Annotated in this window: 108 protein-coding genes and 1 pseudogene (2 of these 109 only partly in view); 45 read left to right on the top strand and 64 right to left on the bottom strand. The window is 65.7% G+C overall.

Annotated features, from left to right (window positions below; all coding sequences use genetic code 11):
• The 5 genes from ABW18_RS11960 to sigM form a co-directional block, all read right to left on the bottom strand.
• Positions 1 to 274, bottom strand: the 5' portion of a protein-coding gene (locus tag ABW18_RS11960; RefSeq protein WP_049699194.1) for an N-acetylmuramoyl-L-alanine amidase. Its footprint begins 962 nt before the window's first position; only the first 274 of its 1,236 coding nucleotides appear in the window; the start codon lies at positions 272 to 274; its stop codon lies beyond the left edge, outside the window.
• A 285-nt stretch (positions 275 to 559) separates the two neighbouring features.
• Positions 560 to 898, bottom strand: coding sequence for a thioredoxin (gene trxA, locus ABW18_RS11965; protein WP_005205925.1), 339 nt, complete (start codon positions 896 to 898; stop codon positions 560 to 562).
• Positions 899 to 954: 56 nt separating this feature from the next.
• Positions 955 to 1,953, bottom strand: coding sequence for a thioredoxin-disulfide reductase (trxB, locus tag ABW18_RS11970; protein ID WP_049699195.1), 999 nt, complete (start codon positions 1,951 to 1,953; stop codon positions 955 to 957).
• A gap of 112 nt (positions 1,954 to 2,065) precedes the next feature.
• Complete coding sequence (locus tag ABW18_RS11975; RefSeq protein ID WP_049699196.1) at positions 2,066 to 2,842, bottom strand: anti-sigma factor family protein; 777 nt, start codon at positions 2,840 to 2,842, stop codon at positions 2,066 to 2,068.
• 109 nt (positions 2,843 to 2,951) lie between these two features.
• Positions 2,952 to 3,515, bottom strand: coding sequence for an RNA polymerase sigma factor SigM (gene sigM, locus ABW18_RS11980; RefSeq protein WP_049699197.1), 564 nt, complete (start codon positions 3,513 to 3,515; stop codon positions 2,952 to 2,954).
• 291 nt (positions 3,516 to 3,806) lie between these two features.
• Between sigM and ABW18_RS11985 the strand changes: the two genes are divergently transcribed.
• The 6 genes from ABW18_RS11985 (at position 3,807) to ABW18_RS12015 (ending at position 9,036) form a co-directional block, all read left to right on the top strand.
• Positions 3,807 to 4,229, top strand: coding sequence for a hypothetical protein (locus tag ABW18_RS11985; protein WP_082937806.1), 423 nt, complete (start codon positions 3,807 to 3,809; stop codon positions 4,227 to 4,229).
• A gap of 51 nt (positions 4,230 to 4,280) precedes the next feature.
• Complete coding sequence (locus ABW18_RS11990) at positions 4,281 to 5,216, top strand: PA domain-containing protein (RefSeq protein ID WP_049699199.1); 936 nt, start codon at positions 4,281 to 4,283, stop codon at positions 5,214 to 5,216.
• Positions 5,217 to 5,308: 92 nt separating this feature from the next.
• Positions 5,309 to 6,097 (top strand): hypothetical protein, encoded by a 789-nt coding sequence (locus ABW18_RS11995; RefSeq protein WP_049699200.1) that lies wholly within the window; start codon positions 5,309 to 5,311, stop codon positions 6,095 to 6,097.
• Between the two features lie 222 nt (positions 6,098 to 6,319).
• Complete coding sequence (locus tag ABW18_RS12000) at positions 6,320 to 7,369, top strand: SMI1/KNR4 family protein (RefSeq protein WP_235434361.1); 1,050 nt, start codon at positions 6,320 to 6,322, stop codon at positions 7,367 to 7,369.
• Between the two features lie 591 nt (positions 7,370 to 7,960).
• On the top strand, positions 7,961 to 8,371 hold the full coding sequence (locus tag ABW18_RS12010) for a hypothetical protein (protein WP_082937805.1): 411 nt from the start codon (positions 7,961 to 7,963) through the stop codon (positions 8,369 to 8,371).
• The gene (locus ABW18_RS12015) at positions 8,302 to 9,036 is read left to right on the top strand and encodes an SMI1/KNR4 family protein (RefSeq protein WP_231894049.1); all 735 of its coding nucleotides are present in this window, start codon (positions 8,302 to 8,304) and stop codon (positions 9,034 to 9,036) included. The genes ABW18_RS12010 and ABW18_RS12015 overlap by 70 nt, the downstream gene beginning before the upstream one ends.
• A gap of 42 nt (positions 9,037 to 9,078) precedes the next feature.
• Here the strand turns inward: ABW18_RS12015 and ABW18_RS12020 are convergent, their stop codons facing one another.
• The 4 genes from ABW18_RS12020 to ABW18_RS12035 form a co-directional block, all read right to left on the bottom strand.
• Entirely contained in the window at positions 9,079 to 9,492 is a 414-nt protein-coding gene (locus ABW18_RS12020) for a nitroreductase/quinone reductase family protein (RefSeq protein ID WP_082946598.1), read from the bottom strand.
• Positions 9,489 to 10,628, bottom strand: coding sequence for a DUF6670 family protein (locus ABW18_RS12025; protein WP_049699202.1), 1,140 nt, complete (start codon positions 10,626 to 10,628; stop codon positions 9,489 to 9,491). Before ABW18_RS12025 ends, ABW18_RS12020 begins: the two co-directional genes overlap by 4 nt.
• On the bottom strand, positions 10,625 to 11,143 hold the full coding sequence (locus ABW18_RS12030) for an SRPBCC family protein (protein ID WP_049699203.1): 519 nt from the start codon (positions 11,141 to 11,143) through the stop codon (positions 10,625 to 10,627). The genes ABW18_RS12025 and ABW18_RS12030 overlap by 4 nt, the downstream gene beginning before the upstream one ends.
• Positions 11,144 to 11,213: 70 nt before the next feature.
• Positions 11,214 to 12,296, bottom strand: a complete 1,083-nt coding sequence (locus tag ABW18_RS12035; protein ID WP_049699204.1) for a DUF6670 family protein — start codon at positions 12,294 to 12,296, stop codon at positions 11,214 to 11,216.
• Positions 12,297 to 12,591: 295 nt separating this feature from the next.
• Between ABW18_RS12035 and ABW18_RS12040 the strand changes: the two genes are divergently transcribed.
• On the top strand, positions 12,592 to 12,933 hold the full coding sequence (locus ABW18_RS12040) for a winged helix-turn-helix transcriptional regulator (RefSeq protein WP_049699454.1): 342 nt from the start codon (positions 12,592 to 12,594) through the stop codon (positions 12,931 to 12,933).
• Positions 12,934 to 13,347: 414 nt separating this feature from the next.
• On the opposite strand, the gene ABW18_RS12045 is transcribed toward ABW18_RS12040, so the two are convergent.
• Positions 13,348 to 14,004 (bottom strand): CPBP family intramembrane glutamic endopeptidase, encoded by a 657-nt coding sequence (locus ABW18_RS12045; RefSeq protein WP_049699205.1) that lies wholly within the window; start codon positions 14,002 to 14,004, stop codon positions 13,348 to 13,350.
• 169 nt (positions 14,005 to 14,173) lie between these two features.
• On the opposite strand from ABW18_RS12045, the gene ABW18_RS12050 reads away from it, so the two are divergent.
• Complete coding sequence (locus tag ABW18_RS12050) at positions 14,174 to 16,060, top strand: alpha/beta hydrolase (RefSeq protein WP_049699455.1); 1,887 nt, start codon at positions 14,174 to 14,176, stop codon at positions 16,058 to 16,060.
• A 45-nt stretch (positions 16,061 to 16,105) separates the two neighbouring features.
• Here the strand turns inward: ABW18_RS12050 and ABW18_RS12055 are convergent, their stop codons facing one another.
• Complete coding sequence (locus tag ABW18_RS12055; protein WP_049699206.1) at positions 16,106 to 16,534, bottom strand: PPOX class F420-dependent oxidoreductase; 429 nt, start codon at positions 16,532 to 16,534, stop codon at positions 16,106 to 16,108.
• Between the two features lie 70 nt (positions 16,535 to 16,604).
• Complete coding sequence (locus ABW18_RS12060) at positions 16,605 to 17,297, bottom strand: TetR/AcrR family transcriptional regulator (protein ID WP_049699456.1); 693 nt, start codon at positions 17,295 to 17,297, stop codon at positions 16,605 to 16,607.
• A 137-nt stretch (positions 17,298 to 17,434) separates the two neighbouring features.
• On the opposite strand from ABW18_RS12060, the gene ABW18_RS12065 reads away from it, so the two are divergent.
• Positions 17,435 to 18,376 (top strand): sterol desaturase family protein, encoded by a 942-nt coding sequence (locus tag ABW18_RS12065; RefSeq protein ID WP_049699457.1) that lies wholly within the window; start codon positions 17,435 to 17,437, stop codon positions 18,374 to 18,376.
• Here the strand turns inward: ABW18_RS12065 and ABW18_RS12070 are convergent.
• The 3 genes from ABW18_RS12070 to ABW18_RS12085 form a co-directional block, all read right to left on the bottom strand.
• Positions 18,360 to 22,439: a murein biosynthesis integral membrane protein MurJ gene (locus tag ABW18_RS12070; RefSeq protein WP_331436322.1), complete on the bottom strand. Its 4,080-nt coding sequence runs from the start codon at positions 22,437 to 22,439 to the stop codon at positions 18,360 to 18,362. The genes ABW18_RS12065 and ABW18_RS12070 overlap by 17 nt on opposite strands.
• A gap of 239 nt (positions 22,440 to 22,678) precedes the next feature.
• Positions 22,679 to 25,630: a DUF6049 family protein gene (locus ABW18_RS12080; RefSeq protein WP_049699209.1), complete on the bottom strand. Its 2,952-nt coding sequence runs from the start codon at positions 25,628 to 25,630 to the stop codon at positions 22,679 to 22,681.
• Positions 25,623 to 26,897, bottom strand: coding sequence for an NUDIX hydrolase (locus tag ABW18_RS12085; protein ID WP_083444385.1), 1,275 nt, complete (start codon positions 26,895 to 26,897; stop codon positions 25,623 to 25,625). The genes ABW18_RS12080 and ABW18_RS12085 overlap by 8 nt, the downstream gene beginning before the upstream one ends.
• 136 nt (positions 26,898 to 27,033) lie before the next feature.
• Between ABW18_RS12085 and ABW18_RS12090 the strand changes: the two genes are divergently transcribed.
• The gene (locus tag ABW18_RS12090) at positions 27,034 to 28,497 is read left to right on the top strand and encodes a CCA tRNA nucleotidyltransferase (RefSeq protein ID WP_049699210.1); all 1,464 of its coding nucleotides are present in this window, start codon (positions 27,034 to 27,036) and stop codon (positions 28,495 to 28,497) included.
• Positions 28,498 to 28,513: 16 nt separating this feature from the next.
• Here ABW18_RS12090 and ABW18_RS12095 read toward each other — a convergent pair whose 3' ends face one another.
• Together ABW18_RS12095 and ABW18_RS12100 are read right to left on the bottom strand one after the other, a co-directional pair.
• On the bottom strand, positions 28,514 to 29,446 hold the full coding sequence (locus ABW18_RS12095; protein WP_049699211.1) for a diacylglycerol/lipid kinase family protein: 933 nt from the start codon (positions 29,444 to 29,446) through the stop codon (positions 28,514 to 28,516).
• Between the two features lie 143 nt (positions 29,447 to 29,589).
• Positions 29,590 to 30,681 (bottom strand): aminotransferase class V-fold PLP-dependent enzyme, encoded by a 1,092-nt coding sequence (locus tag ABW18_RS12100; RefSeq protein WP_049699212.1) that lies wholly within the window; start codon positions 30,679 to 30,681, stop codon positions 29,590 to 29,592.
• A 103-nt stretch (positions 30,682 to 30,784) separates the two neighbouring features.
• Here ABW18_RS12100 and ABW18_RS12105 point away from each other — a divergent pair, with 103 nt between their 5' ends.
• On the top strand, positions 30,785 to 31,333 hold the full coding sequence (locus ABW18_RS12105; protein WP_049699213.1) for a hypothetical protein: 549 nt from the start codon (positions 30,785 to 30,787) through the stop codon (positions 31,331 to 31,333).
• On the opposite strand, the gene ABW18_RS12110 is transcribed toward ABW18_RS12105, so the two are convergent.
• Positions 31,222 to 32,694 carry an MFS transporter gene (locus ABW18_RS12110; protein ID WP_414651989.1) on the bottom strand — a complete coding sequence of 491 codons (1,473 nt, stop codon included), beginning with the start codon at positions 32,692 to 32,694 and terminating at the stop codon, positions 31,222 to 31,224. The genes ABW18_RS12105 and ABW18_RS12110 overlap by 112 nt on opposite strands.
• A 37-nt stretch (positions 32,695 to 32,731) precedes the next feature.
• Between ABW18_RS12110 and ABW18_RS12115 the strand changes: the two genes are divergently transcribed.
• Entirely contained in the window at positions 32,732 to 33,397 is a 666-nt protein-coding gene (locus tag ABW18_RS12115; protein ID WP_049699214.1) for a YqgE/AlgH family protein, read from the top strand.
• Positions 33,398 to 33,576: 179 nt separating this feature from the next.
• Here ABW18_RS12115 and ABW18_RS12120 read toward each other — a convergent pair whose 3' ends face one another.
• From ABW18_RS12120 to ABW18_RS22440, 4 genes are all read right to left on the bottom strand, one after another.
• Positions 33,577 to 35,514 carry an HNH endonuclease signature motif containing protein gene (locus ABW18_RS12120; RefSeq protein ID WP_053117458.1) on the bottom strand — a complete coding sequence of 646 codons (1,938 nt, stop codon included), beginning with the start codon at positions 35,512 to 35,514 and terminating at the stop codon, positions 33,577 to 33,579.
• Between the two features lie 135 nt (positions 35,515 to 35,649).
• Positions 35,650 to 36,303, bottom strand: a complete 654-nt coding sequence (locus ABW18_RS12125; RefSeq protein ID WP_049699215.1) for a DsbA family protein — start codon at positions 36,301 to 36,303, stop codon at positions 35,650 to 35,652.
• A 46-nt stretch (positions 36,304 to 36,349) separates the two neighbouring features.
• On the bottom strand, positions 36,350 to 37,138 hold the full coding sequence (locus ABW18_RS12130) for a cation efflux transmembrane domain-containing protein (RefSeq protein ID WP_082938084.1): 789 nt from the start codon (positions 37,136 to 37,138) through the stop codon (positions 36,350 to 36,352).
• On the bottom strand, positions 37,138 to 37,473 hold the full coding sequence (locus ABW18_RS22440; protein WP_082938083.1) for an ArsR/SmtB family transcription factor: 336 nt from the start codon (positions 37,471 to 37,473) through the stop codon (positions 37,138 to 37,140). Before ABW18_RS22440 ends, ABW18_RS12130 begins: the two co-directional genes overlap by 1 nt.
• A 97-nt stretch (positions 37,474 to 37,570) precedes the next feature.
• On the opposite strand from ABW18_RS22440, the gene ABW18_RS22445 reads away from it, so the two are divergent.
• Positions 37,571 to 38,371 carry a DedA family protein gene (locus ABW18_RS22445; protein WP_235434362.1) on the top strand — a complete coding sequence of 267 codons (801 nt, stop codon included), beginning with the start codon at positions 37,571 to 37,573 and terminating at the stop codon, positions 38,369 to 38,371.
• Here the strand turns inward: ABW18_RS22445 and ABW18_RS12140 are convergent.
• Complete coding sequence (locus ABW18_RS12140) at positions 38,255 to 39,241, bottom strand: bile acid:sodium symporter family protein (protein ID WP_049699217.1); 987 nt, start codon at positions 39,239 to 39,241, stop codon at positions 38,255 to 38,257. The two genes, ABW18_RS22445 and ABW18_RS12140, sit on opposite strands and share 117 nt — an antisense overlap.
• A 3-nt stretch (positions 39,242 to 39,244) precedes the next feature.
• Entirely contained in the window at positions 39,245 to 39,793 is a 549-nt protein-coding gene (locus ABW18_RS12145; RefSeq protein ID WP_049699218.1) for an SdpI family protein, read from the bottom strand.
• A gap of 88 nt (positions 39,794 to 39,881) precedes the next feature.
• On the opposite strand from ABW18_RS12145, the gene leuS reads away from it, so the two are divergent.
• On the top strand, positions 39,882 to 42,803 hold the full coding sequence (gene leuS / locus ABW18_RS12150) for a leucine--tRNA ligase (RefSeq protein ID WP_414651991.1): 2,922 nt from the start codon (positions 39,882 to 39,884) through the stop codon (positions 42,801 to 42,803).
• 292 nt (positions 42,804 to 43,095) lie between these two features.
• Entirely contained in the window at positions 43,096 to 43,920 is an 825-nt protein-coding gene (locus ABW18_RS12155) for an adenylate/guanylate cyclase domain-containing protein (RefSeq protein ID WP_049699220.1), read from the top strand.
• An 8-nt stretch (positions 43,921 to 43,928) separates the two neighbouring features.
• Here ABW18_RS12155 and ABW18_RS12160 read toward each other — a convergent pair whose 3' ends face one another.
• Both ABW18_RS12160 and ABW18_RS12165 read right to left on the bottom strand, forming a co-directional pair.
• Positions 43,929 to 44,540, bottom strand: coding sequence for a hypothetical protein (locus ABW18_RS12160; protein WP_049699221.1), 612 nt, complete (start codon positions 44,538 to 44,540; stop codon positions 43,929 to 43,931).
• Between the two features lie 96 nt (positions 44,541 to 44,636).
• Entirely contained in the window at positions 44,637 to 44,969 is a 333-nt protein-coding gene (locus ABW18_RS12165; RefSeq protein ID WP_049699222.1) for a TfoX/Sxy family protein, read from the bottom strand.
• A gap of 126 nt (positions 44,970 to 45,095) precedes the next feature.
• Between ABW18_RS12165 and ABW18_RS12170 the strand changes: the two genes are divergently transcribed.
• The gene (locus ABW18_RS12170; RefSeq protein WP_049699223.1) at positions 45,096 to 46,295 is read left to right on the top strand and encodes an acyl-CoA dehydrogenase family protein; all 1,200 of its coding nucleotides are present in this window, start codon (positions 45,096 to 45,098) and stop codon (positions 46,293 to 46,295) included.
• 93 nt (positions 46,296 to 46,388) lie between these two features.
• Here the strand turns inward: ABW18_RS12170 and ABW18_RS12175 are convergent, their stop codons facing one another.
• A complete protein-coding gene (locus ABW18_RS12175; RefSeq protein ID WP_231894302.1) occupies positions 46,389 to 47,216 on the bottom strand; it encodes an RDD family protein in 828 nt (275 codons plus the stop codon).
• A gap of 147 nt (positions 47,217 to 47,363) precedes the next feature.
• Here ABW18_RS12175 and ABW18_RS12180 point away from each other — a divergent pair, with 147 nt between their 5' ends.
• On the top strand, positions 47,364 to 48,356 hold the full coding sequence (locus ABW18_RS12180) for a stage II sporulation protein M (RefSeq protein ID WP_049699224.1): 993 nt from the start codon (positions 47,364 to 47,366) through the stop codon (positions 48,354 to 48,356).
• A gap of 24 nt (positions 48,357 to 48,380) precedes the next feature.
• On the opposite strand, the gene ABW18_RS12185 is transcribed toward ABW18_RS12180, so the two are convergent.
• From ABW18_RS12185 to ABW18_RS12205, 5 genes and pseudogenes are all read right to left on the bottom strand, one after another.
• Positions 48,381 to 49,679 carry a DUF58 domain-containing protein gene (locus tag ABW18_RS12185; protein WP_049699225.1) on the bottom strand — a complete coding sequence of 433 codons (1,299 nt, stop codon included), beginning with the start codon at positions 49,677 to 49,679 and terminating at the stop codon, positions 48,381 to 48,383.
• Positions 49,679 to 50,739: pseudogene (locus ABW18_RS12190) on the bottom strand (AAA family ATPase). The gene ABW18_RS12185 and the pseudogene ABW18_RS12190 overlap by 1 nt, the downstream one beginning before the upstream one ends.
• Positions 50,736 to 52,094 (bottom strand): DUF4350 domain-containing protein, encoded by a 1,359-nt coding sequence (locus ABW18_RS12195; protein ID WP_235434363.1) that lies wholly within the window; start codon positions 52,092 to 52,094, stop codon positions 50,736 to 50,738. Before ABW18_RS12195 ends, ABW18_RS12190 begins: the two are co-directional and overlap by 4 nt.
• An 8-nt stretch (positions 52,095 to 52,102) precedes the next feature.
• Positions 52,103 to 52,816 carry a DUF4129 domain-containing protein gene (locus ABW18_RS12200; RefSeq protein WP_049699227.1) on the bottom strand — a complete coding sequence of 238 codons (714 nt, stop codon included), beginning with the start codon at positions 52,814 to 52,816 and terminating at the stop codon, positions 52,103 to 52,105.
• Positions 52,817 to 53,028: 212 nt separating this feature from the next.
• Positions 53,029 to 53,493: a winged helix-turn-helix transcriptional regulator gene (locus tag ABW18_RS12205; protein WP_049699228.1), complete on the bottom strand. Its 465-nt coding sequence runs from the start codon at positions 53,491 to 53,493 to the stop codon at positions 53,029 to 53,031.
• A gap of 55 nt (positions 53,494 to 53,548) precedes the next feature.
• On the opposite strand from ABW18_RS12205, the gene ABW18_RS12210 reads away from it, so the two are divergent.
• The 3 genes from ABW18_RS12210 to ABW18_RS12220 all read left to right on the top strand — a co-directional run bounded on the left by ABW18_RS12210 (position 53,549) and on the right by ABW18_RS12220 (position 56,670).
• A complete protein-coding gene (locus ABW18_RS12210; RefSeq protein ID WP_049699229.1) occupies positions 53,549 to 54,973 on the top strand; it encodes an MFS transporter in 1,425 nt (474 codons plus the stop codon).
• A gap of 82 nt (positions 54,974 to 55,055) precedes the next feature.
• Positions 55,056 to 56,228, top strand: coding sequence for a thiolase family protein (locus tag ABW18_RS12215; RefSeq protein WP_049699463.1), 1,173 nt, complete (start codon positions 55,056 to 55,058; stop codon positions 56,226 to 56,228).
• Between the two features lie 46 nt (positions 56,229 to 56,274).
• Positions 56,275 to 56,670: a nuclear transport factor 2 family protein gene (locus ABW18_RS12220; RefSeq protein WP_049699230.1), complete on the top strand. Its 396-nt coding sequence runs from the start codon at positions 56,275 to 56,277 to the stop codon at positions 56,668 to 56,670.
• 248 nt (positions 56,671 to 56,918) lie between these two features.
• On the opposite strand, the gene ABW18_RS12225 is transcribed toward ABW18_RS12220, so the two are convergent.
• On the bottom strand, positions 56,919 to 57,596 hold the full coding sequence (locus ABW18_RS12225; RefSeq protein WP_049699464.1) for an SDR family oxidoreductase: 678 nt from the start codon (positions 57,594 to 57,596) through the stop codon (positions 56,919 to 56,921).
• 75 nt (positions 57,597 to 57,671) lie between these two features.
• Between ABW18_RS12225 and ggh the strand changes: the two genes are divergently transcribed.
• Positions 57,672 to 59,012, top strand: a complete 1,341-nt coding sequence (gene ggh / locus ABW18_RS12230; protein ID WP_049699465.1) for a glucosylglycerate hydrolase — start codon at positions 57,672 to 57,674, stop codon at positions 59,010 to 59,012.
• A gap of 94 nt (positions 59,013 to 59,106) precedes the next feature.
• Here the strand turns inward: ggh and ABW18_RS12235 are convergent, their stop codons facing one another.
• Both ABW18_RS12235 and ABW18_RS12240 read right to left on the bottom strand, forming a co-directional pair.
• On the bottom strand, positions 59,107 to 60,381 hold the full coding sequence (locus ABW18_RS12235) for an MFS transporter (protein ID WP_049699231.1): 1,275 nt from the start codon (positions 60,379 to 60,381) through the stop codon (positions 59,107 to 59,109).
• Between the two features lie 90 nt (positions 60,382 to 60,471).
• Complete coding sequence (locus ABW18_RS12240; protein ID WP_049699232.1) at positions 60,472 to 60,930, bottom strand: MarR family winged helix-turn-helix transcriptional regulator; 459 nt, start codon at positions 60,928 to 60,930, stop codon at positions 60,472 to 60,474.
• A gap of 58 nt (positions 60,931 to 60,988) precedes the next feature.
• On the opposite strand from ABW18_RS12240, the gene ABW18_RS12245 reads away from it, so the two are divergent.
• The gene (locus ABW18_RS12245; RefSeq protein WP_049699233.1) at positions 60,989 to 61,207 is read left to right on the top strand and encodes a membrane protein; all 219 of its coding nucleotides are present in this window, start codon (positions 60,989 to 60,991) and stop codon (positions 61,205 to 61,207) included.
• Between the two features lie 648 nt (positions 61,208 to 61,855).
• Here the strand turns inward: ABW18_RS12245 and ABW18_RS12250 are convergent.
• The 3 genes from ABW18_RS12250 to ABW18_RS12260 form a co-directional block, all read right to left on the bottom strand.
• Positions 61,856 to 63,832: a TPM domain-containing protein gene (locus tag ABW18_RS12250; RefSeq protein ID WP_053117464.1), complete on the bottom strand. Its 1,977-nt coding sequence runs from the start codon at positions 63,830 to 63,832 to the stop codon at positions 61,856 to 61,858.
• Positions 63,833 to 64,033: 201 nt separating this feature from the next.
• On the bottom strand, positions 64,034 to 64,831 hold the full coding sequence (locus ABW18_RS12255; RefSeq protein ID WP_049699235.1) for a DUF1295 domain-containing protein: 798 nt from the start codon (positions 64,829 to 64,831) through the stop codon (positions 64,034 to 64,036).
• Positions 64,832 to 64,842: 11 nt separating this feature from the next.
• On the bottom strand, positions 64,843 to 65,625 hold the full coding sequence (locus tag ABW18_RS12260) for an LLM class F420-dependent oxidoreductase (protein WP_049699236.1): 783 nt from the start codon (positions 65,623 to 65,625) through the stop codon (positions 64,843 to 64,845).
• Positions 65,626 to 66,003: 378 nt separating this feature from the next.
• On the opposite strand from ABW18_RS12260, the gene ABW18_RS12265 reads away from it, so the two are divergent.
• Positions 66,004 to 66,666 carry a class I SAM-dependent methyltransferase gene (locus ABW18_RS12265; protein WP_049699237.1) on the top strand — a complete coding sequence of 221 codons (663 nt, stop codon included), beginning with the start codon at positions 66,004 to 66,006 and terminating at the stop codon, positions 66,664 to 66,666.
• 7 nt (positions 66,667 to 66,673) lie between these two features.
• Here ABW18_RS12265 and ABW18_RS12270 read toward each other — a convergent pair whose 3' ends face one another.
• The 4 genes from ABW18_RS12270 to dhaK all read right to left on the bottom strand — a co-directional run bounded on the left by ABW18_RS12270 (position 66,674) and on the right by dhaK (position 71,960).
• A complete protein-coding gene (locus ABW18_RS12270; protein ID WP_049699238.1) occupies positions 66,674 to 67,636 on the bottom strand; it encodes an aldo/keto reductase in 963 nt (320 codons plus the stop codon).
• An 83-nt stretch (positions 67,637 to 67,719) separates the two neighbouring features.
• Positions 67,720 to 70,314, bottom strand: coding sequence for a phosphoenolpyruvate--protein phosphotransferase (ptsP, locus tag ABW18_RS12275; RefSeq protein ID WP_049699239.1), 2,595 nt, complete (start codon positions 70,312 to 70,314; stop codon positions 67,720 to 67,722).
• Positions 70,311 to 70,955: a dihydroxyacetone kinase subunit DhaL gene (gene dhaL / locus ABW18_RS12280; RefSeq protein ID WP_049699240.1), complete on the bottom strand. Its 645-nt coding sequence runs from the start codon at positions 70,953 to 70,955 to the stop codon at positions 70,311 to 70,313. The genes ptsP and dhaL overlap by 4 nt, the downstream gene beginning before the upstream one ends.
• A 15-nt stretch (positions 70,956 to 70,970) precedes the next feature.
• Positions 70,971 to 71,960 (bottom strand): dihydroxyacetone kinase subunit DhaK, encoded by a 990-nt coding sequence (gene dhaK / locus ABW18_RS12285; RefSeq protein ID WP_049699241.1) that lies wholly within the window; start codon positions 71,958 to 71,960, stop codon positions 70,971 to 70,973.
• 174 nt (positions 71,961 to 72,134) lie between these two features.
• Between dhaK and ABW18_RS12290 the strand changes: the two genes are divergently transcribed.
• The 8 genes from ABW18_RS12290 to ABW18_RS12325 all read left to right on the top strand — a co-directional run bounded on the left by ABW18_RS12290 (position 72,135) and on the right by ABW18_RS12325 (position 82,954).
• On the top strand, positions 72,135 to 72,941 hold the full coding sequence (locus ABW18_RS12290) for an IclR family transcriptional regulator (RefSeq protein WP_049699242.1): 807 nt from the start codon (positions 72,135 to 72,137) through the stop codon (positions 72,939 to 72,941).
• A 53-nt stretch (positions 72,942 to 72,994) separates the two neighbouring features.
• On the top strand, positions 72,995 to 74,257 hold the full coding sequence (gene dinB / locus ABW18_RS12295; protein WP_049699243.1) for a DNA polymerase IV: 1,263 nt from the start codon (positions 72,995 to 72,997) through the stop codon (positions 74,255 to 74,257).
• Positions 74,258 to 74,396: 139 nt separating this feature from the next.
• Positions 74,397 to 75,833 (top strand): CitMHS family transporter, encoded by a 1,437-nt coding sequence (locus ABW18_RS12300; protein WP_049699244.1) that lies wholly within the window; start codon positions 74,397 to 74,399, stop codon positions 75,831 to 75,833.
• Positions 75,834 to 75,880: 47 nt separating this feature from the next.
• Positions 75,881 to 77,545 (top strand): sensor histidine kinase, encoded by a 1,665-nt coding sequence (locus ABW18_RS12305; protein ID WP_049699245.1) that lies wholly within the window; start codon positions 75,881 to 75,883, stop codon positions 77,543 to 77,545.
• On the top strand, positions 77,542 to 78,216 hold the full coding sequence (locus ABW18_RS12310; protein WP_235434364.1) for a response regulator: 675 nt from the start codon (positions 77,542 to 77,544) through the stop codon (positions 78,214 to 78,216). Before ABW18_RS12305 ends, ABW18_RS12310 begins: the two co-directional genes overlap by 4 nt.
• Before the next feature lie 148 nt (positions 78,217 to 78,364).
• Positions 78,365 to 80,785, top strand: coding sequence for a phosphoketolase family protein (locus ABW18_RS12315; protein WP_049699247.1), 2,421 nt, complete (start codon positions 78,365 to 78,367; stop codon positions 80,783 to 80,785).
• A 127-nt stretch (positions 80,786 to 80,912) separates the two neighbouring features.
• Positions 80,913 to 82,214 carry a TrpB-like pyridoxal phosphate-dependent enzyme gene (locus ABW18_RS12320; RefSeq protein ID WP_049699248.1) on the top strand — a complete coding sequence of 434 codons (1,302 nt, stop codon included), beginning with the start codon at positions 80,913 to 80,915 and terminating at the stop codon, positions 82,212 to 82,214.
• 2 nt (positions 82,215 to 82,216) lie between these two features.
• Positions 82,217 to 82,954, top strand: a complete 738-nt coding sequence (locus ABW18_RS12325) for a DUF429 domain-containing protein (protein WP_049699249.1) — start codon at positions 82,217 to 82,219, stop codon at positions 82,952 to 82,954.
• A gap of 114 nt (positions 82,955 to 83,068) precedes the next feature.
• Here the strand turns inward: ABW18_RS12325 and ABW18_RS12330 are convergent, their stop codons facing one another.
• Together ABW18_RS12330 and ABW18_RS12335 are read right to left on the bottom strand one after the other, a co-directional pair.
• On the bottom strand, positions 83,069 to 83,407 hold the full coding sequence (locus tag ABW18_RS12330) for a DUF202 domain-containing protein (RefSeq protein WP_049699250.1): 339 nt from the start codon (positions 83,405 to 83,407) through the stop codon (positions 83,069 to 83,071).
• Positions 83,404 to 83,778, bottom strand: coding sequence for a YidH family protein (locus ABW18_RS12335; RefSeq protein WP_049699251.1), 375 nt, complete (start codon positions 83,776 to 83,778; stop codon positions 83,404 to 83,406). Before ABW18_RS12335 ends, ABW18_RS12330 begins: the two co-directional genes overlap by 4 nt.
• A 9-nt stretch (positions 83,779 to 83,787) precedes the next feature.
• On the opposite strand from ABW18_RS12335, the gene ABW18_RS23170 reads away from it, so the two are divergent.
• Positions 83,788 to 84,060, top strand: a complete 273-nt coding sequence (locus ABW18_RS23170; protein ID WP_235434365.1) for a hypothetical protein — start codon at positions 83,788 to 83,790, stop codon at positions 84,058 to 84,060.
• On the top strand, positions 84,061 to 84,465 hold the full coding sequence (locus ABW18_RS12340; RefSeq protein WP_338043843.1) for an LURP-one-related/scramblase family protein: 405 nt from the start codon (positions 84,061 to 84,063) through the stop codon (positions 84,463 to 84,465). It abuts the gene before it with no gap.
• A gap of 22 nt (positions 84,466 to 84,487) precedes the next feature.
• On the opposite strand, the gene ABW18_RS12345 is transcribed toward ABW18_RS12340, so the two are convergent.
• From ABW18_RS12345 to ABW18_RS12370, 6 genes are read right to left on the bottom strand one after another with little or no spacing between them, the layout of a single operon-like run.
• Positions 84,488 to 85,717, bottom strand: a complete 1,230-nt coding sequence (locus ABW18_RS12345; RefSeq protein ID WP_152930081.1) for a TerD family protein — start codon at positions 85,715 to 85,717, stop codon at positions 84,488 to 84,490.
• The gene (locus ABW18_RS12350) at positions 85,714 to 86,553 is read right to left on the bottom strand and encodes an HAD family hydrolase (protein WP_049699253.1); all 840 of its coding nucleotides are present in this window, start codon (positions 86,551 to 86,553) and stop codon (positions 85,714 to 85,716) included. The genes ABW18_RS12345 and ABW18_RS12350 overlap by 4 nt, the downstream gene beginning before the upstream one ends.
• A complete protein-coding gene (locus tag ABW18_RS12355; RefSeq protein ID WP_049699466.1) occupies positions 86,550 to 87,692 on the bottom strand; it encodes a cysteine protease StiP family protein in 1,143 nt (380 codons plus the stop codon). The genes ABW18_RS12350 and ABW18_RS12355 overlap by 4 nt, the downstream gene beginning before the upstream one ends.
• Positions 87,689 to 89,014: a phosphoribosyltransferase family protein gene (locus ABW18_RS12360; protein ID WP_049699254.1), complete on the bottom strand. Its 1,326-nt coding sequence runs from the start codon at positions 89,012 to 89,014 to the stop codon at positions 87,689 to 87,691. Before ABW18_RS12360 ends, ABW18_RS12355 begins: the two co-directional genes overlap by 4 nt.
• Complete coding sequence (locus ABW18_RS12365; RefSeq protein ID WP_049699255.1) at positions 89,011 to 90,213, bottom strand: HpcH/HpaI aldolase/citrate lyase family protein; 1,203 nt, start codon at positions 90,211 to 90,213, stop codon at positions 89,011 to 89,013. The genes ABW18_RS12360 and ABW18_RS12365 overlap by 4 nt, the downstream gene beginning before the upstream one ends.
• Entirely contained in the window at positions 90,210 to 91,313 is a 1,104-nt protein-coding gene (locus ABW18_RS12370) for a hypothetical protein (protein ID WP_049699467.1), read from the bottom strand. The genes ABW18_RS12365 and ABW18_RS12370 overlap by 4 nt, the downstream gene beginning before the upstream one ends.
• A 127-nt stretch (positions 91,314 to 91,440) precedes the next feature.
• On the opposite strand from ABW18_RS12370, the gene ABW18_RS12375 reads away from it, so the two are divergent.
• The 3 genes from ABW18_RS12375 to ABW18_RS12385 are packed head-to-tail and all read left to right on the top strand — an operon-like array spanning position 91,441 to position 93,540.
• Positions 91,441 to 92,061, top strand: coding sequence for an AIM24 family protein (locus ABW18_RS12375; RefSeq protein WP_049699468.1), 621 nt, complete (start codon positions 91,441 to 91,443; stop codon positions 92,059 to 92,061).
• 7 nt (positions 92,062 to 92,068) lie between these two features.
• Complete coding sequence (locus tag ABW18_RS12380; RefSeq protein WP_049699256.1) at positions 92,069 to 92,779, top strand: AIM24 family protein; 711 nt, start codon at positions 92,069 to 92,071, stop codon at positions 92,777 to 92,779.
• Positions 92,776 to 93,540 (top strand): AIM24 family protein, encoded by a 765-nt coding sequence (locus ABW18_RS12385; protein WP_049699257.1) that lies wholly within the window; start codon positions 92,776 to 92,778, stop codon positions 93,538 to 93,540. The genes ABW18_RS12380 and ABW18_RS12385 overlap by 4 nt, the downstream gene beginning before the upstream one ends.
• A gap of 95 nt (positions 93,541 to 93,635) precedes the next feature.
• Here the strand turns inward: ABW18_RS12385 and ABW18_RS12390 are convergent, their stop codons facing one another.
• From ABW18_RS12390 to ABW18_RS12415, 6 genes are all read right to left on the bottom strand, one after another.
• A complete protein-coding gene (locus ABW18_RS12390; protein WP_049699258.1) occupies positions 93,636 to 94,244 on the bottom strand; it encodes a TerD family protein in 609 nt (202 codons plus the stop codon).
• The gene (locus ABW18_RS12395; protein ID WP_049699259.1) at positions 94,174 to 95,334 is read right to left on the bottom strand and encodes a DUF475 domain-containing protein; all 1,161 of its coding nucleotides are present in this window, start codon (positions 95,332 to 95,334) and stop codon (positions 94,174 to 94,176) included. The genes ABW18_RS12390 and ABW18_RS12395 overlap by 71 nt, the downstream gene beginning before the upstream one ends.
• A 125-nt stretch (positions 95,335 to 95,459) precedes the next feature.
• The gene (locus tag ABW18_RS12400; RefSeq protein WP_049699260.1) at positions 95,460 to 96,035 is read right to left on the bottom strand and encodes a TerD family protein; all 576 of its coding nucleotides are present in this window, start codon (positions 96,033 to 96,035) and stop codon (positions 95,460 to 95,462) included.
• A 223-nt stretch (positions 96,036 to 96,258) separates the two neighbouring features.
• Complete coding sequence (locus ABW18_RS12405; protein ID WP_049699469.1) at positions 96,259 to 97,668, bottom strand: acyl-CoA synthetase; 1,410 nt, start codon at positions 97,666 to 97,668, stop codon at positions 96,259 to 96,261.
• A gap of 61 nt (positions 97,669 to 97,729) precedes the next feature.
• Positions 97,730 to 98,659, bottom strand: a complete 930-nt coding sequence (locus ABW18_RS12410) for an NADP-dependent oxidoreductase (RefSeq protein WP_049699261.1) — start codon at positions 98,657 to 98,659, stop codon at positions 97,730 to 97,732.
• Between the two features lie 49 nt (positions 98,660 to 98,708).
• Positions 98,709 to 99,323: a helix-turn-helix transcriptional regulator gene (locus ABW18_RS12415; RefSeq protein WP_049699470.1), complete on the bottom strand. Its 615-nt coding sequence runs from the start codon at positions 99,321 to 99,323 to the stop codon at positions 98,709 to 98,711.
• 235 nt (positions 99,324 to 99,558) lie between these two features.
• On the opposite strand from ABW18_RS12415, the gene ABW18_RS12420 reads away from it, so the two are divergent.
• Entirely contained in the window at positions 99,559 to 100,290 is a 732-nt protein-coding gene (locus ABW18_RS12420) for an MSMEG_1198 family transcriptional regulator (protein WP_049699262.1), read from the top strand.
• A 110-nt stretch (positions 100,291 to 100,400) separates the two neighbouring features.
• Here ABW18_RS12420 and ABW18_RS12425 read toward each other — a convergent pair whose 3' ends face one another.
• Both ABW18_RS12425 and ABW18_RS12430 read right to left on the bottom strand, forming a co-directional pair.
• Positions 100,401 to 101,489, bottom strand: a complete 1,089-nt coding sequence (locus tag ABW18_RS12425; RefSeq protein ID WP_049699263.1) for an inositol-3-phosphate synthase — start codon at positions 101,487 to 101,489, stop codon at positions 100,401 to 100,403.
• A complete protein-coding gene (locus tag ABW18_RS12430; RefSeq protein WP_049699264.1) occupies positions 101,482 to 102,177 on the bottom strand; it encodes a PadR family transcriptional regulator in 696 nt (231 codons plus the stop codon). The genes ABW18_RS12425 and ABW18_RS12430 overlap by 8 nt, the downstream gene beginning before the upstream one ends.
• A gap of 231 nt (positions 102,178 to 102,408) precedes the next feature.
• On the opposite strand from ABW18_RS12430, the gene ABW18_RS12435 reads away from it, so the two are divergent.
• The 4 genes from ABW18_RS12435 (at position 102,409) to ABW18_RS12450 (ending at position 108,022) form a co-directional block, all read left to right on the top strand.
• Positions 102,409 to 102,807: a DUF5318 family protein gene (locus tag ABW18_RS12435; protein ID WP_039854392.1), complete on the top strand. Its 399-nt coding sequence runs from the start codon at positions 102,409 to 102,411 to the stop codon at positions 102,805 to 102,807.
• A 238-nt stretch (positions 102,808 to 103,045) separates the two neighbouring features.
• Positions 103,046 to 105,358: a transglycosylase domain-containing protein gene (locus ABW18_RS12440; protein ID WP_049699265.1), complete on the top strand. Its 2,313-nt coding sequence runs from the start codon at positions 103,046 to 103,048 to the stop codon at positions 105,356 to 105,358.
• A gap of 76 nt (positions 105,359 to 105,434) precedes the next feature.
• A complete protein-coding gene (locus ABW18_RS12445) occupies positions 105,435 to 107,066 on the top strand; it encodes a glycosyltransferase family 87 protein (RefSeq protein WP_083444387.1) in 1,632 nt (543 codons plus the stop codon).
• 5 nt (positions 107,067 to 107,071) lie between these two features.
• Complete coding sequence (locus ABW18_RS12450) at positions 107,072 to 108,022, top strand: 8-oxoguanine DNA glycosylase OGG fold protein (protein ID WP_049699266.1); 951 nt, start codon at positions 107,072 to 107,074, stop codon at positions 108,020 to 108,022.
• Here the strand turns inward: ABW18_RS12450 and ABW18_RS12455 are convergent.
• Positions 108,013 to 108,594: a GNAT family N-acetyltransferase gene (locus tag ABW18_RS12455; protein WP_049699267.1), complete on the bottom strand. Its 582-nt coding sequence runs from the start codon at positions 108,592 to 108,594 to the stop codon at positions 108,013 to 108,015. The two genes, ABW18_RS12450 and ABW18_RS12455, sit on opposite strands and share 10 nt — an antisense overlap.
• A 10-nt stretch (positions 108,595 to 108,604) precedes the next feature.
• Positions 108,605 to 110,056: a membrane protein gene (locus ABW18_RS12460; RefSeq protein WP_049699268.1), complete on the bottom strand. Its 1,452-nt coding sequence runs from the start codon at positions 110,054 to 110,056 to the stop codon at positions 108,605 to 108,607.
• 206 nt (positions 110,057 to 110,262) lie between these two features.
• Between ABW18_RS12460 and rpsF the strand changes: the two genes are divergently transcribed.
• From rpsF to rplI, 4 genes are all read left to right on the top strand, one after another.
• Complete coding sequence (rpsF, locus tag ABW18_RS12465; RefSeq protein ID WP_005202393.1) at positions 110,263 to 110,544, top strand: 30S ribosomal protein S6; 282 nt, start codon at positions 110,263 to 110,265, stop codon at positions 110,542 to 110,544.
• A gap of 126 nt (positions 110,545 to 110,670) precedes the next feature.
• A complete protein-coding gene (locus tag ABW18_RS12470) occupies positions 110,671 to 111,192 on the top strand; it encodes a single-stranded DNA-binding protein (RefSeq protein WP_049699269.1) in 522 nt (173 codons plus the stop codon).
• A gap of 61 nt (positions 111,193 to 111,253) precedes the next feature.
• Positions 111,254 to 111,511: a 30S ribosomal protein S18 gene (gene rpsR / locus ABW18_RS12475; RefSeq protein ID WP_005177187.1), complete on the top strand. Its 258-nt coding sequence runs from the start codon at positions 111,254 to 111,256 to the stop codon at positions 111,509 to 111,511.
• An 18-nt stretch (positions 111,512 to 111,529) separates the two neighbouring features.
• On the top strand, positions 111,530 to 111,982 hold the full coding sequence (gene rplI, locus ABW18_RS12480; RefSeq protein ID WP_049699270.1) for a 50S ribosomal protein L9: 453 nt from the start codon (positions 111,530 to 111,532) through the stop codon (positions 111,980 to 111,982).
• A gap of 111 nt (positions 111,983 to 112,093) precedes the next feature.
• On the opposite strand, the gene speB is transcribed toward rplI, so the two are convergent.
• The 4 genes in view from speB to ABW18_RS12500 are tightly spaced (at most 6 nt apart) and all read right to left on the bottom strand, a layout consistent with a single transcriptional unit that may run on beyond the window.
• Complete coding sequence (gene speB, locus ABW18_RS12485) at positions 112,094 to 113,062, bottom strand: agmatinase (RefSeq protein ID WP_049699271.1); 969 nt, start codon at positions 113,060 to 113,062, stop codon at positions 112,094 to 112,096.
• Between the two features lie 6 nt (positions 113,063 to 113,068).
• Positions 113,069 to 113,833: a class II aldolase/adducin family protein gene (locus ABW18_RS12490; protein WP_049699272.1), complete on the bottom strand. Its 765-nt coding sequence runs from the start codon at positions 113,831 to 113,833 to the stop codon at positions 113,069 to 113,071.
• Positions 113,833 to 115,029 carry an aromatic ring-hydroxylating oxygenase subunit alpha gene (locus ABW18_RS12495; protein ID WP_049699273.1) on the bottom strand — a complete coding sequence of 399 codons (1,197 nt, stop codon included), beginning with the start codon at positions 115,027 to 115,029 and terminating at the stop codon, positions 113,833 to 113,835. Before ABW18_RS12495 ends, ABW18_RS12490 begins: the two co-directional genes overlap by 1 nt.
• Positions 115,026 to 115,343 carry the final stretch of a sugar phosphate isomerase/epimerase family protein gene (locus ABW18_RS12500; RefSeq protein WP_152930082.1) on the bottom strand. 573 nt of this gene lie beyond the right edge of the window, so 318 of the gene's 891 nt are visible here — the last part of the coding sequence; its start codon lies beyond the right edge, outside the window; its stop codon occupies positions 115,026 to 115,028. Before ABW18_RS12500 ends, ABW18_RS12495 begins: the two co-directional genes overlap by 4 nt.

Genomic DNA, 115,343 nt, shown 5'->3' on the forward strand with positions numbered 1-115,343 from the left:
GGCCGACGATGCCGTCGACGATCAGGCCGCGCTGCTGCTGGAACGCGCGCACGGCATGGTCGACATCGATGTCGAAGAGGGCGTCCTCGGTGCTGTGGATGACCGCACCGTTCTGGGCCGCTTCCCCGTTGGAAGGGCCGTTCGGCGTAGGTGTTCCTGCGCTCTCGGGTGCCGCGTGACGGCCCGGAGTGGAGCTGAGCAGTCCCTGTCCGGAGAGGATAGATCGAATCTCGGCTACGGCCGACCCACGATCTCCCAGTCGGAACGTTGGCATCTCATCTCCTCAATTGGACATGTCGCCGTGAGGGGACACGGACGACATTGAACCAAAGTGAATTGTCTCAGGTCGTGGCATGTGAGCAAAACTCATCCACGCGGCTGAACCGATCCACTCTGTGCCGCGTCCCCGAGGCTACCGTTCGCCGCCGACGACACGCAGCAGATAGTTCGTGATGCCAAACTAGCAGTACAGGCCACCGTCGAACGCCAGGTGAGGTGTTCGACGATGGCCTGGTCGGCTCACGAAGGTACGTGAGCGACGTCACTGCTGAGGTGTCGGTTAGGCGTTGGACCCGACGACGGAGTCGAGGTCGCGCAGGAGCGCGGCCTTGCCCTTGACGCCGACGATCGTCTTGGTCGGCTTGCCGTCCTGAAACAGGATCATGGTCGGGATCGACATGATCTTGTAGTCACGGGCAACGCCGGGGTTCTCGTCGACGTCGACCTTGGCGACGGTCAGCTTGTCGCCGTAGTCACGGGCGATCTCTTCGAGGACCGGTGCGATCATGCGGCACGGGCCGCACCAGGTCGCCCAGAAGTCGACGAGGACCGGTCCGCTGGACTCGAGTACCTGATCTTTGAAGGTGGCGTCAGTGACGGCCACGGTGTTTGCTCCCATGATGTGTCCTCCTCTGGACGTGGTGCAAGGTATCGGGTTGGGGATGAAACAGCTGGTCAGACGGTCGGTGCGACCGTTGCGACGACGTCACCCTCGATCGGCATCGGCTCGATGTCGCCCTGGTCGGCGAGCCACCGCTCGGCGTCGATCGCGGCCGCACATCCACTGCCTGCGGCGGTGATGGCCTGCCGGTAGGTGTGGTCGACGAGGTCGCCCGCAGCGAACACGCCGGGCACCGACGTGTAGGTGGTGCGGCCGGAGACCTTGACGTAGCCCTCGTCGTCGAGGTCGATCTGACCGCGGACGAGCTGACTGCGCGGGTCGTGACCGATGGCCACGAACATGCCGGTGACGTCGATGTTCTGCTTGTCGCCGGTCCGCGTGTCGGTCAGTTCGAGGCCCGTCACCGAGTTGCTGCCCAGCACGCCTGTGACGGCGGAGTTGGTGACGAACTCGATCTTGTCGTTGGCGCGAGCGCGCTCGAGCATGATCTTCGACGCCCGGAACTCGTCGCGTCGGTGGATCAGCTTCACGCTGCGGGCGAACTTGGTGAGGAAGGTGGCCTCCTCCATCGCCGAATCGCCGCCGCCGATGACCGCGATGTCTTGGTCCTTGAAGAAGAAGCCGTCGCAGGTGGCACACGCCGAGACTCCCCTGCCCAGGAGTTCCTGCTCGCCGGTGATCTCGAGGTAGCGGGCAGCGGCACCCATCGCGAGGATGACCGCATAGGCGCGATGCGTCTCGCCGCCGGCGTCGACCTCTTTGATCGTGCCGGTCAGGCGGACTGCCTCGACGTCTTCCATGCGGAGATCGGCGCCGAACCTGATGGCCTGCTCACGCATCTCGTCCATGAGCGCGGGACCCTGGATGCCGTTCTGGAATCCGGGGTAGTTCTCGACCTCGGTGGTGGTCATGAGCGCACCGCCGAACTGCGTTCCCTCGAAGACGACCGGTGCCAATTCGGCGCGGGCTGCGTATACGGCAGCGGTGTATCCGGCCGGTCCGGACCCGATGATGATCAGGTCGTGGATCTGCTGGTTGTCTGTCTGGCTCATCCGTCCTCCGTGCTTGTGGCGACGCGCGGTACCGCTGGTTCTCCGGTGCGCGTTGTCGGCTCGTTCAACACAAGCCTAAGGGCAGATGTTCCCGCTGCTGATGCCGTGGCGCTCACCCACCCAGTCTGGTGCGCGACACCGTCGCCGGGTTGTCGGTATCGCATCCCTGCTCGACGACGAGCGCGTCGAACCGCCCGGCGACTCCGGTCCCGAGCAAAATCACCACACGCTCCGACCCTCCCACCGTGATCTCGCCGGAACCGAGGACCGGAGTTGACGCCGCTACACCGTTGGCCGCGGTGCACCGCCGCAGCGCTTCGTCGGATTCGAACGGCGCGTGGGCGGTCTTTCCGAGCACGGACAACGCCGAAGCCTTCTCGACGCCGTCGAGCTGCGTTGTATCGGGTTGCGTCGTGTTGGCCGAGGTTGATGGTTGCGCTTGCACTCCCGCGCCCGGTTCGTCCGTGGTCCTGGTGGCGATGACTGCGACGACTCCCACGAGCATCGCGATCGCAGCCGCGGCACCCACCAGCAGGGCTGCGAACCGTGCACGCGGGGCGCGGGTCGTCGAACGTCGTCGACGTTCGGAGAGATCGACGGGGGCCGTCGACGCCTGCTGCGCGTCGTGGCGCGCCCTGGAGTCGTTCTGAATGGCCGACAGTGTCGCGGCGATCCGCGAATCGACTTCTGGCGGAACGGGTTTCGATTCATCGGAGAGGTAACGCAGCGAGTCGGTGGTGCGGTCAAGGGCAGCCAGTACACGCTGGGCTGCGGGGTCGTTGGCGATCCGCGCGCGCATGTGGGCGGCGGTATCGTCGGGTAGCGCGCCGGCGTGGAGGTCGGCGAGCAGATCCTCCGAATAGGGCGGTTCGGGATACGGCGTGTTCATCGTTGCGCTGTCCTGCTCCCCCGACTGTTGTGGCCGTGATCGCGGCCTGGCTCGTCCACTGCCACATTCGACGTTGATCGACGCGGATTGGTTCCCTCGAATCTCGTCTTCATGAGTCTTCCTTGAGGTGACCGAGCAACTTCGCCAACCGGAGACGCGCCCGCGACGAACGACTCTTCACGGTTCCCTCAGCGACTCCTAATCGCTGCGCCGTTTCCGCGATGCTGAGGCCTTCGACGTCGAGCGCGACGACGACGGCTCGCTGCTCTTCCGGGAGTTGCGCGAGAGCGTCGCCAATGGTCATCGACAGATCGACCGCCGCATAGCGGTCTTCGCGCGCAGCCATTGCTGGAATCTCGAACTCAGGAAGAGAAACTGTGGGCCGCAACTTATCTCGTCGTATCCGATCGAGGCAAGCATTGACGACGATGCGATGCAGCCAGGTCGAAACTCGAGCGTCGGCCCGGTACGAGTGTGCCATTCGGTGTGCGTTGAAGAGTGCGTCTTGGAGCGCGTCGGCGGCATCGTCGGGGTTGTTGAGGGTGCGGTAGGCGACGGCCCAGAGGCGTTCTTGGTGGCGGTGGATGAGGGTGGAGAAGGCGTGGAGGTCGCCGTTGATATGGGCGGTGAGCAGGTGCTCGTCGCTGCGTGTGTCGCTGGTTCCCCCTGGCATGGGTTGAGATTAGTGCAGCGCGGTGTCGCGTATGTCGGGTTGGCGTGTCGGCTGTGGAGGGAGGTCGGGCTGGGGATCGGGTGGCGCAGAGCGCCCGCCGCGGGAAAGAGCGATGAGCATCCCCCGTACGATCGCGCCACCGGGTCTATTGCCATACCGCAACGAAAGCAGTGGACGATGCACATTCGATCTCAGCCGAGTCCTCTGAGGAGGGCGCGCGCTGTCGTCGTTGTTGCCACGACGATGAGCCTGCTTCTGATTGCAGCTTGCGGCACACATGAGGAGACTTCGATGCCGATGCCTACGTCCGCGCAAGAGTCGCAGGTACACGCCGCAGTGGATCGCTACGAGCACGCGAACTCTCACGGGTCGCGGCGCGACATCCTGGCGACGCTCACCGCGGACTCCCCCGAGCGCGAATTCCTGAGCGGATCGGACGAGGCGTTCGCCGAACGGCGAAAGCAACTAGACGCCGCCCAGTACAGCGAGAAGTACACCAACAGAAGGGATCTCACGATCACCGGTGATTCCGCCACGCTGACCACCGACTACGTCGAAACACGCAGCGACGGGTCGCCGACGGACACGCCGAGGACACTCACCGGCCAAGACATCGAGTTCACTCTGAATAGGGTCTACGGCGAATGGCTGATCTACGAGACCACGACGCCGGCATTGCGCAATAACCGCATCCTGCAGCAGGGTCCGCCGTGATCAGGCTGGCGGCCAAGCTGGGTACGGGAATGTAGACAGAAGGACGTTGTGGTGACAGTCGAAACCCATGGGCTGGCAGGACATCTGACGCGTATAGCGTCCGTCGCCGGGTCCGCGTTCTCCGACGACATCTCGTTGCTGGCTTGCTGGGTCGAGCAAGGGCTGATCTTTATTGTCTTCCGATCGAATCTGATGTGGGATGCCCGCCGAGCATTAGGAATTGTTTACGATCCGGCCAGTCTGGCAAAACCTATCGACGTCGAAGAACTCGCTTTCGAAATATATGAATACGAGATGGTGGAACCTCACCTCTATACAACCGCGTTCTCAACCGAGCACGACGCGATTCATTGGCGTGTCGTCGGGTCTTCTGAAATGCCGGCCCGCTTTGAGCGCCTGCTGACTAAGGCGGCAACTGAGGGATCCACAGAAGAGCACTTGAGACGATTAGCCGCAGCCTGCATCGCCGGTACCACCGTTCTCAGTGGACCTTCCTTCACTGGATCTGATGCTCAACCCGGCCGGAACTCGACCGAGCACGGCTCATTTTCTCCGCTGCCCGAAGCGGGGCTGAAGACGAGGTTTTCGTACGTGGCGTCTGCCGTCGATGCGTCCGTTGACGGTACGCCGGTGAGCCTGAAGCCATTTCCGTTCTCGACCGGAACCGATAGCGTTTCAGTGCCGCTAACAGTGTCCGGTGACGGATGCCAGGCAGGCCGGGCAAACACTGGCGGCAAGTTCGTCGTGGGTTACCGCGGTGGCTGTAGCTTTGAGCAGAAGTACGACGTTGCTCGACGAGAGGGGGCAGCCGGGCTTGTCATCATTTCCGATGAGCGTCTGACGGACGCGCGCTGGCAGAGTCCACGAATTGATCTGACCGAGATTCCGGTGCTTGTCTGCGACGAACCGGAATCCATCCGGCTGCTTGTTAATGGCCGTGCCCTCAGTGTTTCCTTTCATGGGCAGGTGAACTCATCGCCAATCTAGCTAACTGCGTTTTGCCACGGTAAGAGGTAGAGAAGTTAAGTGCGATCGCGCAACTAGTACCGTCATAAATGCTCAGGTGAGGGAGGGTTCGTGTGAACGCCGATGAGATTCGAGCGTCCTTCTATGGCACGTGGCACGCAACATATCTGGAAGCGGACGGTTTGACGCCGGAGGAGTCGCGTGGCCTGCCTCAAGTCTGGCGTGACCTCCTCGCCGCGGGCGAGTGTGCTGCGGAAAGTGTTGCGGCGCTGTGGCGCGAGGCATGCCCGCGACTACCCCGGGTGGCGGACTACCTGGAGGACAACGTGATTCAGGTAGGTCTGTCACGAATGACGACTCCGCACCACGCAGTTCGCGATCTTCGACGCGAAAACCATGCCGATGATGACACCACTGAGATCGCACTGGTCTACATCACGCGGGATCTCGACCACGTCGCACCCTTTAACGCCTGGATCGGGCGACAGCCGTTCCGACAGGAGTTGCCTCCGTGGTGGGGGTCGGTTCGGTCCGTGCTGGGCGACCTGGCGACTACGCTGCACGATGGCTTGATGCTTGATTCCTGGGACCAGGGACTTCTGGCGGTTCGGGACATGCCCACGATGTCTGAGCTGTGGATCGACTACGTCGACCCAGATGCGGAAATGATCTACGTGCACCGCGAGGGTGACTACCAAGCCGCTGTGCCGCGGGATCAGTGGCCCGACTTTTCGCAGCTGCGGGTGATCGCCGAAGGCACATCGAACCGGGCGTGGGCAGTGGATCAGCGCCAGGCCGATAACACTGGTTGGGGTGACGGTGCGGACACGCTGGAGCCGATCAGCGACCTCGCGCTTGCGATCGAGGACATGCTCTGCGAACTCATGACCGCCAAAACGTAGGCACTGGACGGCCACTCACGCTCCTCTGGTTCTGGCAGACAGTCCACTCGATACCCCAGCGAGTTCTTCGCAGCGGCCGAGGCGCGGTGGCACCGTATCTATGCTCAACCCGTGGGAGAAACGACGATCGGCGACGCGGCGGATTCAGATAGCTGGGACAGCTTGGTGATTCGGTGTGCCGAGGTGTCTCATCAACTCGTCGAGCAGGGTCTTGAGGTCCCGTTGCCGGGCGCCGAGCCGTCCGGGCCACGACCGCCGGCCACGCCCGCGCAAATCGACGCGGCTGAAGCTCGAATTGGGGCACGTCTGGATTCCGACGCTCGTGCGCTGCTCAGCAGGGCCAACGGTTGGGTGGGGCTCGCCGGACGTTTCACGCTGTTGTCGTGTGAGGACATCGGCGGTCCCGACTGGGCCGAGCTGATCGAATTGCGCGACATCTTCTTTGCGTCGTGCCCGCCAGACTCGTGGCCTGACAGCGTCGTGGATCCCCAGGTCCTCATTCCGATCATTGTCGTGCCGTACTCACCGGAGACCATCTATGTCTTTCCCAGCGAGTCGAACGACGGCCGTGCGCGGTCGGCATTGAATACAGGTCTCGATCCGATTCCCGAGATCACGTTGAAGCAAGGCATCGAGGTGTCTCTCCAATCAGCGGTCGCCGATCTAGCAGCTCTCGCTGGAGATGAAAGAATGTTGGGTTCGGCGCGCGATACTCGTAGCGACGCTGTTCGCGGTCGCCAGCGGTGTTTCAGCGTGTTCGACCACCGAACCAGAAGACCAGAAGAAGAGCACACCACTTCGATCACGGAGACGCACGTGGCCTACGCCATCGAAAAAATCCAGTGCCCGTCGCCCGACGATCTGAGTAAGTCCCTCAACATAACCTCGCCACCTCTCGTCACCCGCCAACAAGGAGCGACGCAGGTCTCGTGCCTGGTTGTGATTCCGCACGGCTACATGTTTTCGATGCTGTCGTTGAAGAACAAGGGTCGATTGAGTGACAGCGTCCTCCCGGTGCTCGAGGAGCAGGCACAGAAGCCTAGCGATCGGACCGACGGCAGGACAACGTCGTCGACCATTCGGCCGATCAACGATCTCGGGGATGAAGCGTACGAGATGACCACGCGCTTCGACGACACCAACGAGGTCTTCGAAGTCGCCGTGTGGAGTCGCACGGGTCCATACAGGGTGCGGGTTTCGGGCGCTTTCCCCGACCAGGACACTGCGCTGAGAATCGCGCGGCTCTGGGTGCGGACGCAGCCAACTCAATAGGTGACACAAACGTCGTGGATCCCTGTATTGAACACCGGTCTGGATCCGATCCCGGAGTCTCACGTAATGAACCAGAAGGTCACACCGAAACCATCACGGAGGCACACATGGCCTACGACGTCGAGGACATCCAGTGTCCCTCACCTGACGAACTACGCAGCCTTGTGGGCGCCGAGTCGTGGCCCCTCGTCATACGTCAACAAGGGGCCACGGAGGTGTCGTGCCTGGTCGAGTTTCCCCATAGCTACGCATTCTCGCTCTTGTCGTTCAAGAACAACGGTCAGCTCCGCGATAGTGTTCTCCCTATCCTCGAGGAGCAGTCACAAACGCCCAGTACCCGGTTCGACGGCAGGACGACGTCGTCGACGGTTCGGCCGGTCGACAATCTCGGCGACGAAGGGTACGAATTGGTCACTCGATTCGACGACACCAATGAGATCCACGAAATCGTTGTATGGAGTCGCACCGGGCCGTACCGAGTGCGAGTCTCAGGTCGATTTCCCGACCAGGGTGTCGCACGGTCTGTCGCGCGACTGTGGGTGAAAACCCAACCGGCCCAATGAATCACAGAGAGAGGGTTCTTGAAACTCGATGTCATCGCAAGAGTCACAGATATACGCGGCGGTGGATCGCTACGAGCACGCGAAGTCTCACGGTTCGCGTCGCGACATCTTGGCGACGCTTACTCTGGACGCCCCCGAGCGCTTCTACTACGGCGGATCGGACGAGGCGTTCGCCGGACGGCGCAAGCAACTCGACGCAGTGCACTTCAATGCGCAGTACACCAACAGACGGGATCTCACGATCACCGGTGATACTGCCACGCTGACCACTGACTACGCCGAAACGCGCACCGACGGGACATCGACGGGCACGCCCTCACCAAGCTTCGGTAGCGACATCGAGTTCACGCTGAAAAAGGTCGACGGCGAATGGCTGATCTACGAGATCACGACGCCAGCGATGCGCGAGGACCGCATCCTGCAGCAGGGTCCGCCGTGATCTGGCTGGCGGCGCTACGACCGGCGGACATGCCCGAGCGCGGAACGCTGGCAGAGGCGATGGCGCACGCGACGTCGACGGTCAGTGGGGATGATTTCACCGACGTCGTCACACGAGGACGGGCAGGCGTCGAGCCGGGAATCTGTTGCGACATCTACCATCTACCGCCGAACGAGCTCGTCGCGCCCGACGCACTCGGCGATACAGGCGTGGGTGCGGCATCGGTGTACGCGGTTCGCCGGTTCACCTACCGCCCGGGCAGTTCGCTTGACGAGGTGCGCTCAGCCGAGGAAGCGCTTGGTGTTCGGCTTCCGCAGCGTTGGGTCGAATATCTCACCGGCGCGAGTGTCCTCGATAAGGCCGAGGGCCCAGAGTATTTCGAACTCTTCACACCCGCCGATATTGCCGACGTGACGAACGCGTTCTATGAGTGGTCACCGCGCATCGGCGCTGCGATGATCGGCAACGACGGTGGATCGAGCCGACTGCAGTTGGACACTCGTGTCGGCGACGCAAGCCCTGTCGTCATGATGTTCCCGGGCCATCGTGATTGGGAGGACACCATCGTTCAGGCCGATAGCATCGACGACTTCATCGAGTCCGCGGAGGCGGGAACCTTCGAAGTGGTCTTCGAAGACACGCACAAGTATCGTCCGCGCAGGTGACGATCACTGCTTGGCCCTCGACGTCGATGATCGGTGGGCGGGTCACGTCGCAATTGCCTTGGGCCAGATGGCGGTTCGCTCCGATTCCGTCAGGCGCTGGACGTGTACCGACTTTGTCTGGCGACCTATGGTGATGGTGGCGCTTGGTGTTGCTTCGAGGTTGTATGACCATGCGGGCCGGCGGTTTTGGCCGAAATTTGATGCGACGACGACGTAGTCGTTGCCGTCCTCTATGTAGATGAGAGGCGTCGTTCGTGGCTGGCCGCTTCGACGTCCCGTCGTGGTGAGGATCAGCTGGGGCAGAAGTGCGCGGGGTACGAGATGGAGCCGTCCGCCGGTGAGTCGGGCGATCGAACGATCAAGCGGAACCGAGCGCCGCATGACCTGCGACACAGCCTTGTTGGTGCCCATCCGCTGGAGCAGGCTCGTAGCCGTCAATGCTCTCGTCGCGGTCATCGCAGTGCTCCTGCCCGTCGGTCCGAGTATTCGAGGTATCCCTGCCCCGTACGCGTTCGTCCTTCGATCTCGCCATGCCACTGGTATCCGGCGATATAGCCCATGCCCGCGTAGAGCCAATGAGTATCGACAGTTCCGTCGATGTAGGAGGTCGTGCCGTCGTCATGGGTGAAACGCCAGGTGAACGCGGTCGGCAGTACCATCTCGGCGCGGCCGTCGTAACTGGTTGGTACGGAGGCGAACTCGGTCACGGTGAACTCTGCCTCGACTCCGATCCGTCGTACGCCCGTGCCCACCTGCCTGATATCTGCGCCCATGAGGGCGGTATGGCGGCCGAAGGCGCCAAGCGCGCACGCAACGATCTGCTCTCCGGGCCCGAGATCGAGGACGTGGTAGGTGAAGAAATCGGCGGGGATCTTCAGCGGCGTGGGAAGCATCCGCGGCAGGTCCATGAACGGCGCGTAGCCGATGCCGTACTCGAAGGTGCAGGTTCCGCTGACCTGTTGCGCGGCAGAGTCTTTGGATGCGATCGTGCCCTCGTACTGACACAGGAGACTGTAGTGGCGGTAGATTTCGCTATCGGCGACCCAGCTGATGTCGTCTGTGCAGTGCAGATCGAGTGCGACATTCAGGTCGTCGAGGGTGCTGCGTAGGTGCACCGAGGGGTAGTCGACGCTCAAAGTGTGATTCTGTCCGAAGCGGAGAACACTCCCGTCGTCGGCCAGTTCCGTTCCGTCGACGCCGAAGACGTGGAAGGAGCGGGTCGGATCGGATTGCGCTGTGCCCCAGCCAAGTTGCGTGACCCCGCGCGGCCGACCGGGGATGGCGCCGTTGTCGTCCCAGGCGCGGAATCCGGTGCCGCCGATCACGATCATGTGGGCAAGGAATCGATGCGGCTCCGGTAGGTCGGGGATCATGATGCCGTAGTGCGCGGCACCTTTGGTCAGCACGCGCGTCGAACTCGGGGGGAACGTCAGATCTTTGGGGAGGTCGTCACGGACGGCAGAGTTGTGGTTCGAGGTACGCATCACTCGAGCGACCGCTGAGATCCCGAGACGCTTGAGGCCGCCGGACCGATCGGTGCTGGTGTAGTGAACCGGACGTGCGGATGGCCTTGCACACTGCGCGGAACTCATAGCACTCCTCCTCGGGCCGGGTACTGGGTATCGAAGTGGCGCTGGGTATCCCCGATGATCGATGCGAACAGGCGGCGATTGAGAGGGACACCTGCGGCGACGATGGGGCCGAAGCCGCGGTGGGCGTCGAACGCGAAACGCCATGTGAACCTACTCCCCGATCCCAACGCTGTGACGTGGTAGTCCTCCGCGAAGGATCGGAACAGCGGAACACTCGCCTCGGTGGCATAGAAACTGTGCCGGTGAATGGTGTTGTCCCACAGAAAGAAATGCTCACGCAAGGTCATCACGCCCCGAAGCACGGCTACTTCGCGGCGACTGCCGACGCCGAGGGGCTCGGGACTCAGGTAGTGCCCGCGCAGCGCGCGCACCCACGGTAACGGCTGCGGCGCAACGATATCTGCCCAGACGGTGTCGGGATCAGCGCCCGGAACGTCGACGTCGTAGCTGAAGCTGTGCTGTGCGGTGTCGAAGTAGCTGAGGTCGACGGGGTCAAGGGTGGTCCAGATGGCCATGGGCGCTCCTTTGGTTGATAGTCGATCAGTGCTGGGTGTCGTCTGTGCTGAGTGCAGTCCGCCGGTCTGCTTACGACCGACTCTGCTTGCGGCGCAGATCAATCCATTCGATGTATCCGGTGTCGGCGATGGACGCTGCGCGAAAGGTGCCCGTGTAGTGATAAGCGCCGACGTAGCCACGGCCGTGGCCGAACCGCCACGGCGCATCGACCTCGCCGTCGATTACGAGGACCTCGTGACCTTGGCTGTCGCGAACCAGCCACCGAAGTCTTTGCGGCACAGGCATACCGCGTCCCCACGGATCGACCTGGTCGCGACCCCACTCGATCACCTCGAATTCGATGTCGTCGAAGACCTGTCGATCACCGTAGGCGGTCCGTAGATGCGCCATCAGGCACGCCGATTGGCCGCGTGCCTGCACCTCAGTGAGAAGCACCTGGGTGACGTCATCGAGTTGGAGAATCTGGTAGGTGAAATAGTCCGACGGCAGTTTGAGTCGTGGTGGCAACGGGGACGCGGAGAAGTTCTGCGGCGTCATCGCGCGGCAGTATTCAAAGGTCCCCAGCCCCTCCACGGAGGTCGCGCCGGCATCGTCTGTGATCGTGCCCGTGTACGGTGCCAGCAGACTCAGATGGTCATAGACCGGGGACTTGGTGAAGTAGGCGACATTGTCGGTGACCTCCAGATTCAGATCGACAGAAAACGTCGAATACCGCCCTCGCACCGCCACTTTCGGCAGTGCGACCTCGATCTCGAGGTCCTGACCCCACGCCAGCTTCGAGCCGTCTGCGGCCAAGTCACAATCGCGGCGCGCGTCGTAGCGCTGGTAGTGGTACTGATCTCCGTGTGCTGTCGACGACAAGACTGTCGTCGTGCGTCGGGCATCGGGCTCGACGACGAACCCGTCATTGTCGAACAACTCGGTTCCGGTCGCACCGATCAGGGTCATCGTATTCAGGTATCGATGCGGGTCCGGCAACCGTGGCACGAAGACTCCGAAATGCGTGAAGCCCCACCGCCGCGATGCCTCGTGCGGGATCAGTTCCGGGCTGCCCGCATAGGGCTTCTGCGATGCGTCGATTCGCCGGTCGGCCAATGGGAGTGCGACCTGCACGATGGCTGCGGCCGCGGCGGTCGATATGCGGTCGTTCACGCGGGCTGCCCTGGTCGACGATCTGGTTCGCGAAGTCTCTGTTGATACACGGTGTAATCCAATCTATGAACCACTTCGGGTTGCTCGGATGCATCGATCATCTAGCTGTCGCTCCGCCGGGCGACTGCTGTCAACGACAGTTTGCCAGTACAGACGGGTTTCGGGGCCGTTCCCCGCGCGGGCTAGCCATAAAACTATGCCGACTGACATACCGATCGATAGTCCACTAATTGGACCAAAGATGCAAGGGTGTGGCAGCGCTCAGGGGCTGAAGTCGCCCGGTATTCTCGAAACCATGTCCGACGACGAGTCAGCTCCCATCCCTGGGAACGCTGTCCGCGGCTCGGAGACTGGTCGGCCGATCATGGCCGCATTCGACCTCTTGGGCCGTCGATGGATGTTGCGGATACTCTGGGAACTCCGCTTCGGAGCGGTGCGATTCTCCGACCTTCGTCGCCGAATTCCCGAGGCGTCTCCGACAACGATGTCTCAGCGGCTCGACGAGCTGGTCGACGCGAAGATCGTCACCAAAGGGCGCTCGGGCTACCGGTTGACGACGCACGGCGCAGCGCTTCTGGTCAGCCTGGGGCCACTCGAGTTATGGGCGAAGTCGTGGAAATTGGCGCACCGTGATTGACCCTCGTTTCACCGACAGGTCGCGTAAAGGGAGAGTGCGGGCGGCATGTGCTCTATACCGCTTGGGAGTTCCGGCGTCGGCCTAGATATCGAAGATCGGGATCGCAATCGTGGCTTTCATTACTGCTTTCCCGGCCGAGCGACGCGGCTCTAAGGTGCCTTGTCGAACTCTTCCTCGAGTCCCTGACCGTTCCCCAAGAAACAACTCACGGAAACGTACACAAGCCGGGAAAAGAATACTTCCCCTAGTTTCTGCACGGCTGGATGCCGCGCGGACCCTTCCCCTGCTTTCCGCGCCGGCGGACACGGGCCCCAGCCATCGCGCCGAATTCGGCCGGACCTCGTCTGTGCCGCGCGAACCGGGGTTGTCGGATCGTCGCGTGTACTGTCCGGTTCGAGCGCCTATTCGGACCGCCTATCCCCCGAACCGCCAAGCCAGCGCGGCGCCGACGGCACCGATGCCATTGGCGGCCCAGTGCAAGGCTATGGGAGCGAGCAGACTGTCGCTGCGCACGCGGAGCCATCCGAGAAGCACACCTGCTGCTGCCGTGACGGCGACAGCCACCACGACACCGATGAACTGTGCGAACACGGTCTGTCCGAAGAGGTCTGACAGGCCCGCGTTGCCCGCGGTGAGTCCGAGTGACGTGACCACATGCCAACAGCCGAAGAGCACGGCTTGGATCAGCAGGGCGCGGGTGGGCGTCGTGAGTCGACGCAGCGAGCCGAACAGCACACCACGGAAGAACAACTCCTCGGGCAGCACCGTCTGGAACGGAATCACGACGAACGCAGCCAGTAGCGCGTGTCCGAGGTCGCGATAGGCGTCGTTCTGAAACAGCTCGCGTGTCGGCGGAATGGCGACGCCGACAACGACCACAACAACGACCGCAAGGACGATGACCAACGCGTATCGTCCGCCGCTGCGCAGGCCCGCACCGCCGAGGCCCAGGTCCTCGTGAGTGAGCCCCGCGGCGAGCGCGATGGACACTGCAACCACCGCGGCGACCGTCACCAACCATTCGACGCCCGGAAAGTGCAGAAAATGAGCGCACATCTGCGCGGTCAGCATTAACGCGGCACCAACAATTGGCACCAACCACAGTCGACGACGCTTTCGAGAATCGGGCAAGCGTGAGCTCGCGGATGAGACATTGTCGTTGCGGCTCACCACGGTAGCGTCGCACAGGTTTAGGATTCACGAGTCACATCGATGTCCGATGACCACGAAGGGTGCCCAGGTGCCAGACAAGCCAGCGACCGGCTCCGAGCACGATGCGTCGTCGAAGACCAGTACCTCGGGTCCTACACCCGACGGTGACGGCCAACTCGCCGAGCCCAGCACTGTCGACAGCAAAGCGGCAGCCGACACCAAGCCCGCCGTCGAGAACAAGGCGGGCCAAGACAGCAAGGCGGACCAAGACAGCAAGCCCGACGCCGAAGACGAGCACGGCAGGTCGTCGTCGAGCTGGTCGTCGAAGCTGCGGCACGCGGCGCTGGCCTATGCGCATCGCATCAGTTTCGCCGGGCTCATGTTCGGGACGGTCTTCCTCTGGTTGTCGACGACGCCCTCATTGCTGCCGCGCGGCCCGTTGTTCCAGGGCGTCGTGTCGGGTGGCGCTGCGGCAGTCGGCTATTGCGTCGGTGTGTTCATCGCCTGGCTGGTGCGGTACATGCTGTCTCGCTCGGAGCGCTGGCCGTCGCCGAAGCGAAACTATTGGATTGCGTTGGGTTTGATCGCGATCATCGGCACGGTCGTGATGCTGTACTGGTATTCGCGGTGGCAGACCGAGATTCGCAATCTGATGGGTGTCGAGAACCTCACCTGGACGGCGTATCCGATCATCGCGATCTTCGCCGTGCTCGTCTTCGTGCTGTTGATGGTGATCGGGCAAGCATGGGCGAGTCTCGTGACATGGCTTGTGCGACAGCTCAGAAAGATCGCTCCGCCACGCGTTGCCGCGGTCGCGGGACTCCTCGTGGTCGCGCTGGTGACCGTATTCATCCTCAACGGTGTTGTCGCGAAGTACTCGATGAAGGCGCTCAACAGCACATTCGCCTCCGCCAACGACGAGGTCCGGCCGAACACCGCTCCCCCGACGTCCGGGCTCCGATCGGGCGGCCCCGGGTCGCTGGTGACGTGGGAGTCGCTCGGGCGTGAGGGTCGTGTGATCGTCTCCAACGGACCGGACATCGCGAAGCTGTCGGAGTTCAACCAGCAACCGGCGATGGAACCGATCCGAGCGTTCGTCGGACTGGGTTCCGGCGACAATCTGCGCGCCAACGCGCAGTTGGCTGCCGACGAACTCGTGCGCGCGGGTGGCTTGAAGCGCAAGGTGATCGCGATCGGGTCGACGACCGGATCCGGTTGGCTCAACAAGGCGACCATCGACTCGCTCGAATACATGTACAACGGCGACGTCGCCACCGTGGCGATGCAGTATTCGTATCTGCCGAGCTGGATTTCGTTCATCGTCGACAAGGAGCGAGCCCGCCAGGCGGGTGCGTCACTGTTCGAGGCGGTCGACGCCAAGGTGCGCGAGCTTCCCGAAGCGGAGCGTCCGAAGCTCGTCGTCTTCGGCGAAAGTCTCGGATCCTTCGGCGCCGAAGCGGCTTTCGGTACGGTCCCGACCGTCACCGCGCGGACCGACGGCGCGCTGCTCTCCGGGCCGACGTTCAGCAACACGCTCTGGAACGATGCCACCGCGGGCCGCGACAAGGGATCACCGCAGTGGCTGCCGATCTACAACAACGGCAGGCAGGTGCGCTTCATCGCCGACGAGAAAGATCTCGACCGGCCCGACGCACCGTGGGACTACTCGCGCATGGTCTATCTGCAGCACGCGTCCGACCCCATCGCCTGGTGGTCGCCGCAACTCATTCTGCGCGAACCGGATTGGCTCAAGGAACAGCGCGGCAGGGACGTCATCAGCGCGACGCACTGGATTCCGTTCGTCACCTTCCTCCAGGTCTCGGCCGACATGGCGGTGTCGGTCAATGTTCCCGACGGCCACGGCCACAACTATCAGTCGGCTATCCCCTATGCCTGGGCACGCATCCTGCAGCCGCCCGGCTGGACGGACGAGAAGACGCAGCAACTCGAGCCGCGACTGCACCGCGACGGGTAGTGCGTGCGGGGTCGCGACATTTCGGCGGAGTACTCGGTGAGCAGCTCAGTCGGCGATGTCGAATGCGGCGATGACCTTCGTCGGCGTCAGTCGCACGAGCGCTTCGCCGGGTACGGCATTGCGTTTGCCGTACTGCTCGGCGAGGTCGGGACCCATGTACCGTTCGGCGATTGCCGAGGCTGTGCGCAGTAGGTCGGTGGGGTCGTCGTCGAAGGCGACGGTGCCCTGGACCTGCACGAACGAGAACGGCGGCTTCTCGTCGTCGACGACGATGGTTGCCCTCGAATCACGTTGCAGCGCGCGACCTTTCGACGTATCCAGACCGGTGTTGAACACCAGCGCGCCATCTTCGACGATGAACCAGATCGGCGTGACCAACGCTCGGCCGTCCTTCGACACCCAGGCGATCTTGCCGGTTCGTGTTCCGGTGGAGAGGAATTCGACGACCTGGTCGGTCAGCTCGGCTGTGGACATGGTTCGGGTACCTTTCGTCCGGTGATGTCGGTTGTGCGGCGGTAGACCGATTTCCAGGGTAGGTCGTGTGTCAGGCCAGGCGCTGATACGTCGCGATGAACATCTCAACACAGACGTCCCGGATGTCGGAGACGTCGGCGGCCGGTGTTCCGGCGTCGGTCGCGATGTACCAGTCGACGAGGAGCTGCGTGAGAGCACCGATCAACCCGACCGCGGCGAGCCGGAACCGCTCCGGCGGCTGCTCGTCGTCGAATGCGATGTGCATGGCCAGTTCGGCCCACCCGTGAATCGCGTCCATCCGCAGTCGCTCGAGAGAGGCGTCGACTCCGACCACCTCGACGAGGATCACGCGCGCCATCCGTCGGTCGCCGGTGAGGCGTTCGAGCAGGGCGTCGAGGGCGACGCGGGTGAGTTGTGCGAGGCGCTGCTCAGCCGGTGCGTCGTCGCTGGTCGCGGGGCCGCTGGTGACGTCCGGGACCTGCAGGAGGCTCTCCCCTACGGCCGCGCGGCAGATGTCGACGCAGTGTTCGTACACGGCTGCCAGCAACGCATTTCGGTCGGAGAAGGACTCGTAGAAATAGCGCTGGGTGAGGCCGGCCTCGTCGCAGAGCCGCTTGACCGACACGTGACGAAAGCCTTCGCGGCCGAACAGGTTCAGTCCGGCGTCGACAAAAGCTGCTCGACGCCGCGCCTGACGTTGCTCGGGCCCCGTTCCGGCGTACAACCGCCCCGAAGGTCCGGGCTGGGAGGTCTCGAGTGTCACGGAATCCTTTCCTGTCTGGTCGGCCTGTCTGTCTCGTTGGCCTGGCGGCATGGACACGCCCCATCTGAGACGATACTGTGTCAACATAAATCTGACACATAGCCGTGTCAGATAGCGGACCGGAGGTGACGCTCACGATGCTCGAACTACTCCCCGACCCGATGCGGGAGCCGACGGTCCTCGCGATCCCGTTCTTCGTGACGATGCTGGCCATCGAGTGGTTCGCGGCCTACAAGCTCGAGGAATCCGACGACGAGGGCCGCGCGCCGAAGGGTGCCTACGAGAAGCGCGATGCCCGTGCGAGTCTGTCGATGGGTGTGGTGTCGATTGCCACGAGCGCGGCGTGGAAACTGCTTGGGCTGCTCGTGTACACGGCGATCTTCACCTACCTCGCGCCGTGGCATCTTCCGGCCACCGCCTGGTACACGTGGCTTATCGCGTTCCTCGGCGTCGACTTCTTGTTCTACTGGTCGCACCGGGTGTCGCATCGGGTGCGGCTCGTGTGGGCGACGCACCAAGCGCACCATTCGAGCGAGTATTTCAACTTCGCGACGGCGCTGCGGCAAAAGTGGAATATCAGTGCGGCGCTAGTGATGTGGCTGCCACTCCCCCTCCTCGGTGTGCCGCCCGCGTTGGTGTTCGCCGCGTACTCGCTGAACCTGGTGTACCAGTTCTGGATTCACACCGAGCGCATCGACAAGATGTGGCGCCCTTTCGAATTCGTCTTCAACACGCCGTCGCATCACCGGGTGCATCACGGGAGTGATCCGGAGTATCTCGACCGCAACTACGCAGGCACGCTGATCATCTGGGACAGGCTGTTTGGCTCGTTCTCGCCCGAAACACACCGTCCCACATACGGACTCACCAAGTCGGTCGGCACGTACAACATCGTGAAGCTTCAAACACACGAGTACGCGAGCATCGCGCGCGACGTCCGCGGAGCGGCAAGCTGGCGTGCCCGCCTGGGTTACGTGTTCGGTCCACCCGGGTGGGCACCCGCAAGCGTCGCCGGAGCCGGCGCCACTGGGACCGAAGCAGTCGAAAGCGGTGACGGGCGCGTCAGCGCGCCATCGTGACCTGGCCGATCTGTACCTGGTAGCTGCCGTTGCCTGTGCTCGGCAGCGAGGTGAGCCAGACCATCACGTAGCGACTGCCCTGCGGATTCTCGACCGTCAGCGTCGTGCTCGGCTGATCGACCGTGCCGGTTGCCAGCGTCGAGGTCTGCGCGGCGGTCGGCGTTGCCGACGGTGCGGTGCGGATCTCGACGTTGAAGCCGGGCGTCGGCGTCTTGATGGTCACGGCCTTGACGTTCTGCTCACTGCCGAGGTCGAACATGAGGCCCATGCCGTTCTTGAGTCCACCGAAAGCCGCTGAGCCGCGGTAACTGTCGCTGCGCCACGGCGGAGCGACACCGCTGATCACGTTCTGCAGATTGACGGAATTGTCCGGCGGCTGAGCGGAGAAGTCGACGATCGAGACGGCATTGAGCGGGATCGCCGTGCCCGCAGCGGGCGGGGGCGCCGGGTTGCCGGGTGTGGCAGGTGCCGAGGTCGTCGGGAGGATCGAGTTGATGTTGGTGTCGCCCTCGTCGCCACCGAAAATGCCTGTGGCCCAAACGATCAGCGCGATGACAACAAACAGCGCGAGGAGCGCCGCGCCCGCGAGCAACCCGACGTTGCGCTTACGAGCGGCCGCGGCCGCCGACGGTTCGTGGGTGCCGATCCGTACCGGCGCCTCGTCGTCGTTGATGGCGGGCAGCATGTCGGTCGGGAGGTCGAGGACGGTTGCCTGGTCGAGGACATGCTGGACGGTGCCCGCAGTGCGGATACCGCGTGCGCCGTCGAGTGCGCGCGAGGCGACCGCTGAGATCTCGAAAGGTATGTCGGACTTGACCTCTCGCGGATCGATTGGTTCACCGTCGGGTCCGGGGGAGGCGATGGGCAGTCCGCCGACGGGCGTCGTCGTGTCGGCGGTGGTGACGAGGTGGTGTCCGGTCTCGCCGTCGAGAGGCCACCGTGCGAGCAGTAGCGCGTACAGCACGGCGCCGAGTCCGCGGACATCCGACGACTTGTCGTCGCCCGCTAGGGTTCCCGGGAAAGCGAGTACGGCATTGCCGTCGGTGCTGATCCGAATCCGGTCGGGATGGTCGATGGAGAGCGCACCGCCGGAACGGTGTGCGGCTTCGGCGGCGGCCGCAAGCGCGCGGACGGCACGGGCGGCGCCGATGGGGGAGGGACCCGAGCGTGCGACGTCGGCCAACGACGATCCGGGGACCCATTCGGTGACGACGATGCCACCCGACGATCCACGCACGACGTCGAGAACACGCGCGACGCCAGCGGAACTGATCTGGCCCAGTCGCAGAGTGCGGGTGAGAACACCCTGGGGGCCGGAATCGCTTGCGCTCGGCTGATCTCCGCGCTCGGGCGGCGGTGCGAGCTGCTCGGCGTCGACGAAGGTCAGGCCGACCTCGCGGTCGAGGTTGATGTCCTGTGCGCGCCAGAATTGGAGGCCACGGGTGCCGCCGTGGGTGTCGAGGAGGCGGTAACGACCGCCGGCGACAGCCGCGCCGGGGATGAGACGCGGTCCGCGGCGCACGGGCGTGCCGATGGCCTCGGGACGGTCGGGATCGGGGGTGGGTCCGCCGGTCTTTGAGGATGAGCGCGGCTCGTTGGGCTTGGCCTGCTCACTCGTCGTATCGGAGGACGTCTCGGACTGGGGGGTGGTCTCGACCTCGCTGCCACTCAAGCCGCTATCAGTCAAGCCGCTGTCAGTCACGCGTCGGACTCCTTTCCTGCGATACCGAATATCTCGTGGTTCACGCGTTGGTGAGCCGACTTCGAGACCCCGACCACCGGCGGCACCACCGCTGAGCACCGCATACGACTGCCAGGTCGCGGTACCACGGTCGAATCGCCGGACCACTTGTACCTGACCAGAGTACGGGAGCGATTCATCGGCAGTGACCCGCGGAAACTGAACCGTGATGGTCGGCGACGATTCCGTGACCTGACCGGCGGGCGGCGCGAGAGCGGGGATGAACCGACCGAGCAAGCGGCGCACCGAATTACCGATCGCCACGACGTCGGGCAGTCCTGCCGCCGACAGCCCCGCGTAGGTCACACCGAGCACCACGACCGCGGTGATCAGCAGATATGCCAGCGAACCGAGCTTGCCCTCTGCCGTGCCCAGATAGTGGAGACCCGACAACTCGGCGACGACCCACACGATCGCGGCGACGCCGAGCGACACGATCAGCGTCACGATCGTCGTGCGCGCAACGCCTTCGAGGCGTCGGTAGGCGAGGCGCTTACGAAGGAGGAAGTGTCCGACGATCGCGCCCGCGAGATAGCCGAGACCATTCGACAGCGACAGCCAACGGATCACCATGTGCGGATCGGAGAAGAGCACCGGACCCAGATACGACGACGCGATCTTGACGACGGTGATGCCCAGCGCGATCCAGGTCGGAGTCCACGCATCCTGCGCGGCGTAGAACACGCGGAGCTGGACGAGCGTGATGGCGTAGGGGATGAGCGTGAATGCGCCCCAGGCGAGCACGGAGCCAAGCTGCGAGGAGATCGAGGCGTCGAACTTGCCGAAGTTGAAGATCGCGATACCGATTGCCGGACCGAAGAACGTCATGAACGCGACCGTCGGAACCAGAGCGACCATCGTCAGGCGGGAGGCGAGGGAGAGATCGTCGACGACGGCGTCGCGGTTATCGGCGGCGGCGTTGCGCGACAGGCGCGGCATGATCGCGGTCAGGATCGTCACGCCGAGCACACCGTACGGGAGCTGCAGAAGCTGCCAGTGCGTCGCATACACCGAGATGCCCGACGAGTCGGCATGCGAGGCGATGCGGTAGGTGATGACGAGTCCGACCTGCAGGATCGCTACGTAGCCGACGATCGCGACCGCCTGGCGACCGAAGGCACGCAACCGCGCGTCGATGCCCCACTGCAGCTTCAGCTGCACCCCCGCGCGACGCAGCCACGGGATCAGAATGCACGCCTGCAGAACGACGCCGAGCGTGGTGCCGATACCCAGGACCAGCAGCTTGGGCTCGGACATCTTGACCGGATTGAGTGTGATCTCGCCGGGCATCAGTGCGTACAGGACGAGCGTCGCGATCTGGACGACGTTGTTCAGCACCGGAGCCCACGCACCCGGTTTGAACAGGCCCTTCATGTTCAGGATGGCGATGAACAGCGCCGACAACCCGTAGAACAGGATCTCCGGCAGCAGCAGATAGGCGAGCGCTGTGGTCAGCGGCCTGTTGACGTCGCCGTCGCCGACGTTGAGGTAGGTGAGCAGGGGAGCAGCGACGAGAGCGATGACCGTCGCAGCGCCGAGCATGCACAGCGCAAGGGTGAAGATGCGGTTGATGAAGCCCCGACCACCGTCGGGGTCCTCGGCTTCTGCGCGGACGAGCGTCGGGATCACGATCGCGGTCAGCACGGCACCGAGGACAACCTCGGCGATCATGTTCGGCAGCACGTACGCCGCCTGGAACGCGGACGCGATCGCGGGACCGAGCATGGCAAGCACCAGCACGGTTCGGATGAACCCGGTGATGCGGCTGGTCAGCGTGGCGAGCGCGATCGACCCGGACGTCTTGACGATGCTCGCGTCGGAGTCGCGCGCAAGACCGGTCGACGACGAGTCGTCGGTATTAGGGGTGTCGGTGTCTGGGGTGCTGGGTTTAGACGTATCGGCCTCGCGCGCCTGGGTCGCGGTGGACGCCGGCGCAGCGGCCCGTGCCGCGCTCGCCGAAGGTCGGGTCTCGCGCAGCGGACGTCCCGCGCGGGGAGGCTGGGCGGCACGCGGGGGCTGAGCGCCGCGTCGAGGTTGGTTACCGCGCGGCGGTCGGTCAGTCGGTGGTTGGTCAGTCGGTGGTTGATCGGGCGGTGGCCGCCGTGCACTCGGCGGCTGCTGGGCACGGTCGGTGCGGGGGCGTTCGTGCTGGCCGTCGCGGTGAGGAGGCAGATCACGGGACGGGCGCGGATCGCGAGTCGTCGAACGTGGGGCGTCCGGGCGCGCCGGAGGGATCACACGGGGAGCTGCTCGCCCCGACAGCGGGGGACGAGCACCGACCGGCCCGTTCAGCGGTGCTGGTCCGACACCGGGGTCGCGCATACCGGGGTCGCGGGGGCCCGATGCATTTGCACTCGGCCCGCGCTGCGTCGTCGCATCAGTCGGCGGTACGCGACGCGGCGCGGCACGGCGCTGTTGTTCTGACGGGGCAGGCCGCTGTGAATCTTGTGCACCTGGCTGCTGTGCCTCTGATTCGCCTCGCCTCTGTGGCTCCGACGCGGCTCGCCGCGGTGACTCTGGCGCGGATCGTCGTGGCTGATCGCCGCGTTGTCCTCGATCGCTCATGCGCCTGTCCTGTCCGTGCCACTGTCCTTTGCTCTACTGCTGTCGACCGCTCTGCCACTGTCGACCGCTCTACCGCCGTCGACCGCTGTGCTGCCGTCGACCGCTGTGCCGCTGTCCTGCGCCTTAGGTGGCTCGGCGTCGTCGCGCGCGATCCCGTCGAACTGATCGGTCTCGACGAGTGCTTCCTCCTGTTGGAGGGTACGGCGCCGCTGCTGGTACGTGCTTGCCGCGAGCATCCGTTCAAGCTCGTCGGGCTCGGGACGGTCCTGGTCGGCGGGGTCGGGCCTGCCGCGGAACCGGCGCCACAGGCGGCGTGCCGTGAGCAAGATCAACGCGACCGCTGCGCAAATCGTGACGATGAACAGCGGTTTTCCGTACGCGTTCGAGTACACCGACAGTTTGATCGGGGTGCCGAGTGTGACACCGGTTACCGTCGACATTCCGATGGTCACCGTCATCGCCTCGGATGACTGCGCGTGCGTCGGCAACTGGATCTGTCGGGTGCCGCGTGCCGGGATCTCGACGACCCCGACGTCGCCGATCTCGAGATCCTTCGGCGCGGTCGTGGTGATGCGGACCCTGATGGGAAGCGCGAGGTCGTTACGTACGACGAGTAACAACGGACTTCGCTCCGAGGCGAGGGTGTATCGGCCGCCGGGGTCAAGGATGGTGACCGATCCGTGCATTCGGCGGAGCGTCGAGTGCACCGCATCGACACGCTGCTGACGTTCTCGCGCAAGGCGGGTCCGTGTTGCGGTGTTGTTCTCGTCGGGCGATCGGATCGAGCGGAGCAGATCCTCACGCAACTGGGAGACGTAACGCTCGGGACTGGCGTCGACGTCGGCCGAATCGACCAGCGCACCCTGCAGGCGCCACGATTCGTCGGCTGCCGACCGGATCGAGTCGACGGTGCGGTCGGTGAGCACTGGTCCGATCTGTGAGACAGGGCCGATGCCCGGGGGTTCGACGAGCCGTGCGGGTGCTGCTGCTCCGCCGATCCTGTTGACCAGGTCGTCGAGCGGGGCAGGCGTAGCTGCGCGCGAGCCGAAGAGAACGGTGGCGGTCGAGAACAGTGCGTTCGCGTCGTCGGAGGTGGCCGACCAGTAGGTCGGGGGCATCACGACGTCCGCGCGTCCGGCGGTATTCGTGACGGGAGTGCTGGTGTCCGGTTCCCCGCTCGTGCTGGAGCCCGGAGTCGCGATCGAGCGGAATGCCAGTGCCGCCACGGCGGCTTGGCGTCTGCTGACCGGAGACTCGGCGGCGAGGTCGAACTGTTGGCTCGGCGGAGTGAGTGCGGACACCAGTGGGGCCGTGCCCACTGCACCCATCGCGGCGCTGACCGACGAGTCGTAGGTCTGGGTGAGCAGTCCGCCGACGTTGTAGAGGCCCGCGGCGTTCGGATTCCCGGTCGGATCCACCGACGACGCCGAAGCGAGCACCTTCGCGTGGTCCGTATCGCGCAGCAGCTTGCTGCCCGCCTGATCGACCGCGCCGAGCGCGGGAATAGTCAGGCCCCGCACACTGCGCACCCCGAGAATTGCGTCGACGACGTCTGCGGGTGCGTCAAGCGCGGCGGCGGTCAGCCCCGAGCGCTCGATACGCGCCAGCGAGGTCAGATCGGTCTGGCTGAACGGCAGCGCGACCACACACGTCCGTGCCGCCACACCACGAAGGTCTGCCAGCCACTGCGTGGCGGCGTCGCTACCGGTGCCGGGTGTGGTGCGCGACGTCGGGTCGGCGGGGTTGCTGGACACCTCATAGCCCAGCGACATCGCGCGAACGGTCACCAAAAGGTCTGGGTCGACGGCCAGGCACATGCTTCGTTGCAGGTCGGAGGCGGTCTGCTGGGCCGGAGCCGTCGATGTTCCCGAGGCGGGATTGCCCGGACCGGGTGTCCCAGAACCCGACGTTCCGGAATCAGACGTCGCGGAACCGGATGACGTGTCAGACCCGGAGGTCGCCGAACCGGAACCACTCGCTGGTGGATTGGAGGCGCTGCCGGAGTCGCCGGGGGTGCCTGCCCCTGCGCCCGAATCGTTCGCGGCGGTGCCGACGACGTTGCGTGCGGACTCGAGGAGTTCGTGCAGGCGACCGCCGTCTCGCAGTGAGCGGGCCATGTCGTCGCTGATCAGGCGGACCGGTTGGGTGCCGCCACCGAGACCCCCCGGCGCGAGCTGCGGGGGAGCCGCGAGCGGCCAGAGCATCGTGATGCGTGCGGGGTCGGAGATGTCGGCCGACACCGCGCCGTCGGCGCCTAGGCCGTCGTTTCCGCTGGTGGACGTGCTGTCGGTGCTGCCAGGCGTCGAATCGAATTCCGACGAGTCGAATTGTGCGGCCCGACCTTTGTCCGGCGGCAGCGAGAGAACGGGGAGCAGCGTCCGAGAGCCTGCGACCTGGGCCATCGACCCGTAGTCGGGGACGCCGTTGACGTTGACCTGCAGCGGGTACACGCCCGGCCGCGATATCTGCATGCCCGATTCACCCGAGAGCGACATGTTGATTCGGAACGAGACCTCGGCGCCGGGAGCGAGTTCGTCGGTGAGATTGCGGAACGCTCCGGCGACGGCGATCGGAGGATGCGCGACGGCAAGACTGCTGCGCAGACCCGCTGCGTCGCGGACGGCGTCGCCGCGTTCGAGGCGGATGCTCAGATCTTTGATCGTGCGCGAACTGGTGTTCCGCACGTGGCCCTCGACGGTGACGTCCGGTCCCGACGTCGTGGTCACCATCGACGGCGTGAGTGTGTCGATGACCACGGAGGCAAACCGCTGGTCGTCGGACGGTGACGTCGTTGCGCCCGAGGTGCCGGTGGTGGGTACCGCTGCGGCCGGAGCAGCACACAATGCCGCGACGATCACCACGCCGACAACAGCGAGAAGAACGCGCGCACGCGTGACGAAAGAGGCGCTCAGGCGCCGAGAACTACCGATGCGCAGGACGTCACGCATCCCCGGACGCAGGTCGCCGAGGACGCCTGCGCCGTCGACGCGGCCGCGCCTGGGGCTGACTGTCCGTGCGGCGCTTGACCTCCGAGCGATGCCCGACGTCGTTGCGTCGCTGATTACGTGCGGCTGCGGCTTTCTCATATGCGTTCGGTTCGGTGCGGCTGCTCTCGGCCTCGGATTGGGCCAACCGTGCGGGGTCGGCGGCCAGATCGGCGATCACGCCGCGCGCCATCCGGGCCAATCGCCGCTCGTCAGAGTACGTGAGCTTGCGCGGCAACTCGTGCAACGGCACCCATGCGACCTCGCTGACCTCGTAATCGGCGTCGGAAAGCTCTCCACCGACGCTGCGCAGCAGATAGTGATGCACCGTTTTGTGGATGCGTTTGCCCTCGCTGACAAACCAGTAGTCGATCTTGCCGAGGGGTGCGACCACCGTGCCCTGAATACCGGTCTCCTCCGCGACCTCGCGGATCGCGGTCTGTTCCGCGGTCTCGCCGGTCTCGATGTGCCCCTTCGGGAGCGACCACATCAACCTGCCGCGCCTGTCGACGCGGCCGATGAGCGCCGCTGACAGTTCGTCGACGGGGAGCTCGAGGTCGGAGATGACCAGCCCACCCGCAGAGGTCTCGCGCACGGTCTGCAGTCGGTCGGGGCTGTTGGCGCTGCGATCGCCCGTGCGGGTGGCGCGGCGTCGATTGCGGTTCTGGCCGGGTTTGGGGCCGTTCGACGCGTGGGTCAGGCCGGTCTTGGTGATCTTCGCGCTGACGACCGCGATGTCCGACGGCTTGGGCGGCGTCACCTTCGCATGCGCGCCCTCGATCGACGTTTCGGCGTCACGGTCGGCGGGTTCGGCGTCGGCCATGCCTGCTTCGACGCGGTGCGAGCGGGAAGTCGCGCGTGCGACATCCGCCGGCGACGGCGCGCGTTTGCGCTGTCTGTCTCGCTGCTTGTCGTTGTTCTTGCTATTCAGGTTGTTCTTGCTGTTCAGGGCAGGGTCGGCACCGGGGCGATGGTCGGTCCCAGCGGTATCGGCGCGTCGGTTGTCCTGTGCGCGTCGTCGTCGACGACCCCTGCGCGAGCGGCGCGACGGACCTGGTTTGCCAGCCGAACCAACGCCCGAGTTGCCCACCGGTTTCCCGCCGGAACCAGTCGATGTACCCGCGGCGTTGCCCGTCGTCGCTCCTGAATTTCCACCCGAAATACCGCCGTGACCAGCCGACGAGACGTCGCCTGAGACGTCTGCGCGGTTGGTCGGGGACTCGGTGGACACAGACTCGATGCTAGCCGCTGGTCACCTGCCGTTTGCCCAGTGCCGTGGGTGCGCCGCGAACGGAACCGCTCAGAAGGGGGTTCGGCGCGGGTGCCGGGATGTTTCTGCGGTGCCCACGACGGTAGGCTGGCGTGCCGTGACCGACCCGACCGCATCGAACGCACGCATCGAGCGCCGCACCAGGCTTCTCGCGGCCGCCGCGGTCACCCTCCAGGGGCTTTCCGACGTTCTGGCGCCGCTCGGTGAGCGCTTCGCGACAGCCGATCACGAGTTGTACCTGGTAGGCGGTTCGGTGCGAGACGCGGTGCTCGGGCGCCTCGGCAACGACCTCGATTTCACCACCGACGCCCGCCCCGACGAGATCACCCGCCTGCTGACCGGATGGGTCGACGCGATCTGGGACACCGGCATCGAGTTCGGCACGATCTCGGCACGCAAGGGCGACGTGATGATCGAGATCACGACGTTCCGCGCCGATCAGTACGACCGCGTCGGGCGAAATCCAGAGGTCACCTTCGGCGATTCACTCGAAGCCGACCTCGTGCGCCGCGATTTCACGATGAACGCCATGGCCGTCGCGATCGGCCCGACCGGGCCAGCGGAGTTCCACGACCCGCTCGACGGAATGACAGCCCTACTCGCCGGAATCATCGATACCCCTGCGACGCCTCAGGAGTCGTTCAACGACGATCCGCTGCGCATGCTTCGCGCGGTGCGGTTCGTCTCGCAGCTCGGGTTCCGGCTCGCGCCGCGCGTGTTCGACGCGATCACCGCGATGGCCGACGAGATCAACCGCATCACCGCTGAGCGGGTGCGGGCCGAACTCGACAAACTCATCCTCGGCGAGCACCCGATCGAGGCGATCGACGTTCTGGTCGAGACCGGACTCGCCGACCGCGTGCTCCCCGAGATACCGGGCATGCAGCTCACCATCGACGAACATCACCAGCACAAGGACGTCTATCAGCACTCGTTGACCGTCCTGAAGCAGGCGATCGACCTCGAGCAGGGCGACCCCGACCTCATCCTGCGCTGGGCCGCGCTGCTGCACGACATCGGCAAACCCGCCACCCGACGACACGAGCCCGACGGCGGCGTGAGCTTCCACCACCACGAGGTGGTCGGCGCGAAGATGGTGCGAAAGCGTATGCGCGCCTTGAAGTATCCGAAGGCCGTCGTCGAAGACGTGGCGACCCTGGTGTTCTTGCACCTGCGGTTTCACGGCTACGGAGAGGGTCGGTGGACCGATTCGGCTGTCCGACGCTACGTCACCGACGCCGGTCCGCTGCTCGATCGACTCAACAAGCTTGTGCGCGCCGACTGCACCACCCGTAACAAGCGTCGGGCTCGGCGGCTGCAGGAGAACTACGACAGCCTCGAGGAGCGGATCACCGCGCTGGCAGCCGCAGAGGACCTCGAACGGGTGCGCCCCGACCTCGACGGCAACGCGATCATGGAGATCCTGCAGATCCCTGCCGGACCGGTCGTCGGACAGGCGTGGCGGTATCTGAAGGAATTGCGCCTCGACCGCGGCCCGCTGTCGCACGAGGAGGCCGTCGCGGCGCTTCGCGAGTGGTGGGCCGAGCGCGGCGAGGGTTAGCCGACTGGCCTGCCACTCAGTGCGGTGCGTACACGTCGATGGCGCCCGGGATGATGTCGAAGACGGTCGGCAGTGAGCCGACGATGTCGCCGTCGAGTGACACGTCGGCAGGTGGGTCGCAGTATAGGTCCACCTCGCGACCCTGCATGTCTTTGAACAGCGGATTCTTTTCGACGCGGCTGTAGAGCACCTGGGCGAGACCGCGCAGCAGCGACAGTCGCGGCAGGTGCCGGGGGTGGGAACCCATCACGATGTCGAAGACACCGTCGTCGGCGCTGGCGTGGGGTGCGATCCGCATCCCGGCGCCGTACGTCGGACCGTTGGCGATGGCGGTGAATGCGGCGTCGGTCTCGACCTCGACGTCGTCGACACGCACTTGATAGTGGTGTCGATTTAGCTTGGGAAGTTGTCGCAGCGCGGCCAGGGCGAAGAGCGCGCGCCCGCTCGGCCAGGACAGATCCCGGGCGCGTTCGGCGACGGCCGCGTCGAATCCCGTCGCGGCGATGGTGCAGAACAGGTCGACGGTGCCGTCGGAGAAGGAAGCGCGACCGAGGTCGATGCGCCGCGTGTTGCCGTCGAGGACGATCGCGACAGCACGTGCGACGTCGTCGAGCGGAATGTCGAGCATGCGCGCGGCGTCGTTTCCGCTGCCTGCGGGGATGATTCCGAGCGGCAACCGATTGCTGTGAACTGCGCGGAGCACTGTCTGAACGGTTCCGTCGCCACCGACGACGACGATGGCGTCGGCTCCTCGTTCGGCCGCCTTGGCGGCGAGCTGTGCGCTCTGTTCGCGTGTGTCGGCGGTCAGAACTTCGTGGCTGACGCCCCGGCCGCGCAGCACGGCTGTTGCGGCACCGAGGACGCGTTGTCCGGCGCCGTGACCCGACGTCGGGTTGGCGACGATCGCGAGGTGACCGACCGCGCTCTTACTCTCTGGGCTCGCAGACATCGAGGATCAGTCTGTCACATTGGCTCTCGGCAAAGGGGCAGGTCACACTGGTGGGTCGCCAGACCAAGTTGAACGTTTTAGGCAAGCGCCTGGCGGCGTGAGCGGGTCTAATTGGCGCTTTAGTAGCCCCCGCGCGGAGCGCGCTAGTAGCCCATCGTGCGCAGGGCGTCGGCGAGGCGGTCGAGCTGCTCGCGTGTGACGTCGAGGTGTGGGCTGATCCGGAGGACCGACGTGTCGCCCGCGAGGGGGGCACGCCAGGAGTCGGCGGCGGTCACCAGCAGGCCGAGTTCGAAGAGTTTGTCGCGCGCTTGGTGGACGTCGGCGTTCTGGAATCCGGGAGGTGGGGCAAGGGTGACGATGGCCGACGGTTCGTCGACCGGTTCGAGCACCTGCCAACTGCCGATCCCGTCGAGCCGCTCGCGGGTGGTGCGGCCGATCGTTGCGAGTTCGCGGAAGACCCGCTGCTGACCGGTCTGGAGCACCTCGGACACTGCGACGCCGAGGCCGAGCATGCCCGCGATGAACGACTGCGACGGGTCGACCTCGACAGGTCGCAGCGAATCACGGCGCACAGCGAGGAATCCGACGCCGCGCGGACCGGTCAGCCATTTGCGGCTGGTGCCATAGACGACGTCGGCGCCGGTGACTGTCGGTACGTGTCCGACGGCCTGCGCCATGTCGGCGACGACGGGCACGCCCACCTGATGAGCGACCTCGACGATCCGCGCCACAGGCTGCACTGCACCCGACATCGAGCCGACGTGGCAGATGTGGATGAAGTCGGGCTGCTCGAATTGCAGCATGTTCTCCAGCGCGTCGGTGTCGACGTGGCCGTAGACGTCACCGTCGGGAAGCGGCCGGACGGCGTAGCCGCGGCGCTCGAACTCGACGAGGTTGGGTCCGAACTCGTTCTTGGCAACCCAGACCGTCGACGCCATGGGCAGACTCCACGAGGTCAGCAGCGTGCGTAGTGCGGCACGCGCGCTCTCGCGGTAGGTGAGCTCGTCGGGGGTGTGACCGAGGAGTTGGGCGATGTCGCGCTTGTCCCTGGCGATCTCTTCCGCGCGGTCGTCTGCTGCGACGTACGAACCGCGTTCGGCCTCACGCCACAGATGCGCTGACACTGTCCCGATGACGGCGTTCGACGAACGTCCCGCCGACGCGGCATCCAGATGTGTGATCGCCGGCTCGAGACGAGCGCGGTGGAATTGCTCTCCCAGCTCGCTCACATACATGCACAAAACGTACCGTGCTCACAAAACGCACCGTGCTGCGTCCTGGGGAATCTTGGGGAGTCCGTAACGGAACCAACCCGCCCCGCTGAACGTCTGATGACGCGTGGATCCCTTGATCGAGTACGTGTTCGGCCCCGGCGATGGCACGTTGAGCCGTTGGTCGAGCGCTGCCGACCTCGACCTCGACGCCGACGGCACCCTCGACGCGGTCAGCATCGACTTCGACGGTGACGGACGTGCAGACGACGCCCTATGGGATGTCGACGGCGACGGCCACGCCGACGTCGCAGCACTCGACATCGACGACGACGGCCGACCCGAGCGCCAGTACCGCGACTCAGGACGCGGCTTGTGGGATGTCGCGGTGGGGCAGGGCGTCACCGCAGGTCAGGGCGAGGCAACCGAGCCGACGCCGCGCGCCGGGCGTCAACCCTCGACTCAGCGGCTCGACCTCGACGGAGACGGCAGAGTCGACGCCGAGGTCGTCGATACCGAGGTCGCTGATCCCGGGGCGGGAGGCTCGGGAGCCGAGCGTCGGCTCTATGTGGATTCCGACGGTGACGGCGATTTCGACACCGTGCTCGTCGACTCCGACGGCGACGGGATCGCCGACGCGGCCTTCGGTGCCGATGCGCCCGAGTTCGGCAGATGAGAGTCCGAGTGCTTCTCCTGCTCACGCTCGTGGCGGGCGTGCTCGGCTGCGTGGTGGCTCGCGCCGACCAGCTCGTCGCGTCCCGGGTGCACGAACCGCACGGCGGCGATTCCGACCAGGTAGATCACCACGGCAACCACGACGAGTGCCGGCGTCCGGCCGTCGGGCGCAATCGTGGTGGCGGCGATTGCGATCGCAGCGACGTAGGCGATGTTGAACACCGCGTCCTGGACCGAGAACACCTGGCCTCGCACGGCGTCGTCGATATCGACCTGCATCGAGACGTCTCCGCACAGTTTCGCGACCTGACCGATGAGTCCCAACACCACCGCGGAGATGCAGAAGACCACGAACGAGAAGGAGAGCAGCGAAAGTTCTGCGACGGCCCCGACTGTCAGTGCGGTGATCAGCGTCGCCTTGCGGCCGAATCGATCCACAGCGACAGGCGTAATGAATGCCGCAGCCAATGCGCCCGCTGCGGTGCAGCCGACGACGGCACCGACACGGTCGAGGCCATCCCCGGATCCCGAATGGCGCGCGAGAACCAGCAGCATCAGCGTGTTGATACCGAACACCACGCGATGTGCCCCGATCGCCGAGAGTGCGGCGGCCACCGGTTTGCAGCGTGCGACGGCGATCGCGCCGTGCTGCAGACCAACGGCAACGGCGTGCACAGCCGAGCGGCCGGGATCGTCGGGGTGATCGGGACCGAGTTGCAGTCGCGGAAATCCCCGTGCGAGGTACGCCGCGAGGATGGCCATCACCACGGCCGCGATCATCGTGATCGCGCTGCCCGTGTTGTCCGATCCGGCGAGCAGGCGCACCCCCATCGCGAGGACAGCACCCACCGAGAGCATGAACCCGCCGAGCGTCGTGAACAGCGCGTTGGTCGCGACGATGACATCTTGCGACGCGACATGGGGGAGTCCGGCGGACAGACCGGATGCCACGAAGCGGCTGGCGCCGGTCACTGCGAGTGCACCGACGAGCACAACCGTGTCGGGGGTTCCCGTGGCGATTGCGATTGCGACGAAAGCGATCATCAGACCGCGAATCAGGTTGGCGTACAACAAGACAGCTCGACGGTCCCAGTGGTCGAGGAGCGCTCCGGCGAAAGGACCGATGACCGAGTACGGGAGCAGCAGCACTGCCATGCCACCTGCGACGGCGAGCGGATCGGCGTGACGTTCGGGATTGAACAACACTCCACCGACCAGCGCTGCTTGAAACACGCCATCGGTCAGTTGGCTGGCGAGGCGCACGGAGAGCAGCCGTCCGAGTCCAGGAGAACTGCGTAACGAGTCGAGAAAATCGCGCCACGCGCCACGCACAGATCGGCCGTCGCGCGCAGTGGAGCTCACCAATCAAGAGTACCGACCTGCACGCATAAGGCATGCGATGATAATCACTGTGGGTGGTGACAACGCGGACGATTTCTCACCCGAGAACTCCGACGAAGCCGAGGGTGGCGGTATGCCTGATGCCCGCGACATGGAGTCGGCCAACAGCGTGCGGGCGGGTACTTTGCTTCTCGCTTCGACCGACCTGACCGAACCCACATTCGCGCGTTCGGTCATCTACATCATCGAACACAACGACGGCGGCAGCCTCGGCGTGATTCTCAACCGGATGAGCCAGACCGCAGTCCACAACATCCTTCCGCAGTGGACTGATCTCGCCGCGTCGCCGCAGGCGCTGTTCATCGGAGGGCCGGTGAAGCAAGACGCAGCGTTGTGCCTGGGAGTCACGAAACACGGCGTCGACATCGAGGGAATCGAAGGGCTTCGTCCGGTCGACGGCCGAGTGGTACTCGTCGACCTCGACGCCGACCAAGAACTTCTCGCCGAGTTTTTCGAGGGCGTCCGCATCTTTGCCGGATACGCGGGTTGGGGGATAGGCCAGCTCGACGCGGAGCTCGCCCAGGACAGTTGGCTGCTCGCCTCGGCGCTTCCGCGTGACCTACTCGCACCGCCGACCGTCGACGTGTGGGCCGATGTCCTGCGACGCCAGCCCTGGCCCATGCCGCTCCTCGCGACCTTTCCGATCGACGTCGACCAGAACTGACGATCCCGCCGCCCCGCCGAGATCCCCGGCCGAGATCCAATGTCGGCCTACCGTTCTGAGCAGCGCCCAATCACATCTACCCAACCACGTCTGCCCCGCCACCGTGGTGGTGGCGGGGTGTAGACGGGTTGCGGCACAACGAGATTCGACGTTGCGGCCTGGATGCGGTGGCGCGGTGGTCAGGCTGCGTCGGCCAGCGGTGGGCCGAGGCTGTCTGGCGGGTCGACGCCGCCGAGCCGGTTGGGGCCGTCTGGTGGGGCTGGACCTGTTGGCGCTTCCGGGTCTGTGGGCGGCTCGGGGTCGAGTTCGAGTGGCCTGGGGAGGTTCCATCGGATGTCGACCCGCCTGCCGAGAGGCCGAGTATCAGCGGAAGGCATCCCATCCGCCAGCGCGAGTTCGACGCCGGTGAGCGTCTGACATGCCACCTGCCTGCTCGGCGGGTCCGGCACCGAGGACGGCGACACCATCCAGGCGCCCACTGCGTCAGCGACCACCATCCGGCCGCTGGCCGTGTCTGTGACGTTCTCGGCGCCCACTCTGCTGGAGGCTCGCGCGCCGATCTCGGTGACCTTCGCGTCTGTACCTGACCCGGTGGCGCGTGCCGCGGCTGCGGCTTGGTTGCTGGCGTGTTCAGCGGCGAGGTAGTCGCGGAAATCGGCTTTAACGTCGGCGATCCGGTTGATGCGTTCCGGATTCTCCGGCATACCCGGCTTGGCGTTCAATCGCCACGCAACACGTCCGGCGTAGGGGCCGTCGGTGATCATGCGGGTCGTGAACTGCCCAGGCTTCGGGCCAACCCTGCGGTTGTGCACATCACAGGCGGGAACCAACTGGTCGATATCGGTGAGTCCGCCGTCGGCCCAGTCTTTGGCGGCGTGATGCATCTGCACTCTGCTCGCGGGCTGGTTACAGCCCGGTGCCGAACACATCTTTCCGCCGGGTGAGGCGAACGAGGCGAGTCGTTGTCCGAGTGACGCGATCCGTTTCGACCGACCCAAATAGAGCGGGATGCTGGTGTGGTCACCGAACACCGCCAAATACTGACTCGCGCCACTCGCTGCGGCCATCTCGATCACGTCGTGGATGGGCAGGAGTGTTCCGGATGTGGTTTGTGCGATTCCCGCCTGCTCTTCGAGTTCCTGCAGGCTGGTGGTGACGATCACCTGAATCGGCAACCCCCGATGAGTGTTACCCAACATCCCTGACTCGAGTACCTGCCCAAGTAGGGCAGAGAAGGCGTCGTGGTTGCGTTGCGCTGGCGAGCGTTCATCACGCAGCGCCGCGGCCGCGACCTGGTCAGCATTCGCGGTGGTGATCGGCCCGACCGGCGACTCCGGATCGTCCGGGTTGTTCATGCCCGGTTTGGCCCACGCATCCAACACTGTGTCGAGCCGTGCGCGGGCGGTCGGATCGAGATCGGCGGTCAACCGCGACATGAGTTGCGCGTTCTGTCGGTTCACCCACAGGCGGCGTCGACGTTTACGGTCCTTCGCGGTGGTCAGCGTCCCGTCCGGATCGAGGTGCGCCAACAATCGTGAACCCAAATTGGTGATTTCAGCGGGCGTGAATTGGACCGCGTAGCTGGCCATCTGTGCTTCGGCGGCAGCTTTCGTCTCGGCCGACACTTCACCGGGGATTGCCTCCAGCACCTCCAACACCGCCCGGACATGGGCGCCCGCGACCCGACCCTCGACCACATAGCCGGCCAACGTGGGACACGACGGCGGTAGTCGGTCGCCGCAGATCGTGGTGAACGAGCCGGTCGCGGCGATCACCCGATGCCGCGCCGCGGGGTCACCGATATGCAGACCATGCCCCATGAAGTTACGAATATCGCGGAAACCCAACGCGCGGGGCAGGTCGCGGTCGGAGGCTTCCACAATCAAGCGATCCGTCACCGCACCCGCAGTCCGCAACGCTAACCGTTCGGCCTCAGCAGTGGCTTCCACCAGCGCCGCGTCCGATACCAACGACACATCGACGGCAGCCAACTCATCCAACACCCCAGCAAGCCGCGACAGCTTCTCCGCCACCACCGCATCCGCCGACCCCACCGCAGCAGTGGCCAAAGCCGAAGGCGCGCCACCGGCCCCAACGTCATTGCTGTTGCTGTTCACGTGCCGCCACCCCCGCCCCACGTCATGTCGAATATGTGTTCTACATTACCCGACAATACCGACAGCGTCGAGGAATTCTCGAACAATGTTTCGACCTTGTGGACAAGCGTTTCGCGGAGTCCCGGTTGACGTCGATCACGCAGACGCTGCCTCATTCACGGCGGCGGTGAGTTCGTCGATTGTGGACGGTTGGAGCCGCTTCCCGTCGAGGAAGAACGTGGGAGTGCCTTGTACGCCCAGGGACAGGCCGTCGGCGACGTCGGCGCGGATTCGTTCGAGCGTGGCGGGGCTGTTGTAGGCGGTGTCGAAGGCTGCCATGTCGAGGCCGAGGTCAACGGCGAAGGTACGGAACAGGTCGTCGGCGGGGACTTGCTGTTCACCCCACTGGGATTGGGTGGCGAACATGCGCTGGTACATCTGCTCGAACCGACCCTGCTGGGCTGCGGCTTCGACTGCACGAGCAGCGCGTTCGGCGTTGAAATGTCCAGGCATCGGGAAGTAGCGGACGACGAAGGTGACGCGGTCGCCATAGGCTCGCCGCAGGTCCTCGATGATCGGGTAGACGGCGCCGCAGGCTTCGCACTCGAAGTCGAGGAATTCCACGAACTGCGCCCGGCTCTGCTCGGGCGAGGACAGGCGGTGACTGTCGGGGCGTACAACGAGATCAGACACTTCGGCAGTATCAGCCGGAGTCGGGGACGTGGCGTCGTCGATGGCAAAAACGGCAACACCGATGCCGACGAAGATGGCAGCGAGTACCGCCCAGGCGATCTTGATCGGTTTGCTCACGCGTTCAACTCCGAGGCGATGTCGTAGGGGAGTGGCATCGGTCTGATCAGGCCGACTGCGACGCGTCGGGTGTGGCCCTCGGGGTAGCGCCCTGGCCCGTCACCTCCGTGCTGCAGCAGTCGCACCCAGCGGGCTCGCCGGCGCGCTGGCCGATGCTGGGCGCACAGCACGTGTCGCCCTTCCATGCGTTGATGCCCTCGCGGACCGCGATCGCGGCGATGACAAGAGCGGCGATCGGGTCAGCCCACGACCATCCGAGCAGGCTGTTGAGAAGTAACCCGAGCAACAGTACTGCCGAGAGGTACGTGCACAGCAAAGTCTGTTTGGAGTCGGCCACCGCGCTCAGCGAGCCGAGTTCACGGCCGGCGCGACGTTCCGCCCACGACAAAAGCGGCATGATCAGCAAACTGACTGCCGCCAAGACAATCCCTATCGACGAGTGACGCGCCTCGCCACCAGTACCGAGGAGGGAACGGAGCGAGTCCACGCTCACGTAGGCCGCCAGGGCGAAGAACGAGAACGCGATGATCCGTAACGCGACCTTCTCGCGCCGTTCCGGATCCGAACCCGCAAACTGCCAGGCAACCGCGGCTGCCGACGACACTTCGATGACCGAATCCAGGCCGAAGCCGATCAAGGCCGTCGAGGACACACGCGTGCCCTCGCCGATCGCGATCACAGCTTCGACGACGTTGTAGGCGATGGTCGCCGCGACGAACCACCGAATCCGACGCTGTAGCAACTCCCGACGGGCAACACTCAGCGCCGGCCGACTCGCATCGGGGAGACCCACCGACGGCCGACCCACCGACGGGAGACCCAGCTCTTCGGCCATCAGCAGCAACCATGCTCGTCGGAGGTTGGACAACACGTCGGATCGACCGCGAGAACCAATCCGAGCAAGTCGTCCAAGGCGTGGGCAATCCGGCCGTCGGTCAGCTCGTACCGAGTGCGGCGACCTTCGGGTACCGCAACAACAAGCCCGCATCCCCGCAGGCAAGCAAGATGGTTCGACAAGACCTGGCGTGACACCCCGATCGCCTCGGCCAACTCCGCGGGATACGCGCCACCATTCCGCAGTCGCAGCAGCACCTGCGTACGCGTCGAGTCTGACAACGCGTATCCGAACCTCGTCAGCGCATCGCGTTGACTCGCCGCCACAGTCTCCATGAATACAGACGGTACATCCATTTCTGTATTCACGACAAGCTGAACCCTTTCAGAGCCAGGCCGCCGGGATCGCCGTCGCGCAGCACCCTCGACGACCGTGGAGTCAGCCCCCGAGTTCTCCAAGCCGCCGCGTCGTCGAGTCGGAGCTGCGGCTAACGTCGGGCAGGTGCACTCACTCGCCGACTGGCTGATCGACCTGATCAGGTCGGTTCCGGTGTGGGCGGTCTACCTGATCGCCGGCGGCGTCGTGTTTCTGGAAACCGCGGTCATCTTCGCGGGTCTGATCATGCCCAGCGAGGCACTCCTCCTTGCGGCGGGCGTGGCTGCAGGCGTGGGCAATACCAACCTCGGCGTTCTGATCACGGTGGCCTGTGTGTGCGCGATCGCGGGCGATGCGGTCGGATTCTGGTTCGGAAGAGTGGGCGGCCCGCGCCTGATGGAATCGCCCCTCGGGCGACGGTTCGGCGAACAGCGATGGGAACGGACGAGCGCGCGGCTCAATCAATCCGGAATGTTGATGGTCGCCGCGAGTCGCTGGGTCGGTTACGTCCGCACGCTCATGCCGAGGGTCGCGGGGATGACCGGGATGCAGTTCGTGCGGTTCGGCCTCGCCGACATCGTCGGGGCCGTCAGTTGGGTGACCGCCGTGCTGCTCGCCGGGTACTTCGCAGGCGCAGTCCTAGGTGCGACGATCCTGCTCTACGTCGTGATCGGGTTGGTGTGCTGCGCGGCTGTCTATGTGCTCGTCGTGTTCATCCGGCGTCGACTCGCCGCGCGGGCGTCAGCGGGCGTCTACGGCGTCGTGACTGCGGCTGTAGCGGGTGGCCAACCAGGAGCAGAGAATGAGCTGGATCTGGTGAAAGATCATGAGCGGCAACACGATCAGCCCGACGACTGAGCCGCCGAACAGCACCGTGGCCATCGGTAAGCCGGTGGCGAGGCTCTTCTTGGTACCGCAGAACTGAATCGCGATGGCGTCGGCGCGGCTGAATCCCAGTCGCCGCGCGCTCCACCAGGTGAGTGCGAGCATCACGATGACCAACACCGCAGCGATCACCGCGACCGCCACCACCTGCCACGCACTCACGATCGACCAGATCCCGTTGCGGACGCCCTCGCTGAATGCCGCGTAGACGACGAGCACGATCGACGCTCGGTCGACGAACTTGGTCGGCTCGGCGTATCGCTTGAGGAACGGCGCGACCAGTGGTCTGCAGAGCTGGCCAGCGATGAACGGAACCAAGATCTGCAGCAGGATCTGGATGACCGACGACGCCGAGATGTGCACCCCATTCGTACCGCTCATCAGGGCCACCACCAGCAGTGGAGTCAACACAACACCGATGAGGTTCGACGCCGAGGCGCTCACGATCGCCCCTGGGACGTTGCCGCGGGCGATCGAGGTGAACGCGATCGACGACTGCACCGTCGACGGCACCAGCGTCAGGTACAGCAGGCCGGTGTAGAGGTCGTGACCGATCAGCGGTTCGACGAGGGGCCGTATAGCCAGGCCGACGAGTGGGAACACCAGGAACGTGAACGCCAGAATCGTCAGGTGCAGCCGCCAATGTGCCAGCCCGTTGAGCGCTTCACGCGGATGCAGGCGCGCGCCGTAGAGGAAGAACAGGAATCCGATGGCGATCGTGACCGCCCAGTCGAGAACCTCGGCAAAGGTCCCGCGCGCCGGGAAGAACGCGGCCACGACGACCGCAGCGAGAATCGCCAGAACGAAGCCGTCGATCGGAGACCGGGCGAGGAGTCGGCGCACGTCCTATTGAATGGGTGCGCGGTCGGGCTGTGCCGGTGCCGTACCGCTCGACGAATCGTCAGTGCTGCACATGCCGCGCAGCGTGCACGACGCGCAACTATCGGTGCCGCAGTCGGCGGCCGCGCTGGTCTGCTCAGGTTCCGCGGCATGTGCGTCGTCGACGCTGCCGTGATCCGACGAGCAGCAACTGCAGCCCGCATCATCAGCCGGGGCGACGGCGTCGGCCGCGCGCACCGCGTAACCGCTCACAGCGCCGACGATCAGAACACCAGCAACAAGCGCGACTAGTCCGAACACCACCGACCAGCCGCTGTCGACGGCGAGCGTCAGCGCGCCACCGGCGAACAAGATGAGCGCCGCGCCCAGTGTTCCGGGGGCCGCGATGCGGTTGGCCAGCGTGAACACCTCGGCCGAGGCCATCGTCGAATCGGTGCGGACTCCGAAGTATCGGTTGCGCGGGAGTCGGCCGATCAGGCCCGCCACTCCGACCACCAGCCACACCAGGGCCAGCACAAAGACGCATACCGAGACGACGATCGACACCACACTCACCCGACCACCATACTTTTCCCGCCCATCCGACGTCGATTTCAGGGCAGGTGAAGCCACGATTTACCCTGGTGAGGTGAGCACCGCCGACATCTCCACCTCTGAGGGCGCCGCCGATCAGGCGAGCACCGACCCAGCTTCCGCGACTCCGGGGCACCGTTACACCGCCCGACTCGCGGGCGAGATCGAGGAGCGCTGGCAGCGCGAGTGGACTCAGCGCCACGCTTTTGAGGCACCCAACCCGGTCGGACCGCTGGCCGGCGACATGAGTGCCTTCGACGGCAGCGGCCCCGACGCCTCCGACAAGCTCTTCGTCCAGGACATGTTCCCGTACCCGTCCGGCGCGGGCCTGCATGTCGGACATCCGCTCGGCTTCATCGCCAGCGACGTGTTCGCGCGGTTCCAGCGCATGTCGGGCGCCAACGTGCTGCACACCATGGGCTTCGACTCCTTCGGTCTACCGGCAGAGCAGTACGCCGTGCAGACCGGTACGCACCCCCGCACGACGACCGAGGCCAACATCGAGCGCTACCTCGGCCAGATCCGACGCCTCGGCCTCGGGCACGACGAGCGACGTCGAGTCGCCACCACCGACGTCTCGTTCTACCGCTGGACACAGTGGATCTTCCTGCAGATCTACAACGCCTGGTACGACGACGAGGCCGGCAAGGCGCGTCGCATCGACGAGCTGATCGCCGAATTCGACAGCGGTGCACGCACTCTCGACGACGGTCGGGTGTGGGCAGATCTGTCGGCCTCCGAGAAGTCCGACGTCGTCGACTCGTATCGTCTTGTCTACCTGAGTGATTCACTCGTCAACTGGGCACCGGGCCTCGGTACCGTGCTGGCAAACGAAGAGGTCACCGCCGATGGCCGAAGCGACCGCGGGAACTTCCCGGTGTTCCGCAAGCACCTGCGGCAGTGGATGATGCGCATCACTGCGTACTCCGACCGCCTGCTCGACGACCTCGAGGTGCTGGATTGGCCCGAGAAGGTCAAGACCATGCAGCGCAATTGGATTGGGCGATCGCGCGGTGCCCAGGTGCAGTTCCCCGTACCGGGTGTGCCGGCACAGGCCGATGGCGAGGTGACCGTCGACGTCTTCACCACGCGACCCGACACCCTCTTCGGCGCCACCTACGTGGTGCTTGCCCCCGAACATCCGCTGGTCGACCCGCTCACTGCCGCCGCATGGCCATCGGTTGCCGAGGGCGCGGCGATCGATGAGCGGTGGACCAACGGCGCGTCGACGCCCGCCGAGGCGATCAAGAACTATCGCGCGTCGATCGCGGCGAAGTCTGATCTCGAGCGGCAGGAGAACAAGGAGAAGACCGGCGTCTTCACCGGGTCGTTCGCGACGAATCCGGTTAACGGACAACAGGTTCCGGTCTTCGTCGCCGACTACGTGCTGATGGGCTACGGCACCGGCGCGATCATGGCGGTCCCCGCACACGACTCACGCGACTACGAGTTCGCGACGGTCTTCGGACTGCCCATCGTCGAGGTCATCGGCTCCGAGGCAGGCATCTCTGAGGAGGCATACGTCGGCGACGGTCCGCTGGTGAACTCGGGCTTCCTCGACGGCAAGAACGTCGATGACGCGAAGACCGCGATCATCGAATGGCTCGAAGAGCAGGGCACCGGACAGGGCACCGTGCAGTACAAACTGCGCGATTGGCTCTTCGCCCGTCAGCGCTACTGGGGCGAGCCGTTCCCGATCGTCTACGACGAGGAGGGCCGCGCGCACGCACTGCCCGAATCGATGCTGCCCGTTGAGCTTCCGGAGGTCGAGGACTACGCGCCCGTCGCCTTCGACCCCGACGACGCCGACAGTGAGCCGAGTCCGCCGCTGGAGAAGGCATCGGACTGGATCCACGTCGAACTCGATCTCGGCGACGGTCCGAAGAAGTATCGGCGTGACGCAAATGTCATGCCGCAGTGGGCCGGAAGCTCCTGGTATCAACTGCGCTACATCGACCCGACCAACGAAGAAGAGTTCTGCGCCAGGGAGAACGAGGCGTACTGGATGGGTCCGCGGCCGGAGCTGCACGGTCTCAGTGATCCGGGCGGACTCGACCTCTACATCGGCGGCGTTGAGCACGCCGTTCTGCACCTGCTGTATTCGCGCTTCTGGCACAAGGTGCTCTTCGACCTCGGCTACGTCACCAGCAGTGAGCCGTATCGAAAGTTGTTCAACCAGGGCATGATCCAGGCGTACGCCTACACCGATTCACGCGGCATCTACGTGCCTGCCGAAGAGGTCACCGAGGTCGACGGCGAGTTCGTCTACAACGGTGAGAAGGTCACGCAGGAGTACGGCAAGATGGGCAAGTCGCTGAAGAACTCGGTGACTCCCGACGACATCGCCGCCGAGTACGGCGCAGATACGTTGCGGCTCTACGAGATGTACATGGGCCCACTCGATCAGTCGCGTCCGTGGGCAACGAAAGACGTTGTGGGACTGCAGCGATTCCTGCAGCGCGCATGGCGCCTGGTCGTCGACGAGGAGTCCGGTGCCGTCCGCGTCGCCGACATCGAACCCGACGACGAGACACTTCGCCTGCTGCACAAGACAATCGCGGAGGTCCGTGAGGATTACAACGGCCTGCGCGACAACATCGCCGTCGCCGCGCTGATCAAACTGACCAGTCATCTGACCAAGCAGTTCCCCGACGGCGCGCCGCGCAGCACCGTCGAACAGCTCGTCCTGATGCTCGCGCCACTCGCGCCGCACATCTCCGAGGAGCTGTGGTCGCGGCTGGGCCACGACGAACTGCTGGTGCGCGGACCGTTCCCGGTCGCCGACGAGCGCTACCTTGTCGACGACACCGTCGAGATCCCGATCCAGGTCAAGGGCAAGGTCCGCAGCCGCATCACGGTGCCCGCCGACGCCGACGAGGAGACGATCCGCGCCGCAGCACTCGACGACGAGAAGATCCTCGCGATCCTCGACGGCCAGCCGCCGCGCAAGGTGATCGTCGTGCCCGGCCGAATGGTGAACATCGTCCCGTAGCGGGCCGCGGGGTTCGCTCGTCGAGCGCTACGCCCGCTGGTCGAGCGCCCACTCGCTGGTCGAGCCTGTCGAGACCACCCGCCGAATGGTCGAGACCCCCGCCCGCTGGTCGAGCTACCCACTCGCTGGTCGAGCTTGTCGAGACCACCCCGCGCTGGTCGGGCGCCACCCCGCGCTGGTCGAGCTGCCCCCGCTGGTCGAGCGCTGCCCCCGCTGGTCGAGCTTGTCGAGACCACCCGCCGCGCCCTCGTGCCCGTTTCCGCTGGTCGAGCTTGTCGCTACGATCTGACTCGTGACGTCCGACGATGACACCACTCCCGGCTCGACGCCGCCTGACGACAAGCCCGTGCCGTCGGGTCCGGCGCGTGTTGGCGAGTTCCTCACGCGCGCCGACCGGACGCCCTCGCTGATCCGTGCTGCGCAGCTTCCGCGAAAGCTGACGCCCGAGACGGTCCCCGAACTCGACCTCTCACGTCCGACGCGCCTCTCCGATCGCATGGAGAAGCTGCTGACCGGGAGCGATCGGTCGCCCAGCGCGTCGCGCGAGCTCGCACTCAGCGTCGTGAAGGTGTGGCAGGCGCTCGTCGATCGCAGGTCGTCGACCGCCACCGCGAACGGCGACGTGACGGTCCTGTTCACCGACCTCGTCGGATTCTCGTCGTGGGCCCTACGCGCAGGTGACGACAGCGTGCTGTCGCTGATCGGTGAGGTCAATCGGGTGAGCAGCGACATCGTCGGCGCTCATCGCGGCCGAATCGTGAAGTCGCTCGGCGATGGCGTGATGGCGGTGTTCCCCGACGCGGCCGACGCGATCCTCGCCGCGTTCGAACTGTGCGGAGCCGTCAGCGCGATCACGCACGACGACTACCGCGCGCAGCTGCGCGCCGGAGTGCACACCGGAACTCCGCGGCAGGTCGGTGGCGACTACCTCGGTGTCGACGTGAACATCGCGGCCCGCGTCGCCGATGCCGCCGGAACCGGCGAGGTACTGGCCACCAGCGATGCGCTGCAGTCCGCGGACGGGCTCCAATTGCTCAGCCGCAAGAGACGTTTCAAGGCGAAGGGCACACCGCGCGACCTCGAAGTATTCGCTGTCGTGCCGCTTCTCGATGAGTGAGTAGGCCGTCAGCGATAGAACGGCGGCGAGACGTCCGGGTCGTCGGCGACCGTGTCGATACGTGTATCCCGGAGAAGATCCGCGATGGCCGCTGCCGATGCACCGATCGTCGCGAAGTGCGGATCGATGTCTTCGGTGAAGCACCACGCTCTATCGGCAGGCCAGACGAATGCGGGCGCGGGCAGAATCGAGTGTCCGTGTCGCGGCGTTGGCTCGGGTTCGGGCGGCAGCCAACCCAGCATGTCGGTGTCGCCGACGAACAGATGGTAGTCACGCATGGATGCTCCCAGCTCGTCGCGGATTTCGACGATGGGCACGCCATCACTCAGCAGTTCTGGATAACCACACCCGGCCCAGATCAGGTAATAGATCTCATCGGGTGTGGTGGTATGCGGACGCAGATCCTCGACTGCGACGGCGATCTGCCACAAATCGCCTGGTCCCGAGACTGATTCGACGTCGGTCTCACGTTGCCCCGGAAATGCGGGGTCGGGTATGTGCAACAGACGTGCATACGCATCAAAGCCGCGGGGCCCGCGGGTCACCGCTCGGGGCCAGTCTCGCCCGTCGGCCATCAGCCAGTCGGCCACCGAGGCGTCGTCGAATCGTCGGACAGTCATGGGGTTTCACAATGGCATTCGACGACGCTACAGCCAACAGAATTTCGGGAGACAGGATTTCGGGAGCCATGCCTTTCGCGAGCTACGTCGAGTCACTCACTTCGGCGGCAACGATCGCGCATAGCCGACGCCCACGCCGACCCATTTCTCGAGCTGACGCTTGGTGCGGATGCCGTCAGTCGAGACCCGTAACCAGCCACGCGTCTCCCGACCCGACATGACCATCGGGGCGGTGTGCGCTTTGGCCAGGTAGGCGTCGGTCTCGTCGGGCGGCACGCGCACCAGCAGTCCACCTTGCCCGCTCGCCGCAACGGCCATGTTGCCGTCGACCAAGAACGCGAGGCCGCCGAACATCGACTTCTCGGCGACGCCACTCTCACCCGACAGCAGCTCGCGGATGCGGTAGGCGAGATCGTCGTCGTAGGCCATGTGGCCAGCGTAAACGGGCTCCGAGCTGCACGGGTCGGTTACGGCTGACGGACGACGCCCCGCAGGAGCGGAAAGCACCTGGGGGGAGGGCTGGAAATCTATCTTACCGCGCAGTAAGATACCGGCATGGCAATCAACCTCGAGCTCCCGCAGAAGCTCGCCCCGGTGACCGAGCAGGCGCATCTCGCCGCCGAGCACATCTTCCGGCCCATCTCGCGCACGTACGACAAGGCCGAGCACACCTACCCCCAGGAGCTCGACGAGCTCGGCAAACTCGCTCGCGAAGCCGCCCGCAAGGGACGCGAGTCCGACGCCGCGGACAAGTCGTCGGCGAAGAAGTCGGACGTCGTCAACGGCGGCAACATGCGTGCGGTGCTGCACGGCGTCGAAATGGGTTGGGGCGACGTCGCGCTCATGCTGTCGATTCCGTATCAGGGTCTGGGTAACGCCGCGATCGCCGCGGTGGCCAACCCTGAGCAGCTCGAGAAGTTCAAGGACGTCTGGGCGTCGATGGCGATCACCGAGCCGAGCTTCGGCTCCGACTCGGCCGCCGTCAGCACCACCGCGACACTCGACGGCGACGAGTACGTCATCAACGGCGAGAAGATCTTTGTGACCGCGGGGTCGCGCGCCGATCACGTCGTCGTGTGGGCGACCGTCGACAAGAGTGCCGGCCGTGCCGCGATCAAGAGCTTCGTCGTACCGATGGACACCGAGGGTGTGTCGGTCGTCCGCCTCGAGCACAAGCTCGGCATCAAGGCGTCCGACACCGCGGTGCTGCGCTTCGAGAACGCCCGTGTGCCCGCCGAAAACCTGCTCGGCTCAACGGAAGTCGACACCAAGAAAGCGTTCGCGGGTGTCATGCAGACCTTCGACAACACGCGTCCGCTCGTCGCGGCGATGGCCGTCGGCCTCGGTCGTGCGGCACTCGAGGAACTGCGCGCAACCCTCGAGGGCGCCGGACACGTCATCGACTACGACAAGCCCGCCGCCAATCAGGCAGCAGCTGTCCACGACTTCATTCGCCTCGAATCCGATTGGGAAGCTTCGTGGTTGCTTGCGATCCGCGCCGCGTGGATGGCCGATAACAAGCAGCCGAACTCGACCGAGGCGTCGATGTCGAAGGCCAAGGCGGGCCGCATGGTCACCGAACTGACCAACAAGGCAGTCGAGATCGGTGGCACCGCAGGCTATTCCGAGGTCGGGCTGCTCGAGAAGTGGGCTCGCGACTCGAAGATCCTCGACATCTTCGAGGGCACACAGCAGATCCAGCAACTGATCATCGCGCGACGCGTGCTCGGCAAGTCGAGCAGCGAGCTGAAGTAGCGGTCGCGATACCCACTCGACGGGATAAGGCGCACAGTCGACGGGATAAGGCGCACAGTCGGCCGGATACAGCACCCAGTCGACGCCGGGTGCTCAGCGGAGCACGCGGCGTCGAAGTTCCTCGTCGCGCTGTAGGCGGAGCCACTCGCGGTGTCGGCGTTGGGCCGCAACGGCATTGAGCACGTCCACGTCGTCGGCCCCGGCAGGTGGCGCTGGTGAGATGTACGGCGCGAGCGTCTGCACCAACTGCCTTGCGAGAGCGGCACGTAGGACGTCGTCGCGTATCGACGGCGCTTGATGGAGGAAGCCGCGGATCAGCATGGCCTGGTGGTCGGTCAGAACCCCGATGTCGGCGGTGCGCGCCCACTCTGCGAGGTATGGCGGCATGACCGCGGTGCCTGCGACCTCCAGCGAACGCCGGTCGCGGATCACGTAGGTGCCTGCGACGAGATCGCCGACGCGCTTGTCCTTGCGGCTGATGGCAGCACACACAATCGCGGGCACACCGAAGAATACGAAGATCTCGACGACGCCGACGAGAGACCGCGTGAACGCGTGTCGGAAACCGATCGGCCCGGCGTCGTCGCGCACCGTGCGCAAGCCGAGCGCCCAATGCCCCAACGACTTTCCACGACTGAGCGTCTCCACCGCCGTCGGCAGGACGATCAACGCCAGCACCGACGAGAGTGCAAACGCACCCGCCAGCACAGCGCCGTCGCGCAGGCTCACGCCGACCTTCGCCGACACCCAGATCAACGCGATGAGTACGACGAGAGCGATCGCGACGTCGATCACTCCCGACACGATCCGCCGACCGAGCGACGCCGGCGGAAGGTCCAGTGCGACTGCCTCACCCGAGACGAGGTCGTTGCGGCCGAGCCCGACCGTCCCGCCCGTGTACGTGATTGGTCCCGCGTACATGGTCGGCCCTACATGCATGTTCGGCCCCGGGTACATACGCACTACCGTAGCGGCTGCGGTGGCGCGAACGTAGCGTCTCGTGGGCTACGCGAATGATCCCTCCCGACAGGGGTACAGCCGTGCCCGTGGTCTGGCTAGGCTACCGATGTGGATCTCGACGCCTACGTACGAGCGAAGTCACCGACGTGGCAGAGACTCGACGAACTCTCACGCAAACGACGCCTCACCGGCGCCGAATCCGACGAGATCCTCGACGCCTATCAACGCACGGCCACGCACCTTTCGGTGATCCGATCGTCGGCGCCAGACCGTGCGGTAATCGCTTACTTGTCGACGCTGCTGGCACGCGCGCGTGGGCACGCACTCGGGTCGACCGTGACCACGTGGGACCAACTGGTGCGGTACGTCACGACGACTCTGCCCGCTGCGCTCTACAGCACTCGGCGGTGGTGGCTGACGGTGTTGGTCGTCTCGATCGCGTTCGCCGTCGGCATCGGCTGGTGGCTCCTCGACCACCCGACCATGGAGCACACGTTCGGGTCGCGGGAGCAGATCGAGCACCTCGTCAACGACGACTTCGAGAACTACTACTCCGAGAACGCCGCGTCGTCGTTCGCGTTCGAGGTCTGGACAAACAACTTCCGACTTGCGTTGCTGTGCATCGCCTTCGGGGTCTTCGGATTCCCGGTGATCTGGATGCTTTACCAGAATATTCTCAACCTCGCGGTGACGGGTTCGATCATGATCAACCACGGTCGGGCCGACCTCTTCTTCGGTCTCATCACCCCGCACGGGCTACTCGAACTCACGTGTCTGTTCGTGGCGGCGGGGGTCGGGCTGCGCATCTTCTGGTCCTGGGTCGCGCCCGGCGACCGCAAGCGCTCGGATTCGCTTGCCGAGGCCGGACGTACCGCCATCGCCATCGGTATCGGATTGGTTGTGCTGCTGCTCATCTGCGGAGCCATCGAAGCGTTCGTGACCCCATCGGGTCTCCCGACGTGGGCGCGCATCGGTATCGGCGTCACCGTGTGGGTCGGGTTCCTCTTGTACGCGCTGGTGCTCGGACGTCGCGCCCACGATCGCGGTGCCACAGGCGATCTCGACGAGATCGACCGCGGGTACAGCCTCCCCGTCGCCTGACAGATGCTCGGGGAGTCAAGCTGCTCAAAGCATTCCGCGCGACTTCAGCAGTAGGTAGTGGTCGGCGAGCGCTGCGGGAAGCTTGTCGGGCGCTGCATCCATGACGTCAACGCCGAGGCGGCGCAACCCCGACGCCGTGCGGCCCCGCAACGTCAGCGTGCGCACCGCCGCAGCGGCGTCGTAGATCTCGCGGACGTCGTCGCGACGTTCGGCCATCTCGTCGAGCATCGGGTCGGATACCGATCCGATGACGACCTGGTAGTGCTGTGCGAGTGCGGCGAGCGGCGGCAGCAGCGACTCCTCGACCGCGGCTGGTTCGAGCGGCGTCAGCAACACCACGAGTGCTCGCTGACGCGACACCTTGCTCACCTCGGTGCACAGCATCGGCCAATCTGCCTCCACCAGAGCGGGTTCGAGCGGCGCCATCGCGGTCACGAGGTCGCTCAGCAACGTTGTGCGTGGCGCTCCGATGACCCGGCGGTGCACGATGCGATCGCCCGCGATGAAGTCGACCCGATCGCCCGCGTGCGAAGCCAGCGACGCCAGCAGCAGCGCGGCATCCATCGCGGCGTCGAGTCGCGGCGCGTCACCGACACGACCGGCCGACGTCCGCGACGTGTCGAGCACGATCACGATGTGCCGGTCCTTCTCCGGTTGCCAGGTGCGGACGACGACGGAGCGACGTCGAGCGGTGGCACGCCAGTCGATGCTGCGTACGTCGTCGCCTTCGACATAGTCACGCAGGGAGTCGAATTCGGTGCCCTGTCCCCGGGTGCGCACAGCTGACCGGCCGTCTAGCTGCCGCAGGTACGCCAGCCGCGAGGGCAAATGCTTGCGCGCGGTGAAGACGGGCAGCGCACGTACGAAGCCCGGAACGACCACGGTGCGCTGCCGGGCGCAGAGTCCGAGCGGACTGAGTCGTCGAACTGTCACGCCGACGGCCAGTCGGTCACCGCGGCGGGTGGGGGTGAGAGTCGTCGTCATCGACTCTGATTGCTGTGGGCCAAGATATACCGGCCGTGGTGTCGTCGGGTCCGCACCTGCGGACGGCTGCCATGCGTCGCGGATCACACCACGGAAACGACTACCGGACAAGTTGCGCACCAGCAGCGTCGTCTGGGTGGATTGGCCGAGCTGAACCGGACCGCACGGCACTCGACGCAATTCGAGAGTGCGCGTGGGGTTTCCGACGACGGCGAGGTCGATCAGCAGTAGCGCGACGCATACCGCGACCCAGGCCAACACCACCCAGTAGTGCGGGAACAACACCGTCGGAATGGCCCCCGCGAGGACGAGCGCGAAGAAGCGGCCGGTGATGACCATCAGCGTGGGACGGGAACGGAACCGATCGCCGCAGCCAGCACCGCGCCGACCGAGACTCCCTCGAGCTCGGCCTCCGGACGCAGCGAAAGGCGGTGCGCAAGAGTCGCTTGCGCCATCATCTGCACGTCGTCGGGTGTGACGAAGTCACGTCCGCTCAGCCACGCCCACGCGCGACTCGTGCCGAGGAGTGCGGTGGCACCGCGCGGGCTGACCCCGAGCGAGAGCGACGGCGACATCCTGGTCGCGCGGGCGATATCTACGATGTAGGCGGCGATCTGCGGTGCCACAGCCACCCGTCGCACCGCCGCGGCGCCCGCGATCACATCGGAGCCCGAGGCGACCGGTCGCAGACCGGCAGCAGCCAGATCGTGTGGATCGAATCCCCTGTGTGCCTTGCCAACACCGTGATCTCATCGTCGCGCGGTGGGATCGGCAGGGTGACCTTCAGCAGGAATCGGTCGAGCTGCGCCTCCGGAAGCGGATAGGTGCCCTCATATTCGATGGGGTTCTGTGTCGCCGCGACGAGGAACGGCTCGGGCAGGGCGCGCGGCACCCCGTCGACGGATACCTGCGCTTCTTCCATCGCTTCGAGCAGCGACGCCTGCGTCTTGGGTGGCGTTCGGTTGATCTCGTCCGCGAGAAGCAGATTGGTGAACACCGGACCCTCCCGGAAACTGAACTCCGACGCCGCGGCGTCGAAGATCAGTGATCCGGTAACGTCGCCTGGCATCAGGTCGGGGGTGAACTGCACGCGCGTGGTGTCGACGTCGAGGGCAGCAGCGACAGACCGCACCAACAGCGTCTTGGCCACTCCCGGAACGCCTTCGAGCAGGATGTGACCGCGACACAGCAGCGCGATCAGCATCCCGGAGACCGCAGTATCCTGTCCCACAACGGCTTTGCCGACCTCGGCACGTACCGCATTCAGGCGGGCACGCGCCGACGTCGAGAATTCATCTGCGCCTGGCGAAGCCGTGTTGCCGCCCGCCACAGGCGGATACGATGCGGGCCGCGGCGGTGCGGACGGTGCCGAGTGTGGTGGAGTTGAGGGTGCGGTCATGGTGTGCCCCGGACTTCCTTCTCTAGAGCGGTCAATTCAGTGGTGAAGACGACCAGCGCATCGTCGCCCTCGGGCAACCGGCCGGTCAGGAGTCGTGCGACGTCGCGGGCGTCTCGGTGCGTCGTCGCTGCCGCCACGCTGATGATCGCGGCGACAGACGAGTCGGAACCGTCCGGTGCCCACACGCCCGAGTCATCGCGTTCGTCGGAGGCGTCGAGCGCGTCGAGGGCGTGCACTGGGTCGTAGTGGAGTCCGAGGTACCCCGCGATGCGCGAGATGGTGCGGATGCGCAGGATCGCCGCGGCACGACTATCGGCTCCGGCGCGATGGTAGAGCCGTCCACGGGCCTGCGTGGTCTCGATCGCCTTGACGACGGCGGGTAGCGGCTCGGTGACCATGGGTCCGAATCGTCGTCCACGCCACAGCATCAGCGCGAAGACAGCGAACGCTGCCAGCAGGAAACCGGGGCCGATCCAACGCGGAATCTGAGAACGCGGGTCGGAGTCGGGCTCACCCGGTTCAGGTGGTCGATCGCCAAAGCTCGGAATGAACCAGATGAGGCGACCGGAGGAGGCGAGCACGCGGAGGGCAACGCCCGCATTGTCGTCCTCGCCGAGGTTTGCGTTGTGCCAGAAGTCGCCGTCCGTCACGACGATCTCGGGGTGCGAGGTCGTCGCGGGTACCACGACCATCTGTCCCGGCCGATCGACCACATCTGAACCGGTGTCGGTGTCGTCGGGAAAGCAGGATGCCGCCGGCTGCGTCGGCGTGTACCTGGCGGCCGACGAGTACGAACCAACGCCGATGCCCTGTGACGAGATGACGTCGTCGGGGGCGATCCCGATGAGCGAGCACGCTGCCGTTGATCGGTTTTGCGCGACCAGTGCAACGGTCACCGGCAGCCCCAGCGCCGCCAGCGCGTTGTCGGTCGGGGAGACCAACACCACGCGCTTGACGTCGCGGAACTTGTCGAGGAGGTACGACGCGTTGGCCGCGGTGAGAGCGCCGGAGCCGCTCAAGACGACGGTATCGTCGGCGCCCGGCGTCGTGCGATCGCGGAGTTCGTCGAGCCCCCGCGCCACGGTGACGTCGACACCGTGATCGCTGATCACCTTCGTGACGGCACGAGCACCCGTCGGCCCGAGGTTGTCGGGATCGCCCGCCACCGAGTTGCTCGGTGTCTGCGGCTTCGGCTTCGACGACGGCGCGCCGCCCAGCGCGAGGGCGGCGACGAGCACGACGATCAGTACAGCAACCACGACTCCGAGGACAATCAACCACGTTCGACGTCGATTTCGCGGAAGCGACGGAGCTGGGCCGGACCGACCCTCGGGAGCCGTGGGCGGCGCGCTCATGGGTGCGCTCACCGGCCGGCCGCCACATCGTCGTTCGTCATGCCACCGCTGGTCATGTTCTCGCCAGCCACGTAATCGTGGTCCGTGTCAGACCGCGCGCGGCCCCTGCGGAGCGCGCGTTCCAGCTCGAGCATGGCCTGCGCCTGCGCGTGGTCGGCGTGTCGGTAGCCGTACTCGACGGCGTCGAAAAGATCAGCGGCCCAACGGAGTTGGCCGCGCTTGTCGTCGAAGGCGATGCCGAGTCGACGCGACGCCTCGCGAGCGGTCAACGACGGTGCCGCGACGATGAACCCGCGTTCGATGCCCCGTCGGGCGAGTGCGCGCATCGCTTCGCGCACGCAACCGTCAGGATCGCCCCTATCGAGGAGTTCCTCTGCGGCCGAACGGTATTCGCCGGACTTGAGTGTCAGGTCGTCGAGGGGAGCCGACGTTTCGGTGCGCCGCGCCCGCGGGGTGCGTCGCACGAAGAAGATCGCGAAAGCCACGAGTGCTATGAGCACCAACACCACGACGACGATGGTCACGATGAGCGTCGTGTCCGGAGCTGGTCCGCCGGTCAAGAAGTCGTAGATGCTGGAGAAGAAGTTTCGGCTGTGCTCAGGCGGCTGCGTGGGCGTGGTGGCCTGCTCGTGATACTCCGGCTTCGACAGTTCGTCGTCGGCCCAGCGTCGGGCAGTGTCGTTGTCGGGATGCAGGCCGTCGGCCAGCAGCAGCACGCTCACGGCGCGAATCCCCGCACGGGCGGTTTCAGGGAGCGTGCGTCCATCGCGACCCCCTCATCCCGTGCTGTTCGTGGCCCCCGGCCGGTTCCCGCGCTGAGCTCTCAACAGCGGCCATCCGTAGCCGTCCGTTGCGAGGGCGAACTTATCAAACCGCCGACGGCACGGCCCAGATTGTCGGTTTCTCAGATGAAGGGCGAGGTCGTGGGTGATCGCTACTTGCGATGGAGTGCGAGTGCGATGTCGTCGGGTCCGAGTTCGGTGCCGTCGGGTCCGACGACAGCGGCATGAATGGGCTCGCCATCGGTGTCGGTCAGGTCGAGCGGGGCCCCGCTGGGCTGCAGATACCGGTCGCCCCACTGCATGAGCGCGACGATCACCGGCAGTAGCCCGCGGCCCTGCTCGGTGAGGCGGTACTCGTTGCGGACGCGCTGGCCGGGCTCGCGGTAGGGGACCTTCTCGAACAGCCCTGCCTCGGTGAGCTCCCGCAGTCGAGCCGACGCGACGGCGTCGGTGATCCCGACGCGGCGCGCGAACTCGTCGAATCGTGTTGCCCCGTAGAACGCTTCACGCAGGATGAGCATCGCGGATCGGGTGCCGATCACGCCCATGGCCTTGTCGATCGAGCATCGATTCGCCGTCCAGTTGTCCCTTTCGGCCAGAGGTCCACGTAACTCCATACCCACAGTCTAGCTGACTTGACGATGTCATAGTCAGAGGGTAAACAGTCTGACTATGGAAAACAAAAGCCAGAGCGAACGGCGGCACAGCGCCGGCGCTCTTCTCGCGGTCGCGTGCGGCGCGCCGTTCCTGGTCGCACTCGACCTCTTCGTCGTCAACGTGGCATTCGACGACATCGCCAAGGACTTCGGTGGCGCACAGCTCACCGCGGTCAGTTGGACGCTCTCGGCCTACGCGATCGTCTACGCCGCACTTCTCATCCCGCTGGGAGCCGCGAGCGACAGGCTGGGCAACCGCCGCGGCTTCATCGGTGGAGTCGTCGTGTTCACAGCGGCAAGCGCCCTCGCGGCATGCGCACCGACACTCGGTGTTCTCATCGCCGCGCGAGTGCTGCAGGCCGTCGGCGCGGCAGCACTCACACCCGCGAGCCGGGCGCTGCTGGTGACGTCGGTGCCACCGGAGCGTCGGGCGGGTGCGGTGCGCATCTGGGCCGCGACGTCGGGGATGGCGGCGGCGCTCGGACCGGTCGTCGGCGGTATTCTCGTCGAAATCTCCTGGCGTGCAGCATTTCTGATCAACGTGCCGATCGGCATCGCGTTCGTGATCGCGGCGGTCCGGGTCTTCGGACGAGACTCCGGTGTGCAGAAGCAACAACGCCTCGGCGCTGCTGTCTCGGTCGGAATGCTCACCGGCGCCGTGCTACTCGCGGCCTCGAGCGCGCTCGGCGTCCTCTACCTGGTGCAGGGCGACGAGTGGGGTTGGGGTTCAGCGCGCGCGATCGCCGTGCTCGTCGCTGCCGTGATCCTGGGTGTGGCTTTCGTCTTCATCGATCGGCGATCCGACGACCCGCTGATCCCCACAAGGTTGTTCTCGCGCCCTGAGTTCTCGTTCGGAACGGCAGCGATGCTCCTGTTCAGCATCGCTTTCGCCGCCGGCCTGCTCGACGGAATCCTGTTGCTGCAGAAGGGCTGGGGCTATTCGGTGATCCGCAGCGGCCTGGCAGTCGCGCCCGGCCCGCTGATGGTGCCTGTGGCGGCGGTGCTGGTCTCCCGAATGGCGCGCACGGTCTCACCGTGGTTGCTCGCCGCCGCGGGAGCGGGCCTGTGGGCCATCGGAATGGTGCTGATCGGAATCAGCACCGACGCGTCCGATCCCAACTACGCCGCCGGTTTCCTGCCCGGCTGGCTCCTCGGCGGATTCGGCGTCGGGCTGGTCATTCCGGCGTTGATCGCCACCGCCACAAGCGGACTCGACGCCGCAATCGCCGGCCGCGGCAGCGCGGTGATCACGATGTCGCGACAACTGGGTACGACGATCGGCACCAGTGCGCTCGTCGCCATGCTCGGAGCGGGAGTGACGACGGGAACCTGGTGGGTCTGCGCGGCATTCGCCGCAGGCGCAACGATTCTCGCGCTCGGCCCGCTTGTGCGCCGTACGTCCGGTCAGGCTCGTGCGGTCGCGGCGTCGAACATCGGTTGATCCGGTCTTGCGATCGCAGGAACACTCTGCTCGAACATATTCGGGCACAGCATGATTCACCCCCACGAAAGGTATGAAGGTCATGAACACAGCAGTCATCGTCGACGCGGTGCGTACTCCGGTCGGCAAGGGCAAGTCGACGGGCGCTCTGCACGACGTACACCCGGTTGATCTCCTGGCTCACCCGCTGCGGGAACTACTGTCACGCAATGCAATCGATCCTGCCGACATCGACGATGTGATCACCGGCGTTGTCACGCAGGTCGGTGAACAGAGCCTCAACATCGCGCGTCGCGGGCTATTGGCGGCCGGCTACCCGGAATCGGTGCCCGGCGTCTCGCTCGACAGACAGTGCGGCAGTGGGCAACAGGCGATCGCGTTCGCGGCGCAGGGAGTCATCGCGGGCGCCTACGACGTCGTGGTCGGTGCAGGCGTCGAATCGATGTCGAGGGTACCGATGGGGTCGGCGGCCTTCGGCACCAACGACCTCAACGGCGTGGCATTCGACGAACGCTACCCCGAAGGACTTGTCGGGCAGGGTATCTCGGCGGAGCTGATCGCGGCCAAGTGGGGTATCTCGCGCACCGAGATGGACGAGTTCGCCCTGCGCTCACACGAATTGGCTGCAGCAGCGACCAAGAACGGACTCTTCGACAACGAGATCGTCCCGCTTGCGGGGCTGACCACAGACGAGGGGATCCGCGTCGGCTCGACGCTCGACACACTCGCAGGCCTTCGTCCCGCCTACTACGACGAGGCGATCGCGCAACGATTCCCGCAGATCGGCTGGAACGTGACAGCGGCCAACGCGAGCCAGATCAACGACGGGTCGGCAGCGGTCCTGGTGATGAACGAGGAGCGGGCGCGTCAGCTCGGACTGCGACCTCGGGCGCGCGTGCACTCGTTCGCCGTGGTCGGCGACGACCCGCTACTCATGCTCACCGCGATCATCCCCGCGACCCGCAAGGTGCTGGCCCGCGCGGGACTGAGCCTCGACGACATCGACCTGTTCGAGGTCAACGAAGCGTTCGCGTCCGTGGTGCTCGCCTGGGCAAAGGAACTCGACGTCGACCTGGACCGCGTGAACGTCAACGGTGGCGCGATCGCGATCGGGCATCCGCTCGGCGCGAGCGGTGCACGTATCGCCGCGACCGCCATCAACGCGCTCGAACAGCGAGGCGGGCGCTTCGTGCTGCAGACCATGTGCGAGGCGGGCGGAATCGCGAACGCCACCATCTACGAGCGCCTCGACTGATACTTTGTCTCCAAAGTAGAACACGTTCTAGATTTGGAGACAAAGTATGACCGTCGAACAAGAACAGACCGAGCTGTCGAGCAAGATCGACGCCGCTGTAGGTGCGTACATCGATCTGCTCACCAACGGCACCGCCGAGCAGATCGCGGATCTCTTCGCCGCAGACGCGACCGTCGAGGACCCGATCGGCGCCGACATCCGCAACACCCGCGAGCAGCTCGTCGAGTTCTACTCGATCATCACCGGCATGGACGAGCACGTCGCCACCCTGAACTGGAAGAAGATCGCGGGCGACACCGCGGTCTTCGAGTTCACGCTCGTCACCGGCACGTCCGACATGCGGTTCGAGATCACTCCGATCGACATCATGGTCTTCGACGCCGACGGCAAGATCTCCTCGATGCGCGCCGTCTGGGAGCCGAGCGACCTCAAGCAGCTATAGGGGGCCTCTCCGCTGATCGAGCTTGTCGAGATCACTCGCGGCGGAGAGTGGTCTCGACCAGGGTGCTCGCTGCGCTCGCGCCCGCTCGACCAGCGGTGGGGACCCCGCCGATCGAGCGTTCTCCCCGCTGATCGAACGCTGTTCCCGCTGATCGAGCTTGTCGAGATCACCCGCCCGGGGGAGTGGTCTCGACCAGGGTGCTCGCTGCGCTCGCGCCCGCTCGACCAGCGGGAAGGAGCTTGTCGAGATCACCCACGCCCCGTTGGCCGCAGCACGATCTCCGTGGGGTGCGCGTCGGCGGGGGTGTGGATCGCGGCGACCACCGCGCCCGCGACCGTCGAGGGCTTCAAGAACTTCGACGCGTCGTAGTCGTCGCCCTCGATCGCGACCAGCTCGCGCTGCATGTCGGTGTCGATTCGCCCGGGGAACACCGACGTCACACGCAGCGCGGTCTCCTCGCCGCGCAGGGCGTCGGCCAGCGCGCGCAGCCCGAACTTGCTCGCGGCGTACGCGCCCCAACCGGGGTTGGCGCGAATCCCCGCGCCCGAGTTTATGAACACGACGTGACCCTGCGCCGCCCGTAGCGCGGGAAGAAGCAGACGCGTCACCTCGGCTGCGGCTACGAGATTCACCTCGAGCACGTGACGCCATTCGTCGGCGGGTGTCTCGGCGACGGTGCGCAGCGTCGAACCGACGCCCGCACTGTGGACCAGTACGTCGAGCGACGGTATCGACTCCGCGGCCGCGGCAACCGAATCGTGGTCGGTGAGTTCGACGGCGAATGTCGTGGCACCCAGCTCCGCGGCGAGCGCGTCGAGTGCTGTCGACGGTCTGCCGCCGAGAATCAACGTGTGGGTCGGTGCGAGTTGTTGGGCGATCTGCTCGCCGAGTCCGCGGCTTGCTCCGGTGATCAATGCGGTTGGCACGCGTCCAACCGTACCGGCGGTCACGACCGACGACCTCGAGCGGCGAGGACAGTCGAGGCAGTGCAGAATCAACGCGTGGCCAGGTATGGATTCACCCCAACGCAGTTGTCGGCACGAGCCGCGTATCTGCTCCGCGGAAACGATCTGGGCACGATGACCAGCGCGGCACCCCGTCTCTACCCGCACATGTGGAGCTGGGACGCGGCGTTCGTGACGGTCGGTCTCGCACCGCTGAGCGTCGAGCGTGCCGTCATCGAGATGGACACATTGCTCTCGGCGCAGTGGTCGAACGGCATGATCCCGCACATCGTTTTCGCCAACGGGCGTGACGGGTATTTCCCCGGCCCTGGTCGATGGGAGTGCTCGCGCCTGGCCGACGCCGCACCCGACTATCCGGAGACGTCAGGTATCACGCAGCCGCCGGTGCACGCGATCGCGGTGCAGCGCATCTTGGATCACTCACGGCGACACGGCCGCTCGACGCGGGCCGTCGCGAACGAGTTCATCGACCGCCGGTGGGGCGCGCTGATGCGCTGGCATCGTTGGCTCGCCCACGCGCGCGATCCGCTCGGGCGCGGTCGCGTCACGATCTACCACGGCTGGGAATCGGGAATGGACAACTCGCCGCGCTGGGACGGTCCGTACTCGCGTGTCGTCCCCGGCGAGGATCTGCCGCCCTACACCCGCGCCGACCTCGAGCACGTGACCGACCTCTCGATGCGCCCGACCGATCTCGAATACGACCGCTACATCTGGCTCGTCGAAGAGATGAAACGTGCGCACTACGACGACGAGGTCCTGCCCAAGGTCATGAGTTTCATGGTCGAGGACGTCTTCGTCAGTGCGATCTTCGCCGTCGCGTGCGATGTTCTCGCGACGATCGGAGAGGACTACTCCAAGCCGCGCGCCGATGTGCGAGACCTGCGGGCGTGGTCGGATCGGTTCAAGGCCGGCGTGGTGGCCGCCGCGAACGACCGCAACGGTGCCGCGCGTGATTTCGACCTGCGCGCGGGGCAGTGGATCAACTCCGAGACCATCGCGGTGTTCGCGCCACTGCTGTGCGGCGGGCTGTCCCGTGATCGGGAACGAGCACTCCTACGACTTTTCGACGGCCCGCGCTTCTGCGGACACCCCGACCTGAGGTTCAGCGTCCCGCCGTCGACGTCGCCGATCTCGGCCGACTTCCGCCCACGCGAGTATTGGCGCGGCCCGGTCTGGCCCGTGATGACGTGGCTGTTCAGCTGGGCCTTTGCGCGGCGCGGGTGGACCGAACGCTCCGCCCGACTACGTGAAGAGGGCCTACGGCAGGCAACCGACGGCGCGTTCGCCGAGTACTACGAGCCCTTCACCGGCGAAGCGCTCGGCAGCATGCAACAGAGCTGGACCGCGGCGTCGGTGCTCGACTGGCTCGACTGACTGCGGCTCCGTACGGGTCGGCGCTCCATAAGACAAAGGTTGCCCCGCGGTCCGAAGTGGACCGCGGGGCAACCTCTTTCGTATTGGGCGAGACTCAGAACTCTTCCGCACCGACCAGCGCGGCGTCCTCGTCGACGTGGTGCGACTCCGCCGTCTTCGACTGCACGAACCCGACCGCGATCACGGCGACGGCGCAATAGCCGACGGCGAACCAGAACGGGGCCGCCGGAGCGAACCACTCCGCGAGGTAGGCAACCAACACGGCCGACGCCGCGCCGCCCATCCAACGCAGGAAGCTGTAGCCCGCACTGGCAACCGAACGCGGCTTGTTGGGGTCGGCCGACGACATCGCAACGCCGGTGAACAGCGTGTTGAGGATGCCCGACGGGAGACCCGAGAGCACGATCGCGAGTCCGGTCAGCCACACCTGGTCGGTGGCGACACCGACCGCTGCGAGCGCCATGACGACGCCGTAGCCGACGATCGCGGTCATCACGCCACCGCGCTGTCCGATCCACTCGGCGAGACGCGGTCCGACGAAGACACCCGAGAGTGCGGTCAACAGACCCCAACCGAAGAACACCATGCCTGCCGGAATCGGCTTGAGTCCCATGGCAAGTGGGGCATACGCGATGACGGTGAACAGTGCGCCGGTGTAGAACGCCGAGCCGATCGACGTCAGCAGCAGGGTGCGGTTACGCAGCGCTTTGAGGGGGTCGACGATGCTGACCTCGACACGTTCGGAGCGCGGACCGTCGGACGGCAGCATGAACGCACACAGCACAGCACCGACCAGCATGAGGACTGCGGTACCCGCGAACGGTGCACGCCACGTCCACGCTCCGAGCAGTGCTCCGAGTAGCGGACCAACGGCCAGGCCGACGCCGAGCGCGGCCTCGTACAGCAGGATCGCGCCGTGCTGCCCGCCCTTGGCCGCGCCGACGATGAACGCCAGTGCTGTCGCCATGAACAGCGCGTTGCCGAGTCCCCAGAGCACGCGCATCGCGATGAGGTGGTCGATGTTGCCCGCGAACGTCGAGACGCCCGCTGCGATGACGATCAGTGCGAGGCCGACCGTCAGCGTGCGCTTGGGTCCGTAGCGGAACGCGGCCCAACCGGTGATCAGCATGGCGATCACCTGCACACCGAGGTAGACGGCGAAGAGCTGCGTCAGCTTCGACGGCGGCGCGTTCAGTTCCTCGCGGATCGTGTTCAGGATCGGATCGACGAGGCCGATGCCCATGAAGGCGATGACCGCAGCGAACGCGGTCACCCACACGGCTCGGGGCTGACCCTTGAAGGTCTCGATCAGTGAATGGGGGTTCTCCTCTGGCGCCGACTGCGTCGGCTTCTCCGTCGTGGTTGTCACATCTACCTCGTGTTCATTGTCGAAAGTTGTTGCTTACTAGAGTCTTTGGGACTACTACAGCCTTTGGGAACTGCTACTTCGCCGCTGCTTTTACTTCGCCGGGGTCGGGGACGGCGTCCCCTCGAGCTCGGCGTGCAGTGCCCGAAATGCGGGTGCCGCAGCGGCGAGCCGCGCCCGGTCGTCGTCGGAAAGCCGTTCGAGTGCCGCGGCGAGCGCGTCCTCGCGTTGCCCGCGAACCCGCTCGAGAACCTCGTGCCCGTGGTCGGTGAGCCGCACTAGCACGGCGCGTCGGTCATCGGGGTCGGGTGCACGAACCACTAGTCCGCTCTTGCACAGGCCGTCGACCAGGGCTGTTGCCGTTGGCATGCGGATGGACTCGCGCTCGGCGAGTTCGCCCATGCGCATCGGTTCGTGGTCGACGATCGTGGCCAGCGCCGACGCCTGAGCAGCTGTGTACTCGGGAATCGGGGTGTGCCGACGCAACGCCAGGTAGAGCCGCGTCACGGAGGGGCGAAGCGCTCGGGCGATGTCTGCACTGTTCTCGGTCACGTTTAGTAACTCTAATACTTAGGCTTATGAAATAAAAGTCGAACGGTAGTGTGGCGCTGTGACTCGTGACACGAAGAAGAAGCTCACCCCGGCGAAGCGCGCACTGATCAGCGTCGCCGCCGTCGCGCAGTTCGCCCTGCAGGGCTACGCCCTACGCGACCTCAAGAAGCGCCCCGCCGAGCAGGTCCGCGGCCCCAAGAAGGCCTGGGCCGCAGCGAGTTTCATCAACTACATCGGCCCGATCGCGTACCTGGGCTTCGGGCGCAAGTCGGCGTAGGGGCGTCCGGGAGCGCGCAGAAAACCGCACCTCTCGGGCCCTCCGCACGTACCGGTACGTGCGAGCGACCCACGGGACGTAACTTTCTGCGGGGTGCGGCAACCGGCCCGCAGAAGCGTGGCGCGCAGTCACTAGGGCGCGCGCGGCAACGCAGCGCGGCCTGCAGCAACGGGGCGCCCGCAGAAAACCGCACCCCTCGGGCCTTCCACACGTACCGGTACATGCGAGTGACCCACCGGACGTAACTTTCTGCGGGGTGCGGCGCGCCCGCGCGCAGTGGCCGAGCGTGCAGCAACGTAGCGCGTGCAGCAGGCGGTCGCGCAGACTGCAGCAACGGGGCGCGCGCACCGACGGGCGCGCGCAGAAAACTGCACCACTCGGGTCGCCCACACGTACCGGTACACGCGAGCGGCCCACCGGACGTAACTTTCTGCGGGGTGCGGCAACCGGCCCGCAGAAGCGTGGCGCGCGACGGCCGGAGCCGCAGTAGCGTGCGCAGTCACCCACCGGGGCGCGCGCACTGACGGGCGCCCGCAGAAAACTACACCCCTCGGCTCACCCGCACGTACCGGTACATGCGAGCGGCCCACAGGGCGTCACTTTCTGCGCAGCGCCGACCCGACGACCGGGCGCCAGGCCGACCAGAGCCTAGAACCGGCCCCCGACGCCGATGCGGCCCGAGCTCGACGACCCGCCGAACGAGCCGGGGCTGCGGCCGCCGCCGCTGGTGTAGCCGCCACCGCCGAAGCCGCCCCCGAACCCTCCGCCGTAGCCGCCGCCGCGCATCGATCCGCGCAGGAAGCTGTCGACCAGGATGCCGCCGAGTACCGCACCCGTGGCCGCTGATCCGGTGCTCGATCGCGGCTGCTGACTCTGCTGCCAACTCACCACGTCGCCCTGTGCGGCCATGAGTGCTTGGTCGGCGAGCGAGCCGGCTCGACGCGCCGCATCGGTCGACGCGGTCGGGTCGCTCTGCGCGGTCGTGTTGGCCGACTGCAGCAGGCGCTGTGCTTCGGCGAGGCGGGTGCGTGCGGTCGACCCGATGGCGCCGCGTCGAGTTGAAATGAAGTCCGACGCCGCGGTGACCTTGGCCTGCGCGCTGGTCAGCGCAGCGGTGAGTACTTCGGTTCGCTGCTTGCGCTGTGCCAATGCGCCGCGGGCGGCATCGAGCGCGTCGTCGAGGTCGGCGTCGGCGTCGACCAGTGCGGTGAACACTCCCAAGAGGTCCTGGTCTGTCCCGGACTTGGCGCGTTCGAGCGCCGTGGTGGCCGATGCGACCGCTGTCGCCAACTCCGGCCCGCCATCCGATGACAGCCCGGACGCCTCCTGCAACTCGCCCTCGACCTCGGCGATCAGCGCGGGAAGCTGGGTGTGCGCGGCGGCGATATTGGTGTCGGCGTTGTCGATCGCGTCGAGGAGCTTGTCGGCCTGGCCGATGGCGCCCTCCGCCGAGCGGATCGCGGCAACGGCTGCACCCTGCTCGCCGACGGGACGCGCGATCGCCGCACGACCCTGATCCGCGCTGCTCTCGGCAAATCCGATCTCCTGCGCGGCAAGGTCGACGTTGTGCTCAATCGAGTGCAACGTCGGCGCGCCGTACTTCTGCGTCAGCGTCGCGAGTTGGCCGGAGGCACCCTCGAGGCGCGCTCGCAGCGCGACGAGTTGCTGCGTGATCTGAGCGAATCGGGTGTCGGCGTTGATCAACAGGTTGCGCATCTCGTCGAAGGCCGAGACCTGCTCGTCGAGTGCGGCGTCGACGTCGGTGCAGGTTGTGATGATCTGCACCAGCATCGAGCGTCGTTCGTCGGGTGTCTCCGGGATGTCGTCGTCGAGTCGTTGTCGAAGCGAGAACGATGTCGCGAGACCACGTTTCGCCGCGTCGAGCGCCTGCGTGAAGGGTGCGGTCTGGGCTGGACCGAACTCGTCGACGGCCAACCGCAACTCCTCCTCGCTGGTGCGGATCGCGTTGTCGGTGTCGGTCAAGACCTCGCGCGACCAGGGTTCGAGTACTTCGATCGGCTGTGACAGCAGTTCGTCGCCGGTGAGTTCCTGTTCGCGAACGGAGTCGAGCTGCGACTCGAACTTCTGCTTTCGACGCCGCCGCGAATAGAGGTACGCGCCACCGCCGCCGACGACCGCGACACCACCGACCGCTCCGGTGACGATCGCGGCGGTATGCGACGGCGTGAGTGCCGAGCCGAGACCGTTCGCGGCGCCGACGGCCGCGCCCGGCCAGTCCGACTTCTTGAGCGCGGGCACGATGTTGTCCTGGGCGATCGAATCCAGCGTCGAACGGTCGAGACCGTCGACCGAATCGGGTGCGTCGAAGCGGTACGCGCGGTCGTCGGTGGCGACGGCGAGTAGCACGTCGTGCTCGCCGAGGTCGCTCATCTGCACGGTCTGCGAACCCCACTGCTCGCTGCCGAGCCCGTTGAACGTCTTGACGTAGACGACCCACAACTGCACGCCGTGGTCGCTGTAAAGCGTCTCGACGGCTTGCTGCACACGTGTGCGATCCGACGATGAGAGCGCGTCGGCGGGGTCGGTGACCTGGTCGGGTAGCCGCATCGGCGGCTCGGCGTGCGCAGAGTCCGCGGCCAGTGAAGTACTCACCACCGCAAGCATGAGGAGTGCTCCGACAATCAGCACACGCAGGAGAACGCGCGGGTCCGTGATGTTCTTTCCGACAGCAAGCGGTCTGAGCATGTCATCAAATCTAGGCCGTTGACGCCGTCGGACCGAAGGCAGCCACGCCCGTCTCGGGGCAATTGCCCCGATCGCCCGACGAACGTCGCGTAACAGCAGTGCCCCGCCGGGGCTCGCCGCTCAGGCCGCCGCTGTACGACGTCGCTTCGCCGGCAACGGGATCTGTGCCGACGTCGTGTGCTGGTAGTCGGCGTACTCGGGATATTTCGACAGCGTCAGCGACTCGGTGAACTTGGTAGAGCCGACGAACAGCAGCGTCAGCAGCACCGCGCCGACGATCGTCGGCTGCAGGATCGCCCCCGCGGCCACGGCGCCGAACAGGTAGATCACCCACCACTGGGCCTGCTCGAAGAAGTAGTTCGGGTGCCGCGAGTAGTGGAACAGCCCGGTCGTGCAGAACCGCGTCGACGTCTGGCCAGCGGTCTTGCGCGCGTGGAACTCCCACTGCTGCTGGTCGGCCGTGGCCTCCCCGGCGAGGAACGCCAGGAAGGCCACCGCGAGCACGACGTCGAGCACACCGAAACCGCCCGGATCTCGCTGCGCGGTGTAGCCGGGCAGCGTGATCAACACGAGCAGCAGGTTCTGGTAGATCACGATGAAGAACAGGTTGAACAACCAGAATTGCCACTTACTCATTCGGGAGCGCAGCACGGCCCAGCGGTAGTCCTCGGTGCCGGTGTACCCGCCGCGTCGGGCGAAGTTGAACGTCAGACGGATACCCCACACCGTCACGAGCACAGCCATCACCGTCACGCGGGCGTCGAAGTGGCTGTATGCCGCGAACACCCAGAGGTAGATGACAGGCGCGATCGACCAGATGCGGTCGACCCAGGACGTGTCGCCGGTGATCAACGACGCGACCCAGCAGCCAAGCGAGATGACACCCGCGATGATCGCGACGACGGCGAGGCTCGACATATCGACTCAGTTCATCCGCGCCAGCGGCACAGGGCTTCGACGGCCGTCAGGTCGTAGTCGGGCCCGGTGGTGCCGACGGTGATCAGTGAGACGCCCTCGGCGCTGATGGCGTCGGCGGTGCGCACCAGTTCCTCGACGTCGCCGGTGAACGGGATGCCCGCCGACCGCTCGATGGTCTCGGGGTCGCGGCCGATCTCCTCGCAGTACCCCGAGAGCACCTTGGTCTTGTGCCGGTATGTCTCGACGTCGTTGAAGCCGTGCCAGGCGTCGGCGTACTTCGCGACGAGCGGGAGGGTCTTCTTCTCACCGCTGCCACCGATGAGGACCGGAATGTGCCGGGTGGGTTGGGGATTGAGCTTCTCGAACCGTGAGGCGATCCGCGGGAGTGCATCGCCCAGCTCGCCGATGCGGCTGCCCTTGGTGCCGAAGTCGTAGCCGTACTCGTCGTAGTCCTTCTCGAACCAGCCCGCGCCGATACCGAGGATGAGTCGGCCACCGGAGATGTGGTCGACGGTGCGCGCCATGTCGGCCAGCAGGTCGGGATTGCGGTACGAGTTGCACGTGACGAGCGCACCGATCTCGACGCGTTCGGTCTGCTCGGCCCACGCGCCGAGCATGGTCCAACATTCGAAATGCGCCCCGTCGGGGTCGCCGTAGAGCGGATAGAAGTGGTCCCAGTTGAAGATGATGTCGACGCCGAGGTCTTCTGCCCGCAAGACCGCGTCGCGGATCAGCGAGTAGTCGGGGGCGTGCTGCGGCTGGATCTGGACTCCGATGCGAATGGGAAATGCCATGTCTCCCAGTCTGCCCCTCCACCGCCGCCGCGTCGATGACCGACTTTCGGTGCCCGAGCGCACTCCCGCTGCCCGCTGGTCGAGCACCCCTGCTCGCTGGTCGAGCGCCCACCCCCACGCTGGTCGAGCCCACCCACCGCTGGTCGAGCCCACCCCCACGCTGGTCGACCTTGTCGAGACCCCCGCTCGCCGGTCGAGCCCACCCTCCGCTGCTCGAGCGCCCACCCCGCTGCTCGAGCGCCCACCCCGCTGGTCGAGCTTGTCGAGACCACCCCGCTGGTCGAGCCCGTGTCCCGCTGGTCGAGCTCGTCGAGACCACTTCTTGCCTCCGGCGCAACCCTGCTCGACGCCGCGCGGCGGCCGTGCCACGCTCGACGCATGAGCACTGCACACGGTCAGCAGAACACCGGCGACCAGAATCCGCACACGGCGGCCGAGTGGGACGCGAGGTACGCCGACACCGAGCGCCTCTGGACGTCGAACGTGAATCCCTCCTTGATCGCCGAGGCCTCCGACCTCGCGCCGAGCACCGCGCTCGACGTCGGAAGTGGTGAAGGTGCTGACGCTCGCTGGCTCGCCGAGCGCGGCTGGCAGGTTACGGCGATCGACATCTCGCAGGTCGCCGTCGACCGCGCTCGGGAGAGCTTCCCCGGTCCCGAGATCACCTGGCTGCAAGCAGATCTCGTCGTCGACGAGGTCCCGGGTCGCGACTTCGGGCTTGTCGCGGCGCACTACTTCCCCATCCTCGCCGAAAACCGTGCGGTGGCAAAGAAACTCGTCGACGCTGTCGGGCCGGGCGGCTCACTGCTGGTCGTTGGACACGCGCCAGAGGGCGTGCGCGCGCACGGATTCGACCCCGCCGACTACGTGCAACCGGACGACATCGCGACACTGCTCGAGGGCCGGTCCACGGACGGTGAATCCAAAGAAGGTGGCTGGGAGATCCTCACCCACGAGACTCGTCCGCGCGGCATCCCCGCGGGCGGCGGGCACCACATCGACGACGTGGTGCTGCACGCGCGCAGGTTGCCCGCCAGATAAGCCCGCTCTAGCTCCAGTCGCGCTGCGACCGCTTCGACCAGTAGTCGGCCGGCGGCTCGGGGTGCGCGACGAGTTCCGCGAGAACTGCGGGTTCGAGTGTCACGGTGCTCGCGGCGACGTTGCTGTCGACCTGCTCGACGCTCACCGCACCTGACAACACGTATGCGGCCCACGGCTGGGCCAGCGCGGCCGCCAACGCGACCTGGTCGGCGGGCACATCCAGTTCGGCCGCAACACGGTCGACGGCGCGTCGGGCGTCGGAATCGTCGTCGACGCCGGGCGCCAACCGACCGTTGGCCATACCCTCCTTCACGACCACCGACAGGCCCGCCTCCGCGGCCTCCGCCAGCGCTGGGCCCACCGACGTCTCCAGCAGATTCCACGTCGACTGGAGGACTCCGAAGAGCGGCGCTCCGCCGATCTCGATCGAGATCGCTTGTCGCACAACGTCGGCCTGCGACGGGCCCGACGTCGAGAAGCCGATGCGGTAGCCGTCGTCGCGCACTCGGGCGAGAGCGTCGAGCAGTGCGGGGTTGCTCAGTGCCGGGCTGTCGGGTGTCAGTGAGTGGATCTGGTAGATGGAGAGTGCTTCGCCGAGTATCGAGTGGCTCGCCGTCCACTGGTCGACGAATTCGCCGAGACTGTGGTCCTTCACCTCGTGGACCGCGGCGTCGAGTTCCCATTCGCCGACGTAGCGGTAACCCCACTTCGAGGCGACGACCACGTCGTCGACGTCGGGTCGATCACTCAACCAGTCCGCGAGGAACTGCTCCGACAATCCGTACGACCGCGCACAGTCGAGGTAGCGCACCCCGTCGGCGTAGGCGGCGTCGAGCACTGCGTACGTGCGCGCACGCATGTCCTCGATGCTGCGTTCGTCGCCGAGGTCGTAGTCTCGGCCCGTCGTGATGTATGCCGGACGGCCGACGGCTGCCAGGCCCAGTCCGATTGTGGCACTTGGTGTTGTCACTTCTCGACCTCGTAAACCCCGTCGACGGTGTTCGCTCGCGTGATGACCTGCATGCGTTCGAGTCTATCGAGCGACGCTGCTCACTAGGTGAGCGCCGCGCGCACCGAGGCAGCAGTGTCGGCTTCGAGGCACCGCTCGACGAGCCTGGGGTTGGCCGTGACATTGATGCCACGGACCGCCTGTTTGATCGGAGGTACGGCGCGAGGAGCGACGCTCAACTCGCGAACCCCAAGCGCAACAAGGAGATCCGTTGCCGTCTCGTCGGCTGCCAACTCTCCGCAGACTGCCACCAGACGGTCGGGTCCCGCCCCGCGGCAGACCCTGTTGATCAGTGTGACGACTGCGGGATCGAGTGGATCGGCAAGCGCTGCAACGGAAGTGTTGCCGCGTTCTGCGGCCAACGTGTACTGCGTGAGGTCGTTGGTACCGATACTGAAGAAGTTGACGTGCGGCGCGAAGGCCGCGGTCTTGAGAGCCGCTGCGGGGACCTCGATCATGATTCCCACCTCGAGTCCCGCCGGATCACCACGTCCAACGGAAGTGATGGCGTCGTCGAGATGTTCTCGAGCAGTAAGTAATTCGTCGACGGTGGTCACCATCGGGAACATGATGCTGATCGGGGTCTGGTGTGCGACGGTGACGATGGCTCGGAGCTGGTCGTCGAACAGTGTCTTCTCGGCCAGCGCGAGGCGGAGTCCACGGAGGCCGAGGAAGGGGTTCTCCTCGGCAGGTTGCGGCGCGAACGGCAGCGGCTTGTCCCCGCCGACGTCGAGCGTGCGTAGCGTGATGCGTTGGCCGCCAAGGGCATCGGCCATCGCGAGGTAGGTGTCGATCTGCTCGTCGACGGTGGGGGGCTCCGCACGGTCGAGGTAGAGAAACTCGGTACGAACTAATCCTGAACCGTCCGCGCCGCTTTCGGCGGCGGCGCGTGCGTCTTCGACAGAACCGAGGTTGGCTGCCACCAGAATTCGCGTGCCGTCGGCGGTGCTCGCGGACTCGTGCGCCGCCACGCGGGCAAGCTCTCCGCGCTCTGCAGCACGTGATGCCTCGCTGCGTAGCCGTTCGAGGGTCTGACTATCAGGTTCGACGACGACCTCACCGGTCGATCCGTCGAGCGCCACGGTGACACCGGGTTCGATGGCCAAAACGTCGGCGCCTGCCGCAACGACTGCGGGGATACCCCGCGCACGGGCAAGGATTGCAGCGTGACTGGTCGGGCTTCCGCCCGCGAGGATGACGCCTGCGACTTTCTCGGCGTCGAGGACGGCCGCCTGTGCGGGCAGCAGATCGTCGACGACGAGGATGCCGGTGCCATCGATGGTCGCATCGGGGATGCCTGCCAGCTTGCGGAGTACCTGCTGTCCGACCGCGTGCACGTCGACGGCGCGTTCGCGCAGGTAGGGGTCGTCGACGGCGCGCCATTCGTTTTCGACGGCCGCCACTGCCTCCGCCCACGCGCGCGACGCGGGCACACCGGACTCGATGCGTTTGAGGGCTGCGGCCACGAGGTCGGGATCGTCGAGCATCACCAGGTGGGCGTCGAAGATGGCGGCGTCGGCGGGGCTGTGCTGCGCCGTCGTGGTGCGCAGGCTCTCGATGTCGGCGCGTACAGCGTCGAGGGCGTTGCGCAGTCTCGCGGACTGGGCGTCGGCGGAGTCGAACTGCTCGTCCGGGGGCTCGATGTCGACGACCGCGGGCGTGAACACCGGACCGATCGCGATCCCGGGCGACGCCGGCAGGGCGGGGTGGTCTCGACAAGCTCGACCAGCGGTGGGGGCAGCTCGACCAGCGGTGGGGGCAGCTCGATCGGCGGTGGAGTGGTCTCGACAAGCTCGACCATCGGGGGCAGCTCGACCAGCGGGGGAGGCGGCTCGACCAGCATCGGGGGCAGCTCGACCTGCATCGGGGGCAGCTCGACCAGCGGGGGTTGACGCTCGACCAGTGGAAGAGGCGGGGGCATCCTCCTCGCCAAAGCGGTTGCGCGCCAGCGTGGTCAGATGCTCGACGGCGGCCTGTGCGTCTGGGCCGCTCGCGTCGATCTCGAGGTGCTGGCCGCACCGCACGGCGAGGCCGGTGACCTGCGACAGGCTTATCGCCGAGGCCGGGCCGGCGCCGGTGTCGAGATTGCGTAGCGTGACCTCAGCGTCGAATTGTCCTGCCTCCGTGACCAATCGGGCGGCTGGTCGGGCGTGGAGGCCATGCGGATTCTCGACCTCGACGACGGCGGACTCACCCCCGGGCCGTGCATTCTCTCGGCCAGCCGACACATCCTCGACGCCCAACGCCGACCGTTTCGGCATCAGCGCGCCGGCCGCCTCGGCCGCGACGTCGGAGGGAGAAGCCCCCGAGGCGGCGGTCACGGCCGCGGCCATGAGTCCCTCCACCAGTGGTGCCGCGGACAGCACGGTGCGCTCGCGGACCTCCGGATCGATCAGTTCGAGCGCGAGTTCGGCTGACAGAACAGCACTTCCGAGATCCATCAACACCACGACGCCCTGGCCGTCGTCCGCTTTCTCGATCGCGTCGACGATGGCCGTGGCGTCGGTGCCGAAGGTCTCGGCGTCGAGTCCCGCTGCGACGGCGATGCGCGTCGTCGATCCGTGGAGCATCTCCGATGCCAGTGCCACCGCGGCGTCGGCCAACGCTCTGCTGTGGGAGACGACCACCAGCCCGGTCATGGTGTGCCGGCCGCGTTCACGGCTTCGGCGAGTGCGTCGACGAGCATCGCCGCGCTCGTCGCTCCCGGATCCTGATGTCCGACGCTGCGCTCTCCGAGATACGACGCACGACCCTTGCGGGCCACCATGTCGACTGTCGAGTCGCGCCCGGCAGCGGCAGCGTCGGCGGCGACCTGCAGTGCTTTCGGTAGCGCTGCGCCGTCGGCGAGCGCGGCGTCGAGGGCGTCGCATGCGGGGTTGAGCGCGTCGAACATGGTCTTGTCGCCGGCCTGTGCGTGCCCGCGGTCGACCACACCGGCGAGCCCCGCACGCAGTGCCGCGGCGAGTGTTGCGTCGTCGATCTCCGTGCTGTCGCCGATGGCGCCCGCCATCCGCAGCAGCAGGGTGCCGTACAGCGGGCCGCTGGCTCCGCCTACCTTGCTGACGAGTGTCATGCCGGCCTTCTTCAATAGCGGTCCCGGCAGGTCCGGACTGTCGGCGAGTCCGTCGACGACGGCGGTCATGCCGCGTTCCATGTTCGATCCGTGGTCGGCGTCGCCGATCGCGGCGTCGAGTTGGGTCAGTTCGTCGACGTTGGCCACCACGTCGCTGGTGAACAGGCGGAGCCAGGTCGCGATGGTGTCGGTGCTGAGGGTGGTCATGACGTGCCCTTTCGATCAAGCCCAGTGCAGGTTCGGTGTGTCGACCGGAGCGTCCCATAGTTCGGTGAGCTCGTCGTCGAGTCGCAGCAGCGAGACCGAACAGCCCGCCATGTCGAGGCTGGTGACGTAGTTGCCGACGAGGGTGCGCGTTGCCGTGATGCCTGCGGCGTCGAGGAGTCGTGAGAACTCGGCGCACATCAGATAGAGCTCGATCAGGGGTGTCCCACCGAGGCCGTTGACCAGCAGGACTACCCCGTTCTCACCGACGGTGAAGTCGAGGTCTGCGAGAACCGGATCGATAAGCATCTGCGCCATCTCGTTCGCCGAAGGCAGTTCGACGCGTTTGCGGCCCGGTTCGCCGTGGATGCCGACGCCGAGTTCGATCTGATTCTCGGGCAGATCGAACGTGGGGTGACCGACCGCGGGGACCGTGCAGGAGGTGAGGGCGAGGCCCATGGTGCGCGCGTTGTCATCTGTTTTGCGTGCCAGTCGGGCGACTTCGGCGAGGTCGGCGCCGCGCTCGGCTACCGCCCCGGCGATCTTCTCGACGAAGACCGTGCCCGCGACGCCGCGTCGACCGACGGTGAAGCTGCTGTCGGTGACAGCCACATCGTCGTCGACGATGACAGACACCACCTCGACGTCGGCGAGCTCCGCGGCCATCTCGAAGTTCATCACGTCGCCGCTGTAGTTCTTCACGATGTGCAGCACGCCAACGCCGCCGTCGACGCCGCTGGTCGCGGCCAGGATCTGGTCGGGAACCGGCGAGGTGAAGACCTCGCCGCAGGCGGCGGCGTCGAGCATCCCCGGGCCGACAAAGCCGCCGTGGAGCGGCTCATGGCCGCTGCCTCCGCCCGAGACCAACCCGACCTTTCCTCTGCGCGGTCCCTCGGCACGGAAGATCACCCTGTTCTCGTGGTCGACGCGCAGTCGGGGATGCGCGGCCGCAACCCCGCGCAGAGCGTCGGCCAGCACATCGGCCGGCTCGTTGATGAACTTCTTCATGAGCCACAACTCCTACCGGGGGCGCGCGGTGACGCCGATTGATTCATTCGGCATTATCGAATGAAACGTCACACTACGCCACACGAGATGTGACGGGCAATACTTTTCACAGATGGAACCGAGGAGATCTCGCCTCGGGCAGATGGCTGAAGCGATTGCTGCGAGAATGTCGGGATGATTCAGTCCGTAGACCGCGCGCTCCGCGTGCTCACGGTGCTTGCGGGCGACCACAGGATGAGTCTCGGACAGATCGCCGAGAGGCTCGAGCTGCCGCCGTCGACCGTCCACGGCATCGTCCGCACGCTGCTCGCCCACCGAATGGTCGTGCAGGAGCGCGACTCGGGTCGCTACCGCCTCGGACCTGCGGTTCTCACCTTCGGCAACGTCTACCTCGACAGTCTCGAACTGCGCGCGCGGATCGCGCCGTGGGCCGAGGATCTCGCACGACGCAGCGGACTCGCGGTCCGCACCGCGGTGATGCTGATCGACGACGTCGTGGTGGTCCATCACCAGCCGAGGCTCGACGGTTCGCGGCAGATGCCCGAGGTTGGAATCGTCATCCCCGCGCATGCGTCGGCGCTGGGCAAGGCCGTCATGGCGTTCGACGCCAAGCTGACCGACGACATTCTCGGCGCCGACCTGCGTGACATGACCGGCTCGACGCTCACCGACCCCGCGGTCCTGCGCGCGACGCTTGCCGATGTGCGCGCGACCGGTCTCGCCGAGTCAGTCGAAGAGGCTGTGCTCGGAGAGTGTGAACTCGCAGCCGTGTTGACCGACCGGATGGGTGGTCCGATCGGAGCTGTCGGCGTCGTCGCCGACGTCGAGCAGTGGCCTCTCGAGTCGTCGGTCGCGTCCATGCTGCGTGACGTCGCCCGCAACACCTCGCGCGAGCTGGGCGCTGCCACCTGGCCTCCCGCGGTTCAGGACGACCGCGCCACCGACAAGGACGCGTGGCGGCGGAGGTCTCGCACGGGGTGAGCCGGGCTGTTCGGGTGTAGAGAATGTCAGACCCGCATGCGAACATGTGTTCTATGCGGATCGAGCGACGCGAGCGGCACGAGGCGTCGATACTGCACGCCGATCTCGACTCGTTCTATGCGTCGGTCGAGCAGCGCGACAACCCGGCGCTACGTGGCCGGCCGGTGCTTGTCGGTGGTGGTGTCGTGCTCGCGGCAAGCTACGAGGCCAAGGCGTTCGGCGTGCGGTCGCCGATGCCGGGCCACGAGGCGCGGGCGCTGTGCCCGCGCGCAATCGTGGTGCCGCCACGCTTCGACGCCTACGTCGAGGCCAGCCGCGCGGTCTTCGAGATCTTCCACGACACCACACCCATCGTCGAGGGCATCTCGGTCGACGAGGCGTTCCTCGACGTCGCGGGCCTGCGTCGAGTCTCGGGAACGCCGGTCGAGATCGCGGAGCGCCTGCGCACACGCGTCCGCGACGACGTGGGACTGCCGATCACCGTGGGTCTTGCGCGCACCAAATTCCTCGCGAAGGTTGCCAGCGCCGTCGGCAAACCCGACGGGCTGCTCGAGGTGGCACCGGGAACCGAGATTGCGTTCTTGCACCCGCTGCCGGTTCGGAGACTGTGGGGCGTCGGGCCGGTGACCGAGGCCAAACTCCACGACGCGGGCGTCACCACGGTCGGCGGGATCGCCCGGCTCGGGGAGCGCTCACTCAAGCACATCGTCGGGCCGGGCTCTGCGCGTCACCTCTTCGCGCTGTCGATGGCCACCGACCCGCGCCGCGTCGAGACCGGGCGTCGACGCTCGTCGATCGGATCGCAGCGGGCGCTCGGTCGTCGACCGAAGAGTGAAGCCGACCTCGAGGCGACCGTCGTCGCTATCGTCGAACGCTTGGGACGTCGGCTCCGCAATGCCGAACGAGTCTGTCGCACAGTCGTATTGCGTCTCCGATTCGACGACTTCTCGCGTGCAACCCGATCGCGGACACTCTCCGACGTCACAGACCGCACCGACGTGATCATGTCGTCGGCGCGCGGATTGCTCGACGACGCCCTGCCCGTGATCCGCGACCGCGGGTGCACGTTGATCGGGTTGTCGCTCACCGGACTCGACGAGCGCGACTCGATACAGCTCACCCTGCCGTTCGACCAACCCGACCCTGCCGACCGCCGGGTGCGCGCTGTCGGGGCGTCGAGTCCACTCAGCGGTCGGGGCGCTCACCTCGACACAGCGATGGACGATCTGAGAACGCGATTCGGCCGCGACGCCGTAACCCGCGGCGTACTCCTGGGGCGCCACCACGGCGACGACGCCCCGATGCTTCCGGACTGAGTGGCAGTCCGTTTCCCGTGCGCAGAACGCGCAAAACGTGTCTTACGCGCACAAGCTTCACTGTGATCTGGACTACCCCGACACTCGATCAGTAACGGGCAACACACCGCTCGCGTACGACACGAGAAAGAGCACGGAAATGTTGGTAGCACTCGGGTTGGGCATGGTCGCCACGTTCATGTTCCTCATCATCACCAAACGCGCGACCCCTGTGGTCGCGCTGATCCTCGTCCCTGTCGCGTTCGGGCTGTTCGCCGGTGCCGGCCTCAGCATCAGCGACATGATCACCGACGGGATCAAAGAACTCGCCCCCACAGCGGCGATGTTGTTCTTTGCGATTATCTTCTTCGGGATCATGATCGATGTCGGACTCTTCGATCCCATCGTTCGGCTGGTGGTTCGGATGGTCGGGCATGATCCGGCACGGTTGGTCGTCGGCACCGCGGTGCTCGCGATGGTCGTCTCGCTCGACGGCGACGGCTCGACGACGTTCATCATCACCACCGCCGCGCTCTTACCGCTCTATCTGAAACTGCGCGTCAGCCCCGTCGTCCTCACCGTCGTGGCAGGTCTCGCGAACGGCACGATGAACATACTTCCGTGGGGAGGCCCGACGGCCCGTGCCGCGAGTGCGCTGAAGATCGACACCAATGACATCTTCCTGCCCATGCTCCCCGCACTCGGAGCCGCGCTGCTGGTTGTCCTGGCTTTCGCCTATCACCTCGGCGTCTTGGAGCGTCGTCGGATCGGGCGTCTGGAAGTCGACGACGCGGTACTGGTGCCGCGCGGTGAACTGGTTGCCGCTGGAGTCGGCGGCTCAGGGACGACGTCGAACAACCGACCAGGTCTCTCGACTGGTTCGGGCGGAACCGACTCCAGCACAGGCGATGTCGCCACGCTGTCGGATGGCGACGGGGAGTCGGCGTTCACCGGGGTTCTCGATCCGAATCGAAAGACGTTGCGGCCCAAACTGGTCTGGGTCAATGCGACGCTGACGGTCGCCCTGCTGGCGATCCTCGGAGCCGATATCGTCGCGATCCCTGTTCTGTTCATGATCTTCGCGGCCATCGCGCTTGCCGTGAATTTCCCGCACATCAAAGATCAACAGGAGGCCATCACACGCCACAGTTCGAGCATCGTCTCGGTGGTCGCGATGGTGCTCGCCGCTGCGGTGTTGACCGGAGTGTTCAGTGGGACCGGGATGGTGGACGCCATCGCACATTGGATGGCCGACGGGATTCCGAGCGCGATGGGTCCGCACATGGCAATCGTCATCGGGATCGTTTCGATGCCGTTGACATTCCTGATGAGTAACGATGCGTTCTATTACGGTGTCCTTCCGGTCCTCTCGGAGACCGCCTCGCGGTACGGCATCGATCCCGCAGAGATGGCACGCGCCTCGATCACCGGCCAGACCGTTCACATGCAGAGCCCGCTAGTGCCCGCGATACTCCTGCTGGTCGCGCTCGCGGGGGTGTCACTGGCCGACCATCACAAGAAGGTCCTGTGGCGAGCAGCACTGGTATCGGTGACGATGCTCGCTGTGGGCGTCGCGGTCGGCGCGATCCCGTTCTGAGTTCGAACTCCAACCGCCGCGCCACTGCCGACGCCTAGGCTCTACACATGCGATTACGGACGCAGGTTCTTCTGCTGCAACTGTCCGTCATCGCGGTGAGCCTCGGCGTCGGTTTCGGCGTCGTGCTCGCGGGTACCGACGACCGTAGCCGCGACGAGTACGCGCAACGCGCGCTCGCGATCGCGCAGTCGGTGGCGGCCGATCGCGAAACGGTCAGCGAGGTCGCGGAAAGCGACCGCAGCGACCTCGACGTCAGCGAACTGGCGAACGGTCCGATTCAAGCCCAGGCGTCTGCCGTGCGTGAGCGGACCGGAGCGTTGTTCGTCGTGATCGCGAACGCCAACGGCATCCGGTTGTCGCACCCCGATCGGGGCGAGGTCGGGAAGCACGTGTCGACCGATCCCACCAAGGCGCTGTCGGGGCAGGCCGACATCACCACCGATCGCGGCACGCTCGGCGAGTCCGTGCGCGCGAAGGTGCCCATCGTCGACGACGGTCGCGTTGTCGGACTGGTGAGCGTGGGTGTCTCGACGGCCGACCTTGCGGCAGCGACGCGTCGGGCAATCGGGACCACGGTGCTGATCGCTCTGGCGGCGCTGGCCGTCGGCGCGGTGGGATCAATCCTGCTCGCGCGTCGCTGGCGTCGGCTCACTTTGGGTCTCGAGCCCGACGAACTGGCCGAACTGGTCCGCGATCAGGGTGCCGTGCTGCATGCCATGGCCGACGGCGTCCTGGCTGTCGACGCGACCGGTGTCATGCGCGTCATCAACGACAAGGCACGTCAGCTGCTCGACATCGCTGATGATGTCGGTACCAGCGTCGACGATCTCAAGCTCAGCGACCGGATCAGGGCTGTACTGCGCACCCCGACCCCCGACCCGGTCGCCGCGACCGTCGGCGACCGCATTGTGCTGGTGTCGTCGCACCGCGTCGATGTCGACGGGCGTGACCTCGGTATCGTCGCGTCGATCATCGATCGCACCGACATCGAAGAGCTCACCCGCGAGATCGATTCGATGGGCGCGATGAGTACGGCATTGCGCGCGCAACGTCACGAGACGGCGAATCGGCTGCACGTACTCGCCGGCCTCCTGCGTCGCGGCCACGTCGACGAGGCGCGCGCATACCTATCCGAATTGACGGGCAGTGCAGGTCATTTCGGTCTGGAAGGAATCGAGAACATCGAAGAGCCCCATCTCGCCGCATTCCTCGACGCCAAGGCCTCTCATGCCAGGGAACGCGGCGTCGTACTCGGTCTCGGCGATCAGACGTGGGTGCGCGGGACGCTGCTCGATCCGATCACCGTCACGACCGTCGTCGGCAATCTCGTCGACAACGCGATTGATGCCGCAGCGCAACGCATCGGAGAGTCCGATGTCGACAACGATTCACGACCACACGTCGACGTGGACGCGATTACGGAGGGCGACGAATTGCTGGTCACCGTCACCGATTCGGGGCCGGGAATCGGATTCGACGATCCCGCAACCATCTTCTCCGACGGTGTCACGACAAAGGAAGCCCCGTCGGTGCCGGGAGGACGAGGAATGGGTCTGGCGTTGTCGCGGCAACTCGCCCGGCGACTGGGAGGCGACATCGTCGTCGTCGATCCTGGTGGAGAGCGTCGGAACGACGTTGAAAACCGTTGGGGCGGTGCGGTTATCGTTGCACGAATCCCCGGCGTGTTCGATTCGACGGTGGTTGCCCGATGAGTACTCCAATGCGCCAACTCGGGGTGTTGATCGTCGACGACGACTTTCGCGTCGCCGGACTCCACGCGGCGATCGTCACCGCACTGCGCGGCTTCCGGGTCACCGCGACGGCAGGGTCGCTCACGCAGGCCCGCGAGGCCCTCGCTTCGCATCCCGACACCGACCTGGTCTTGCTCGACGTTCATCTGCCCGACGGCTCCGGGATCGACCTCCTCGCCGAGTTGGAGTGTGACTGCTTCATCGCCGGTGCAGAGACCGATGCAGCCGCTGTGCGTCGAGCGCTGCGTGCCGGTGCCCTCACCTACCTCATCAAACCGTTCGACGACACCGAACTCGCACGACGTCTTGCCGGCTACGCCCACTACCGGCGTGCACTCAGCGCTGAGCACATCGACCAGGTGGCCGTCGACGCCGCGCTGTCGGCCATGCGCACGGGTACTCGACCCGTCACTCACGCCGGCGACAGCGGTTCGCACACCGAGCGCACGATCCTCGACCAGTTCACCGCTGGCGAGCCGATGTTCGCCGACGAGGTCTCAGCACGAATCGGGGTCTCACCCGCGACTGCGCGGCGTCACCTCGCGGCGCTCGTCGACAGTGGCAGGCTGCTCATGTCTCTGCACTACGGCAGCACGGGCCGTCCACGACAGGTGTACCGGCTGCCGGGGTGAGATCTCCGGCAAATACCACTCCCGGGTAACACTCTGGGCGAATTTACGGTGAAGAGTCGCGCGCGCGGCTTGGTGTCCGCGTAGAACTGATGGAAGGGGGAATGGATAAGAGCACCATCAGGAGTCGACGAGTTCGAAGGGAACCCGCATGACCGAGGTCTCCACCCAACAGCGCGCGTACGAGCAGGCGGATCTTGACGCCGACCTGCGATGGTGGGCGGCGGCGAATTACCTCACCGTCGCCCAGATTTATCTGCAAGACAATGTCTTGCTGCGCGAACCACTTTCGCGCGACCACATCAAGCCTCGGCTGCTCGGCCACTGGGGAACCAGCCCGGGACTCTCGGCGATCTATACGGTGCTGAATCGGATCATCAAGGAGTCCGACAGTTCGTGGCTGTACATCACCGGCCCCGGACATGGCGGCCCGGCGCTTGTCGCGAACACCTACCTCGAAGGCACCTACACCGAGGTCTACCCGAAGATCTCTCTCGACGCCGACGGCGTGAAGCGTCTCTGCCGTCAGTTCTCGACGCCCGGCGGCATCCCGAGTCACGTGAGCGTGCAGACCCCGGGAAGTATCCACGAGGGCGGCGAGCTCGGATATGCACTGGTACACGCAGCGGGCGCGGCCTACGACAATCCCGACCTGACCGTCGCATGTGTCATCGGCGATGGTGAGGCCGAGACCGGACCGCTGTCGGGATCGTGGAAGATTCCCGCCTTCCTCAACGCCGCGCGCGACGGCGCCGTGCTGCCGATCCTGCACCTCAATGGAGCGAAGATCGCAGGTCCGACGGTCCTCGGCCGCAGTACCGATGCCGAGGTGACCGACTACCTGCGCGGTCAGGGCTGGATCCCGACGTTCGTCGAGGGCGACGATCCGGCTCAGGTGTTCTCCGATCTGCGTGCTGCGATCGTGGAGGCCCGTCGTCGGATCGGTGAGATCCAGTCCGAGGCGCGCGCCGACGGCGCCGGGTCGACGCTGCCCGACACCCACTGGCCCGCAATCGTATTGCGCACACCCAAGGGCTGGACTGGACCGAAAGAGGTCGACGGCAAGAAGATCGAGGGCACGCACTGGGCGCATCAGGTGCCGCTGTCGGGTGTGCGGGAGAACCCCGAGCACCTCGCGATCCTCGAGGAGTGGCTGAAGTCGTACAAGCCGGAGGAGATCTTCGACGACAACGGCGCCATCGTCGAATCGATTGCCTCGCTTGCACCTGTGGGTGATCTCCGGATGGGTGCGACGCCGTATGCCAACGGCGGACGGTTGCTCTCGCCGCTGCGACTGCCACCGATCGAGCAGTACGCACTCGACATTCCCGAACCCGGCGACGTCTCGTTCGAAACGACCCGTGTTCTCGGCGAGTTCATGCGCGACATCTACACGCAGAACTCCGACGCCGACGGCGGAGGCACGTTCCGACTCTTCTGCCCGGACGAGACGTCGAGTAATCGACTCGGAGCGGTCTTCGAGGTCACCGACCGCGCGTGGCAGCTTCCGGTCACCGAATACGACGACAACCTCTCGCCGTCGGGTCGTGTGATGGAGGTGCTCAGCGAGCACCTGTGCCAGGGCTGGCTCGAGGGCTACACGTTGACCGGTCGGCACGGAGTGTTCGCGACCTACGAGGCGTTCGCGATGGTGAGCGCGTCGATGGTGGTGCAGCACACCAAGTGGTTGCAGCACGCGGCGACGCTCCCGTGGCGTGAGCCCGTCGCGTCGCTCAACATCTTGCTGACGTCGACGTGCTGGCGAAACGACCACAACGGGTTCTCCCACCAGGGCCCCGGACTGATCGACCTCGTGCTGCCACTCTCGCCCGAGGTGGTTCGGGTGTGGCTGCCGCCGGACTCGAACTCGCTGCTGTCGATCTCCGATCACTGCTTCCGCAGCCGCGATCACGTCAACCTGATCGTCGTCGACAAGCAGCCCCACCTGCAGTACCTGTCGCTGGAGGAGGCCAACAAGCAGGCCGCCGCCGGAGCGTCGATCTGGGATTGGGCAGGCACCGAGAACGTCGAGGGCGAGTTGCCCGACATCGTGCTCGCGAGCGCGGGCGACGTCCCGACCCAGGAGATCCTCGCCGCCGCGCAGTTACTTCGCGAGTGGGTGCCGTACCTGCGTGTGCGTGTCGTGAACGTGATGGACCTGATGGTGCTGCTGCCGCAGAATGATCACCCGCACGGACTCTCCGACGACAAGTTCAACGAGCTGTTCACGCGCGACGTCGACGTTGTGTTCGGCTTCCACGGCTACCCGCGCGCGATCCACCAGTTGGTGCACGGGCGTACCCATCCGGGTCGCTTCCACGTGCGCGGCTTCTCCGAACAGGGCACGACCACAACACCGTTCGACATGGTGGTGCTCAACAAGATGAGCCGCTACCACCTGGTGATCGAGGCGCTGCGTCGAGCTCGCCGTGCCCCTGAGAAGGCCGAGGAGCTGGTGGCGTACTGCAACAACCAGCTCGCCCGCCACCACGACTACGTCCGCGAGCACTTCGAGGACCTCCCCGAGGTGCGCGACTGGAAGTGGTCATCCCCGAGCGGCTCGCGGGACTAGGCGCGCCCGACGTCGGGTAGTCGCGCCACCCGACGTCGAGCAGCCGTGCGCGGGCCCAACCACCCGGCCCGACGCCGAGCGCCGACATCGCCCGCGGCGCGGCCCGCACGCGGACTAGAGTGTCCGCATGACGATGCACGTGGACGCAAGCAACCCGGACCTCATCACCGTGGACGTGCCGACGCACTGGTACAACCTCGCGGCCGAGCTCTCCGAGCCGATCCCGCCGCACCTGCATCCGGGCACCAAAGAGCCCGTCGGACCCGACGACCTGGTCGCGCTCTTCCCGAGCGGACTGATCGCGCAGGAGGTCTCGACCGAGCCGTACATCGAGATCCCCGAACCGGTGCGCGAGATCTACAAGATGTGGAGGCCATCGCCGCTCATCCGTGCGCGACGCTTCGAGGAGTCACTCAACACGGGCGCGCGAATCTACGTGAAGTACGAGGGCGTCAGCCCCGTCGGCTCGCACAAGACCAATTCCGCTGTCGCGCAGGCGTATTACAACAGCGTCGACGGTGTCCGGAAGCTCACCACCGAGACCGGGGCCGGCCAGTGGGGCAGTGCGCTCGCGTTCGCTGGTGCACAGTTCGGCATCGACGTCGAGGTCTGGCAGGTGCGCGCCTCTTACGAATCGAAGCCCTACCGCGGCTATCTGATCCGCACGTACGGCGGCACGATTCACTCGAGCCCGTCGACGCTGACCGAGTCGGGCCGCGCGATTCTCGCGAAGACCCCCGACACCACGGGCAGTCTCGGGATGGCCGTCAGTGAGGCCGTCGAGGTCGCTGCCAACGACCCCGACGCCCGGTACGCGCTCGGCAGCGTGCTCAATCACGTTGTGCTGCACCAGAGTGTGATCGGTCAGGAGGCTGTCGAACAGCTCGTCGCCGTCGAACCCGGTGGTGCCGACGTCGTATTCGGTTGTGCGGGTGGCGGTTCCAATCTGGCTGGTCTGTCGTTCCCGTTCCTGCGCGAGAAGATCCACGGTCGGTCGAACCCGAGGGTGATCGCCGCGGAACCCTCCGCGTGCCCGTCGATCACGCAGGGCGAATACCGCTACGACCACGGCGACGTCGCGGGACTGACTCCACTTCTCAAGATGCACACTCTCGGAATGGATTTCGTGCCCGACCCCATCCACGCAGGTGGTCTGCGCTACCACGGCATGGCGCCCGCGTTGAGCCACACCGTCGAGCAGGGCCTGGTGCAGGGAGTGGCGATCGATCAGCACGACGCGTTCGCCGCGGGCGTGCAGTTCGCGCGCACGCAGGGCATCGTGCCCGCGCCCGAGTCGACGCACGCCATCGCCGCGTGCGCCCAACACGTCGCCGACAATCCTGCCGAGCAGGTCGTCGTGATCGGTCTGTCGGGTCATGGTCAACTCGACCTTCCTGCCTACGCGGAGTTCCTCGACGGAAAGATCTGAGCGTGATCACCGCGGGCGTCGACCTCTCTGCCTCGCCCGCGTCGACCGCAGTCGCCGTCGTCGAATGGCGTGAACACGGTGGGTATTCGGCTGTGCTCCGCGAATTGGTCACTCCCGCAGACGATTCGACGATCCGTGCGCTCGTCGACGCCGCTGATCGCTGCGGCATCGACTCGCCGTTCGGGTGGCCCGACGCCTTCGTCGAGTTCGTCAGCGCTCACCACCGGGGCGATACGCCGAAGGATTCGCGGCTCGACGACATCGCGTCACGTCGCCCTCTCGCATACCGACGCACTGATCGCTACCTCGTCGAGCACGGGCTCGGGCGACCGCTCAGCGTATCCGCGGATCAGATCGCGCACGTAGCGTTCCGCTGCGCGGGTCTGCTTGCCGACCTCGGTGTGTCGGACCGGGTCGACGGCTGGGCCATCGAAGCGTATCCCGCTGGCGCACTGAATCATTGGGGACTGACGTCGCGGGGATACAAGCGTTCGACGCATCGCGCCGTGCTGGCCGGGCTCGTCGACGACCTGCGAGCGGCGGCACCGTGGCTCGACCTGGAGTCACACTCTGCACTCATGGCCGTCAACGACAACGCATTCGACGCCGTCGTCACCGCACTGATCGCCCGTGCGGCAAGTCTCGGGGGCACTGGACTTCCGTCGGCGGACGACCTGCCGATCGCCCACCGCGAGGGCTGGATTCACGTTCCGACGGGCACGCTCGACGACCTGCGATAACCCGGGCGGGCGTCGTCGTATCTAGGTCGGAGCCTCGGTTGCGGTTGCCCACAGGCGCGGAATCCGAGCGTCTGGGCAACCGGAAGTTCGCGGCCGACTCTCCGTCGACCCTTCCTATACGAGCGCAGCGGTGAGAAGCACGACGATCGTCGTCAGCACCGCGACAGCCGTCGTCATGATGGCCGCTGTGTCCGAGCGGTGGAGCGGGGCGGAGTGCTCGCCGAGCACTCGCCGACGTCGACGTCCGATGACGTCAACCACGACGGAGGCGACGGCCGCGACGGCACAGAGCGCGTAAATCAGCGGCGTCGGAGACGAACTCGGTCGCAACACCTCGCGACCGGCGACGAGAAGACCGTTGACGAGAATCGCGAATGACGTTCTGCTCCATGCGAGGTCGGTGCGCTGTGGTTGCAATCCGGCGCGCATCGCGGGGTCGGACCGATCGCTCATGGCCGCGCGACGATCAATGCGGTGATGACCGCTGCCGCTGCGATCACCGTCAATGCGACACCCAGCACTGCAATCAGTGAGCTTCTCGGCAGTGGCCGCTCGTGTCGGATCGCGTCGTCGTTCTGCTTCCACCGGATGAGGCCGCCCGCGGACACGACGATTGCGAGGAGTCCGAGAGCCAGTCCGAGTCCGTACCGAAACGCGGGGTGCGTCGGATCGGGCAGGAACTGCAACGCAGCGATCGCGGCGGCGAGGAGTCCGAGGGCCGTGCGTTGCCACGCGAGGAACGTGCGCTCATTTGCGAGCGTGAAGCGGTAATCGGGCTCGCGCGGTGGCGCGACGGATGACTCGTTCGTGGCGTTGTCGGGCACCTTTCCACTGTGGCTGATCGCGTCGGCCTATGCACAGTCGACGCTCAGAAGCGCCCAGTCGACACTCTCGAGCGCCCAGTCGACGCTCAGAAGCGCCCAGTCGACACTCTCGAGCGCCCAGTCGACGCTCCGAAGCGCCCACTCGGCATTCTCGGGCGTCGCTATGGTGGGCGGTACGGCGGAAGAGGGTGCATCGTGTCGAGGCTGTACATCAAGCAGAAGGTCTTCTCGGTCGGCGAGAAGTTCACGGTGTTCGGCGAGTCCGAGCAACCGCGCTACTAAGTGCAGGGCAGCTTCATGCGGGTGCCGAAGCGCTTCACCGTGACCGACGGATCAGGCGCTCCGATCGCGGAGATCACGAAGACCGCGTTCAGTCTGCTGCCACGGTTCACGGTCGAGATGCAGGGCGTCGAGGTCGCGACGATCCGCAAGGAGTTCAGCTTCAAGCCGAAGTACTTCATCGAGGGTGCTGCGCTGGAAGTCTCCGGTGACTGGTGGGACATGAACTTCGACGTGTCGCGCAGTGGTCAGCGGGTCGCCAGTATTCGCAAGAAGTGGCTCAGCTGGGGCGACACCTACGAGGTCGACATCTTCGACGACGCGCTCGAAGCGATGATCATCTCGCTCGTCGTCGCCATCGACCGCGTTCGCGCCGACGCCGCCAGCTCATCGGCGGCAACGATGTGACCGCTGCGCCCTACTCGCAGCCCTACTCCAGGTACCGGCCGAGGTACTTCTCCGCGGCCCGCGGGGTCTTGGCCTTGAAGCCGTCGCCGACGGCGCGCATCTTCCAGTCCCCGCCGCTGCGCGACATCACAGCCATGAGGACGCCGGTGAACGGCATCCCGCCCTGCAGCGTGAAGCGCGCCAACTCGGCGCCGGTCGTGTCGTCGACGAGTCGGCAGAAGGCGTTGTCGATCGCCTCGAAGGTCTGCCCGCGGTACGACGTCACGATGAACGCGAGATTGTCGATCTGCGGTGGGATCGCCTGCAGGTTCACGCGGATCACCTCGTCGTCGCCCTCGCCCGCCCCGGTCAGGTTGTCACCGGAGTGGACGATCGAGTTGTCCCGACTCCGAAGATGGCCGAAGAAGACGGTCTCGGCGAGCGAACCGCGCGAATACATCAACACCGATGCGTCGAGGTCGATGCTCTGCGACCCGCCGCCGAAGAAGCCACGCTGCTTGACCGGGTCCCATCCGAGTCCCATGCGGACCTGGGTGAGCGCGACGCCGCCATCCTTGCGCAACGTCACCTTCTGACCCTTGGCCAGGTTGACGCGCTTGTTCTTGGACAGGCTGATCTCGGCAGGCTGCTGTGGTGGGGCGGGCTGCGCCTGCGGTGGGGCCGGCGGAGGAGTGAACTGAGCCGGCGGCACGGACGGAGCAGGCGGCACCGGCGGAGCAGGCGCGGGCGCAGCGGGCGCGGCAGCGGCGGGGGCGTCGTCGACCGAAACCCCGTGATCCCGAACGAGATCGGCGAAACCGCCCGCGTAGCCCTGGCCGATGGAGCGCACCTTCCACCCCGTGTCCCGGCGATAGACCTCAACTGCCACCACGACGGTCTCGCTGCTCAGGTCGGGGATGGTGAACGAGAACAGCTCGGTGCCCGCGGCGTCGAAGACACGCGCGATGGGCGGTGGCGTCCTACCGAAGGACGACGACGCGTCGTCGAGTGTGATCACCGCGCGCACCGCGTGGATCTCGGCGGGCACCGCGGCGGGTGTGATCCGTAGCGTCTGCCGGCCGGTGGCGGGCGCAAGCGTGACGCCTGCTCCGGTTGGCTGGTTGTAGAAGACGAAGTCGGCGTCGGAGCGCACGCGCATATCGGGAGTGACCAACAGCGCCGAGAGATCAACCGGCGCAGCAACATCCACGGAGATCGCGATCTCGCCCGCAGGTAGCGGTGCGTTCTGGCCTTTCGACAACACTGTCGTCATATCGCCGTCCTTGCTTGTCGGGTCACTGCGTCGAGTAACCATTCGAGTATCTCTTCACCTGCCAGCGCACCCGACTGTGCCGTGACGGTCACCGTCGGATGCTGCCAATCCAACTCGGCCAACTCGCCGTGAGCGGGCCGGATACCGGCATGGGCAAACTCCAGTAGGTCGACGTCGAGCCTGCCGTCGCCCGCGGCGAAGACCGGGTCGCCAGCTGACAACAGACCATCGTCGACGCAGCGTCGGCATACCTCCTCGACGGCAGCGGATTTGGTGACCGCCTCGGGCACGGCGTAGATCTTGCGACCCTGCTGGGAGGCGACCCACCCGTGCCGGGCACACCACCGCTCCCACTCGGGCAGAAAGTGCTCAGGCTGGCGCTTGGTGTCGACGACCAGGTAGCAGAACAGGTCGTCGGCGGTACGCAGCGTGCTCACCCAATCCTCTTCTGCCACAACGGCCAATCGCGCAACAACTTCATCGAGCGGCGCAGAACCAGCGGCAACGGCACGTTCGACGCCGCTTCGCCACCTGTGGTCGTCGACACCGTCGACGAGGATGCGGCCGCCGCTGCTGACGACACTGTAGTGAGGTGTTCCTCCCGGGAGCTGGACACGGCCGAACTGCTCGGGAGTCCGTGTAGTCACCGGAACGAAGGGTGCGTGCGCACGAAGATCGGTGAGAAGCGCGATCGCCGAACTCGTCATGTACGAGAGCGGAGCGTCGCGGTAGATCTCGACGCACACCGGCGACGTATCGCGGAACTGATTCTCTCCCATGGCGTCACGCGAATAGATCAGCGTACGGTCCAGATCGCTCGCCACCAATCCGGTCACGAGTCCTCCTTGATCAAACCCATGCAGGAGTACGCGAGGTCGGCGCGCACTTCGACGGGTACTCCGCGCTCGGCGGCGAGGATTCGAATGTGTCGATGCTCGGGTAGGTCGTTGTCTCGCACAAGAACGCGCCACGGTACGCGCCGCAGCAGTACCCGTGTGGTCTCCCCGACACCGGGCTTGACGAAGTTCACCGACGAGAGTCCGTACTCTGCGCGGATTGCCTCCACGGATTCCCAGCCCGCCCAGGTCGGCGTGCGATCGGCGGCATCCAGAGCCGAGACGTGCGAGGCGACGGCGTCGCGCACCACGTCGAACTGCGCGGACACGACGTCGAGGAAGTGGTTCGACATGTCGTGTTCGGCGAGGTGGCGATAGAACTTGGCGCCGTGGAACTCGCCGTGGCCGATGTGGTCGGCGTTGAGGACCGTTCGTGAAATCAGCCCGGAGACGGTCGAATTCAAGCACGCCGAGGCGATGAGGAAGTCGTCGCGCGTACCGAAGGTGGTGGTGGCGAAGCCGGGGTCGGCGAGAACGGCGAGTTCGTCGGCGAGGCGTGGCCCACCGTCTCGAGCGTAGGCGTCGAGCGCGGCCGTCAGCTCGCGCTGGATCGCGCCCTTGCCTGTCCACCCATCGATGAACACCACGGATGTGGGGTCGTGGCGGTCGGTGATGTGGTCGAGGGCGACCGTGTCGATGCCGCGGTCGCGAACTATCGAGATCGTGTAATGCGGTGCGGCCCAGCCATGAACATGGCGCAACCAGCGTCTCAGCAGGATTCCGATGGGCGTGCCTGCCCGCGCGAGCGACACCAGCGTCGGCTCGCGATGTCGCTCGGCAACGATGAGCTCTCCGACGACGCCGACAGCGTGCGCGAGGCGCTGCGCCGAGTCGTCGAGGGTGTCGGCAAACAACTGCTGGTATGCGGCTCCCGGCTGATACTCGATGGGCAACGACTCCGCGTAATGCGCTGTGCCCGCCTGGATTCGGCGCTCTCGGACCGCCAGGTCGGCCTCGAGTTCGATATGCGAGAGGTCTTTCAGGAGCCAGGTCACCTCATCGGGTGCGTACGAACCGAAGTCCGGTCCGCGTAGCTCGGAGTTCCGCGCTTGCGGTGGGGTGAGTCGCTGAGCTGTCACGAGTCGCTCCGTGCGTCGCGCAGCGCGCATTGGCCGGTGGCAGTAACTTTCGCGACGACGACGTCGTGGCCTGCCGCGGTCATCACATCGAGGACCCCACCCGGTGCCGTCAGGTCGGGGGTGTCGGCGGGGTCGTCGATGATCAACACGATCCGCGGAAGGTCGGGCGAGCCGTCTGGGTCGAGCAGGTTGTAGACGAATCGCGGTGTACCGGGGTCGTGTTCGGGCGCGGTAAAGGTCAGGCCGCGGCGCAGCGGGTAGCCGTCGACGTCGCGGACGAATGCGGGTGAGCGCGTGGTGGTCTGGAACGTCGTGGGGATGCCGGCATGTGCAAGCCCCTCGGCGATGCAGAGCGGCAGATACATCAGCTCCTCGTGGCCAACCACCACAGTGCTTGTCGACGACTCGAGTTCTGGCAGCAGTGTCGCCACCGCTTCGTCGACAGCGTTGGTGAATCCCGTTGTGTCCGAATGTAGGAAGCCATGGCGTCCGCCCTCGGGCACATCGGCGGGCCACGGTAGTGCCACCGTGGTGACCTCACCCCGGACGCCGATCGGGTTGAGTTGCGTCGAGGGTGACTCCCACACCGCGTCGGTGAGCCCTTCCGGAAGGTTGATGCTGCCCTGCGCAAGCGACACGTACTCGATTCGGACGCCATTGTTGGACGCGAAATCGGCTGTAGCTGAAAGATGTTCGGGTGATCGCAGGTCGACGAGCGAAGCGACCACATAGTCACGTCTGCCGGTGATCTCGTGTATCGCGGTGATGGCGCGCAACGCGGTTGTCCCGGTAGAGATCTCGTCGTCGACGAGGATCAACGGACTGTCGGGGTTGGCGGACAGCAACTCGATCGAACTCGGCTGCAACAGATGAGTTGTCGCGTGCGAGTGGCCCTCTTCGAACGACCCGACGGTGAGCGCTCCCGGTGGGCGTCGACGAGTGGAGTGCAGATACGCGTGAGCGGTGAGCCCATGGAAGACGGAGTGGCCCAAGCCCGTTGCCGTCTCCGCGAACCCGAGGACCGTCGACTTGTCAGCCGCGTCGGCGCCGATGCGATCACGGATGAGCGCTGCGAGGTCGTCTGCGGCCCGTCGGACGCGTTCTGGAGGGGTGGGGATGTGCTTGCCGAGAACAGTCGACACGAGCAGGTGTGCGCGCCTGCGATTGCGGCGCAGTCCGAGGACGACGAGTTCGTCCATGCTCCAGTCGGATCGAGGGTCGACAGTGGTGTCTGCGATCCTCACCCCGAAGGTGTCGGCGACCCAGCTCGACGTGTCCGCGGAGTCGACGACGTGTGCTGCGGGGGAACCGGTAGCTGTCACGAGAGATCCATCGCGGTGAGGAGGTCGACGAAGCCGACGCCGGGGTGGGTGACCCCGAACACGGCTGCCCTGTCGATCACCCGCGACGCCCAATTCCGGTGTGGCTTACGTTCGTTCATCTTGTTCCGATACGTCGATGCCTGCACGCCGCCGGTGTCGGAGGCGAGTACGTCGAGCGCGTCGTGGTACTCCTCGTGGGTCACCGCGCTGAGTGCGTGCACCGCGGCGGCATGGCTCGGATGGATGACAGTCTTGCCCTGCATCCCGTTCGCGCGGTCGAGTGCGATCTCCCGCAGCAATCCGTCGAGATCTCTGCGAACCAACTGGCTGCGGAACCACACGGCGCCCTGTTCCTGGAACGGCGTTTGCCGGAGTGCCGGTTTGAACAGGCGCTCGTGATCGGCGAAGTACTCCCACACCGGTCCGGTGATGACGTGCCCCGAGGAGTCACATCGCCCCAACCGATTGATGATGGACGCTATTGCGTCTGCGGCAACGCGGACGTCGTAGATGGTCAGGTCGCGATCGCGGCGGATGCCGAACAGTCCGCACATGTCCGTGGCGCCGATGCGAATGGCGAGCACTCGGGACCGGTGCTCGTCGACAGCCTCGCCGATCACCGACAGGTGGTGTTCGCGACTCTCGCGGTGAACGATCCCCGCGGATTCGAGTACCGGCATGGCCCAGAAGTGCCTACCGGCACGAATACCGGCGTCCCGCACCGCAATCAAGAACTCGTGCGCGTTCTCGGCGTCGAACTTCGGCAGCACGAATCCCATGAGCGAGTCGGACGAGCCGATCGCCTCGCTGATGGTCGCGATCTGATCGGCCGAACGGACGCGAACGAACAGCATCATCTCTGCCGCGGCGGTCGAATCGAGTCGGCGTAGTGCGTCGACGGCGCTCTCGATGGCGGTGGCCTGGTCACCGTCGGCGACAGCGTCTTCGAGGTCGATGACCATCGACACGACACCGTCGGCGTGCCGGCGGGTGATCACCTCGGCGAGGTCGGGACGCGTCGCAGGTACGTAGAGGGTGGCCCCGAGCGCGATCGCGAGGCGGTCGGTCGACCATGACGTAGAGACCGGCGATGGCTGCGCGACGAACAACCGTTCCCGCGTCGACTCAGGTAGGTGACGAAAGTGCCTGGCGCCGTTGCCTGCCCGACTCGCACTGGGCGCATCGGTTGTGAGTGTCATCGCCTGGCCACCTGCCCCCTCATCCGCTCGACGATCTCGACGATGCGGCGCTCAATTGCTGTCAGCTCTGTTGAATACGTCCAGTAGTCCGGATGTACCCGATCGAGGGCACTCCGTGAACGGACAATTCGGTCGGCCTGAGCATCGAGCACTGAGCCCCATTCGTCAACCAGAGCGTTGTCGACGGCGAAGTGTTGAGCGTCTCGCAGGCGGAATCGCACGCGCTGTTCGAGAGCGCCGGGGTCGGCGCGCACCTCGCGCAGACCGCGCAGCCTCTCGGCGACCGCATCCACGGCCTGTTCTGCGCCATCGAGTTCGTCGCGGGCGGCTTCGGCCTCGCTGATGGCGAGGTCAGGGGCGTCGGAAAGGTGGGAGCGGGCCTGCGCCAATCGGCCATCGGCGGCGGCGAGAAACCGCGAGAACACCTCCTGATTGTCTTGCAGATCGAGCGAACACTCGAGGCTGAACTCTCTGCGGAGGGTCGAGAGTTCGCCCGGCATGCGCTCGGCACGAGTCATGATCCCGCTGCGGCGTGTGTCGACCGAGCGGATGACCCGCTGGCCGCGCTCGGTGAGTGACGGCGCATCGGCGAGCGCGTCGTCGAGCGATTGGCGCGCGGCGAGCACGCGTTGAGCGGTCGCCCGTCTGTCGAGCAGACCCGTTGCCGCCCGCTGTTCGGCCAGCGCGGCGTCGAACCTCTCGGCGGCGACGCGGACGCTCCGCAGCGTCGTCAGGTTCGCTGGTGCCTGCGCGAGTGTGCCGCGCACCTGCGTCGCCGCGACCTGAGCCCGATGTTCGAGCGATGCGACTTCGTCGACGGTGCGCGCCGCACGGCCGAGTTCGGTGGCGTTCGCGTCGGCGAAACGCTGCATCTCGCCTTGGAGTGACCGCAACGCTTCTGTGCACCGCGCGAGTTCGCTCGGCGTCGGTCGTGGTGCATTCGAGAGGTTGAGATAGCCGTCAGTTGCTTGGGAGTAGCGCTCTCGCAACGCATTCCACTCCCCCCGCAGCCGCGACCGAGGGTCGAGCTCCTGAGCCGTTGCGACCGCACCGTCTATGCTGCTCAAGGTCTGTTCGGAGTCCAGGAAGGCCGTGGTCATCTGTTGGACGGACGCAGCGGTGTCGGCGGGCACACCTGAGCTGCCACGCTCTCCCCGTCGCCAGAACCTACTGCCCACCGTCTGATGCTATCGACTAGTTTCGTCAGGGTACGACGAGAGGATGAACGTGCAACTGGTACAGCGATCCAAGCGGGTGATCGAGGCGCGTCTGAACAACACCTCGGTTCGCGCGCTTTCCGGTTCGATGGTCGCCTTCGAGGGCCAGGTCAGTTTCAAGTCCGCGGGGTTCGGTGGCGGCGACGGACTCGTCGCCGGGATCAAGCGTCGCGCAACCGGCGAATCGCTGTCACTCATGGAGGCCGGCGGTACCGGCGTCGTCTACTTCGCGCACAACGCCGCCGAGACGACGATCATCGAGCTCAACGGTGAAACGCTTCAGGTGGAGTCGCAGCAACTGATGGTGCTCAACGGCAACCTTCAGACCAACGTCACGTTCGCGGGCATGCAGGGCGCGACAGCCGGTCAAGGACTGTTCACCACGACGGTCAGCGGGCACGGGCAGGTGGGCATCGTGTCGCACGGTGGGCCGCTGATTCACCTCGAGGTCTCGCCGCAGTACCCGCTGATCGTCGACCCCGACGCGTTCGTCTGTGCGCGCGGTGCACTCTCGCAGTCGTTCGTGACCGATGTGTCGTGGCGTTCGGCCGTCGGACAGGGCAGTGGCGAGGCATTCTCGCTGCGTTGGGACGGAACCGGCGTGGTGTCGATCCAGCCGGCGGAACGGTAGGCGAAACGTGTTCACCAAGGTCAACAGCAAGGTCGTGTCGGTCGACGTCGCGCAGTCCGGACCGGTGGTCGCTCGCAGGGGCGCGATGTTGTTCTACACGGGCGACGTCCGGTTTCAGCCGCATCAGATCGCCGGTATGGGAGCGGGCTCTGGTGGGATGTCGGGAATCGGAGGTGCCATCGGGCAGCGACTCGCAGGCGAACACGAGTCGACGCTGCTCGCCACCGGACACGGGGTCGTGCACTTCGGGTTCCGGGGCATCGAGGTAGAGATCGTCGACGTCGGCAGGGTCGGCGGCCTGATCCGGGTCGAAGCGTCGCGCACGCTGGCCTACACGTCCGGCCTGCAGGCGTCTGTGGTGTCGGTGACCGCGCAGGGCGGCGGCGGTGGAGGCGGTGGTGGCGGACTGTTCGGATCGCTTCGGTCCGCCGCTGCGGGCGCGGTCACTGGGCAGGGCATGTTCACCACTCAGCTGTCCGGTCAGGGGCAGGTGGTGATTCTCGGCCACGGCGGAGTCTTCGAACTCGGTGTCGCCCCCGACCGACCGCCCGTCACCGTCGATCCCCAGGCGTATGTCGCGGCAGCGGGGCAGGTGACCACCACGCTGACGTCGAACGTGAGTTGGCGCAACGTCGGCCGAACCGGTGGCGAAGCAATGCAGTTGCAGTGTGCGGGTCATGGAACCGTGTACGTACAGGCGTCGGAGGAGAAGCTGTGAGCGCACTCAACACCGTGTGGAATCCGATGTCGCTGCCGGTCGACGACAACATCGAGGGCAACGACTACTCGTTCTGCATCGAGCTCAACTCCCCGTGGTTCATGTCGAAGGGCGCGATGATCGCGTTCTACGGGCAGATGAAGTTCAGCTCGTTGCAGCACGGGTTGAACGGTCAGCTCCTCAAGATGGTGGCCCAACAGTTCTCTGCGCCTTTGTATCTCGGCGATTTCGTGGTGGCCGAGGGACACGGGAAGCTGATCATCGGAGACCGTGGCTACAACATCAACTCCTACGACCTCGAAGACGGCAACCTGACGATCAGAGCCGCGAATCTCCTTGCGTTCCAACCGCAACTCTCGTTGAAACAGTCGATCGTGCCCGGCTTCCTCACCCTGCTCGGCACGGGAAAGTTCCTCGCATCGTCGAACGGCCCGGTCATGTTCGTCGAACCCCCGGTGCGGGTCGACCCGGAAGCGCTTGTGGGCTGGGCGGATTGCCCGTCACCGAGTCACCACTACGACCAGTCGTGGGTCACCGACCTCATCGCGGCAACCGCTCACCGGATGGGTGTGCAGTCGGGTGAGGAAAAGCAGTTCGACTTCACCGGCAGCGGAACGGTTCTCGTGCAGTCGAGCGAGAAGGTTCGCAGCGACTTCTCCATCGTCCGCACCATTCAAGGACAGTTGTCCGGACTCTCGGTGCCGGGTCTGCAGCAGATCAACCAGGAGGTTTCCCGGCAGTTGGGGCAGCAGCAGGGCTGAGGCGTGGCGCTGTCAGAGCTGCCACATGAACCACGAGAACCCGGTTACGACAACGAATGTCGTCGTAACCGGGTTCTGCGGTTTCGTCGTACGCGCTACTTGCGGCCCGCTGTCCAGTTCATCCCGAAGCCGTAGGCCTCGTCGATGTGCCGCTGCGCGCCTTGGATGTAGCGAACCTCGCGGCTGACGCTGAGCTCGTTGCCATTGCTGGTGAGCATTGCGATGGCACAGGAGACCGCGCGGTCGTCTGCTGAATCCAGGCGAACCTCGACCTGCGGCCCCGAACTCGGGAACAGTGTCACGACGCCATTGGCCGACGACCAGTTCGGGGTGCCCTCGTAGATGTAGGCGAAGATCAGGACCCGACGGAAGCGTCCGATGTCGGAGAGGTTGATGTGCAGATTCTCGCCGCCGGTGCTGCTTCCACTGCGATCATCGCCGTCGAGCAAGATATAGGGCGCGCGATCGAGCGAGCCGAACGAATTGCCCAGCGCCTGCACGACGCCCCTACTGCCATCGGCGAGCTCATACATGGCCCCGAGGTCGAGGTCGATGCCCGAGGAGCGCTTGAAGAATCTACCTCCACCGGACCCCTGGTCCCAGTTGAGGTTGACGCGCATGTTTCCCTGGCCGTCACCCCTTTTGGCGAGCGAGATCGTCGGGGTCGATTTGCTCAGTGTCACCTTGTTCATGTTGATCGCCATCGGATTTTCCTTCCGGGGTGTCTTCGGGGTGGTTGCGGCGTCGAATGATGCTGGAGACCAAAGCCGCGATGATGAGTACGACGCCGACAAGGCCAGTGACCACTTCGGGGACGTGGGTGCCGATCGAGTACATGAGGATCAGCGCCAGTGCGCCGATCGCCCAGTGAGCGCCGTGCTCGAGGTAGACGTACTCGCTGAGCGTGCCCTTGCGAACAAGGAAGACGGTCAGCGAACGTACGAACATCGCGCCGATGAAGCCGAGGCCCAACGCGATGATGATCGGGTCGGCGGTGATGGCGAATGCTCCGATGACGCCGTCGAACGAGAACGACGCGTCGAGCACCTCGAGGTAGAGGAACAGGAAGAAGCCTGCTTTGCCTGTCGCCTTGGCGAGTTCGCTGGGGCCCGAGCGAGGCAGCGATTCCGATTCGGCGCCTTCTTCGAGCTCTTCTGGGGTGTTGAACAGTTCGCCGAGCCCGTTGACCAGGATGTAGGTGGTCATACCCAGTACGCCGGCGAAGAGCACCGTCGAGCGCTCGTCGTCGGGTGCGATCCATTCAGCGGTGATGACGAGGACGGCCACAGCGACGACAACGGAGAGTTGGTCGAGCCTGCCGATGCGCTCGAGCGGTCGCTCGATCCACCGCAGCCAGTGGATCTCCTTCTCCTCGAAGACGAAGCCGAGGAACAGCATCAGCAGGAACATGCCACCGAACGCCGCGATCTGCGGGTGCGCGTCGGTGATGATCTGCTCGTAGGTCGGAGAGCCGTCGGTCGGCGGGTTGAGCGCGAGACGCAGCGCCTCGACGGGATTCAGCTTGGCGCTCAACCAGACGATCACGAGCGGAAAGACCAGCCGCATGCCGAAGACCGCGATCAGCACACCGATGGTCAAGAAGATCTTCTGCCAGAACGCGCTCATGCGTCGCAGCACGGTCGCGTTGATGACCGCGTTGTCGAAGGAGAGCGACACCTCGAGGATGCCGAGGATGAGTGTGAGGAACAGGGCGGTGGGGCCGCCATAGATGAATGCGACCACCAGCGAGGCGATCGTGATGGCGATGGACAGCCCGAATATTCGGAAGATCACGGTGGAGCGGCCTTTCTTGCATCACCGAAGTAGGGAGACCACGTGTCCCGATGCCGGGCTCACGCGGTCAAACAAGCCAGATGCCGCGCCTGCGAATGTCAGGCGCGGCATCGTAGCGACGTGGATCAGACGTTGACGCCGAAGTCGCGGGCGATACCCGCGAGGCCGGACGCGTAGCCCTGGCCGACGGCGCGGAACTTCCAGTCGGCACCGCTGCGGTACAGCTCTCCGAAGACCATCGCGGTCTCGGTCGACGCGTCCTCGGACAGGTCGTAGCGGGCGATCTCGGAGCCGTTGGCGCGATTGACGACGCGGATGTAGGCGTTGCGAACCTGACCGAACGACTGACCGCGCGAGTCGGCGTCGTAGATCGAGACCGGGAAGACGATGGAATCGATGTTGGGAGGGGTGCCCGCGAGGTCGACGTTGATGACCTCGTCGTCGCCGTCACCCTCACCGGTCGTGTTGTCGCCGGCGTGTTCGATGGAGCCCTCCGGCGAGCGGAGGTTGTTGAAGAACACGAAGTGCTGGTCGGAGAGCACCCGCTTGTCGGTACCGCACGCGATTGCGCTGGCGTCGAGGTCGAACTCGACACCGGTGGTGGTCCGCGCATCCCAGCCGAGGCCGACTGCGACAGCCGTGAGGCCGGGAGCCTCCTTGGTCAGCGATACGTTTCCACCCTTGCTCAGGCTGACGCCCATGTTTCGTGCCTTTCTGCCGCGGTGTGGCGGGAGCCACTGTCGAATGACGGTCACATCGTAAGTGACAAGTCGGACATATTGCCGACGCGCCCGCCACCCTACCCACGGACGGCTGACGGGAACATAGAAGCTGGTTGGCCGTAGGCCGAGGGAATGATGTCGATCCGGGTGGCGGGGCGTCGAACGCCGCCGGTGGTCGAACCGCGACGGCCGAACGGACTGGTCACTGCGTCAACAGCTTCTTCTGCACCTTGCCCATCGCGTTGCGTGGAAGTGAGTCGACGCGCCTGATCTCCCGGGGCCGCTTGTGCTGGGACAGCTCGGTGGCCACGAGCCCGATGAGCTCGTCGTCGGGGACTGCCGTCCCGACCACATATGCGACGATCCGCTGCCCGAGGTCGTCGTCGGGAACGCCGATCACCGCGACCTCGTCGACGGCGGGGTGCCCGAGTAGGACGGTCTCGATTTCGCCCGCGCCGACACGAAATCCGCCCGACTTGATCAGATCGGTCGACGCACGGCCGACGATGCGGTGCATGCCGTCGTCGCCGATCACTGCGACGTCGCCCGTCGCGAACCAGCCGTCGGCGAGCCAACTCTCGGCCGTGGCCTCCGGCCGGTTCAGGTATCCCGACCCGACCATCGGTCCGCGCACGTGGAGGTCGCCGACCGACTCGCCGTCGTGCGGTAGATCCGTTGCACCGGAGTCGATCTCGCTGCTGCGCAGCCGTGTTTCGACGCCGCGCAGCGGTATTCCCACCCAGCCTGGTCGGCGCTCGCCGTCGAATCGGGTCGACACGGTGATCATGGTCTCGGTCATGCCATATCGTTCGACGATCTCGTGTCCGGTCAGCTCACGAATCCTGTCGAACACCGGGACGGGTAGCGGGGCACTTCCCGACACCAGCAGTCGTGCTGAGGAAAGTGACTGCGCTGCAGCAGGATCGGCGCCGATACGGGTCCAGACCGTCGGTACTCCGAAGAACATCGACGCACCGCGAGCGGCCGCGGCGGCGTAACCCGCGGGGGTGGGCTTGACGGTGTGAATCAGCTTGCCGCCGCGGCGCAGTGGGCCGAGAACGCCGAGGATCAGCCCGTGGACATGGAACAGCGGCAAGCCGTGGGCGAGAGTGTCGTCGGAGGTCCACGCCCACGCATCGGCCAGCGCGTCGAGTCCCGCGGCGATCGCGCGGCGGGTGATCGGCACGCCCTTGGGAAGCCCGGTCGTGCCCGAGGTGTACAGGATCAGCGCGGTGGACTCGCCGGGAGGTTCGGGATGCGAATGCCACGAGCGGGCGAAGCGTCGGATCGGGATGACCGGCAGTGTCGTCGAATCGGGTGCGGCGCCGAGCCACGCCTGCGCACCCGAGTCGGTCAGAATGTGCTCGAGTTCGCGCGGGCCGGAATCCGGCGGAACGGGAACGATCGCAACTCCCGCAATGAGGCCGCCGACGACGGCGAGAACTGTCTCGATCGTCGGATGGGCGAGCACGGCCAGCGTGCGTGCTCCGCGAATCCGTTCTGCGACAGCGGTTGCCGCACCGACGAGGTCTTCGCGCGAGAGCGCGTCGTCGCCGACGGTCACCGCGTCGGGGTCATCGGGCGCGGCGGGGACGAGGTAAGGCAACAACACGTCTCTCACTGTGCCACGGCCTTCCTTGTGGCACTATCCTCCTCGGCCACGATCATCAGACTCATACCAGCAGCGCGACCTTGCCGCCCGCGTGTCCGCCCGAGACGAGTTCGAGAGCCGCGCGCGCTTGTGACAGGTGGAAGGTGTGGGCGACCGGAACCACCAGGTCGCCTGCCGCGGCGTGCGCGATCAACTCCGCCCGAACCGAATCGCGGTAGGCGGCACTCTCTGGCTGTGTACCGCCAAGAGCTACGAATCCGTCTCGCTGGGCGCGGTCGCGCGCCACGATGGTGACGATGCGCGAGCGGTCGGCGACCAACTCCTCGGATGTATCGATGGCCTCGTCGGTACCGGCCGCGTCGAGTGCGGCGTCGACGCCGTTCGGAGCCAGCGCGCGAACACGATCGGCCAGCCCTGGGCCGTATTCGACTGGGAGACCACCGAATTCGACGACCCGCTCAAAACTGTGCGGACTCGCCGTCCCGATCACGGTGATGCCGCGCAGCAGCGCGAGTTGCAACACCGCCATGCCGACCGCGCCCGACGCGCCGTGTAGGAGAACCGTGTCGCCGGTCGCCGCGCGTGACGCCCGTAGCATGTCGGCGGCGGTCGTGCCCGCGAGCAGCAGGTTTGCAGCCGAGGCCTCATTGAGCGTCGAAGGCTTTGCGAACACCTTCTCCGCGGGCACAGTCAACGCTGTCGCGTACCCGCCGTATACCCGGAATGCGAGGACGTCGTCGCCGGGAGATGCTGCGCCAGAGGCAATCTCGGTGCCCGGGCCGAGTGCCGCGATCACTCCGGACACCTCGTAGCCGACAGGGACGGGAAACTCCGATGCGGTCAGCGTGTGCTTGAGGTCCGCGGGATTGACGCCTGCGGCGAGCACTTCGATACTGACCTCGCCCGGCCCTGGTGGATGGAGCTGATCATCGATGAATGCGAAGTCGTCGAGACCGCCGGGACCGGTCGCCACCCACCGTTGCACGCGCATGGTTCAACACTACTGATCAGCGCGGAGGCGTCGGCTTGCATTCGCGGGTTCACAGTTGCTCGGGGCGCACCCAACCGTCGGCGATGAGTGCGAGCAGCAGCTCGGCCTTGTTGGAGACGGGCCTGCTGGCGTTGAGATACCGCTGCCGAACCCGACGATAGTGCTCGCGTGCCGTGCTCTCGGCGATGAAGAACCGGCGAGCCGTCTCGCGCAGCGTCGCGCCGAGGACGTACGCGGTGAGGATCTCGCGCTCGCGTTCGGTGAGGTGGATGCGGGGGACGCGGGGTTGGGCCGACTCCGACCTTCCGGCCAGCGCGGCCAAGACGTCGAGCGCGTGTCCGGGGTCGGTGATGTCGATGCTGCGCGCGTCCGACACAGGCACGCCGATCGCGCCGATCACGGTGCCGTTCAGCGCGCGAATGGACCGGACCTGAGCGACGCGGCGCGCGGACCGCACGATCGTGATGCCAGGGGCGTCGAGTCCGCCGAGTGAATCGGTCGCGTTGTCGAGGTCGATGATGACTGCGCGATGTCCGGCGTCCTCGACGAACACGGCCAGCGCCGAGTCGATGACGTCGTGTTCTGCGATGATCACCGCGGTGGGTGCGGTCCTGACGGCCTCCAAAGGTGCGGTGTCGAGTTCGCTGACGACGTCGGCAGTCATTGAGGTCCCCCCGGAAAATGCGCAGCGCGCGAGTGTGCATTTGATGTACTCGAGCAAATCGAGCATAAAGAATCCTGCCCCCGGCGGCTGCGCAAGTCAGCACTTGTGATGACATATATGTGCGGGGTTCACGCACGAAAACGCCTGACGCAAACATGTGCGTGCAAGATCGCGCATGAAAAGTGGCATGGGATGCGTAATCACGCATGCGAACCCGCGCTCGAGGGGAGTGGCCATGGAAGGGATGCGCATCCTGATCGCATCACCGCTTGGGCATGTGGTGGCCGAACCGGTGCGTTCGGCTATCGAGGGTGCCACTGTTGTCGTGGCCCGCGACCAGGAGGAATTCGTCCGCAGCGTGTCCGGGCGCGTACGGTTCGACGTCGTTTGCGCCGACCTCATCTGGAATCGACCCGACATCGAGTGGACGTTCGACGGTCTGGACGTCCTCGACGGCCTCCATCATGCCGACCGCCTCGCGCCGGTGCTGTTGGCGACCCAGGGACACTCCATGGAGATCGATCATCTCGAAGAAGCACGGCTGCGGCCGGATGTCTGGGGCGTGGTCGCCAAGGCCGACGGATTCGGCTCGCTGATCGCGGCGCTGCGCACCGTCGCTCACGGCTCGAAGCTCGACGACCGGGTGCCCTCGCCGACTCACCCGCCGCTGTACGAGTTGTTCTCCGGCAGGCGCGGGATCACGGCGGCGCGCATGGCGGGCGCCATTGCCGCGGGAAATGCGTCGGACAACGCGACGTTGGCGTCGGTTGCGAAGGTGTCGCACAACACCGCGAACAAGGTGACCAGCCACTACCTCGGTCCGCTGCTGCTCGAGCGCCGCGAACACGACGACCGCCTGCCGCTCACCCAGGCGTCGGTGTACCGATGGTGCGGCCTGCACGCGCGCTACATCGTGAGCTGGTGCCGACGACACGGACACGAGGACGTGTTGGCGCCGCAGGCGTGAGCGTCGCTGCCCGGGGTCGCTGACACAACCCCCCACACACGACGATGCCCCTCGGTCCGGGGGTCCGGACCAAGGGGCATCGTGTGGCGTGACGGGGTCAGACCGTCGGATCAGCCCTCGATGAACGTCTCGAGCTGCTGGCGAGCGACGTCGTCGGCGAGCTGCTCGGGCGGGCTCTTCATCAGGTAGGCCGAGGCGGGCAGGATCGGTCCGCCGATGCCGCGGTCCTTGGCGATCTTCGCGGCGCGCACGGCGTCGATGATGATGCCTGCCGAGTTGGGGGAGTCCCAGACCTCGAGCTTGTACTCCAGGTTGAGCGGCACGTCGCCGAAGGCGCGTCCCTCGAGGCGGACGTAGGCCCACTTGCGGTCGTCGAGCCATGCGACGTGGTCCGACGGTCCGATGTGGACGTTCTTGTCCTCGACCTTGCCGGCGAGCGAGCCGGTGAGGTTCGACGTGACGGCCTGGGTCTTGGAGACCTTCTTGGACTCGAGACGCTCGCGCTCGAGCATGTTCTTGAAGTCCATGTTGCCGCCGACGTTGAGCTGGTAGGTGCGGTCGAGTGCGACGCCGCGATCCTCGAACAGCTTGGCCATCACGCGGTGGGTGATGGTCGCGCCGACCTGGCTCTTGATGTCGTCGCCGACGATCGGCACGCCTGCGGCGCGGAACTTCTCGGCCCACTCGGGGTCGGAGGCGATGAACACCGGCAGGGCGTTGACGAAGGCGACACCCGCGTCGATCGCGCACTGTGCGTAGAACTTGTCAGCCTGCTCGGAGCCGACGGGGAGGTAGGAGACCAGGACGTCAACGTCGTTGTCCTTGAGAGTCTTCACGACGTCGACGCCGTCGCCGTCGGCCTCGGTGATGGTCTGCAGGTAGTACTTGCCGAGACCGTCGAGGGTGTGGCCGCGCTGCACGGTGACACCGGTCGGCGGGACGTCGGCGATCTTGATGGTGTTGTTCTCGCTCGCGAAGATCGCGTCGGAGAGGTCGAAGCCGACCTTCTTGGCGTCGACGTCGAACGCGGCGACGAACTCGACGTCGCGCACGTGGTACTGACCGAACTTGACGTGCATCAGACCGGGGACGGTCGAGTTCTCGTCGGCATCCTTGTAGTACTGAACGCCCTGGACCAAGGATGAAGCGCAGTTTCCTACGCCCACTATGGCCACGCGCACCTTATTGGGCTCACCCATGGTCGGGTTCTCCTTCTTTTTCTCTGGGACCGCGAACGTCGCTGGACCCTGGAACGTGGGTTACCGCCGGCGAATTCTGCGTCACCGGGGTGGTGTCGAGCGCAGCCGATTCCGGCGGCTCGGGTGTTTCCTGTGTCCCGTCGCGAACCGGCTGTGGGTTCGCGTCCGGAAGTGTGTGTTCTGCGGCGATGAGTTCGTTGAGCCAGCGCACCTCGCGCTCGCTCGATTCGAGACTCAGCTCGTGCAGTTGGCGGGTGTAGCGATCCGACGCGCGTGTCGCGCGCGTGACGAGTTCGCGCAATCCCTCACGCCGTTCCTCGACCTGACGCCGACGCCCCTCGAGAATCCGCATCCGGGCCACCGCGGGGGTGCGGGAGAAAAAGGCCAGGTGGACGCCGAATCCGTCGTCGGTGTAGTTCTGCGGTCCGGTGTCGGCGACCAGCTCGTTGAAGCGGATACGACCCTTCTCGGTCAGCTGGTAGACGCGGCGGCCGCGACGCACCTTCATGCCCGCGGGTGTGCTCGCTTCGTCGATCAGGCCGTCGGCCTGCATCCTGCGCAGCGTCGGATACAGCGATCCGTACGAGAACGCGCGGAATGCGCCCAGCAACCCCGTAAGGCGTTTGCGCAGCTCGTAGCCGTGCATGGGCGATTCGAGCAGCAATCCGAGAATGGCGAGCTCCAGCATGGGTGCGCACCTCCTCGGAGTCTCATGGCTGATCGCGCACGCCGAGAAAGTCCGATGGGACGGCACGGCATGTCGCGTCGATGTGGTTTCCAATGTATCGCACCGATATAACTGTGTCGACGGGGGAGTGTCCACAACATGTCGCGCGGGTGTCCGGCGGGCGACCCGCGCGTTTGCGAGGCTCGACGCGGCGCGCGTCCGCGCGGACGTCCCCGAGCGCGACGACGTACCCTGAAACACGTGCGCCAGATCGTCGACTACGCCTTGCAGCGTCGGTCCCGACTGTCCGATGTCCACTCCGGCCGGACAGCCGTCGCCGACGTGTGCGATGCGAATCCCTACCTGCTGCGCGCCGCGAAGTTTCACGGGCGCCCGTCATCGACGCTGTGCCCGATCTGCCGCAAAGAGCAGGTCACGCTGGTGTCGTGGGTGTTCGGCGACCGGCTCGGCCAGGTGTCGGGATCGGCGCGTACCGCAGAAGAGATCGCCTCACTCGACGCGACCGCCGAAGAATTCACCGTGCACGTCGTCGAGGTCTGCCGTACATGTAGCTGGAACCATCTCGTCCAGTCGTACGTTGCGGGTCTGCCGCCACGATCGACACGACGTCGTCGTCGGGTGGCCGAATAACTGTTGTTTCCACGTTCGTCGACGAGAGATAAGGCGCTCGTCGACGTTCTGACGTGTGTGGTGTGTGCCGCAGGTTTTTGCCGCGCGACCGCCGCATACGTCACAGTGGAGTGGGCTCGATGCGATGGAGAAGTACTGTGAGGAACGGTAAACCGACCACGGTGGCGGTTCTGACCTCGAACAACACGGCACAGGCGCGCGTGAGCGGGACCTGGATCGCGGTGCGGAAAGGTGATCGATGAGCGGGACGGAGTCGTCGCGCGGCACGGGAAAACGGCCGACTCGATCGGCCAAGAAAGATGCCGAGCAGACAACGCAGTCACGGCATCGCGTGATCGCCTGGACGCTTGGCATTCTCGGCGGGCTGGTCCCCGCGGTCATCCTGATCGGCATCCTTGCTTTCGCGATCGCCTACGCGACCGCGACGGTGCCGAGCCCTGGCGATATCAAGCAGAACCAGGTTGCGCTGATCACCGACTCGACGGGCAAGACGCTTGCCAAGGTCGTGCCGCCGGAGGGCAACCGCACCGACGTCAAGATCACTGACATCCCCAAGTCGATGCAGGACGCGGTGATCGCGGCCGAAGACCGTCAGTTCCGCAGCAATGAAGGCTTCTCGGTGACGGGTATCGGCCGTGCGGTGCTCGGTCGTTTCACCAACAACGCCGACGCCGGTGGTGGTTCGACCATCACGCAGCAGTACGTCAAGAACGCGCTCGTCGGTGACGAGCACAGCTACGAGCGCAAGTTCAAAGAGCTCGCGATCGCGACCAAGATGTCGGGACAGTGGTCCAAGGACGACATCATGGCCGCCTACCTCAACACCATTTACTTCGGCCGCGGCGCCTATGGTGTGTCCGCAGCCTCGCAGGCCTACTTCCGTAAGGACGTCAGCAAGCTGACCCCCGAGGAGTCCGCGGTTCTGGCAGCTGCGATCCGTTCGCCTTCCTACTACGACCCGGCCGTCGACAAGGTCGCCTCCGAGGGTCGCTGGAACTACGTGCTCGACGGCATGGTGCAGACCGGTTCGCTCACGCAGTCCGAGCGTGCGTCGATGCAGTACCCGAAGGTCTACCCGCAGCCCGCGGCGGCCGTCGAGACGCCCGGGCCCAACGGTCTGATCAAGCGCCAGGTGATGGCCGAGCTGAACAAGCTGAACATCTCCGAGCAGCAGGTGCGGACCGAGGGTCTCAAGATCACCACCACCATCGATCCCAAGGCGCAGAACGCCGCCGTGCAGGCCGCGTGCCGCGAGAACAAGATCTACTCGTGCGACAACGGCGTGCTCAACGGCGAGCCCGACAAGATCCGCGACGCCGTCGTGTCGATCGATCCCAAGACCGGTGGAGTTCGCGGCTACTACGGCGGCGACGACGGCCAGGGTTGGGACTACGCGCAGGCAGGTCTGCAGACCGGATCGTCGTTCAAGGTGTTCGCGCTCGTCGCTGCACTGCAGCAGGGAATCCCGCTGTCGAAGGTGTACAGCTCCGCGCCGTATCAGACGTCGTCGGGTCTGACCGTCGAGAACTCCGACGGTGAGAGCTGCGGCTCGTGCAACCTCGCCACGGCGATGAAGATGTCGCTCAACACCGTCTACTACCGCCTGATGATGGACCTCAACGGTCAGGCGCGCGCTGTCGCCGACGCCGCGCACACCGCGGGTGTCGCCGAGTCCTTCGGCGACATCAAGCAGACGCTCCAGAACCCCGACGGTCAGGTCGAGGGCGGCGTCGTGCTCGGTCAGTACCCGTCTCGGGTCATCGACATGGCGTCGGCGTACGCAACCCTCGCAGCGTCGGGTGTGTATCGCGAGCCGTACATGGTGCAGAAGGTCGAGACCTCGACCGGCGAGGTGCTCTACGAGCATCAGCAGAACGACGGCAAGCGCGTCTTCCCCGCCAAGGTCGCCGACAACGTGACCTCCGCGCTCGAGCCGATTGCCGCGTACTCGAACGGCAACGGACTCTCCGACGGCACCTACGGCACACGTCCGTCGGCGGCCAAGACCGGCACCGCGCAGCTCGGCGACACCGGGCAGAACAAGGACGCGTGGATGGTCGGATACACGCCGCAGCTGTCCACGGCCGTCTGGGTCGGTACCGACAAGGGCACCGCGCTGACCAATTACGGGGGTTCGCCGGTCTACGGCAGCGGACTGCCCTCGCAGATCTGGCGCAAGTCGATGAACAATGCGCTCGAGGGCGACCAGATCGAGCAGTTCCCAGAACCCGCGGCTGTGGGTGGTCAGGCAGGTGCGCCGACCGAGGCGCCGACGCAGACGTACAACCCCGACTACAACACGCCGCGGACACGCGCGCCGCGGGAGAACACCCCGCAGATTCCGCAGATTCCGGGCAACGGAAACGGCGGTGGCGGAGGTGGCGGCATCACCCTCGCTCCCGGCGTGACGATCCCGCTCCCAGGTAATCCGGAGCCGGGAAACGGCAACGGCACCACCGGTAACGGTGGTGCGGGCAACGGCGGTAACGGCGAGGGCAATACCGGCACCGGCAACGAGGGCGGAGTCACCCCTGAGCCGCCGGTCGGCTGACCGTCGCTCGTCGTCGGGAAAGCACTTCGACGACGCCGCGTCGGCGCAGTCACAGCAGCGATCGATTCCTGGCGGGGTGATTTCCGACGGGGTAGCGAGCCCGGTTGCGCTGTCTGATGACCTTCGGGTCGACGACGCGCGCGTGATCCCGAGCAGGACCGACGTCGTCGCGCGCGACGCGAGTCGTGTGATCGGCGGCCCGCTGGGTACGCACGGGGCCGTCGGACGCAGTCGGCGTTGGACACCGATCCGTGTGCTGTTCCTGCTGTCACTGTGTGCGTTGGCCCTCAGTTGGTACGGCAAGGCCGGCTGTCTGCAGCAGGCTCCGGCGACGTCGGAGGCCAACGACGCCGGGCACTCGATGCGACTCGACTGGGACAACCAGCGTCAGTTCACCAATCTCTGCTACTCCGACGTGATCGCGCTCTACGGCGCCGAACAACTGGACAAGGGTGCGTTCCCCTACAAGACGTACTGGTTTCAACAAGACCAGAACGGCAACACCATCAAGCGGTACATGGAGTACCCGGTGCTGACCGGCCTCTACATGTACGCCGCCGCGCAGGCTGCGCACGGTTGGCAGTGGTTGCATGACGAGTTCGGCATCCCCGGGGCGCTGAGCGTCGTCTTGTTCTTCAACCTCGTGGCGCTCGGCCTCGCGCTGTTCTGGCTCGTCGTCGTCTGGGCGACGGCGCTGACCGCTCGTACGCGCATCTGGGCGGCGTGGTTGGCTGCGCTCTCACCACTGGTGATCGTCCACGCGTTCACCAACTTCGACGCAATCGCGGTGGCGATGGTCGCCGTCGCGATCCTGGCGTGGGCGCGCAATAAACCCTGGCTCGCGGGGTTGTTCATCGGACTCGGTGTCGCGTCGAAGTGGTATCCGATCCTGCTGCTGTTCGTTCTTCTCGTGCTATGCCTGAGGGCAAGGCGGGTCACCGATTTCTTGACCGCAGCGGCGGTGGCGGTGCTGACGTGGGTCGTGGTGAATCTGCCGATCCTGGTGCTGTATCCGCGCGGCTGGTACGAGTTCTTCCGCTACAACAGCGAGCGCGGCGCCGACTCCGACACCCTCTTCCGCATCCTCGCCAAAGCGTTTGGTTTCACATGGAACATCACGCTGCTGAACGCGATCACACTAGGTTTGCTGGCCCTGATCGCGTGCGGGATCGGCTACCTGGCTCTGCGCGCGCCGACCCGACCGCGTCTCGTGCAGTTGGCGTTCCTCATGGTCGCGGGCTTTCTGCTGGTGAACAAGGTGTGGAGTCCGCAGTACTCGCTGTGGCTCGTGCCGCTCGCTGTACTGGCCATTCCGCATACGCGACTGCTGATGACGTGGATGGTGATCGACGCCCTGGTGTGGATTCCGCGGATGTCACTGTTCCTCGACCCATCGCGCCGCTGGCTCCCCGAGGGTTGGTTCACCCTGGCCGTTGTCGTTCGCGCTCTGATGGTGATCGTGCTGTGCATCGTCGTGATCTGGCAGATCTACCACCCCGAGGACGACCTGGTGCGTCGAGATCGACGCGGCAGACCGCTCGACGATCCGGCGGGCGGACCACTCGACGGCGCCGTCGGCGCGTATCCGCCGCGTGATGCCGCGCGCCTCGACGGCGTCGCTGGAAATGTCGCGGCAGGAAATGTCATGGCGGGAGACGTCACGGCAGGAAAATCAGGTGGAACCGAGCGGCGGTTCTCGACGTCCTAGGGTGCATGACAACACCCGACCTCCCAGCTCCCACCGAACTCATCGAATGGGCCGCGCATGCCGACCGCACCGCAGCCCTCATGACCGACACCGTGCAGATCGACGGCAACTGGTGGCGCGACGAGCTCGTCGCCGCAGGCCTCCCCGACGCCGGGATCGGCACATCCCGTTCGCGCGCCGAGTTGTTCGACCTCGGCACACTCGCGTCCACGAGCCCCGACGCGGCGCTCACCCTCCTCTGGAACTCCGTCGCGTTCTGCACCGGGCGCGCCGTCTCCGACAACCGCAAACGCATCATCGCGGTGAGCGCTAATCGCAGCCGAGTCGCCCGCGTGCTGCAGGAGGCGGCAGCCATCGCGTCAACCGATCCGGACAAGGCCTACGACATGCTGCGTCCCGGACGCACCAACCGCATCGACCGACTCGGGCCGAGCGGCTTCACCTGGTACCTCTACTTCGCGGGAGCAGGCGCCGCCGACCATCCCTGCCAGGTGATCGAGCCCGCGGTGGCACGCGCGCTGCGGTGGGCCGGATGGGACAGCCTGAGCACCACCAACTGGTCGGCCGACGAGTACGTCGCCTATCTGGGCCTGCTACGACGCTGGCGCACCGAGATCGGCGTCGAACGACTCGACGTCGTCGTCAACGGTCTCGTCGCGATAGCACCACCGAGCGGGTGGGATTACGGATGGCAGTCGTGGCACCGCGACACGTGGCAGGAGGAGCCATACGACAGGTGGGTTCCGGGGCCGCTGAATGCCAACGACCTGAAGCTCGTCTACCACTGGATGGGCATGCTGTCGGAGATGAACCCCAGCTCGCCTGCGGCAGAACACTTTTCCAAGATTGGAGCGAAGATCATGCGGGCTATCGGAGACGTGGGCGAGCCGGGCTACCTGCGTCACGACGAGTTCGGACGATACCGCGACGGCCGAATCGGGATGTCTTACCCGTGATGTGAGATGCGCTGCAGCAGTGCGTCTCTCGCAGCGGGCCAGTCGTCGTCGGTCATGGCGTACTGCGCGGTGGTGCGCCATCCGTCGGCCCAGCGTCGATGTTTGCGGAGGAGTCCCTCGAACTCGGCGCCGAGTTTCGCGATCGCCGCCCTCGACTGCGCGTTGTTCTCGTGCGTGTGCCACACGACGCGTACGGCGCCGCAGTCGTCGAAGGCGTGATGTAGCAGAAGGTATTTCGCGGTCGGATTGACCGCCGTGCCCTGCGCCTTCTCGGCGTAGAAGGTGTACCCGATCGCGACGGAGAGGTTGGCGTGGTCGATGTCGTAGTAGCTCGTCGAGCCAACCAGCCGTCCGTTGCTGTTGTCGACGACCGCGTAGGCGATGCGCGCATCGTCGGCGTGTGCGGCGGCAATGTATTCGCGCGCCGACTCCTCGTCGTGTGGCACCGATGTCCAGGCGAAGCGCTGCGGATCGTCGACAACTTGCGCGAGTGCGGGAGCGTCGTCGAAGGTCAAGGGTCGCAAGGTGACCCGCTCGCCGACGAGCGGGGCGTCGCCAAGCCATTCGTTCATGTCGACTCCTCTACGACGACGTCGCGAGCACGGGTTCGGGGTCGTCGGAGGGCCGTGGGCGTCGAGCGACCATGGTGGCCAACGGTTCCCGCAGCGGGGCACGCACGAACGCGAAGATCAGGTAGAGGTGGATCGCGGCGGTCACCCAGACGCCGATGTTCACGCCCGCCATCACCCACCACTGCATCGGCGCGTGCGCCGTGTAGATGCCGAACAACCGGAAGATGGTGGTGTCCAACAGGAAGTCGGCGATGAGGTAGGCGACAATGATCGGCCACCGCGTCTTCAGGAGCACGAAGAACGGGAGGATCCACAGCGCGTACTGCGGCGAGTGGACCTTGTGGAACAACATGAATCCGGCGAGCATCGCACCCGAGACGCCGATCCACGGATAGGTGCCCGACTGCAGGTACACCCGCCACCCCAGATAGACCGCGAGCGCGAAGGCGCACAGGATCAGCAGTGGTGACAGCATGCCGACGAGCGAGTTGTACGTGTCGGTCTGTCCGCCGGTGAAATGTCGAAGTCCCCAGTACCAGATGGAGTTGGTGTCGACGTCGGACTTCCGCTTGCCCTGGAACGAGAGTGCGGCCTTCCAGCCCTCGAAGCCGACGATCATGAACGGCAACTGAATCGCGATCACCGTCACGGCAGCCGCCGCGGCCGTCATGATCGCGCCGGTCCAATCGAGATCTTCGGTTCGACGACGCGCGTTGATCATGCCGCCCGCGCCGCGCGTCAGTACGTACAGCGCTAGCGGCAGCGCGAAGAAGCCCGGATAGAGCTTGAGGCAGAAGCCGATTCCCAACAGCACGGCCGCGAGCATCGCCGACGTTCGTAGTGAGAGTCGACGCTCGCCGGTTCGTGGATTGGTCGACGCACCCCACGCCATCACCGCGACGGCACCGACCGCTGTCGCGACGACGGGCAGCTCCCAGTTGTGAAAGGCGTAGAGCACGAGCGGCGGCGTGGCTGCCCACAGAAGAACCCACCAGCGGGTCATCAACGCCAGCATGATGGTGATCGCGAAGGCGAACGGGGCGAGCAGCAGTGCGGAATGCTGGAAGAACTCGGTGTCGGTGTTGGCGCCGATCGCGCCGAGGTACATCAACATCCCCGACAGCACCGGGTACTCGACAACGCCGCCGAACAGGTGACCGTTCGGGCCGATCCCGCCGTGGATGTACGGGAAGATGTGGTTGTTGATGTCGCGCCCGACCCACAGGTACATCAGGTCGGAGTAGCAGGGGACCACGGCGTCGACGTCGCCGACGGGGAAGCGATGCGACCGACCGTCGGGAAAGAACGGCTCGCCGCCGCACTTCACCTTGATGACATAGGACCAGTACAGAGCCACCGACGTGAGAAGGAGCGAGACCAGAAGGATCAACGCCGTCTCGCCTCGGCGAGACAGTGTGTACTGCCCGAAGCCCATGGTCGGAGAGAAGCGGAGCGCGGGCATGGCCTACAGGGTAAGAGATGGCGGGCCGGTGGTCTGCGTCACCTACCCGTCGGCCGGCGTCGTCTCGGCGGGGCGGGGTTGTGCGTTGCAGCGCGATTTCGCTGGTCAGGGGTGCCCCGTGTATGGTGGAGCGGTTGCCGACGCAGGCGACCCTCCTGCCACGGACAGTCCGTGGCCGATGAGCCCATAGGAGGTGATGTGGTCTTATGCGTCACTACGAATTGATGGTCATTCTCGATCCTAATCTGGACGAGCGCACCGTCGCCCCTTCACTCGATACTTTCCTCAACGTTGTCCGTAACGACGGCGGCAAGGTGGATAACGTCGACATCTGGGGCAAGCGCCGACTCGCGTACGAGATCTTGAAGCACAGCGAAGGCATTTACGCCGTCATCGATCTCAACGCCGAGCCCAAGACGGTCAGCGAGCTCGATCGTCAGCTGAAGCTCAACGAGTCGGTTCTGCGCACGAAGGTTCTGCGCAAGTAACCCACAGATCCCTGATCGACCGAACGAATCCATCGATCTCGTCGGTGTCGACACCTAGGGTTGAACTCAACTCGCGGTGCACATCGATTTCGACGAGTGCCCACACGTAGACCTAAGGGGAAACACATGGCAGGCGACACGGTCATCACGGTCATCGGCAACCTCACGGCTGATCCGGAACTCCGGTTCACTCCGTCGGGCGCGGCGGTGGCCAATTTCACGGTGGCGTCGACGCCGCGCACATTCGATCGTCAGACGAACGAGTGGAAGGACGGCGAAGCGCTGTTCCTGCGCTGCAACATCTGGCGCGAGGCCGCGGAGAACGTGACCGAGAGTCTGACCAAGGGATCCCGGGTCATCGTGCAGGGCCGTCTCAAGCAGCGGTCGTACGAAACCCGCGAGGGTGAGAAGCGCACTGTTGTTGAGCTGGAGGTCGACGAGATCGGCCCATCGCTGCGGTACGCCACCGCGAAGGTCAACAAGGCCTCGCGCGGTGGGGGCGGCGGCGGAGGCTTCGGCTCGTCCGGCGGCGGAAGCCGCAGCGGCGGGTCGGGCTCGGGCCAGCAGGTCGCCGACGACCCGTGGGGCAGTGCACCCGCGAGCAGCGGCGGAAACTTCGGCGGCGGGGACGACGAACCCCCCTTCTGAACCGCGACGACGCCCTTCATGTGAAAGAAGCGTTCTCGCAACAACTTTGGAGTAAGTACACATGGCAAAAGCTAAGAGCACCCGGAAGGTGCGCGTCGAGAAGGTCACCAAGACCAAGGCGTGCTCCTTCTGCAAGGACAAGAAGGCCGACATCGACTACAAGGACACCGCGCTGCTGCGTCGTTTCCTGTCCGATCGTGGCAAGATCCGGTCGCGTCGCGTGACCGGCAACTGCGTCCAGCATCAGCGCGACGTCGCTGTGGCCGTCAAGAACTCGCGTGAGGTGGCACTGCTGCCCTTCACCTCGACCGCCCGATAAGCCGGAGGGGATAACGACATGAAACTCATCCTCACCGCTGCCGTGGAGAACCTCGGCGAAGCAGGCGACACCGTCGAGGTCAAGGACGGCTACGGCCGCAACTTCCTGCTGCCCCGCGGCCTGGCCATCAAGGCCACCCGTGGTGCCGAGAAGCAGGTCGAGACCATCCGACGCTCGCAGGAGGCCCGCGAGGTCCGTGGCGTCGAGCACGCCAACGAGCTCAAGCAGGCACTCGAGAACCTGTCGGGCATCAGCCTGTCGGTCAAGACGCACGATTCGGGCAAGCTGTTCGGCTCGGTCACCGCTGGCGATGTCGCCGGCGCGATCAAGTCCGCAGGTGGCCCCGCAGTCGACAAGCGCACCGTCGAACTGCCCAAGGGGCACATCAAGTCGACCGGCACCTTCCCGGTCGTCGTGAACCTGCACCCTGACGTCACCGCGACCGTTCAGGTCGACGTCGTCGCTGCTTGATTTACCCGCTGCCTGATACGCAGTAGCTTTACACCGGGCGAAAGCCGGGCGGACGCCGTTCCGCCCGGCTCTCGTCGTCTGTGGGGCACGGGTACGAGACGCGGAAGATGGCTACCGCACCTCGTTACACGCCAGCACCGACAAGAGCTCGTATCCCACATGGGCTGCGGCGATACCTGTGACCTCCGCGTGGTCATAAGCTGGCGCCACTTCGACGATGTCAGCTCCGACGATGTTCAGCCCCACCAAGCCACGCAACGTGTTGAGCAACTCACGTGAGGTCATACCTCCGGCCTCCGGGGTGCCGGTCCCGGGGGCGTGCGCCGGATCGAGGACGTCGATGTCAATCGACACGTACACCGGTCCACCGGAAACGCGCCGGACAATTCGATCGATGATTGAACGCACACCGTCGAACTGGTAGTCGTCGCTTCGGACTACCTGGAAGCCGAGAACCGCATCGTCCTCGAGGTCCTGTTTGCCGTACAAAGGGCCGCGGGTCCCGACGTGCATGGACCGTTCCATGTCGATCAGGCCCTCTTCGCTGGCCCGGCGAAACGGGGTGCCGTGTGTGAACGGCGCCCCGAAATATGTATCCCAGGTGTCGAGGTGGGCGTCGAAGTGCAGCACCGCTATTTTCCCGTGCAACTTGTGCATCGCGCGCAGCAGCGGCAGTGCCAGTGTGTGATCACCGCCCAGCGTGAGTAGTCGCGAGCCGTTCTCGCTCAGAGCCGTGGCCGCGTGGTCGACGGTGTCCAGAGCCTCCACGATGTCGAACGGATTGACCGCGATGTCGCCTGCATCGGCCACCTGATGAACGCCGAACGGCGCGATGTCCAGGCCAGGATTGTAGGGCCGCAACAACTTCGACGACGCTCGGATGTGTCCGGGTCCGAATCGTGCGCCCGGCCGATAGCTGACACCCGTGTCGAACGGGATACCGACAATCGTGACCGCGGCATTGCCCACCTCGGACAGTCGAGGTAGACGCGCAAACGTGCCGGGCTCGGTGTAGCGGGGTGCACGGCTTGCGTCCGGCGGGCCCAGGATGGTCGTATCGTTAATAGTGTTGTCCGACATCGTGTTTCACTCCCTGTAGTCGGGTGCGACGCGCTCGACCAATCGCAACATCGCCTGCCAGGCGAGTTCGAGGCCTACGTCGTCGGTGTAGTCGTCGCCGGCATCTTGGCCACTCAGCTGCTGTGCGGTGTGCTCGGCGATCGCGGGATCCGGCAGTATCACCTCTCCGGCGCGCGTTGCCGCTACTTGGATCTCGCATGCCTTGTTGAGATAGTGCATCCGCAGGAACGCCTGTCCCGGAGTACGACCCACCGTCAGCAGACCGTGATTGCGCAGGATCAGCGCGGGATGATCGCCGATGTCGGCAATCAGCCGCTTCTGTTCGTCGAGGTTCAGCGCCACGCCCTCGTAGTCGTGATAGCCAACTCTGTTGTAGAACTCCATCGAGATCTGGTTCAGCGGAAGCAGACCCGACGACGAAGCGGCCACCGCACACCCGGCCAGCGTATGGGTGTGCAGCACACAGTGTGCATCCTCGCGTTCGCGGTGAATGGCGCTGTGGATGACAAAGCCAGCCGGGTTCACGGTGTGGTCAGAGTCGCCGACGACTCGGCCGTTCAGGTCGATCCGCACCAGATTCGACGCGGTGATCTCCTCGAACAGCAGGCCATAGGGGTTGATGAGGAAGTGATCGTCGGGACCGGGCAGCCGCACCGAGATGTGGGTGAAGATCAGGTCGGTCATCTTGAAGTGCGCTACCAGCCGATACACCGCGGCCAGTTCTCGCCGCAGTTGCGCTTCGGTCGGCTCGACCGCGTCGACCGTCCTCATCAGTACCCCGCCCGCTGTGCCACCAGCTGTTGGAATGCGGCGGTGATTTGATCCCAATGAGTCACCAGGTTGGTGAAGTTCGATGCGGGAGAGTGTCGTCCGGCCTGCATGCGGTACAGGATGGGCACATCCTGCTCGTTTACCTCGAAGAGAATGTCGGTGAGGCTCTTTCGAGCCGCGCTGTATCGCTCCCCACCGGCCTCGGCGTCGACGAAGATTGCCATGTGCTCCATTGTGCGGTCCGGCGCCGTCGGGTCGAAACCGATCACTTGGAACCAGTCGGCCTCCAAGAACAGCAGCGCATTGGGAAAGACGCAGAAGATGTCCTGACTTTCGGTTCGCTCCGGTGGCACATCACCCAAAAATGGCAGTGCATCGTCGGTTTTGGCTGCCTTGCCCGCTGCGCCTCGTGGGTAGGTCCCGCCGAGAATATGGTCTGCGAGCCACACATCGTCGACGTCAAGTGACGCACTCACCGGCCCGACCTGCGGATGTATGAAGGGCAGGTGGTAGAAGTCGAGAAAGTTCTCGACGATGAGCTTCCAATTGGCGCCGATGTCGAACTCGCGTTCTTGCGCGAGGTGGAGGCGCGAGAAGTCGATGTGATTCCAGCGCTGCAAGATTGGCGAAAGCATCCCTTCGAAGTCGGCTGCAGCTGCCTCGGTTGAATTGAACTCGACGCCGAGGTTGACGAAGACCATCCCGGCCCAGACGTGCGACGAGACGCCAAGTAGTCCAAGGTGCTCCGCGCCTTGGGGCACTTCCCGGCCACGTTCACGCTTGAGATACGGCGTGGCATTGAGGCTGCCGTCGAGCTTGTACGACCAGCAGTGATAGGCGCATTGGATTCGACGTCGCACCTTTGCGGGTTCCTCCATCATCACCATGCCGCGATGTCGACATGAGTTGTGGAACACCCGAATGCGCTGCTCCTCGTCGCGCACGATCAACAGCGGCTTGCCGCCGATGGACACCGGATGCACTTTGCCCGGTTCGTCCACCCAGTGGGCGAAGCCTGCCCACACCCAACCCGACGAGAACACCCGCTCCTGCTCGAGTGCGTACTCAGCGGTTCCCGTATAAGCCCGTGTCGGGATGATCGAGTGTTGGCTCGAGTCAGAAGTCAATGGCCCTGCGATGATGCGGTTGCCGCTACCGTTGACCACTGTGGCGGGTGCCGGATTGTCTACAGTCATCGGATGACTCCCGTGTAGTCGTGGGTTGACGAGTGCAAGGCGAGCGCAGCGTCGAATTCCTCTGTGGCCCAACCCTTGAGGATCAGTGCGTCGGCCCACCGGTCCGAGATCTCATTGCCGCCCATATCGGTGATGGCGTAGGGGCGTGTGCCGAGTTCGGTGCAGAACATGATTTCCGCTTCGGCACCTCGGCGGGCGAGAATCTGCTCGAAGCCGGTACGCCACCAGTCTCGGAATCGCTTCTCCCACGGTCTGGCTGCGGGCGATTCGACCGGAACCTGCACCTGGCCCCTCGTCGCGATGCGTCCCTGAAG

It is taken from the genome of Gordonia jacobaea, assembly GCF_001186365.1.
Taxonomy (GTDB): domain Bacteria; phylum Actinomycetota; class Actinomycetes; order Mycobacteriales; family Mycobacteriaceae; genus Gordonia; species Gordonia jacobaea.

Coding starts and splice junctions, on each gene's coding strand:
- ABW18_RS12315 (WP_049699247.1), top strand. CDS start 78,365: ATGACCGAGGTCTCCACCCAACAGCGCGCGTACGAGCAGGCGGATCTT.
- ABW18_RS12440 (WP_049699265.1), top strand. CDS start 103,046: ATGAGCGGGACGGAGTCGTCGCGCGGCACGGGAAAACGGCCGACTCGA.
- rpsR (WP_005177187.1), top strand. CDS start 111,254: ATGGCAAAAGCTAAGAGCACCCGGAAGGTGCGCGTCGAGAAGGTCACC.
- rpsF (WP_005202393.1), top strand. CDS start 110,263: ATGCGTCACTACGAATTGATGGTCATTCTCGATCCTAATCTGGACGAG.
- ABW18_RS12045 (WP_049699205.1), bottom strand. CDS start 14,004: ATGCTGACCGCGCAGATGTGCGCTCATTTTCTGCACTTTCCGGGCGTC.
- ABW18_RS12010 (WP_082937805.1), top strand. CDS start 7,961: ATGTCATCGCAAGAGTCACAGATATACGCGGCGGTGGATCGCTACGAG.
- ABW18_RS12080 (WP_049699209.1), bottom strand. CDS start 25,630: ATGCGTGACGTCCTGCGCATCGGTAGTTCTCGGCGCCTGAGCGCCTCT.
- ABW18_RS12115 (WP_049699214.1), top strand. CDS start 32,732: ATGATAATCACTGTGGGTGGTGACAACGCGGACGATTTCTCACCCGAG.
- dhaK (WP_049699241.1), bottom strand. CDS start 71,960: ATGAAGAAGTTCATCAACGAGCCGGCCGATGTGCTGGCCGACGCTCTG.
- ABW18_RS12195 (WP_235434363.1), bottom strand. CDS start 52,094: ATGAGCGCGCCGCCCACGGCTCCCGAGGGTCGGTCCGGCCCAGCTCCG.
- speB (WP_049699271.1), bottom strand. CDS start 113,062: ATGTCGGACAACACTATTAACGATACGACCATCCTGGGCCCGCCGGAC.
- ABW18_RS12165 (WP_049699222.1), bottom strand. CDS start 44,969: ATGGCCTACGACGACGATCTCGCCTACCGCATCCGCGAGCTGCTGTCG.
- ABW18_RS12390 (WP_049699258.1), bottom strand. CDS start 94,244: ATGGCGATCAACATGAACAAGGTGACACTGAGCAAATCGACCCCGACG.
- ABW18_RS12065 (WP_049699457.1), top strand. CDS start 17,435: ATGCTCGAACTACTCCCCGACCCGATGCGGGAGCCGACGGTCCTCGCG.
- ABW18_RS12410 (WP_049699261.1), bottom strand. CDS start 98,659: ATGCGCGTGCAACGGTGGGTGGCGACCGGTCCCGGCGGTCTCGACGAC.
- ABW18_RS12015 (WP_231894049.1), top strand. CDS start 8,302: ATGGCTGATCTACGAGATCACGACGCCAGCGATGCGCGAGGACCGCAT.
- dinB (WP_049699243.1), top strand. CDS start 72,995: ATGCGGATCGAGCGACGCGAGCGGCACGAGGCGTCGATACTGCACGCC.
- ABW18_RS12425 (WP_049699263.1), bottom strand. CDS start 101,489: ATGGGTGAGCCCAATAAGGTGCGCGTGGCCATAGTGGGCGTAGGAAAC.
- ABW18_RS12470 (WP_049699269.1), top strand. CDS start 110,671: ATGGCAGGCGACACGGTCATCACGGTCATCGGCAACCTCACGGCTGAT.
- ABW18_RS12290 (WP_049699242.1), top strand. CDS start 72,135: ATGATTCAGTCCGTAGACCGCGCGCTCCGCGTGCTCACGGTGCTTGCG.
- ABW18_RS12095 (WP_049699211.1), bottom strand. CDS start 29,446: ATGTCTGCGAGCCCAGAGAGTAAGAGCGCGGTCGGTCACCTCGCGATC.
- ABW18_RS12210 (WP_049699229.1), top strand. CDS start 53,549: ATGGAAAACAAAAGCCAGAGCGAACGGCGGCACAGCGCCGGCGCTCTT.
- ABW18_RS12040 (WP_049699454.1), top strand. CDS start 12,592: ATGTCCGACGACGAGTCAGCTCCCATCCCTGGGAACGCTGTCCGCGGC.
- ABW18_RS12170 (WP_049699223.1), top strand. CDS start 45,096: ATGGCAATCAACCTCGAGCTCCCGCAGAAGCTCGCCCCGGTGACCGAG.
- dhaL (WP_049699240.1), bottom strand. CDS start 70,955: ATGACCACCCTCAGCACCGACACCATCGCGACCTGGCTCCGCCTGTTC.
- ABW18_RS12185 (WP_049699225.1), bottom strand. CDS start 49,679: ATGGTCATCACCGGCCGCTTCTTCGCGCTCGTCCTCGCGGGGGCCATT.
- ABW18_RS12305 (WP_049699245.1), top strand. CDS start 75,881: ATGCGATTACGGACGCAGGTTCTTCTGCTGCAACTGTCCGTCATCGCG.
- ABW18_RS12250 (WP_053117464.1), bottom strand. CDS start 63,832: ATGCTTGCGGTGGTGAGTACTTCACTGGCCGCGGACTCTGCGCACGCC.
- ABW18_RS12345 (WP_152930081.1), bottom strand. CDS start 85,717: ATGACGACAGTGTTGTCGAAAGGCCAGAACGCACCGCTACCTGCGGGC.
- ABW18_RS12220 (WP_049699230.1), top strand. CDS start 56,275: ATGACCGTCGAACAAGAACAGACCGAGCTGTCGAGCAAGATCGACGCC.
- ABW18_RS12025 (WP_049699202.1), bottom strand. CDS start 10,628: ATGAGTTCCGCGCAGTGTGCAAGGCCATCCGCACGTCCGGTTCACTAC.
- ABW18_RS12205 (WP_049699228.1), bottom strand. CDS start 53,493: ATGGAGTTACGTGGACCTCTGGCCGAAAGGGACAACTGGACGGCGAAT.
- ABW18_RS12255 (WP_049699235.1), bottom strand. CDS start 64,831: ATGTCGAGCCTCGCCGTCGTCGCGATCATCGCGGGTGTCATCTCGCTT.
- ABW18_RS12055 (WP_049699206.1), bottom strand. CDS start 16,534: ATGTCCACAGCCGAGCTGACCGACCAGGTCGTCGAATTCCTCTCCACC.
- ABW18_RS12130 (WP_082938084.1), bottom strand. CDS start 37,138: ATGGCCGAAGAGCTGGGTCTCCCGTCGGTGGGTCGGCCGTCGGTGGGT.
- ABW18_RS12430 (WP_049699264.1), bottom strand. CDS start 102,177: ATGCTGGAGCTCGCCATTCTCGGATTGCTGCTCGAATCGCCCATGCAC.
- ABW18_RS12070 (WP_331436322.1), bottom strand. CDS start 22,439: ATGCGCGACCCCGGTGTCGGACCAGCACCGCTGAACGGGCCGGTCGGT.
- ABW18_RS12310 (WP_235434364.1), top strand. CDS start 77,542: ATGAGTACTCCAATGCGCCAACTCGGGGTGTTGATCGTCGACGACGAC.
- trxA (WP_005205925.1), bottom strand. CDS start 898: ATGGGAGCAAACACCGTGGCCGTCACTGACGCCACCTTCAAAGATCAG.
- ABW18_RS12490 (WP_049699272.1), bottom strand. CDS start 113,833: ATGAGGACGGTCGACGCGGTCGAGCCGACCGAAGCGCAACTGCGGCGA.
- ABW18_RS12300 (WP_049699244.1), top strand. CDS start 74,397: ATGTTGGTAGCACTCGGGTTGGGCATGGTCGCCACGTTCATGTTCCTC.
- rplI (WP_049699270.1), top strand. CDS start 111,530: ATGAAACTCATCCTCACCGCTGCCGTGGAGAACCTCGGCGAAGCAGGC.
- ABW18_RS12400 (WP_049699260.1), bottom strand. CDS start 96,035: ATGGGCGTCAGCCTGAGCAAGGGTGGAAACGTATCGCTGACCAAGGAG.
- ABW18_RS12495 (WP_049699273.1), bottom strand. CDS start 115,029: ATGACTGTAGACAATCCGGCACCCGCCACAGTGGTCAACGGTAGCGGC.
- ABW18_RS12260 (WP_049699236.1), bottom strand. CDS start 65,625: ATGGCATTTCCCATTCGCATCGGAGTCCAGATCCAGCCGCAGCACGCC.
- ptsP (WP_049699239.1), bottom strand. CDS start 70,314: ATGACCGGGCTGGTGGTCGTCTCCCACAGCAGAGCGTTGGCCGACGCC.
- ABW18_RS12100 (WP_049699212.1), bottom strand. CDS start 30,681: ATGTATGTGAGCGAGCTGGGAGAGCAATTCCACCGCGCTCGTCTCGAG.
- ABW18_RS12160 (WP_049699221.1), bottom strand. CDS start 44,540: ATGACTGTCCGACGATTCGACGACGCCTCGGTGGCCGACTGGCTGATG.
- ABW18_RS12215 (WP_049699463.1), top strand. CDS start 55,056: ATGAACACAGCAGTCATCGTCGACGCGGTGCGTACTCCGGTCGGCAAG.
- ABW18_RS12420 (WP_049699262.1), top strand. CDS start 99,559: ATGGAAGGGATGCGCATCCTGATCGCATCACCGCTTGGGCATGTGGTG.
- ABW18_RS12365 (WP_049699255.1), bottom strand. CDS start 90,213: ATGACACTCACAACCGATGCGCCCAGTGCGAGTCGGGCAGGCAACGGC.
- ABW18_RS12265 (WP_049699237.1), top strand. CDS start 66,004: ATGAGCACTGCACACGGTCAGCAGAACACCGGCGACCAGAATCCGCAC.
- sigM (WP_049699197.1), bottom strand. CDS start 3,515: ATGCCAGGGGGAACCAGCGACACACGCAGCGACGAGCACCTGCTCACC.
- ABW18_RS12030 (WP_049699203.1), bottom strand. CDS start 11,143: ATGGCCATCTGGACCACCCTTGACCCCGTCGACCTCAGCTACTTCGAC.
- ABW18_RS12460 (WP_049699268.1), bottom strand. CDS start 110,056: ATGCCCGCGCTCCGCTTCTCTCCGACCATGGGCTTCGGGCAGTACACA.
- ABW18_RS12455 (WP_049699267.1), bottom strand. CDS start 108,594: ATGAACGAATGGCTTGGCGACGCCCCGCTCGTCGGCGAGCGGGTCACC.
- ABW18_RS11985 (WP_082937806.1), top strand. CDS start 3,807: ATGCCGATGCCTACGTCCGCGCAAGAGTCGCAGGTACACGCCGCAGTG.
- trxB (WP_049699195.1), bottom strand. CDS start 1,953: ATGAGCCAGACAGACAACCAGCAGATCCACGACCTGATCATCATCGGG.
- ABW18_RS12175 (WP_231894302.1), bottom strand. CDS start 47,216: ATGTACGCGGGACCAATCACGTACACGGGCGGGACGGTCGGGCTCGGC.
- ABW18_RS12320 (WP_049699248.1), top strand. CDS start 80,913: ATGACGATGCACGTGGACGCAAGCAACCCGGACCTCATCACCGTGGAC.
- ABW18_RS12020 (WP_082946598.1), bottom strand. CDS start 9,492: ATGACCGCGACGAGAGCATTGACGGCTACGAGCCTGCTCCAGCGGATG.
- ABW18_RS22440 (WP_082938083.1), bottom strand. CDS start 37,473: ATGGAGACTGTGGCGGCGAGTCAACGCGATGCGCTGACGAGGTTCGGA.
- ABW18_RS12370 (WP_049699467.1), bottom strand. CDS start 91,313: ATGACCACGGCCTTCCTGGACTCCGAACAGACCTTGAGCAGCATAGAC.
- ABW18_RS12330 (WP_049699250.1), bottom strand. CDS start 83,407: ATGAGCGATCGGTCCGACCCCGCGATGCGCGCCGGATTGCAACCACAG.
- ABW18_RS11975 (WP_049699196.1), bottom strand. CDS start 2,842: ATGAACACGCCGTATCCCGAACCGCCCTATTCGGAGGATCTGCTCGCC.
- ABW18_RS12450 (WP_049699266.1), top strand. CDS start 107,072: ATGACAACACCCGACCTCCCAGCTCCCACCGAACTCATCGAATGGGCC.
- ABW18_RS12415 (WP_049699470.1), bottom strand. CDS start 99,323: ATGACTGCCGACGTCGTCAGCGAACTCGACACCGCACCTTTGGAGGCC.